This window comes from Variimorphobacter sp. HTMS_6 (assembly GCF_059717775.1).
On the sequence record NZ_AP046094.1, the window covers coordinates 2705686 to 2821028 of the forward strand.

The 115343-nt window shown below is 36.4% G+C and carries 104 protein-coding genes, 4 tRNA genes and 1 pseudogene (2 of these 109 only partly in view); 47 read left to right on the forward strand and 62 right to left on the reverse strand.

What is annotated here, in order from left to right; genetic code table 11:
- Positions 1 to 484 carry the 5' portion of a FadR/GntR family transcriptional regulator gene (locus AC6IWN_RS12260; RefSeq protein WP_497987701.1) on the reverse strand. Its footprint begins 188 nt before the window's first position, so 484 of the gene's 672 nt are visible here — the first part of the coding sequence; it begins with the start codon at positions 482 to 484; the stop codon falls past the left edge of the window.
- Between the two features lie 304 nt (positions 485 to 788).
- Between AC6IWN_RS12260 and AC6IWN_RS12265 the strand changes: the two genes are divergently transcribed.
- The 3 genes from AC6IWN_RS12265 (at position 789) to AC6IWN_RS12275 (ending at position 3282) form a co-directional block, all read left to right on the forward strand.
- Positions 789 to 2054 carry a serpin family protein gene (locus AC6IWN_RS12265; RefSeq protein WP_497987702.1) on the forward strand — a complete coding sequence of 422 codons (1266 nt, stop codon included), beginning with the start codon at positions 789 to 791 and terminating at the stop codon, positions 2052 to 2054.
- 94 nt (positions 2055 to 2148) lie between these two features.
- On the forward strand, positions 2149 to 3018 hold the full coding sequence (locus AC6IWN_RS12270; RefSeq protein WP_497987703.1) for a DegV family protein: 870 nt from the start codon (positions 2149 to 2151) through the stop codon (positions 3016 to 3018).
- Between the two features lie 191 nt (positions 3019 to 3209).
- A tRNA-Thr gene (locus AC6IWN_RS12275) sits at positions 3210 to 3282 on the forward strand.
- 19 nt (positions 3283 to 3301) lie between these two features.
- Here AC6IWN_RS12275 and AC6IWN_RS12280 read toward each other — a convergent pair.
- The 6 genes from AC6IWN_RS12280 to namA all read right to left on the reverse strand — a co-directional run bounded on the left by AC6IWN_RS12280 (position 3302) and on the right by namA (position 7106).
- Positions 3302 to 3628, reverse strand: a complete 327-nt coding sequence (locus AC6IWN_RS12280) for a hypothetical protein (RefSeq protein ID WP_497987704.1) — start codon at positions 3626 to 3628, stop codon at positions 3302 to 3304.
- A gap of 115 nt (positions 3629 to 3743) precedes the next feature.
- Positions 3744 to 4028: a hypothetical protein gene (locus AC6IWN_RS12285; protein ID WP_497987705.1), complete on the reverse strand. Its 285-nt coding sequence runs from the start codon at positions 4026 to 4028 to the stop codon at positions 3744 to 3746.
- A 382-nt stretch (positions 4029 to 4410) separates the two neighbouring features.
- Positions 4411 to 4806: a beta-sandwich lipoprotein gene (locus AC6IWN_RS12290; protein WP_497987706.1), complete on the reverse strand. Its 396-nt coding sequence runs from the start codon at positions 4804 to 4806 to the stop codon at positions 4411 to 4413.
- A 272-nt stretch (positions 4807 to 5078) separates the two neighbouring features.
- Positions 5079 to 5152, reverse strand: a tRNA-Pro gene (locus tag AC6IWN_RS12295).
- 151 nt (positions 5153 to 5303) lie between these two features.
- Positions 5304 to 5846 carry a dihydrofolate reductase family protein gene (locus AC6IWN_RS12300; protein WP_497987707.1) on the reverse strand — a complete coding sequence of 181 codons (543 nt, stop codon included), beginning with the start codon at positions 5844 to 5846 and terminating at the stop codon, positions 5304 to 5306.
- Positions 5847 to 6089: 243 nt separating this feature from the next.
- Complete coding sequence (namA, locus tag AC6IWN_RS12305) at positions 6090 to 7106, reverse strand: NADPH dehydrogenase NamA (RefSeq protein WP_497987708.1); 1017 nt, start codon at positions 7104 to 7106, stop codon at positions 6090 to 6092.
- Positions 7107 to 7251: 145 nt separating this feature from the next.
- Between namA and AC6IWN_RS12310 the strand changes: the two genes are divergently transcribed.
- Positions 7252 to 7587 carry a winged helix-turn-helix transcriptional regulator gene (locus tag AC6IWN_RS12310; RefSeq protein WP_497987709.1) on the forward strand — a complete coding sequence of 112 codons (336 nt, stop codon included), beginning with the start codon at positions 7252 to 7254 and terminating at the stop codon, positions 7585 to 7587.
- A gap of 305 nt (positions 7588 to 7892) precedes the next feature.
- On the opposite strand, the gene AC6IWN_RS12315 is transcribed toward AC6IWN_RS12310, so the two are convergent.
- From AC6IWN_RS12315 to AC6IWN_RS12325, 3 genes are all read right to left on the reverse strand, one after another.
- Complete coding sequence (locus tag AC6IWN_RS12315) at positions 7893 to 8729, reverse strand: DegV family protein (protein WP_497987710.1); 837 nt, start codon at positions 8727 to 8729, stop codon at positions 7893 to 7895.
- Positions 8730 to 9273: 544 nt separating this feature from the next.
- Complete coding sequence (htpG, locus tag AC6IWN_RS12320; protein WP_497987711.1) at positions 9274 to 11325, reverse strand: molecular chaperone HtpG; 2052 nt, start codon at positions 11323 to 11325, stop codon at positions 9274 to 9276.
- 198 nt (positions 11326 to 11523) lie between these two features.
- Positions 11524 to 12021 carry a DUF5721 family protein gene (locus AC6IWN_RS12325; RefSeq protein ID WP_497987712.1) on the reverse strand — a complete coding sequence of 166 codons (498 nt, stop codon included), beginning with the start codon at positions 12019 to 12021 and terminating at the stop codon, positions 11524 to 11526.
- A 288-nt stretch (positions 12022 to 12309) separates the two neighbouring features.
- Here AC6IWN_RS12325 and AC6IWN_RS12330 point away from each other — a divergent pair, with 288 nt between their 5' ends.
- Positions 12310 to 12483, forward strand: coding sequence for a hypothetical protein (locus AC6IWN_RS12330; RefSeq protein WP_497987713.1), 174 nt, complete (start codon positions 12310 to 12312; stop codon positions 12481 to 12483).
- Here AC6IWN_RS12330 and AC6IWN_RS12335 read toward each other — a convergent pair.
- On the reverse strand, positions 12480 to 13277 hold the full coding sequence (locus tag AC6IWN_RS12335; protein WP_497987714.1) for a TraX family protein: 798 nt from the start codon (positions 13275 to 13277) through the stop codon (positions 12480 to 12482). The two genes, AC6IWN_RS12330 and AC6IWN_RS12335, sit on opposite strands and share 4 nt — an antisense overlap.
- Positions 13278 to 13722: 445 nt before the next feature.
- Here AC6IWN_RS12335 and AC6IWN_RS12340 point away from each other — a divergent pair, with 445 nt between their 5' ends.
- Complete coding sequence (locus tag AC6IWN_RS12340) at positions 13723 to 14820, forward strand: aldo/keto reductase (protein WP_497987715.1); 1098 nt, start codon at positions 13723 to 13725, stop codon at positions 14818 to 14820.
- A gap of 205 nt (positions 14821 to 15025) precedes the next feature.
- Here AC6IWN_RS12340 and AC6IWN_RS12345 read toward each other — a convergent pair whose 3' ends face one another.
- Entirely contained in the window at positions 15026 to 17605 is a 2580-nt protein-coding gene (locus tag AC6IWN_RS12345; protein WP_497987716.1) for an ABC transporter substrate binding protein, read from the reverse strand.
- Between the two features lie 302 nt (positions 17606 to 17907).
- Here AC6IWN_RS12345 and AC6IWN_RS12350 point away from each other — a divergent pair, with 302 nt between their 5' ends.
- On the forward strand, positions 17908 to 19548 hold the full coding sequence (locus tag AC6IWN_RS12350; protein WP_497987717.1) for an ABC-F family ATP-binding cassette domain-containing protein: 1641 nt from the start codon (positions 17908 to 17910) through the stop codon (positions 19546 to 19548).
- A 149-nt stretch (positions 19549 to 19697) separates the two neighbouring features.
- On the opposite strand, the gene AC6IWN_RS12355 is transcribed toward AC6IWN_RS12350, so the two are convergent.
- The 3 genes from AC6IWN_RS12355 to AC6IWN_RS12365 form a co-directional block, all read right to left on the reverse strand.
- Positions 19698 to 21491: a cellulase family glycosylhydrolase gene (locus AC6IWN_RS12355; protein ID WP_497987718.1), complete on the reverse strand. Its 1794-nt coding sequence runs from the start codon at positions 21489 to 21491 to the stop codon at positions 19698 to 19700.
- 324 nt (positions 21492 to 21815) lie between these two features.
- A complete protein-coding gene (locus AC6IWN_RS12360) occupies positions 21816 to 23573 on the reverse strand; it encodes an alpha/beta hydrolase (RefSeq protein ID WP_497987719.1) in 1758 nt (585 codons plus the stop codon).
- A 111-nt stretch (positions 23574 to 23684) separates the two neighbouring features.
- Positions 23685 to 24578, reverse strand: a complete 894-nt coding sequence (locus tag AC6IWN_RS12365) for an AraC family transcriptional regulator (protein ID WP_497987720.1) — start codon at positions 24576 to 24578, stop codon at positions 23685 to 23687.
- Between the two features lie 253 nt (positions 24579 to 24831).
- Between AC6IWN_RS12365 and AC6IWN_RS12370 the strand changes: the two genes are divergently transcribed.
- Complete coding sequence (locus AC6IWN_RS12370; protein ID WP_497987721.1) at positions 24832 to 25656, forward strand: hypothetical protein; 825 nt, start codon at positions 24832 to 24834, stop codon at positions 25654 to 25656.
- A gap of 170 nt (positions 25657 to 25826) precedes the next feature.
- Here the strand turns inward: AC6IWN_RS12370 and AC6IWN_RS12375 are convergent, their stop codons facing one another.
- The 14 genes and pseudogenes from AC6IWN_RS12375 to AC6IWN_RS12440 all read right to left on the reverse strand — a co-directional run bounded on the left by AC6IWN_RS12375 (position 25827) and on the right by AC6IWN_RS12440 (position 40723).
- Positions 25827 to 26231 carry a DUF2500 domain-containing protein gene (locus tag AC6IWN_RS12375; RefSeq protein ID WP_497987722.1) on the reverse strand — a complete coding sequence of 135 codons (405 nt, stop codon included), beginning with the start codon at positions 26229 to 26231 and terminating at the stop codon, positions 25827 to 25829.
- Between the two features lie 378 nt (positions 26232 to 26609).
- A pseudogene (locus AC6IWN_RS12380) lies at positions 26610 to 28328 on the reverse strand (acetyl-CoA carboxylase carboxyltransferase subunit alpha).
- Positions 28329 to 28331: 3 nt separating this feature from the next.
- Entirely contained in the window at positions 28332 to 29663 is a 1332-nt protein-coding gene (locus AC6IWN_RS12385) for an acetyl-CoA carboxylase biotin carboxylase subunit (protein ID WP_497987723.1), read from the reverse strand.
- 101 nt (positions 29664 to 29764) lie between these two features.
- Positions 29765 to 30190 (reverse strand): 3-hydroxyacyl-ACP dehydratase FabZ, encoded by a 426-nt coding sequence (fabZ, locus tag AC6IWN_RS12390; protein ID WP_497992202.1) that lies wholly within the window; start codon positions 30188 to 30190, stop codon positions 29765 to 29767.
- A gap of 813 nt (positions 30191 to 31003) precedes the next feature.
- Positions 31004 to 31492, reverse strand: coding sequence for an acetyl-CoA carboxylase biotin carboxyl carrier protein (gene accB / locus AC6IWN_RS12395; RefSeq protein WP_497987724.1), 489 nt, complete (start codon positions 31490 to 31492; stop codon positions 31004 to 31006).
- Between the two features lie 3 nt (positions 31493 to 31495).
- Positions 31496 to 32734: a beta-ketoacyl-ACP synthase II gene (gene fabF, locus AC6IWN_RS12400; RefSeq protein WP_497987725.1), complete on the reverse strand. Its 1239-nt coding sequence runs from the start codon at positions 32732 to 32734 to the stop codon at positions 31496 to 31498.
- A gap of 20 nt (positions 32735 to 32754) precedes the next feature.
- Positions 32755 to 33495 carry a 3-oxoacyl-[acyl-carrier-protein] reductase gene (fabG, locus tag AC6IWN_RS12405; RefSeq protein ID WP_497987726.1) on the reverse strand — a complete coding sequence of 247 codons (741 nt, stop codon included), beginning with the start codon at positions 33493 to 33495 and terminating at the stop codon, positions 32755 to 32757.
- A gap of 14 nt (positions 33496 to 33509) precedes the next feature.
- Positions 33510 to 34451: an ACP S-malonyltransferase gene (fabD, locus tag AC6IWN_RS12410; RefSeq protein WP_497987727.1), complete on the reverse strand. Its 942-nt coding sequence runs from the start codon at positions 34449 to 34451 to the stop codon at positions 33510 to 33512.
- A gap of 2 nt (positions 34452 to 34453) precedes the next feature.
- Positions 34454 to 35386: an enoyl-[acyl-carrier-protein] reductase FabK gene (gene fabK, locus AC6IWN_RS12415; protein ID WP_497987728.1), complete on the reverse strand. Its 933-nt coding sequence runs from the start codon at positions 35384 to 35386 to the stop codon at positions 34454 to 34456.
- A gap of 148 nt (positions 35387 to 35534) precedes the next feature.
- A complete protein-coding gene (gene acpP / locus AC6IWN_RS12420) occupies positions 35535 to 35771 on the reverse strand; it encodes an acyl carrier protein (RefSeq protein ID WP_497987730.1) in 237 nt (78 codons plus the stop codon).
- A gap of 224 nt (positions 35772 to 35995) precedes the next feature.
- Entirely contained in the window at positions 35996 to 36979 is a 984-nt protein-coding gene (locus AC6IWN_RS12425; protein ID WP_497987731.1) for a beta-ketoacyl-ACP synthase III, read from the reverse strand.
- Positions 36980 to 36995: 16 nt separating this feature from the next.
- Positions 36996 to 37454, reverse strand: coding sequence for a MarR family winged helix-turn-helix transcriptional regulator (locus AC6IWN_RS12430; protein WP_497987732.1), 459 nt, complete (start codon positions 37452 to 37454; stop codon positions 36996 to 36998).
- Positions 37455 to 37694: 240 nt separating this feature from the next.
- Positions 37695 to 39803, reverse strand: coding sequence for a glutamine synthetase III family protein (locus tag AC6IWN_RS12435; protein ID WP_497987733.1), 2109 nt, complete (start codon positions 39801 to 39803; stop codon positions 37695 to 37697).
- Between the two features lie 221 nt (positions 39804 to 40024).
- The gene (locus AC6IWN_RS12440; protein ID WP_497987734.1) at positions 40025 to 40723 is read right to left on the reverse strand and encodes a YesL family protein; all 699 of its coding nucleotides are present in this window, start codon (positions 40721 to 40723) and stop codon (positions 40025 to 40027) included.
- Between the two features lie 397 nt (positions 40724 to 41120).
- On the opposite strand from AC6IWN_RS12440, the gene AC6IWN_RS12445 reads away from it, so the two are divergent.
- From AC6IWN_RS12445 to AC6IWN_RS12455, 3 genes are all read left to right on the forward strand, one after another.
- Complete coding sequence (locus AC6IWN_RS12445) at positions 41121 to 41762, forward strand: amino acid ABC transporter permease (RefSeq protein WP_497987735.1); 642 nt, start codon at positions 41121 to 41123, stop codon at positions 41760 to 41762.
- A gap of 31 nt (positions 41763 to 41793) precedes the next feature.
- Positions 41794 to 42519, forward strand: a complete 726-nt coding sequence (locus tag AC6IWN_RS12450) for an amino acid ABC transporter ATP-binding protein (RefSeq protein ID WP_497992203.1) — start codon at positions 41794 to 41796, stop codon at positions 42517 to 42519.
- Between the two features lie 74 nt (positions 42520 to 42593).
- The gene (locus tag AC6IWN_RS12455) at positions 42594 to 43196 is read left to right on the forward strand and encodes a cytidylate kinase-like family protein (protein WP_497987736.1); all 603 of its coding nucleotides are present in this window, start codon (positions 42594 to 42596) and stop codon (positions 43194 to 43196) included.
- A 55-nt stretch (positions 43197 to 43251) separates the two neighbouring features.
- Here the strand turns inward: AC6IWN_RS12455 and AC6IWN_RS12460 are convergent, their stop codons facing one another.
- The 9 genes from AC6IWN_RS12460 to ilvD form a co-directional block, all read right to left on the reverse strand.
- Positions 43252 to 44019 carry a sulfite exporter TauE/SafE family protein gene (locus AC6IWN_RS12460; protein WP_497987737.1) on the reverse strand — a complete coding sequence of 256 codons (768 nt, stop codon included), beginning with the start codon at positions 44017 to 44019 and terminating at the stop codon, positions 43252 to 43254.
- 165 nt (positions 44020 to 44184) lie between these two features.
- Positions 44185 to 46557 (reverse strand): trans-4-hydroxy-L-proline dehydratase, encoded by a 2373-nt coding sequence (gene hypD, locus AC6IWN_RS12465; protein WP_497987738.1) that lies wholly within the window; start codon positions 46555 to 46557, stop codon positions 44185 to 44187.
- A gap of 19 nt (positions 46558 to 46576) precedes the next feature.
- Entirely contained in the window at positions 46577 to 47488 is a 912-nt protein-coding gene (locus tag AC6IWN_RS12470; protein WP_497987739.1) for a glycyl-radical enzyme activating protein, read from the reverse strand.
- 656 nt (positions 47489 to 48144) lie between these two features.
- Positions 48145 to 48987 carry an ABC transporter substrate-binding protein gene (locus AC6IWN_RS12475; RefSeq protein ID WP_497987740.1) on the reverse strand — a complete coding sequence of 281 codons (843 nt, stop codon included), beginning with the start codon at positions 48985 to 48987 and terminating at the stop codon, positions 48145 to 48147.
- Between the two features lie 78 nt (positions 48988 to 49065).
- On the reverse strand, positions 49066 to 50307 hold the full coding sequence (locus AC6IWN_RS12480; protein ID WP_497987741.1) for a DUF1015 domain-containing protein: 1242 nt from the start codon (positions 50305 to 50307) through the stop codon (positions 49066 to 49068).
- Positions 50308 to 50419: 112 nt separating this feature from the next.
- The gene (locus AC6IWN_RS12485) at positions 50420 to 51601 is read right to left on the reverse strand and encodes a phosphoglycerate dehydrogenase (protein ID WP_497992204.1); all 1182 of its coding nucleotides are present in this window, start codon (positions 51599 to 51601) and stop codon (positions 50420 to 50422) included.
- A 17-nt stretch (positions 51602 to 51618) separates the two neighbouring features.
- Entirely contained in the window at positions 51619 to 52701 is a 1083-nt protein-coding gene (gene serC, locus AC6IWN_RS12490; RefSeq protein ID WP_497987742.1) for a 3-phosphoserine/phosphohydroxythreonine transaminase, read from the reverse strand.
- A 172-nt stretch (positions 52702 to 52873) separates the two neighbouring features.
- Positions 52874 to 54550, reverse strand: a complete 1677-nt coding sequence (gene ilvB / locus AC6IWN_RS12495) for a biosynthetic-type acetolactate synthase large subunit (protein ID WP_497987743.1) — start codon at positions 54548 to 54550, stop codon at positions 52874 to 52876.
- Between the two features lie 52 nt (positions 54551 to 54602).
- Positions 54603 to 56276 (reverse strand): dihydroxy-acid dehydratase, encoded by a 1674-nt coding sequence (gene ilvD / locus AC6IWN_RS12500; RefSeq protein ID WP_497987744.1) that lies wholly within the window; start codon positions 56274 to 56276, stop codon positions 54603 to 54605.
- Positions 56277 to 56812: 536 nt separating this feature from the next.
- Between ilvD and ytvI the strand changes: the two genes are divergently transcribed.
- Positions 56813 to 57901 (forward strand): sporulation integral membrane protein YtvI, encoded by a 1089-nt coding sequence (gene ytvI, locus AC6IWN_RS12505; protein WP_497987745.1) that lies wholly within the window; start codon positions 56813 to 56815, stop codon positions 57899 to 57901.
- Positions 57902 to 58020: 119 nt separating this feature from the next.
- Here the strand turns inward: ytvI and AC6IWN_RS12510 are convergent, their stop codons facing one another.
- The 6 genes from AC6IWN_RS12510 to leuB all read right to left on the reverse strand — a co-directional run bounded on the left by AC6IWN_RS12510 (position 58021) and on the right by leuB (position 63357).
- Positions 58021 to 58200, reverse strand: a complete 180-nt coding sequence (locus AC6IWN_RS12510) for a DUF1540 domain-containing protein (RefSeq protein WP_497987746.1) — start codon at positions 58198 to 58200, stop codon at positions 58021 to 58023.
- 163 nt (positions 58201 to 58363) lie between these two features.
- On the reverse strand, positions 58364 to 59239 hold the full coding sequence (locus tag AC6IWN_RS12515; protein ID WP_497987747.1) for a LysM peptidoglycan-binding domain-containing protein: 876 nt from the start codon (positions 59237 to 59239) through the stop codon (positions 58364 to 58366).
- Between the two features lie 68 nt (positions 59240 to 59307).
- Positions 59308 to 59958 (reverse strand): nucleotidyltransferase domain-containing protein, encoded by a 651-nt coding sequence (locus tag AC6IWN_RS12520; RefSeq protein WP_497987748.1) that lies wholly within the window; start codon positions 59956 to 59958, stop codon positions 59308 to 59310.
- Between the two features lie 486 nt (positions 59959 to 60444).
- On the reverse strand, positions 60445 to 60930 hold the full coding sequence (gene leuD / locus AC6IWN_RS12525) for a 3-isopropylmalate dehydratase small subunit (protein WP_497987749.1): 486 nt from the start codon (positions 60928 to 60930) through the stop codon (positions 60445 to 60447).
- A gap of 15 nt (positions 60931 to 60945) precedes the next feature.
- A complete protein-coding gene (leuC, locus tag AC6IWN_RS12530) occupies positions 60946 to 62211 on the reverse strand; it encodes a 3-isopropylmalate dehydratase large subunit (protein ID WP_497992205.1) in 1266 nt (421 codons plus the stop codon).
- A 63-nt stretch (positions 62212 to 62274) separates the two neighbouring features.
- Entirely contained in the window at positions 62275 to 63357 is a 1083-nt protein-coding gene (gene leuB, locus AC6IWN_RS12535; RefSeq protein ID WP_497987750.1) for a 3-isopropylmalate dehydrogenase, read from the reverse strand.
- A 328-nt stretch (positions 63358 to 63685) separates the two neighbouring features.
- Here leuB and AC6IWN_RS12540 point away from each other — a divergent pair, with 328 nt between their 5' ends.
- On the forward strand, positions 63686 to 64582 hold the full coding sequence (locus AC6IWN_RS12540; RefSeq protein WP_497987751.1) for a LysR family transcriptional regulator: 897 nt from the start codon (positions 63686 to 63688) through the stop codon (positions 64580 to 64582).
- On the opposite strand, the gene AC6IWN_RS12545 is transcribed toward AC6IWN_RS12540, so the two are convergent.
- Positions 64579 to 65124 carry an SH3 domain-containing protein gene (locus tag AC6IWN_RS12545; protein WP_497987752.1) on the reverse strand — a complete coding sequence of 182 codons (546 nt, stop codon included), beginning with the start codon at positions 65122 to 65124 and terminating at the stop codon, positions 64579 to 64581. The two genes, AC6IWN_RS12540 and AC6IWN_RS12545, sit on opposite strands and share 4 nt — an antisense overlap.
- A 192-nt stretch (positions 65125 to 65316) precedes the next feature.
- The gene (gene mutY / locus AC6IWN_RS12550) at positions 65317 to 66387 is read right to left on the reverse strand and encodes an A/G-specific adenine glycosylase (protein WP_497987753.1); all 1071 of its coding nucleotides are present in this window, start codon (positions 66385 to 66387) and stop codon (positions 65317 to 65319) included.
- 295 nt (positions 66388 to 66682) lie between these two features.
- Here mutY and AC6IWN_RS12555 point away from each other — a divergent pair, with 295 nt between their 5' ends.
- From AC6IWN_RS12555 to AC6IWN_RS12585, 7 genes are all read left to right on the forward strand, one after another.
- Complete coding sequence (locus AC6IWN_RS12555; RefSeq protein ID WP_497987754.1) at positions 66683 to 67552, forward strand: AraC family transcriptional regulator; 870 nt, start codon at positions 66683 to 66685, stop codon at positions 67550 to 67552.
- 20 nt (positions 67553 to 67572) lie between these two features.
- The gene (locus AC6IWN_RS12560; RefSeq protein ID WP_497987755.1) at positions 67573 to 68337 is read left to right on the forward strand and encodes a nitroreductase family protein; all 765 of its coding nucleotides are present in this window, start codon (positions 67573 to 67575) and stop codon (positions 68335 to 68337) included.
- 120 nt (positions 68338 to 68457) lie between these two features.
- A tRNA-Gly gene (locus AC6IWN_RS12565) sits at positions 68458 to 68529 on the forward strand.
- Between the two features lie 510 nt (positions 68530 to 69039).
- Entirely contained in the window at positions 69040 to 69402 is a 363-nt protein-coding gene (locus AC6IWN_RS12570; protein WP_497987756.1) for a hypothetical protein, read from the forward strand.
- A gap of 112 nt (positions 69403 to 69514) precedes the next feature.
- Entirely contained in the window at positions 69515 to 69901 is a 387-nt protein-coding gene (locus tag AC6IWN_RS12575; protein ID WP_497987757.1) for a hypothetical protein, read from the forward strand.
- 90 nt (positions 69902 to 69991) lie between these two features.
- Positions 69992 to 70417, forward strand: coding sequence for a hypothetical protein (locus tag AC6IWN_RS12580; protein WP_497987758.1), 426 nt, complete (start codon positions 69992 to 69994; stop codon positions 70415 to 70417).
- A gap of 159 nt (positions 70418 to 70576) precedes the next feature.
- Positions 70577 to 71098, forward strand: coding sequence for a hypothetical protein (locus AC6IWN_RS12585; RefSeq protein WP_497987759.1), 522 nt, complete (start codon positions 70577 to 70579; stop codon positions 71096 to 71098).
- Positions 71099 to 71319: 221 nt separating this feature from the next.
- Here AC6IWN_RS12585 and AC6IWN_RS12590 read toward each other — a convergent pair whose 3' ends face one another.
- Positions 71320 to 73845, reverse strand: coding sequence for a glycoside hydrolase family 9 protein (locus AC6IWN_RS12590; protein WP_497987760.1), 2526 nt, complete (start codon positions 73843 to 73845; stop codon positions 71320 to 71322).
- A 730-nt stretch (positions 73846 to 74575) separates the two neighbouring features.
- Entirely contained in the window at positions 74576 to 75121 is a 546-nt protein-coding gene (locus AC6IWN_RS12595; RefSeq protein WP_497987761.1) for an RNA polymerase sigma factor, read from the reverse strand.
- A 369-nt stretch (positions 75122 to 75490) separates the two neighbouring features.
- On the opposite strand from AC6IWN_RS12595, the gene AC6IWN_RS12600 reads away from it, so the two are divergent.
- Positions 75491 to 76375: a MerR family transcriptional regulator gene (locus AC6IWN_RS12600; protein WP_497987762.1), complete on the forward strand. Its 885-nt coding sequence runs from the start codon at positions 75491 to 75493 to the stop codon at positions 76373 to 76375.
- Positions 76376 to 76468: 93 nt separating this feature from the next.
- On the opposite strand, the gene AC6IWN_RS12605 is transcribed toward AC6IWN_RS12600, so the two are convergent.
- Both AC6IWN_RS12605 and AC6IWN_RS12610 read right to left on the reverse strand, forming a co-directional pair.
- Positions 76469 to 76954 (reverse strand): GNAT family N-acetyltransferase, encoded by a 486-nt coding sequence (locus AC6IWN_RS12605; protein ID WP_497987763.1) that lies wholly within the window; start codon positions 76952 to 76954, stop codon positions 76469 to 76471.
- A gap of 56 nt (positions 76955 to 77010) precedes the next feature.
- Positions 77011 to 77940 carry a bifunctional helix-turn-helix transcriptional regulator/GNAT family N-acetyltransferase gene (locus tag AC6IWN_RS12610; protein WP_497987764.1) on the reverse strand — a complete coding sequence of 310 codons (930 nt, stop codon included), beginning with the start codon at positions 77938 to 77940 and terminating at the stop codon, positions 77011 to 77013.
- A gap of 223 nt (positions 77941 to 78163) precedes the next feature.
- Here AC6IWN_RS12610 and AC6IWN_RS12615 point away from each other — a divergent pair, with 223 nt between their 5' ends.
- The 3 genes from AC6IWN_RS12615 (at position 78164) to AC6IWN_RS12625 (ending at position 79630) form a co-directional block, all read left to right on the forward strand.
- Positions 78164 to 78556, forward strand: a complete 393-nt coding sequence (locus AC6IWN_RS12615; protein ID WP_497987765.1) for a hypothetical protein — start codon at positions 78164 to 78166, stop codon at positions 78554 to 78556.
- Between the two features lie 25 nt (positions 78557 to 78581).
- Positions 78582 to 79037 carry a peptide deformylase gene (def, locus tag AC6IWN_RS12620; protein ID WP_497987766.1) on the forward strand — a complete coding sequence of 152 codons (456 nt, stop codon included), beginning with the start codon at positions 78582 to 78584 and terminating at the stop codon, positions 79035 to 79037.
- A gap of 116 nt (positions 79038 to 79153) precedes the next feature.
- On the forward strand, positions 79154 to 79630 hold the full coding sequence (locus AC6IWN_RS12625; protein WP_497987767.1) for an SHOCT domain-containing protein: 477 nt from the start codon (positions 79154 to 79156) through the stop codon (positions 79628 to 79630).
- Positions 79631 to 79715: 85 nt separating this feature from the next.
- On the opposite strand, the gene AC6IWN_RS12630 is transcribed toward AC6IWN_RS12625, so the two are convergent.
- On the reverse strand, positions 79716 to 80672 hold the full coding sequence (locus tag AC6IWN_RS12630; RefSeq protein WP_497987768.1) for a D-2-hydroxyacid dehydrogenase: 957 nt from the start codon (positions 80670 to 80672) through the stop codon (positions 79716 to 79718).
- Positions 80673 to 81025: 353 nt separating this feature from the next.
- Between AC6IWN_RS12630 and AC6IWN_RS12635 the strand changes: the two genes are divergently transcribed.
- From AC6IWN_RS12635 to AC6IWN_RS12650, 4 genes are all read left to right on the forward strand, one after another.
- Entirely contained in the window at positions 81026 to 81424 is a 399-nt protein-coding gene (locus tag AC6IWN_RS12635; protein ID WP_497987769.1) for a GNAT family N-acetyltransferase, read from the forward strand.
- 165 nt (positions 81425 to 81589) lie between these two features.
- The gene (locus AC6IWN_RS12640; RefSeq protein ID WP_497987770.1) at positions 81590 to 82552 is read left to right on the forward strand and encodes a GIY-YIG nuclease family protein; all 963 of its coding nucleotides are present in this window, start codon (positions 81590 to 81592) and stop codon (positions 82550 to 82552) included.
- A 22-nt stretch (positions 82553 to 82574) separates the two neighbouring features.
- Positions 82575 to 82892 (forward strand): hypothetical protein, encoded by a 318-nt coding sequence (locus AC6IWN_RS12645; RefSeq protein WP_497987771.1) that lies wholly within the window; start codon positions 82575 to 82577, stop codon positions 82890 to 82892.
- A 177-nt stretch (positions 82893 to 83069) separates the two neighbouring features.
- Positions 83070 to 84263 carry an ABC transporter substrate-binding protein gene (locus AC6IWN_RS12650; RefSeq protein ID WP_497987772.1) on the forward strand — a complete coding sequence of 398 codons (1194 nt, stop codon included), beginning with the start codon at positions 83070 to 83072 and terminating at the stop codon, positions 84261 to 84263.
- 64 nt (positions 84264 to 84327) lie between these two features.
- Here the strand turns inward: AC6IWN_RS12650 and AC6IWN_RS12655 are convergent, their stop codons facing one another.
- Complete coding sequence (locus tag AC6IWN_RS12655) at positions 84328 to 84756, reverse strand: VOC family protein (protein WP_497987773.1); 429 nt, start codon at positions 84754 to 84756, stop codon at positions 84328 to 84330.
- A 376-nt stretch (positions 84757 to 85132) separates the two neighbouring features.
- Positions 85133 to 85339 carry a hypothetical protein gene (locus AC6IWN_RS12660; RefSeq protein WP_497987774.1) on the reverse strand — a complete coding sequence of 69 codons (207 nt, stop codon included), beginning with the start codon at positions 85337 to 85339 and terminating at the stop codon, positions 85133 to 85135.
- A 625-nt stretch (positions 85340 to 85964) separates the two neighbouring features.
- On the opposite strand from AC6IWN_RS12660, the gene AC6IWN_RS12665 reads away from it, so the two are divergent.
- From AC6IWN_RS12665 to AC6IWN_RS12690, 6 genes are all read left to right on the forward strand, one after another.
- Positions 85965 to 86300, forward strand: coding sequence for a DUF3784 domain-containing protein (locus AC6IWN_RS12665; RefSeq protein WP_497987775.1), 336 nt, complete (start codon positions 85965 to 85967; stop codon positions 86298 to 86300).
- A 317-nt stretch (positions 86301 to 86617) separates the two neighbouring features.
- Entirely contained in the window at positions 86618 to 87115 is a 498-nt protein-coding gene (locus tag AC6IWN_RS12670) for an RNA polymerase sigma factor (protein WP_497987776.1), read from the forward strand.
- Positions 87105 to 88031 (forward strand): zf-HC2 domain-containing protein, encoded by a 927-nt coding sequence (locus AC6IWN_RS12675; RefSeq protein WP_497987777.1) that lies wholly within the window; start codon positions 87105 to 87107, stop codon positions 88029 to 88031. Before AC6IWN_RS12670 ends, AC6IWN_RS12675 begins: the two co-directional genes overlap by 11 nt.
- A 258-nt stretch (positions 88032 to 88289) precedes the next feature.
- The gene (locus AC6IWN_RS12680; RefSeq protein ID WP_497987778.1) at positions 88290 to 89081 is read left to right on the forward strand and encodes a hypothetical protein; all 792 of its coding nucleotides are present in this window, start codon (positions 88290 to 88292) and stop codon (positions 89079 to 89081) included.
- Positions 89082 to 89142: 61 nt separating this feature from the next.
- Positions 89143 to 89625 (forward strand): hypothetical protein, encoded by a 483-nt coding sequence (locus tag AC6IWN_RS12685; RefSeq protein ID WP_497987779.1) that lies wholly within the window; start codon positions 89143 to 89145, stop codon positions 89623 to 89625.
- The gene (locus AC6IWN_RS12690) at positions 89618 to 90121 is read left to right on the forward strand and encodes a GreA/GreB family elongation factor (protein WP_497987780.1); all 504 of its coding nucleotides are present in this window, start codon (positions 89618 to 89620) and stop codon (positions 90119 to 90121) included. The genes AC6IWN_RS12685 and AC6IWN_RS12690 overlap by 8 nt, the downstream gene beginning before the upstream one ends.
- A gap of 95 nt (positions 90122 to 90216) precedes the next feature.
- On the opposite strand, the gene AC6IWN_RS12695 is transcribed toward AC6IWN_RS12690, so the two are convergent.
- Entirely contained in the window at positions 90217 to 91380 is a 1164-nt protein-coding gene (locus tag AC6IWN_RS12695; RefSeq protein ID WP_497987781.1) for an FtsW/RodA/SpoVE family cell cycle protein, read from the reverse strand.
- A 250-nt stretch (positions 91381 to 91630) separates the two neighbouring features.
- On the opposite strand from AC6IWN_RS12695, the gene AC6IWN_RS12700 reads away from it, so the two are divergent.
- Both AC6IWN_RS12700 and AC6IWN_RS12705 read left to right on the forward strand, forming a co-directional pair.
- The gene (locus AC6IWN_RS12700; protein ID WP_497987782.1) at positions 91631 to 91978 is read left to right on the forward strand and encodes a VOC family protein; all 348 of its coding nucleotides are present in this window, start codon (positions 91631 to 91633) and stop codon (positions 91976 to 91978) included.
- A 140-nt stretch (positions 91979 to 92118) separates the two neighbouring features.
- Complete coding sequence (locus AC6IWN_RS12705) at positions 92119 to 93270, forward strand: glycerate kinase (RefSeq protein ID WP_497987783.1); 1152 nt, start codon at positions 92119 to 92121, stop codon at positions 93268 to 93270.
- Positions 93271 to 93422: 152 nt separating this feature from the next.
- Here AC6IWN_RS12705 and AC6IWN_RS12710 read toward each other — a convergent pair whose 3' ends face one another.
- Together AC6IWN_RS12710 and AC6IWN_RS12715 are read right to left on the reverse strand one after the other, a co-directional pair.
- Positions 93423 to 95006: a glycoside hydrolase family 43 protein gene (locus AC6IWN_RS12710; RefSeq protein WP_497987784.1), complete on the reverse strand. Its 1584-nt coding sequence runs from the start codon at positions 95004 to 95006 to the stop codon at positions 93423 to 93425.
- A 381-nt stretch (positions 95007 to 95387) separates the two neighbouring features.
- The gene (locus AC6IWN_RS12715; RefSeq protein ID WP_497987785.1) at positions 95388 to 97250 is read right to left on the reverse strand and encodes a glycoside hydrolase family 3 protein; all 1863 of its coding nucleotides are present in this window, start codon (positions 97248 to 97250) and stop codon (positions 95388 to 95390) included.
- Between the two features lie 402 nt (positions 97251 to 97652).
- On the opposite strand from AC6IWN_RS12715, the gene AC6IWN_RS12720 reads away from it, so the two are divergent.
- The 4 genes from AC6IWN_RS12720 (at position 97653) to AC6IWN_RS12735 (ending at position 101263) form a co-directional block, all read left to right on the forward strand.
- Positions 97653 to 98069: a pyridoxamine 5'-phosphate oxidase family protein gene (locus tag AC6IWN_RS12720; RefSeq protein ID WP_497992206.1), complete on the forward strand. Its 417-nt coding sequence runs from the start codon at positions 97653 to 97655 to the stop codon at positions 98067 to 98069.
- Between the two features lie 212 nt (positions 98070 to 98281).
- A complete protein-coding gene (locus tag AC6IWN_RS12725; RefSeq protein ID WP_497987786.1) occupies positions 98282 to 98683 on the forward strand; it encodes a hypothetical protein in 402 nt (133 codons plus the stop codon).
- Between the two features lie 40 nt (positions 98684 to 98723).
- A complete protein-coding gene (locus tag AC6IWN_RS12730; protein WP_497987787.1) occupies positions 98724 to 100433 on the forward strand; it encodes a ribonuclease E inhibitor RraB in 1710 nt (569 codons plus the stop codon).
- A 626-nt stretch (positions 100434 to 101059) separates the two neighbouring features.
- A complete protein-coding gene (locus AC6IWN_RS12735; protein ID WP_497987788.1) occupies positions 101060 to 101263 on the forward strand; it encodes a cold-shock protein in 204 nt (67 codons plus the stop codon).
- 123 nt (positions 101264 to 101386) lie between these two features.
- Here the strand turns inward: AC6IWN_RS12735 and AC6IWN_RS12740 are convergent, their stop codons facing one another.
- Complete coding sequence (locus AC6IWN_RS12740; protein WP_497987789.1) at positions 101387 to 102532, reverse strand: acyltransferase; 1146 nt, start codon at positions 102530 to 102532, stop codon at positions 101387 to 101389.
- Between the two features lie 263 nt (positions 102533 to 102795).
- Here AC6IWN_RS12740 and AC6IWN_RS12745 point away from each other — a divergent pair.
- The 3 genes from AC6IWN_RS12745 (at position 102796) to AC6IWN_RS12755 (ending at position 106984) form a co-directional block, all read left to right on the forward strand.
- Positions 102796 to 102867, forward strand: a tRNA-Gly gene (locus AC6IWN_RS12745).
- Positions 102868 to 103305: 438 nt separating this feature from the next.
- A complete protein-coding gene (locus tag AC6IWN_RS12750; protein WP_497987790.1) occupies positions 103306 to 104994 on the forward strand; it encodes a DUF262 domain-containing protein in 1689 nt (562 codons plus the stop codon).
- Positions 104984 to 106984 (forward strand): GmrSD restriction endonuclease domain-containing protein, encoded by a 2001-nt coding sequence (locus AC6IWN_RS12755; RefSeq protein ID WP_497987791.1) that lies wholly within the window; start codon positions 104984 to 104986, stop codon positions 106982 to 106984. Before AC6IWN_RS12750 ends, AC6IWN_RS12755 begins: the two co-directional genes overlap by 11 nt.
- A 233-nt stretch (positions 106985 to 107217) precedes the next feature.
- Here AC6IWN_RS12755 and AC6IWN_RS12760 read toward each other — a convergent pair whose 3' ends face one another.
- On the reverse strand, positions 107218 to 108393 hold the full coding sequence (locus AC6IWN_RS12760) for a hypothetical protein (RefSeq protein ID WP_497987792.1): 1176 nt from the start codon (positions 108391 to 108393) through the stop codon (positions 107218 to 107220).
- A complete protein-coding gene (locus AC6IWN_RS12765; protein WP_497987793.1) occupies positions 108383 to 108880 on the reverse strand; it encodes an RNA polymerase sigma factor in 498 nt (165 codons plus the stop codon). Before AC6IWN_RS12765 ends, AC6IWN_RS12760 begins: the two co-directional genes overlap by 11 nt.
- A gap of 238 nt (positions 108881 to 109118) precedes the next feature.
- Between AC6IWN_RS12765 and AC6IWN_RS12770 the strand changes: the two genes are divergently transcribed.
- The 4 genes from AC6IWN_RS12770 (at position 109119) to AC6IWN_RS12785 (ending at position 112255) form a co-directional block, all read left to right on the forward strand.
- On the forward strand, positions 109119 to 110429 hold the full coding sequence (locus AC6IWN_RS12770) for an IS30 family transposase (RefSeq protein ID WP_497987794.1): 1311 nt from the start codon (positions 109119 to 109121) through the stop codon (positions 110427 to 110429).
- The gene (locus tag AC6IWN_RS12775; protein WP_497987795.1) at positions 110426 to 110731 is read left to right on the forward strand and encodes a hypothetical protein; all 306 of its coding nucleotides are present in this window, start codon (positions 110426 to 110428) and stop codon (positions 110729 to 110731) included. Before AC6IWN_RS12770 ends, AC6IWN_RS12775 begins: the two co-directional genes overlap by 4 nt.
- Before the next feature lie 550 nt (positions 110732 to 111281).
- Positions 111282 to 111668 carry a hypothetical protein gene (locus AC6IWN_RS12780; protein WP_497987796.1) on the forward strand — a complete coding sequence of 129 codons (387 nt, stop codon included), beginning with the start codon at positions 111282 to 111284 and terminating at the stop codon, positions 111666 to 111668.
- 101 nt (positions 111669 to 111769) lie between these two features.
- The gene (locus tag AC6IWN_RS12785) at positions 111770 to 112255 is read left to right on the forward strand and encodes a hypothetical protein (protein ID WP_497987797.1); all 486 of its coding nucleotides are present in this window, start codon (positions 111770 to 111772) and stop codon (positions 112253 to 112255) included.
- Positions 112256 to 112312: 57 nt separating this feature from the next.
- Here the strand turns inward: AC6IWN_RS12785 and AC6IWN_RS12790 are convergent, their stop codons facing one another.
- The 3 genes from AC6IWN_RS12790 to AC6IWN_RS12800 all read right to left on the reverse strand — a co-directional run.
- On the reverse strand, positions 112313 to 113407 hold the full coding sequence (locus AC6IWN_RS12790) for a sensor histidine kinase (protein ID WP_497987798.1): 1095 nt from the start codon (positions 113405 to 113407) through the stop codon (positions 112313 to 112315).
- Positions 113404 to 114078, reverse strand: coding sequence for a response regulator transcription factor (locus AC6IWN_RS12795; protein ID WP_497987799.1), 675 nt, complete (start codon positions 114076 to 114078; stop codon positions 113404 to 113406). The genes AC6IWN_RS12790 and AC6IWN_RS12795 overlap by 4 nt, the downstream gene beginning before the upstream one ends.
- A gap of 130 nt (positions 114079 to 114208) precedes the next feature.
- A protein-coding gene (locus AC6IWN_RS12800; protein ID WP_497987800.1) for an ABC transporter permease crosses the window boundary here: on the reverse strand, positions 114209 to 115343 show its 3' portion. The gene runs 41 nt beyond the window's last position; the window shows 1135 of its 1176 coding nt (coding positions 42-1176); its start codon lies beyond the right edge, outside the window; its stop codon occupies positions 114209 to 114211.

Below are 115343 nucleotides of genomic sequence, written 5' to 3' on the forward strand. Positions count from 1 at the left end.
GCTTGTCCATGAATTCATTATGTGTCGCTTTTGCAATCGCCTTATGAAATGCTCTCTCCGTATTGGTGCGATTTTCTTTCTTTGCAATATTGAGTTCAATTCTTTTACCCAGTTCAATAATGTGTCTGATCTCTTCATCCCCTGCTCTCATCGTAGCCAGATAAACTGCCTCCGGTTCAAAGATCAATCGCATCTCATATAAATCCTTGAGATTTGCCTTGCCTCCTGTTAACACCTCAAATTCACCGTTATCATCGATTGACATATCAGGCTTTACAAAGGTACCTTTTCCCCTGTCAATCTCAAGAACTCCTCTGGTGACAAGAATCCGAATTGCTTCCCTTAGGGTTGTCCTGCTCACATTCAGCTCCGCAGACAAATCATTTTCATTCGGAAGCTTATCCCCCGGGCAAAATCTCTTCTCTATTGTAATCATAGACAGCAAAGTATCCGCTATACTCTCTGACAATCTCTTCTTTTCCATATATCAGCCTCATTCATATACTATTTATTTCCTTTTATTATATCGTAATAATAACTTGTTGGCTATAACAAAGTAACCCAGCCTGCTAGATAACAAATCTTTTCACCATCCAACTTATTATTCATGAACTAAATTACCATTAACCGCTTCCGCTAAATCCATCCATTGCAGATTAGGTTTAGCAACAACTCTCAAAACGAATAAATGTCTTGAAGTCATCCCCCATAATTTGGTATATTATATTATAGATAAATATTTCCATTGTCGGACTATACATGAATTCATTATGATTAAGGAGGTTTTTATGAAAAAAGGATGGACAGGCAAAAAGCGATATATTTTACTCGGAGTTCTACTCGTTTTAACAATCATATTCACAGTCTACAAATTATCCTCCGGCTATATATCCCCCGTAAAAGCATCTAATCTCATGGCAGAAATAAAGTCAAATAACGTAGCGAAAAAAGCACCGGATGACAAATTCATCAAGAGTGTTGACAACTTCTCCCTAAGGCTTTTCAACGCCAGCAAGTCAAATGAGAAGAACACTTTAATATCTCCTTTATCCGTATTAATTGCATTATCAATGACCGAAAATGGTGCAGATAAAGAGACCTTATCACAAATGAGCCAAGTTCTTGGTGGTGATATCCCTCTAACGGATTGGAATCAATATATAAATTCCTACCTCATGGATTTACCCAACATCAAATCAAATATCTCCAATTCCATATGGTATCGTGACTGCGATGATCTAAAGATAAAGAAAACATTTCTTCAAACAAATGCTGATTACTATAAAGCTTCTATCTACCAAGCTGCATTTGACAACCAAACAAAGAAGGATATTAATCACTGGGTGAAAGCAAATACTCATGGATTAATCAATCATGTTATCGATAAAATTAATACTAATGATATCATGTATCTGATCAACACCATATTCTTTGATGCAAGATGGGATGAAGTATATAAAAAAGAGAAGATCTCCAATATGGTCTTTCAAAATGAAGATGGCTCCACCTCTTCCGTGCCCGGAATGAGTTCCGGTGAAAGCATCTATATCAGTGATGATAAGGCTACCGGTTTTATGAAACCGTATTACGGGGATGATTATCGTTTTGTTGCGATACTACCGAATGAAGGAATAAGCCTACAAGAATATACGAAAGATCTCACAGGAGAAAAACTATATACTCTGCTAGATAAGACACAATCGGAATCGGTACAAACAGTTATACCAAAACTAAAATATGATTATTCCATTAATCTGAATGAGCCTCTGAAACAGCTCGGAATAAAGGATGCATTTTCCATTAATCAAGCCAACTTCTCCAATATGGGTGAATCTAGTCAAGGAAATATCTACATCAGTAAGGTGATTCATAAAGCCTTTATATCGATTGATGAGCTTGGAACGAAAGCCGGCGCTGTAACAGTTGTTGATATGGGTAAAAGCTCAGCAACGATAAGTAAAAGCGTCATACTAGATCGTCCTTTCTTATTTGTCATTATTGATACCAGCACAAAGATTCCGCTGTTTATGGGAACAGTAACCAACCTTAATTAGTTAGTACAAACGCACTGACCTGTACAATCTTCTATTGCGAAAACAGTCCGTGTCGGGTAAAATTAATAGTATAATGATTAGGAGGATTCTTGAAATGAAAGACTTTGTTATTACAACTGATTCAAACTGCGACCTGCTAGAAAGTTATATAGAGGAAAAACAAATTCATATTATCCCCCACTACTATGATATCGAAGGTGTAACCTATGGAGATGATGTCATTCTCACCCCCAAGGAATTCTATGACAAGATGAGAACCGGTCTGATGCCTACCACCATGGCAAGTAATCCTGACTACATACTCAGAACCTTTCAATCCTTCGTGGACCAAGACCTTGACATCCTACACATCAGTTTCTCCTCAGAATTAAGCAGCGGCTGCAGCAATGTAACCGGTGGTGCAAAAGAGATCTGCGAAGAGAATCCGGGTGCAAAAATTACGGTAATCGATACCCTAAATGCTTCCCTAGGCGAAGGCATGTTTATCATGAAAGCTGTTCAGATGAAGGAAGCAGGCAAATCCCTTGATGAAATCGTTGAATACCTAGAAAAGATCAAACAAGAGTTTTGTGTACGTTTCATCGTTGATGATCTCGGACATCTTCAAAGAGGCGGACGAATCTCCAAAACTTCAGCCTTCTTCGGTTCTCTGATTGGCGTAAAGCCTGTCCTCTATATTAACTCCGATGGACAGTTAGTACCCTTAACAACCGCAAGAGGACGCAAGAAATCCTTATCCTTAATCTGTAATGATATGTTAGATAGTATGGGCAAGTATCTAGAAAGTGATGATCCAATCTGTATCGTTCACGGCGATTCCCTCGATGATGCAAAATACCTCGAAGAATTAATCCTTGAGAAGCTTCCTAACAAGAAGATAATCATCAACTACATCACCCCCAGCATCGGCGCACACTCCGGCCCCGGAGCAATCGGCTTATGCTTTATGGGTGAAAAGAGATAAACAAGATATGAAAAGGCTACCCTAAAACATGGGTAGCCTTTATTACACTCATACTGATATATGTAGTTATATAATTAAACGAAACCACCATAAATATCAATGCATAAGTTTTTTAAATTGTTCTTGAAATTTACCCATCTTTATAATAGAATAGTTGAGTAGCCATTCAATACTTAATATTTTATGTTTATGCTTCCCTAGCTCAGTTGGTAGAGCAACGCATTCGTAATGCGTAGGTCGTGGGTTCGAGTCCCATGGGGAGCTGTTTTTTATGCCTTCAGCTCTACTCCACATTACCCCCAACTACTGCCTTACGCGAAACAAAGGCACTTCCGGTATGATCAATCACTTCACCGCCAACCTCACCGTACACTTCCAGCTCACCGCTGTTCGTTATGCTACCGCCAACACATCCAAAGACATAGGCTTTGCTACCTTCTTCAATAGTAAGATCTTTTGTTATTGTTCCGTAAAGCTGCATAACCGCACTATTCTTTACTGTAACGTATCCAGTTATTGTAGAGTTGATGGTTGTTTCCTCTACTACTGTTAAATCTTCTTCCATATTTTCTTCAAGAATCACGATATCAGCTCCTTTCATATATACCAAATAGTACCACTTTTCTCGATCTTTTTCAATAATTATTCCACAAAAATCAGAATATACGTTCTGAAATTTGTTACTAAATGTATTAGTAATCATATATATTAGTGGCTTAGTTATCTTAATGAAGGATATTTATAAATAACAAAATACAGATTATTATGAAAAAAGATACAAAGAAGATACAAGTAGCCCTTATTGTCTTTACTCCTTGTAAAATCTCCGCTAAAAGTGCTGTATTAATCTCTGATTGATCGAGTTCCCCCTTCTCTACAATATAATCTTTCCCCGCTTCATCATTATGTATTTGATACATATTATAGTCCTTTAAACTCTCCTTTGGTATTTCCTTAGTTTCATAGATATCTAAATTCGCTAATAATGCATCTAATTTTCTTTTTGTCATAATAAACCTCCCACTTATATCCCATTGTTTACCATTATTATATCAATACTAACCATAACTGTAAAGGTAACCAAATACAAGCTTCTCAAACTAGAACAATATGTTAACATGCTGAAATTCTCGTGCCTAAGCGGTTACCGAGTAAAACCTCATAGTCACGAAGTGCGTATCCTGACTGAAAGTTTTTTCTATACTAGAAAGTATTGCAATGTCCTAGTATGGAAAAAGACCTATCAGAATTCACTGATAGGTCTTATAGTCGATGCGATGGAATCCGTACCCTCATACATCACATACTGTTAAAAGGAAGCTCACATCTCTGAAACTTCCATTATAAAAATATAACAAATTTAAATATAAACGGTATGAAACTTTGTTTTTACTAATCAATTGTTTTCACATCAACCGGAATCCACATTTTAGGATTGTAATTAAGCGTATATTTATATTTAGATACCTTATTTTTGCTGATATCTTCTACCACATATGTAACATTATCGCTTAATCCAATGAAGTGCTTTTTGTATGTTCCGTCTTCATCCTCAACTGTGACTTCTAGTTGGTTATCTGCTGTATCTGCCTTGATTGACATTTTCCCTGTCATTTGAAATAAAACATCACCTTCGATACAGTTGATAACCGTAAGCTGTCTTACAACATTAAAGTTATCTGCTTCTTTCGATAAGTTATGTGAAACCTTATCCGCTTCCGTTTGACAACCTGTGAACGTAAATAATAATGCAATCAACAATGTTATAAATAAAATCTTTTTCTTCATGTACTATAATCTCCTTTAAATTTAATTTGATTTTTCATAATAAATAGATATTCTCTTTGCTACCGAGCTTCTTACCATGATGAGCTTTTCATCTATCCCTCTCATTCTATGCTTAACGTCAAATCTTGATATCATCTCCAGTTATGGTATTCGTTACTCTGTGTAAACAAATTCTCTCATAGAATTGGTAATCTTGTCAAATATAATCCATTTTATGCAACATGTAATGCAACACACAAAAAAGAGCCCTGATAAAATCAGAACTCTTATCGTCGAGGCGACGGGATTCGAACCCACGGCCTCTGCGTCCCGAACGCAGCGCTCTACCAAACTGAGCCACGCCTCGATTTATTACTATGCTAATGCTTATACGGTCAACTCTTTCACAAACACTGCATTAGATATTATCTAATAAATGCATTAAAAAGTCAACTATAAATTTTCTTATTTTATGAAAAATTTCAACCAATTTTCAACATCCAAAACATCAAACCAAATTATATATTAACATCATTTTTTCTTTTTGAATATTTTAAAATAGTGATACCATTCTCTATGATATACTCATCTAGGTGTAATGTGATCGTCGGATTATTATCTAAAAACAGGGGTCTTCCTTTACCCAATATGATAGGGATGATTCCTATAATATACTCATCAATTATATCTGCTTTTAGAAAACCATCTACAAGAACACCACCTCCATACAAATATATATTCGATCCCTCTTTCTCCTTCTCATCTAATATAATCTTATTGATGTCTCCACGAATAAATCGGATATTATCATGATCCTTTATATCCTGTGAAGTTGCTACATATACCTTTTTATTCTTATAATCACTATGCATATTTTGGTCATAGCATTTTTTTCCCATAACTACTACATCAACACTTTCTACGAATTTATCAAATTCGTATTTCTTTTCTGTGTCCAGTGTAGTATCTCCATCTCCTACAATCCAGTCATATCCTCCATTTTCTGAAGCAATATACCCGTCAAGACTTATTGCTAGGTTTAATATGATTTTCCCTTTCATTGGAATACCTCCTTTTTGACTTTCTAATACCTTCCAGAATAATGACTATATAAACATTATTATATCATTTTTTCTTATATAAATGATACCTTATAATAAAAACGCAGGAGGAAGAGGGGCACGCCTTTGTCCTGCGTTGTATTACTATTTAAATTCATTTATAATATTCTTTCTTCCAAAACATTTTAATGTATGATATGCTTCACCGTACTGGTATAACATTGAGTATTTAACTTCAGAGTATTAATTGAAAGCACCTTTATATTGTTCTGGATAATCATAATCTAAGTTTCTAATTTTTGCTTTATTTAACACAAAGTATGGATTTCTTAAAAGTTCCCTACCAACTGCAACTAAATCTGCTCTATCATTCGATATTATTTCTTCAGCCATATTAACATCTGTAATTAAGCCAACAGCTATTGTAGGAATGTTACATTTTTCTTTAATTTTACTTGAATAATTTACTTGATATCCTGGATATGCATTTATTTCTACCGGAATTACTCCTCCAGTACTAACATGCACTATATCAATATACTCTTTAATTTCATTTATGATTTCAACCATATCATTTAATGTTATTCCTCCATCTTTATAATCATAAGCTGATACTCTAAGCAAAATTGCTTTTTCTTTTGGCCATACCTTAGTTACAGCTTGTAATATTTCTTTTAAAAATCTGGTTCTATTCTTTATATCTCCACCATATTCATCTTTTCTTAAATTTGATAATGGTGATAGAAATTGATGTATTAAATAACCATGTGCTCCATGTATTTCTACAGCATCAAATCCAGCTTTATCTGCTCTTTTAGCTGCTTCTTTAAAGTTTAGCACAATTTCTTTAATATCATCTTTCGTTAATTCCTTAGGCAATATACTTTTCTCATCAAATTTAACAGCACTTGGAGCTACAGCTTGGCTAGCTGTTCCTGTATATTTTCTTCCACCATGATTTAATTGTATTGCAATTTTAGAACCATGCTTTTTAACACCATTCGCAATTTTTTTTAGCCCATCAATATGCATATCATTCCAAATCCCTAAATCACTGTCTGTTGTCCTTCCATTTTCAATTACTCCTGTAGATTCAACTATTATAAGACCAACTCCACCAATAGCTCTGGTAACATAATGAGTATAGTGAAAATCATTTGCTATACCAGTCATGTCAGAAGAGTACATGCACATTGGTGGCATAACAATTCTGTTTTTTAAATTTAAATTTTTTACAGTATAATTTCTAAAAGTATTCATAATTATAATCTCCTTTTTATTTAATTTTCTTGCATAATGTCATTATATTATTTATACTATATTTTGAAAAGTAGTGATATTTTTTTCATATAATTTCAAAAAAGTAAGTATTGTGATAAATCAATGCTTTAAAGGAGTTTTATTTATGTCAGAAATCAAACTTGAACGTGGAAATCCCGATGAGAAATGTCCCATTGAAGCGGCAATAGATATCATAGGTAGTAAATGGACATTTCTGATAATAAGAGATTTATTGATAGATGGAACAATAAGGTTTGGGGAATTGTTACGTTCTTTAGATGGAATAAGTCCCAAAACACTATCCCTTAGACTACGTGAATTAGAGAAATTCGGGTTAGTTAAAAGAAGCGTTTATCCAGAAATACCTCCAAAAGTTGAATATGAGTTAACTAAAAAAGGTAAAAGTTTAGAAGCTGCATTTATAGAGTTGAAGAAGTGGGGACTTACAATTTTAGAATGACTTTTTATGAGTTCAATGAAAAACACAAAGTGAGTAGACTCCATTAGTCTGGATAGGTTTCGGGAATGGTTTCTGAGATTTTTTTGTGTTTATTTGTAGTAGCTCATGCATGGTTAGGTCAGAAAAGGGTAAAAAACAGACCTGAGACAGGGCTATTAAGTGAACATATACTCGGTTCGCTGCCCTAATCCAGGTCTGCTTTCTTTATTATTCTGTGATGTTTTCGCATTATTTTTTATTATGTCTACGAGGATAAATGGAGTTGCCTTTTGAATAAAGGATCGTGTCCGGCGACAAGATGACCATTAATAGCACACGATGATTCCGCCTTCATTCGCATACATTGAGCTTACTCCAGCTGTTTCCACTATTAAGCAATCCTTAAATGGTATTCTTTTTAATATCTCATTCTTGATATATTCTGCTCTCTCGAGGCAGTTACAGTGTGCGATACCCAAAGTTCTTTCATGAGGTCTAACTACATCCTGCTCGATTGCTTTTACCATCTGCAATAATGCCTTAACAATACCTCGTGCCTGATCGATCTTGCATATGGTTCCTTCCGGAGTTGCGCCCATAACCGGTTTGATATTTAAGGCATTGGCAATGAAGGCCTGTAATCCGGATAGACGTCCGTTCTTTCTCAACGTCTCTAATGTTTCGATAACAAATTTGGTGCTCATCTCTTCGCGGAATACAATGATTTTTTTAACGATTTCCTCAAATGAATATTTCTCTTCGATGAGCTCCATCAGCTTCTTGGCAATTAAGGTTTGACCAATCGATGCCGAACGTGAATCAATTATCTCAATATTTTTATCCGGATGATCCTCCAAATATATATTTTTCGCAACCTCAGCACTGTTATATGAACCACTTAATTGGGATGATAATGTTACAACATATACATCTCCTTCACAGTCAAAATGCTTCATATAAGCCTCAGGTGAAGGGCAAGCTGACTTAGGGCTGCGTGGGCATGCTTTCACTTTACTTAAGAAATCTTGTTGATTAAAGGTTTCGTCATCTACAATACTAACATCATCTACCATAAGAGTTAGGGGGACCAGCTTAATGTTAGGATTCTCCTTCATTGTTTTTGTTAAATCCGTACAGCTGTCTCCAATAATTCTGTATGACATCTATTCATCCTCCTGTTATAGAAATGATAAGTGGGGTATGCTTCTACTATAATTCCAGTTATTTCCTAATATTGTATTCCAAATCACATCATCAAATTTGCATACTTTATCATCTAGTTTTTATTACTATATAATAACATATAGATGCTCACATTATCAAGTGCTTTCTTGATTTAATAAATATTTTACATTTATATTACGTTCAACAATTTATAGATATTATCTCCTGTCCGTTCAAATAAATTCCCGATAATTCAATCCACATTACTACTGAAAATGTCGTCCAGAGTTAGTATCCACTTAACAAATTTCGATTTCATTTATCAAAATGAAGGTTATACGATAATTATTGCTTAATAAATTACAAAAAATGAGAAGTACCCAGTGATCTTCTCTCCAATTCAGTAAACATTATATGTGCAATCGTTTACTTTAGAAAGACGAATCTCGTAGTACTTCTCATACTTTTATCATTAACCTAAAATCTTAAAGGCTTAAATGCGTGTTGCTATCAATAAATTATTTTACTTTTTACTCATCAATCTTACTTTGCTAAAGCAAGCATAATCTCATTGCTTCTTTGGATGAACTTGGTCATTGCCTCCGGCTCAAGCGGTTTATGTCCAAGAAGTGCAAGATCATAGAGCTGTTCGCAGAATAATGAAGTGTTATCTGCATTTTCATTCGTGATAATATGTTGAACCAGCTTATTGTTTGCGTTAAGTACCAAGGTCTCTCCGGCATCTAATCCGCCCATATCCATACCATTCATGCTGTACATACGCATCATGTCCTGCATTCTTCGGCTCTCTTCGGAAAGTGTGATTATAGAGGATATGTTTTCATTCTTAAACTTCTCAACCTTAACCTCAAGCTTCTCCTTACCAAGAACCTTACGGAACAATGTTGTCATAGCTTCTGTGTTATTCTGAAGAACCTTTTGATCCTTCTTTTTGGTTTCTTCCTTGAAGCCATCCGTGATATCGGCATCAATACGCTGGAATTTGATATTCTTTTCCTGATTTTCTAATTGAGAGATAAACGGCTGGTCAATATTATGAGTCAGGATAAATGCGTCCACTCCTGCATCCTTGAACATGTTCACATATTGGCTCTGCTGTTTTAAGTCGGTCACATAATAGATTGTAGTCTTCTTCTCTTCCTCTTCGTGATTGTGATCATGTTCGTGGTCATGATCATGGTCGCAGTTTTCATCATGCACATGATCGTGCTCAGAAGCTGTACTCTGGTCCTGATTCTCTTCCTTATTCTCTTCTTCCACATCACTACCCTTATTAGCTTCAACATAGTCAGTTATAGTGATGTACTTTCCGTCCAGATTCTTAAAGATGAGAGCATCCTTGATCTTCTCACGGAACTTGTCATCCTTTAAGCATCCAAATTTGATAAATGGGTTGATATCATCCCAGAATTTCTCGTAGGTTTCTCTTTCCACTTTAAACATGCCGGATAACTTATCAGCAACCTTTTTGGAGATATAATCGGAGATTTTCTTAACAAAGCCATCATTTTGCAATGCACTTCTGGATACATTCAGTGGAAGATCCGGACAGTCAATTACACCCTTCAGTAACATTAAGAATTCAGGGATAACTTCCTTAATATTATCAGCGATGAACACCTGGTTATTGTATAATTTGATCAGACCCTCTAAGGAATCATATTCGGTATTAATCTTAGGGAAATATAAGATACCCTTTAGGTTAAATGGATAATCCATATTCAGATGAATCCAGAACAAAGGCTCCTTATAATCCTGGAATACATCACGGTAAAATTCCTTATATTCCTCTTCGGTGCAGTCATTTGGGTGCTTCGCCCAAAGCGGATGTGGGTTGTTAATCGGCTGCGGGCCCTTTTTCTCTGCTGCCTCTGCTGCTACACCATCTGCATCTACTTCTGCATCAATTACTTCTTCTTTTTCTTCTTCCTTCACCGGTTCATTTGCATTTATAAAGTAGATTTCAACCGGCATAAAAGAACAGTACTTCTTAATTACTTCTTTTACACGATATTCATTGGAGAACTCATAGCTGTCATCGTTCAGATATAAGGTAATATCCGTACCACGCTCGGTCTTATCACTCTCGCCCATCTCATATTCGGTGCCGCCGTCAGATTCCCAATGAATCGCCTTTGCATCCGGCTGCCAGGATAGGGTTTCAATTGAAACTCTCTTAGCCACCATGAATGCTGAATAGAAACCTAATCCGAAATGTCCGATAATCTGGTCTTCATTCGTCTTATCCTTATACTGCTCCATAAACTTTTGCGCTCCGGAGAAAGCGATTTGATTGATATATTCCTTTACCTCATCAGCAGTCATACCAATTCCGTTATCGGAAAAGCATATGCTTTTCTCTTCCGGGTTGATCGTAACGGTAAGTTTGTACTTATTATCCTCCGGGATATTTGCCTCTCCCATGATTTCAAGCTTCTTAAGTTTAGTGATTGCATCACTACCATTCGAGATAATCTCGCGGATGAAGATATCGTGATCAGAATATAACCACTTTTTAATAATTGGGAAAATGTTCTCTGAATGAATTGATAAACTACCACGTTCTGTACTCATAATAACACTCCTTTTTCTTTCATTATTTGTTAACTAAGTGTGTTTCTTAAGCATCCACACTCTGCGTTACAATTTGCTCCTCGGTATTATAGATACCGGTTATCGCATCGGTAAATTTCCTTCAAAAATCATAATAATACTGACCCATAAAAATGTCAAGACAAAATTAGCACTCTTAGGCTAAGAGTGCTAATAATTCTATTCTTCTTCAAAAATAATCCCATTATCCCGTAGCAGATTTTTTACTTTTGCATCCCACTCCTGCTCCAGCGTCTTATCCAGTGTAAAAGTCTTAATTGCTACTCCCGTTATGATATGGAGCGCACCCTTATCAAATCGAACATTTAGGTACAACCCTCCAATCTCCTCAATGCGAAGTCTTCCACCGGCTTGGTGTACTAATTCCTCACATTCAGAACGCGAAAGCTGAAATACAATTTTTAGAGAAAGCGGTGTTTTGTTGCCTTTAATCATCCCAAATACCGTCTGTCTTACATCACTCCACTGTACGAACTCATGCTCGTTCTTTTCCTCTAGTTCTTCCTTTGAGAAGAAGTCCTCATTGAGTTGCCCCATAATTTTAAAGTTAGTAAAGGTTTGCAGTTCCAATTCCCGTAACAGGAAGGAATCAAAGGTCGCATTGGCAAGCAACTTCCCCATGAACTGTTTTACCTCCGTTATATTAAGTGAAATCATTGCTTTCTCTCCTTTAAAAAACAAAATTTTGAAATCCATTGCATACTTACCAGTCTTTTTGTAAACATTGTACTAGTATAGATAAAACGTATTTTTAGAACAATAATATTATAATTAGGGTGTTAAAAATCCTTATCATATATTTTAACCGTCAGTATTCATAGGATTAGCCGTAATTTAAGAATTGTAAAACTAAGTTATTTTAAAAATATGCTTTGCCCTTCCTATAAATAAAGCTTTAATCTGAGCATATTGACATTTACACTGATTAAAAGGAGGATTGACTATATGTATTTTGAACCTACCAAAAAAACCTATCGTTTCCCATCCACAAACAGCCTAAATGATTTTCAATCAAAGTACTATTATCCGGAGAAGAATCATGCTACCGGAGAAGATACACGCTTTTCTTCCAAATCATCCCATTCTAGCTCCACACAGCAACATCATTTTGAAGATTAAATAATTGTCAGTATGATAAAGAATAATAATAAGTGAGCAGGGTAAAAAATGTAGAATAGATATTTTATATTTTTACCCTTCTTTCCATTATACAATGATATGGGGATTATTGCTAACACAGATAATATACTTATTACAGTATATGGGTTATTCGTTTGTAAGAAGAGTAACCAGTTACAATACATAGATCCCATAATCACTGCGGTACAAACTGCCATAATCGCTTTGCTTTCACGAAACAGATAATAAGATACGATCAATAATATACCCGCGATACTGTAATCAGTTCTTAATACATAGGCGATAGCACATAGAATCAACGTCAAAGCACCATCTATTGAATTGGCAACTGCATAATCGTATACATTTTTATGGAATTTATTCTCTACCATATTCATTAAAGTAATTAATAGCAACCCTAAGAATAGCGTAAAGAACACATTCTGATAACTGATTAATTGATCAAAAATCATCTTATAACCGGTGTGTTCGGTAGCTGCCTTATGGATATCCTCAAAAATACTTATTCCAAAATTCTTCTGATAAAAAGCGATGTCATACGGTATCTCGGAAACCAATGCAAATATTCCCAATCGAATCAGATATTTCTTAACGTTACTGGTATGATAAAATCCCTCGATAATTAGAAATACAAAGATCGGAAATGCCAAGCGACCAATTGCTCGACAAGTAAAGTATAACCAATAATTTTCACTTGGATGAATAAAAATCGCTCCAAAATGATCTATAAACATAGCCGTTATTGCAAATATTTTCAGTCTAAATGAATTCATCGTATTATTATTCCCTTTCACCATTAAAAAAAAATTAATTTTGCACGCTTCCCATCCACGTTCATTGTGCTAGTTCCATTCTAGCTAAGAAGGATTTAAAAGTCAAACCTGTTATTAGAAAAAGGGTTGTTGCAGAATATAATCTTCAACGAATTAGGTTATCATGCCCCAACTCATTGATAAGCAATAATTTCTACAACATTCCTTTGGTTTATTAATAATATAACATACTACATTGTTTTTTATCAGAATTCTTATTCACTCCTATTATTCATTATGGTATACTAGTCCACATGTTATTAATAAATATCACAACATATAAACTTCGCCGGTGAATCTTTGCTTGGTAAATTACGTTGTTAAAGTTAAAGCGAACCACGTAATCAAGCAATCTTAAGAATTTCATGTGCGAAGTTTTCATCACTTAATTACTGGAGGTTTTAACATGTATTATAAGCAATATGGTGATACGGATATGAAAGTATCCGCAATCGGCATGGGAGCAATGCGATATAATGATGCCGATGTAAAAGCAGGCAATTTTGAAAAATGTGCTGAAGTCGCATTATATGCTCATGAAAAAGGAATTAACTTCTTTGACACAGCACCATTCTACTGTAATGACAAGAGTGAAATCATCACCGGTATAGCACTGTCCCAATTACCAAGAGATAGTTTTTATGTATCTTCAAAAGTAAATATGGGCGTGTATGGAGAAGATTTTTCACAGGATGTTTTCCGTAGGAGACTTGAGACTTCTCTCACACGATTGAAGGTTGATTATCTGGACTTCTATTATCTATGGTGTATGCTGAGTCTCGATTCCTTCGAAAAGCAGTATGACTTAATGTATCAAAGCTATGTGAAAGCACAAGAGGAAGGCTTAATTCGTAATATAACCTTCTCCTCACATATGCAGGGTAATGATCTGGAAGAAGTAATTAAAACCAATTCCTTCAAGGGTATGTTAATCGGATATAACGCGTTGAATTACCGTTTCCGCCAGGCAGGTATTCGTGCAGCATATGATAATGGTATGGGTATCGTAGTTATGAATCCGTTAGGTGGAGGATTAATTCCTAATAACCCGAAGGTATTTAATTACTTAACAGAAGGTACCAACCTTACCGTACCACAAGCTGCCCTTCGTTTTGTAGCAGCACATAAAGAAATCACTGTTACTCTATGCGGTATGACCACGAAGGAGCATGTGGATGATGCAGTGAAATCCGTGGAGCATTTGGTTGAAAAGCCGGCTTCTGAGATATATCAGGAATATGAAAGCAAGGGTATGACCTTGAATGATCTCTGTACGGGCTGTGGTTATTGCAAATCATGTCCAATGGATATTGATATTCCGAAATATATGGATGCTTATAATGAGAAAATTCTCGGTAATAGCCTTGAAGATCGCTTGAAAAATCATTGGGGTATTCCTGCTTCAAAAGCTGCTGAATGTATTAAATGTGGTCAATGTGAAACCTTATGTACGCAGCATCTTGATATAATTGATCGCTTGGAACTCATTGGGCTAGCAAACTAAGTAATCGTTCTATCAAGAAAATCAGTCATATGGTATGGACCTCATAAGATTTGAAACACTGATAAATAAATGACAACAAATAATTAAGAAAAGACTTATCGGTTTTGATCATATAAAATCAAAACTGATAAGTCTCTTTTATTAATTCCTTAAAGAGCAAACCTTACATAATAATAGTTATTATCAGAATTTCTCTTCCCTCTTCTTATTGCTTTGTATACGGTGAGGGCAAATGATCCGGATGATTGAGCAGATCAATCAATTCTTTATCCGGTAACGGTTTACTAAAATAATAACCCTGTATCTTATCACATTTGTACTGCATCAGATAATCCAGTTGCTCCTTCTTTTCTACGCCTTCTGCAACAACACTCATACCCATGGATTTTCCTAAGGTAACAATATGACCTGTTAAAGCGCTATCACTGCCATATTCAATGCAATCAATAAATGACTTGTCCACTTTTAGTGTAGTAATTGGTAACTGACTAAGGTAGCTTAATGAGGAATACCCTTTTCCGAAGTCATCCAGAGCAATCCTGATATTGTGATCACTTAATTTTTGTAGATCACGTTCAATATTATCCACCGATTCCATTAATATTGATTCCGTTATCTCAAGTTCCAGGTATTTCGGATCCAAATCCAACTGATTCAACGTATCCAATAACAATTCGCAGAAATCAGATTGTAATAACTGAAGGATTGATATATTAATCGAGATATATAAATCATCAAAGCCCATCTCTATAACATTCTTTATAAACTTACATGCTGTTTGTATAACCCATGTTCCTAGCGGAATAATGTATCTAGTATCTTCTGCAACCTTTATGAATTTGATTGGAGAAACACGACCAAGCTCCGGACTATTCCATCGAAGTAGTGCTTCAAATCCTACAATTTTATTAAGATTAGGGTCTATCTGTGGCTGATAATGTAGTTCAAATTCATTATTTTCCAGTGCATTTTGAAGATATTTTTCAATACTAACTCTCTCATTAAATACATCACTCATAAAGGAATCATATAACATATGATTTTTCTTTCCATTTTCCTTCACTTTGTACATCGCAATATCTGCGTATTTTAACAACTGTTCCAACCGGTTACCATGCTCGGGATACATCGCGATACCGATACTTACTCCGATTCGTAATACGCTTTCCTGTATCTTAATCTCCTTACCAAACTGTTGAAGTATTTTATCAGCTGCATTCTGAGCTTCTTCAACATCCATAATATTAGGAAGTAAAACGACAAATTCGTCACCACTCAAACGGTAGACATTCTCTTCATTTACAAACAGAGTAGTTAATTTTTCACTTATATTCTTAATTAAGAGATCACCGAACGCATGTCCTAAGGAGTCATTAACATACTTAAAGTTATCTATGTCCACAAACAATAGAGCAACTTTTCCACAGTCAGGACAAAGAATACTGCTGGCATTCTCATACAGCATAACTTTGTTTGGAAGACTTGTTAACATATCGTGATAAGCCAAATACGCTAATTTATCCTCACCAATTCGAATTTTTTCATTTATGCTAAGAATTTCATCATATTGTTGCCTCATCTCTTCATCAGAAGCGGTTAACTCTTCATAGAGCTGGGTAAGCTCCTCATGACTTTGGGAAAGATCTTTTTTCATCTTATTGATCTTTCTTATATGAATAAGCAGGAAATTGATTAATACTATGAGTGCCAATATGATACCGATTACCGATAATACAAGATCTCTGTAGGTCTCAAAAAAGGAAAATGGTTTATTAATCACTTTAAAACCTTTCGGTATCTGATTCATGGTAATACCAAAATGTTTCATTTGCTGGTAGTCTATCACTGACAGTGTTGATTCCGGGATCAAATAAGGAATTCTATTCGCATCCTCACCCAAAAGCACACGCTCCGCAAGCTTAGCTGCAGATTCACCCTGAAGCTTTCCGCTTAACATTACACCACCGAGTACTCCATTATTCAGGCCAAAATCATACTCATGATAAACCGGCACACTACTATTTGCACAAACCTCACGAATAACATAATCCATCTCATAAATCTTCTGCTTAATATCGTAGCTATATGTAGTCATTAAAACAATACTATTACTGTCTAAGCTCTTTACCGTATGAATTATTTCATCAAACGTCATTTTATTCATTGAGATCAGATTAATTGCTGGGTAGGCAGAATGTATCTTTCTGATTGCTTCATTCCCCATGGTTAATCCGCTCTCTGTATTGTCATATACTAGGTAAACATTCTTGATGGTTGAATTAATCTTTAGTGCCATTGCCATTGTTTGCTCCGGATAAAATTCCTCCAGTACACCGGTTACTTTTTTATAACCCTGAGTAATCTTTTTTGCACTATCGGCATTCACGCCGCTGAATACGACCGGAGCATTCGAGAATATCTCCTCTCTGTTTTTCAGTGCGAATTGCAATGCCGCATCATCTGTAGCCACCACCAAGTCAATCTTTTTATTGGCATATTTGAACTTATAATAATCATGGAGTAATGTCAGATTCATCTCAGACGGATTATTCTTCCAATCCATATATTCAACGAGCAAATCTATATTTTTATTACTTTTCTTTAGTACATCAATTATTCCTACTGTCTGATCGTTCGTCCAACTTAGTCCTTGATGATAGGAATTGAGAATCAGAACATTCTTTAAATCGCTCTGTTCAGCTGCTGATACAGTGGATGCTCTTGATATAAGGAAAAGAGATATAACAAATATCAAATATTTTAAAAACTTAAGCTTTCCTCGCATTATTTTCCTCCCAATAATAATGTGCGTCACAAATTTATATTAGTCAAATAATATTCTTATGCAAATTATAACTGTCGGATAAAAATCAATATAAAAAAATGAAATACCAGAATTTTCTTCTTTTTTCTTCATTATATACCATAATACCACTATATGACTAGTGAAATTTACTTTTTCCGTATAGTAAAAATTACTTGCAAATTCAAGAATATACGATACAATAGAAAATGGCGATTGTTTAAATTTAGACAGGTGAAACATCTTGTTGTATCACTTGTAAAGAAGTATCCAGGAGGTTTTACATGATTCAAGCTAGTAATGTAACTTTAAGATTAGGAAAACGTGCATTGTTCGAGGAAGTAAACATTAAGTTTACCGAAGGTAACTGCTATGGATTAATCGGTGCAAATGGCGCAGGTAAATCAACGTTTCTTAAAATATTAAACGGGCAGATTGAGCCCACCAACGGTGATATCATCATCACCCCGGGACAGCGATTATCCTTCCTACAACAGGATCACTTCAAATATGATTCCTTTGAAGTATTAGAAACTGTTATTATGGGTAATAAACGTCTCTATGAGATAATGAAAGAAAAAGAAGTAATTTATGCGAAAGAAGACTTTACCGAAGAAGACGGTATCCGTGCAAGTGAACTAGAAGGTGACTTTGCCGCGATGGACGGATGGGAATCAGAATCCAATGCTGCCTCTTTGTTAAATGGTCTTGGTATTGATACAGAGCTTCATTATAAAAAGATGAGCGAGCTGAATGGTAGCGAAAAGGTTAAGGTATTGCTTGCACAGGCACTCTTTGGCAATCCTGATATCCTATTGCTCGATGAGCCTACCAACCATTTGGATCTAGAAGCGATTCGTTGGTTAGAGGAATTCTTAATTAACTTTGAAAATACTGTAATTGTAGTATCCCATGACCGTTATTTCTTAAATAAGGTATGTACCCATATTGCTGATATTGATTATGCTAAAATCCAGCTTTATTCCGGTAACTATGATTTTTGGTATGAGTCTAGCCAGTTGATGGTGAAGCAGATGAAGGATGCGAATAAGAAGAAGGAAGAAAAGATAAAAGAGCTACAGGACTTTATCCAGCGATTTAGTGCAAATGCTTCCAAATCAAAGCAAGCTACTTCCCGTAAGAAAGCACTCGAAAAAATCGAGCTTGATGATATTAGACCATCCAGCCGTAAGTATCCTTATATTGATTTCAGACCAAACCGAGAAATCGGTAATGAAGTGTTAACCGTAGAGAATTTATCTAAAACCATTGATGGAGTAAAGATTCTCGATAATATTTCCTTTATGGTTGGTCGTGATGATAAGATCGCATTTGTTGGACCTAATACCGCTGCTTCTACCACGCTGTTTAAGATATTAGCTGGTGAGATGGAACCGGATGAGGGCTCCTTCAAATGGGGCATCACTACTACCTCCGCTTATTTTCCTAAGGATAACACTAAGCTCTTTGCAGGCGATGAGTCCATCACAGATTTCTTGATGCCTTACTCACCTGAGAAGGATGTAACCTATGTACGTGGTTTCATGGGACGAATGTTATTTGCCGGCGAAGAAGGCTCCAAGAAGGTCAATGTATTATCCGGTGGTGAGCGAGTTCGTGTTATGCTCTCCAAAATGATGATTATGGGTGCAAATGTTTTAATTCTAGATGAACCTACCAACCATTTGGATATGGAATCTATCACCGCGTTAAATAACGGTATGATAAAATTCCAAGGTGTGGCATTATTCACCTCACCTGACCATCAGTTCATTCAGACCACTGCAAACAGAATTATGGAGATTGTAAATGGTCACTTGATTGATAAGATTTCTTCCTATGATGAATATCTAGAAAGTGATGAGATGGCAAGAAAGAGACAGATTTGTGAATTCGAAGCTGAGGATGAAGCCACAGAAGAATAAATTACGATATTAAGATTGAAGTAAGGGGCTGTTACAAAGCAAATACGTAACAGCCCCTTTTGTTCTGTGTTAATGGTTGGAGTTTCATTCAGATATCGTGTTGGTATTCTTCATTTTTAACTTTTATCAATTTTGATGAACTTTTATCATTATTGAATCTGACAGGCCGCTCCATTAAGAGTAAAAGCGGTAGGTGTTTGTAACGTGCCACTGTAGTTTAAATTGAAACCAAAGCTTTGCGTTCCACCGCCTGCAGCAATCGTTGCGGTATGGCTTAGATTCGTTGCTGATATGATGCCTCCACTCGTTGTATAGGAGGCATTCCACATATTAGCGATGCTTTGCCCTGACGGTAATGTCCATGCTAATGTCCATCCATTTATTGCTGTAGTGCCATTATTCTTGATTGTTACATTGATATTAGCACCGGTACCCCAGCTGCTGGATACGGTATAGGTAACAACAATACCTGCTGGCACCTGTGTAATCGTCGGAGTTACTGTAGGGGTTACCCTTGGAGTAACCGTCGGAGTAGCTGTCGGGGTTACCGTAGGAGTAATCCTTGGAGTAACCGTTGGGGTAATGGTAGGAGTAATGCTAGGAGTTATCGTCGGTATATTCGTCGGTGTAATTGTTGGAGGATTCGTTGAACCACCGACATGCGTGCCGTTAGCACCAAGATTTACCTGATGATCGAGACCGATAAATTTACCGCTGCTATCCTTCCATAAGGTTTGCTTCACTATATTATATTTGTCTGTATCAATCGTTACCCAATCATCCTTTAATATTCCTCCGGTGTCGCCTGAATTAGGATTCATACACCAGAAAGTGTGATTAAGGTTGTTCTCAGCTATGGTTTGAGCGAGGTAGGTAAGCCATTTCTGGTTATCCCCTCCATCAAGCCTTCCACCCCATTCCCCTACTAATATAGGAGCAATATTTTGTTTATGAATATATAACCAATTTGGATCCCAGCAGTTGGTTGTGAGGGATTCCTTTGTAAATCCCGGCTGAAGCCAAGATTGTGCACTTACACTGGGGCCATAATCATGGGGTGAATATACTATCTGACCATTGCCGGTGCCAAGGTTAACGGGATAGTTCGCTACCCCTCTCAAATTCCCTCCCCACCAGTCAAAATTATACGGGCTGTTTGTTGGATTATCAGGTTCGCCATAAGTATGTCCTGTTTTCGGTGTTGCTTCAACGCCCTCGACAACAATCAGTAGGTTGGGATTAATGGCCAGTATCTGTTGCCCAACTTTACCTGCTTCATATCTCCAGTTGTTCTGATCTGTTGACCCATCCCATTTTGCAGCCGCACTTCCCTGGCCTGGTGTACCATGTGGTTCATTGAACAGGTCACATGCAATTACGGTATCATCATTCTTATAATGAGTGGCAATCCATTTCCAGCTTTCTTCAAAATCTGTAACACTATAAGTATCATTATACCAGAGATTCAACTGCTGTGTATTCACAACCCTGTGCATATCAAACATAACCTTGATACCCTTTTGCTTACAGTAAGCGATGGCAGTATCAAGTATCTCAAGGCTGTTTTTCCCTTCAAGTCCAGGGTTTACATAGGTATTGACACTGTCTGACATTGGATATATGCCCTTACGCCACTGATTTACCAATTGAACACTGAGAGGAATTCTTAATAGGTTAAAGCCATTATCTGCTATCTTGTCTAAAACACTTTCCAGCGTTACACTCCAGATTCCATGAAAAACTGCATTCGTTGTTTCATATCCGAACCAAGCAATTCCTGTAAGTCTGACTTGATTGCCATTCTGATCTAATATCTTATTGCCGTTTACATGAAGATAGTCATCTGCTGGCTGTGAGGCCGCCTTTACCAAGGCTTTTTGTGGAGTAATTATGAGCCCAGCCACCAAAAGAATTGCTACAACATATGATACAAGCTTTTTCATACTATACCTCCTTATTAATTAATATTAATATTCCTTGCTCCGCTTAAGTTCACCTACAACAATACGGTAATCTTATTAGCATCGTATATTGAATTCGTAAGTACAGTTAGAATCTCCTCCCATTTATTTACATTTGCATTATAGCATCATGTCCTATTCTTGTAAACAAATCTATACAACTAATACATTCCTCCTTCTCATATAATATAATAGTCCCTAAATCATAGTAAAAAGGCATTACACAGACTATTCAAACAACCTGTATAATGCCTTTTTATCAAACTTCTTCCTGTAATCTTTTATTAAAGAAATATTTACTATCTTTTATTTCGCAGGATAAAATTTTAACATCGCATTTCTGATTGAGGGTTTAAATACAGTATTATGATCATAACCTTTGATGATTTTATATTCAAAATTAAATCCACCGTAGTTGCGTCCCTCTAACTTTTCTAAAAATGGTTTATACATCTCAATAAACGTGGTTTCTGCACTTCCAACCGTCATATATACAGAACAGTTTAAATCCTTATTTCTTTGAGCATACCAATCTTCAAAACTAGATACAAGTGCGAGATTTGTATTGCATTGGAAGGATGGGCTACCAATATAATAATAGGCAAATGTATTCTCCCCAATTGTATCGCTATGGAATAAGGAATAGTATCCCCAATAACCCCCATAGGAATGCCCTGTCAACATAGTCCGGGTGGTATCGACGCTATAATTTTCACGCATATATGGCATCAAATTATCCACCAAGAATTGCAAAAACAAATCCGGCTTGCGAACCAGATCACGTTCTCTGATCTGTGAATAATCGTAACCATTCGGATAGCCCACGCTTACCAATATAACATCCTCTACCTCGCCATTTTTCATCATAGCTCTTATCTCCGGATGATCACTTAATCTCCAAATACCATCTGTCATTAAAACCAGCGGATATTTTTTAGCCTGATCATAATCTTTTGGTAAAGAGAGATGTATTAAAAAGGAATCGTTAATCTCTTCATCATACATTGTAATCTCTTTGATATAATCTTTTGCAGCAGGATCTTTTCCTACAACTTCATTATAAAATTCGTGTTCCTTCGAAAGAGCACCAAGTTTAATACTATCCTTCTCTTTCTGGCTCATTGCTTTTGCAGCTAAAACACAAGCTTTCTCCTTATCTCCATATTCTCTAGAATCAAAATAACATAATCCTTGTATTAGCGCTTCAAATCCAATCGTGTTACTGCCCGAACCTGGTATAACTATATCTTTTAATGCAAACCCCTTATAATTATCTGCTGTTAATGCCTCAATCCATTGCGTTGTACTTTTATATGCCATCCACATCTGATCATCCCCGGCTCTGACAACACATATATTAGAAGGAAGTGATTTATTTGCCCCAGCATAATTCTTATCCTTATTGATAATATCTAGGTTTTTATTTTGTAGATGAAGCTCCGGTTGCACCAATAGATATTGCATTACATTTTTCTTTTCATAAATGGATATGGCTGCAAAACAACCGGCTTTTCCGTATCCTGTAATACATATTTTATTTGTATTAATCTTATAATTTTCGCACATCCAACCCAGAAAATTGTTTGTTATGAAATTATTCAAAGCTCCCGCATTATCAATGTAGCTTTTCTTCATTTCAGCACTGTTGTTTAGATCCTCACCATTATTCAATAGAAGAATCATTGTCTGTGGATTATTATTGTTCACATAATTATTTAATTCCCTTATCTCGGTATCATTAAAATTTTTTCCTAATACAATAAAAAGCGAAGCATCATTTGTTTGATTGAAATTCTTACTTTTCAATAATAGAGACTTATAATTTTTACCAATCTCATCATCATAAAAAGAAATTGATTCTCCATAATCCATTTTCTGAACGGATATCTTTGATTTTTCATTTTTAGTCATACCATTCTCATAGGATCGCTGTTTTTGCACTGCACTGGTGGGTGTAGCTTTATTGCCTGTTTCCTCTGAATTTTTATCCCCTTTTGAACAGGCTGTCATAACAATCATGATAAACATCAGGTAAAGAGCCAAAACCGCCTTTATATGCTTCATATTTAAAACCTCCTTCTTATATAAAAGTATAATATAAAGCAGGAAAATCTTCTCGACATTTCCTGCTTTGTTTTGTCCGGTATATTGGCTCTTATGTATTCATTTCAAACTTCAGTCATTGATTAATGGAAGCCATAATTCACTAGCTACATCATCTCCGTTACGAAACCCTTCTTTGCAAACTTCTAATATTCCGTCTTCATCAACCTGATATGATGTAAATGGTAAAAATTCTGTATATACTTTATACCATAGATTTTGAATTGCAGTAGGTCTCATGCCTACGCATTGAAAGATAATCCACCTCTTAGAAGGAATTTCAATTATCTTATAACCATCCGGAACTGTTTCTCCATTGTATTCTACGCCGATACCAAATCGAAATTCCGAGTCATCCTCAGCGCAATCAATTCCATCATGAATACCAAATGTAACATCCTTGAAGTTTTGTGATTTTTCATTCGCTTTGACCAATATTTCATATAGTCCTTCTTTCTCACATTTCTTCAAGAAATCAGCCATCTCCATTCTATCTTGATCTACCGATTTTGCTTGAAAAACATTTAACTTTGCCAGCACTCGTATGCTGTTTTGCTGCAGTACTCTATAATTCAGGGACTGTCCTCCCTCAAGCTTAAAGCTAATGTTCAGACGGTGATAGGATTTTAAACCCGAACTATTTTTACGAACCTCCTTCGGTGGAGCACCATGAAATCTGGTAAATGCTTTTGAGAAGCTTTCCGCCGTTTCATAACCATATTTTAAAGCAATATCAACAATTTTTGCATCAGTTAAAAGTATTTCTTCTCCCGCTAAGGTTAGCCTGCGGTTTCTGATATACTCGCCAACAGTAACTCCTGTAACGATGCTGAATATCTTTAAAAAATGAGATTCAGAAGAATGTACGTACTTTGCAATGCTTTCCAATTTTAATTTAATTTCTTCATCAACCAAATGAGATTCTATGTAATCAATTGCTTTCTGTATTGCTGCTATCCAATCCATACAATTTTATCTCCTATCCTGATTATATATGCTGTCATAAAGAATTAAAATCATCCATCATTAAATATATTATATAATGGATTATCAAAAATCTCCACCGGCTTTCTACCAAATTACTACTGGACATCATTTTCACATAAATATATGTCGAATAGCATAGAATATTTTCATATATTAGGAAAACCCCTCCCCGAAACATGAATAAGCGTTCTGAATAAAATAGAATAGAGAACATATATTAGGAGAATCTACCGTGCTACCAAACAATGACTTTGCTGCAGAACTTAGAGACCCAAATTATGTTCCGGTAATGAAAGACTCCCATATATATTATGGCGGAAGTCAAAAGTGGTTTCCACCAACCAAACGGATTAGTAAGGATTATGTTCTTTATAATTATGGTTGCGGAACAATCGCAACCGCAGATATGTTCCTGTACCTGGCATTACAGAATCAAAGCTATCAAACCCCTGATACCGAGATTGCAATTAGGGGTGGTAGTCAAATCTATGATGAAAACTATGATCAATATGTGCATTTCATAAATGCCCATTATATAAAGACACATCGAATTATCGCCGTATTAGGGACCAAGATTGCATCTTCCATTAATGCATACTCAAAAGCTTATGGCTTAGGTCTACATGCTACCTGGCGTTATAAATTATCCTATTATGACATGTTAGGAATTATGAGCGAAATGTTGTCCAGGGATATTCCCGTCATATTATCCATTGGCCCTAATCTACCGAAGATCTGGGGTAAAAAAGGCATTCCGTTTTATGAACTTAGAAAAATCGAATTTCGGCTTAATGATACTCCAACACAGGATGCATCAACAGAGCCAGAAAATAAAATAAATGAAGTTAAAAAGGCCTACTACTATAAATTAGCTCATCCAGCAGTTAACGGACACTTTGTTACAGTTACCGGAATCATAAGGGACGATATTGCATCACGTTATATGCTTCGCATATCCTCCTGGGGTAAAGAACACTACATTAATTATGAAGAATATAGACACTACACAGAAAGCATCTGCGGAACCATCACATCCAGCATCGTACACGTCAAGTAAGGATATCTATGTAGATTGAAACTAACAGGAAAGAGGATAGCTTGGGGTTCCCCAAGCTATCCTCTTTCCTGTTTATTATTTAGGAACCATACTTCATCCAAGTGATATAGCGTATAAATATGAGATCCATATATTCGTTTGCAACTGTATGAAGTCGCTACACCTTCAATCTACCGATAACGTTCGAAACTAATATATCGATTCCCTTGGAATGTAAGACTCCCAAAATCATTCTCCACCAGCAATCCGTATTCCGAATCACCAACTTTGAACTCCATTCTATCTCCACTCGCGACTTCGAAAGTCACATAATAGGTGGTTGCATAGGTTCCATAATTCATATCATTTAAGGAATCTCGATGATGACCTCGAATATTTGATCTTTTTGTTACAATCTTTGCTTCCACCGATAAAACAGGAGAATTATTATTTATTCGATTTTGTTTCGCATTTCGAACTATTTGAGCAATAATCATTGTAAAAACAAAAATAAATATAATAGCTATAAGTATCGGAACAATAATGAACATAATTGAAAATCCTGAATCAATTGTTTGCATCTCAATATCCTCCATATAACCTCCATATCTTATCAATTTAACTATTTATGGCTAGAAGAAACAGAATTAGCCTTAATCAGTAAATTTTTAGTATTGTTTAAGACTATTATATAATACATTTGTAATTTATTCCATAACAATTTCTACCATACACTACAATCTAACATAATACGGAATGTACCAAATGATAACAACATATCATATCGAAACAAATGAATCATATTGTACAATGTACCATATTGAAACAATGTATCTGTAATTAAATTGATATTACATAAAACAACTTAACCCAATATATTACCTTGAAATTTTAAAATGGGATTGTCACATTCTGTGACAATCCCATCAAATTCAATAATATCATTTATATAATTTCTAAATAAAAATATGCAATTACATCTTCCTGAATTTATCGTATCGGTTCTGTAACATCACATCTAGCTTCGTCGCCATCAATTCTTTCAAATCAACTTCAATTACCTTTTTAATGTTCATAGCAACCATATCGTAATCCATATGTGCACCACCCTGTGGTTCCTCGATGATTCCATCCACGATACCAAATCCGTGTAAATCCTGTGCAGTAAGCTTCATATCTCTTGCGGCCTGATCAGCCTTTGAAGAATCCTTATATAGGATACTTGCAAAGCCCTCCGGTGAAAGAATTGCATAAATGGAATGCTCCAGCATATATACTTTATCAGCTACTCCTAATGCTAGTGCGCCACCGCTACCTCCTTCAGAGATTACAACCGATATGATCGGAGTCTTAAGTAACATCATATCCGCCAGATTTGCTGCGATTGCTTCGCCCTGCCCTCTTTCCTCCGCACCAAGACCACAGAATGCTCCCGGTGTATCGATAAAGCAAATAATCGGACGGTGGAATTTCTCAGCCTGTTTCATCAGACGTAGTGCCTTACGATATCCTTCTGGATGAGGCATCGAGAAATTTCTAGCGATATTTTCTTTGGTGTTACGACCCTTTTGTTCGGCGATTACTGTTACCGGAATGTCTCCGAAATAAGCCACGCCTCCGACAATAGCTTGGTCATCAGCATAAAAACGGTCTCCGTGCATTTCCATAAAATCAGTAAAAATACGTTCAATATAGTCAAGACCGGTAGGTCTTACCGGCATTCGAGCCAATTTAACTTTTTCCCATGGTGTTAAACTCATATTACCTCCATAATGCCTAACTGGCATCCTCCATTAAGCCAATGTTCTTTCGGAATGCATTTTGATTAGCTTTCCTAAGGTTTGTTTTAATTGATCTCTCGGAACGATCTGATCAACAAAACCATGATCTAATAAAAATTCTGCTCGTTGGAAGCCCTCAGGAAGCTTTTGTCCAATGGTCTGCTCAATAACACGAGGACCTGCAAATCCAATCAGCGCTCCGGGCTCAGCCAGAATAATATCACCCAACATTGCAAAGCTTGCAGTTACACCACCGGTTGTCGGGTCAGTCAGAACAGTTATATAGAGCAAACCAGCTTCACTATGCTTTGCTGCTGCTGCACTGACTTTAGCCATCTGCATTAATGAGAAGATTCCCTCTTGCATTCTTGCTCCACCGGAAGCAGTAAATACAATCACCGGAAGCCTTTCCTTTGTTGCTCGTTCAAATAATCTGGCAAGCTTCTCGCCGATTGTAGTACCCATACTTCCCATGAAAAAAGCAGGATCCATTACACCCAACATGGCAGGATTGCCGTCTATAAAACCTTTACCTGTAACTACTCCATCCACCAAACCTGTCTGTTTTTGTGTTCTTACCAGCTTATCTCCGTATCCCGGAAAGCTTAAGGGATCTCTCGTTGACATATGTGCATCAAATTCCTGCAACTCACCGTCATCCAATATCATAGCAAAACGTTCATGTGCAGATACCTTAAAATTGAATCCACACTCATCACATCTTTTGTAATTTTTTATCAAAAGCTTTGTATAAATAACCTTACCGCATTTTGGACATTTTGTCATAATACCATGCGGAACGTTCGGGCGTTCCTCCTCTTGCTGCTCTGCATCCTGAGGAGTGTTACGATATACGATTTTCGATGTTGCATAATGCTTTGATTTAAAAGGATTTAAAGGATTTTTACTCATATTTTACTTACCCTCTATTAAACCAGTGTGATAGTTTCCTGAGATAATCTCTTCTCTCTCTAAAAGCTCATACTGATATTCTACGTTGGTTTGAATTCCATCTACTATTAGCTCTGACAATGCTCTCTTCATTCTAGAGATTGCTTCTTCTCGGTCAGTTCCATGGACGATAACCTTAGCAAGCATAGAATCGTAACAGGATGGAACCACATAGCCGGGATAAAGTGCACTATCCACTCTTACACCAAGACCACCAGGGAACAGAACATTTTCCACACGACCCGGACATGGCATAAAATTCTTACTTGGATCTTCTGCATTAATTCTACATTCAATTGCATGACCCTTGAATTCAATATTATCCTGTCTGTAAGGCATCTCCTCACCGGCTGCTATTTTAATCTGAGCCTTAATCATATCGATTCCGGTTACTAATTCGGTTACCGGGTGCTCCACCTGAATACGGGTGTTCATCTCCATGAAATAGTACTCTCCATTACTGTACAGGAATTCAATTGTTCCAGCATTCACGTATCCGGTAGCTTGCGCTGCTTTTACTGCTGCGGAACCCATCTTTTGTCTAAGTTCCGGTGTCATAATTGCCGAAGGTGATTCCTCGATCATCTTTTGATTTCTTCTTTGAACAGAGCAATCTCTTTCTCCAAGATGCACAACATTACCATGACTGTCCGCAAGAATCTGGAACTCGATATGTTTCGGATTAACGATTAATTTTTCAATGTATACCTTATCATCTGCGAAAGCCGCTTTTGCTTCTGCCTTCGCTGCATTATAAAGGTTTTCCAAATCCTCAGCTTTGTGTACGGCTCTCATACCCTTACCGCCACCACCTGATGAAGCTTTAATCATAACTGGGTAGCCGATTTTATCGGCCAATTCGAGTGCAGCCTCCACGGTTTCCACTTCTCCATCAGAGCCCGGAACAACCGGAACACCTGCTGCCATCATAGTCTCTCGTGCTCTTGATTTGTTACCAAGAAGATCAATTGTATCTGCATCAGGTCCAATAAATGTGATGTTACAGTCCTCACACATTCTAGCAAATGAACTGTTTTCCGATAAAAATCCAAATCCCGGATGAATTGCTGTCGCACCGGTAAGAACCGTTGCACTGATTATATTTTGAATATTCAAATAACTGTCCTTAGATTTTGCAGGGCCAATACATACTGCTTCATCAGCAAGTAACACGTGTAATGCTTCTTTATCTGCCTCGGAATATACCGCTACGGTTTCAATTCCCATTTCCTTACACGCACGGATGATTCTAACAGCAATCTCTCCACGGTTTGCTATCAATATTTTTTTAAACATTCTAAACTCCATTCTGCTGCAAATCGAATAAGTTCGGTAGCAGCACAAATTTGTCGTGGTGGAAACATAAATTCCCAATCTAAACTTCACTTCAATAAGTATTATTGTCCAATTGCAAAGGTAAGAACCGCTTCCACTGCAACTTTTCCGTCTACAGTTGCTTTCGCTGATCCTATTCCAAAGCTTCCTTTATTCTTTGTTATGTGTACTTCCAAGGTCAAAACATCTCCAGGATATACTTGACGCTTGAATTTTACGTTGTCAATTGCAGCAAAGAATGCAATCTTTCCTTCATTCCCCGGTATGGATAGCATGCAAATCGCTCCCACTTGGGCTAATGCTTCAATAATCAATACACCTGGCATAACTGCTTTCCCAGGAAAATGTCCCTGAAAGAATGGTTCATTCATTGTAACGCATTTTCTACCGGTAGCACTGATTCCAGGCTCCATCTCATCAATACGATCCACCAACAAAAACGGAGGACGATGAGGAATTATTTTTTGAATTTCATCAACATTTAACATAATACATTCCTTTCTTTTACCAAGACACGAACTGTAAACATAGACTTCGATGTCATTCATAAAATTCATATGTGTTCTACTTCTAATTCAAAATACCTCTTAATTATAACCAATTGATCTGCCTAAGAAACATCCCAAAAATGTTTCTCAGGTGTTGTAGGTATATTAATTCCCATATTATGGGCATGTACACCTACCATTATATTACAATTCTCTATCTAAAACCAATTAAATAAGTATTAAAAATATTACAAACAAATCTCATATATTTTCATCCTGAATTCCAGACCACTTATCGAAACAATTCTACATACTTTTTCTCGTCCTAAATTCCTGACAATCTCTTAAGCAATTCTTGGTCTCTTTTCCTTTTGTCCTGAATTCCCGACAATCTCTACACCAAGACTTTATCACTTTTTCTTATGTCCTGAATTCCTGACAATCTCTTAAGCAATTCTTGATCTCTTTTCCTTTTGTCCTGAATTCCCGACAATCTCTTAAGCAATACTTGGTCTCTTTTCCTTTTGTCCTAAATTCCAGACAATCTCTTAAAGAATATAACTAGAATTTTATTAAGGCATAATTTTTCGAGTTAAACTATGCGGATTTTGTTGGTTGGCGTTTGAAGAACCGGGAAATGTATTTCATTTACCGTACATCCCGACGAATTGTACGAATCAGATAGACATCGTAGATGACTAAGATGATGCGAACAAGGCGAGGGATGTTAAGGTAACCGAAATACATTCCGGTCTTCAAACGACGAGCAAGAAAATCCTCACAACCTACCCTCGAACCATTTTCCCCTATTCCCTACTTAACCACAAAAAGAGGTTGGCCGAATTCTATCATTTGTTCGTTCTCAACAAGCATCTTAACGATCTCGCCGTCAAATTCACTTTCGATTTCGTTCATTAATTTCATCGCTTCAATAATGCAAACAGTCTGACCCTTCTTTATCTTATCGCCAACTTTAACGAAGGCCGGCTTATCCGGTGATGGTGATACATAGAAGGTACCAACCATAGGAGATACAATCTTCTTACCTGTCTCCTCAACTGCTTCTACAACAGGCGCTGTAGGAACTTCCTGTGCTGCTACTGTCTGCGCGGGTGCATAGTTAACCGGAGCTGCTGGGATTATGGATGGAGCGATAGCCTGAGGAAGCACAGTAGGTGCTACCGTTACGATTTCTGCATTTTTCTCTAAACAGATTTTTAAGCCTTCCTGTTCGATTTCAACCTTTGTTAAATCAGTTTGGTTCATTTCCTTCATTAGGTTTATAATTGCTTTATAATCCATGGCTTATACCTCCACCTTTTTAAAGATAATTGTTGCATTATGTCCACCAAATCCTAAGGAGTTGGACATTGTATAATTTACTGTAGCTTTTCTTCCTACGTTCGGTACATAGTCAAGATCACATTCTTCATCAGGAACCTTATATCCGATTGTAGCCGGAATAAAGTCATTTTCAATTGCCTTCAGACATACAACCGCTTCCACAGCACCTGCAGCGCCGAGTAAATGTCCAAACATGGATTTACTGGAACTGATTGGTGTTGTATAAGCCTCTTCACCCATTGCAATCTTGATTGCTGCTGTTTCTGTACGATCATTTGTCGGAGTACTGGTACCATGTGCATTGATATAGGACACTTCCTTCGGTGTAATGCCCGCTTCTTCCATCGCAAGAGTCATAGCTCTTGCACCGCCTAAACCATCTGGAGACGGTGAAGTAATATGATAAGCATCACAGGTAGAACCATAACCTACTACTTCAGCATAGATCTTTGCACCACGTGCTACCGCATGCTCATATTCTTCAAGAATTAAGATGCCTGCACCCTCGCCCATAACAAAACCATCTCTTTCCTTATCAAAAGGAACGGATGCTCTGAGTGGATCCTTGCTGGTTGATAATGCGGTTAGTGCCTGAAATCCTGCGATACCCAAAGGTGTAATCGATGCTTCTGCACCACCGGAGATAATAATATCTGCATAGCCATGCTTAATATTACGGAATGCTTCACCAATACAGTTATTACCGGTAGCACATGCAGTTACTACATTTGTACAAATACCGTTTGCTCCGAATTGAATTGCGATATTACCTGCTGCCATATTAGTGATTGTCATCGGGATAAATAACGGATTTACTCTCTTGGGTCCCTTATCTCTTAATGTATTTGTTTCTTTCTCGATGTCATCCAGTGCACCGATACCGGAACCAACGATAACTCCAAAGCGCTCTCTATCGATTTTCTCTAAGTCAAGACCAGAATCCGCTACCGCTTCTTTCGCTGCTACCACTGCAAATTGAGAAAAACGATCCATTCTTCTTGCTTCTTTTGCTTCCATGTAATTCTTTGGATCAAAATTTTTAACCTGTGCTGCCGTTTTAGCTGCATATACTTCTGTATCAAAGGTTTGAATAAAATCAATACCGCATGCTCCTGCTTGCACGCTATCAAAAAATTCTTTTACGTTATTACCGATTGGGGTTATTGCACCCATACCTGTTACAACAACTCTACGATTCATATGCTTTCTCCTTCTTTTTGTTACATTACCATTCCGCCATCCACTTGGATAACCTGGCCGGTAATATAATTTGCTGCTTCTGAAGCCAGGAAGCTGACTGCACTTGCAACTTCGCCGGCATTACCATATCTTTTTAAAGGAATGTTCGCCAAAGTAGCTTCTTTAACTTTATCGGATAGTTGACTCGTCATATCGGAATCGATAAATCCCGGTGCAACTGCATTCACTGTGATTCCCCTGGATGCAAGCTCTCTAGCTACTGATTTAGTCATACCAATTACACCTGCTTTGGAGGCTGCATAATTTGTCTGACCAATATTACCTGTTAATCCAACCACGGATGAGATATTAATAATTTTACCGCTTTTTTGTTTTAGCATTACTGTGGAAGCATGCTTCGTACATAAGAAAGTTCCTTTGAGATTGATATCAATAACACTATCAAAATCAGCCTCAGATATACGCATCAAAAGATTATCTTTTGTAATTCCTGCGTTGTTTACCAGAATGTCTAATCTTCCGTAATGTTTTACCGCTTCCTGTACTAACTTCTTTGCCTCTTCTTCAATACTGACATCAGCCTGAATCGCAACTGCATCTCCACCTGCTGCTTTAATTGTTTCTAATAGTTCCTCTACCTGAGCAATACTGTTACGATAATTAATCACAACCTTTGCTCCAAGCTCAGCAAATTGTAAGGCAATCGCTCTTCCGATTCCTCTTCCGGCACCGGTAACAATTGCAACTTTCCCGTTTAGCATAATGTGATTCCTTTCTACTGCGCCTCCTTCAAGGCTTTTACTGTTGCTTCTAGTGAAGTGATGTTTTCTACATTATATATTTTAAGTCCTCGGTCAATCTTTTTAACAAATCCGGAAAGAGTCTTACCAGGTCCTATCTCTACAAACTTGGTTACACCGCTTTCAATCATCTTTCTGATTGTCTGCTCCCACAGAACACTGCTCATAACCTGGTTGTATAAAAGATTCTTAACAGCCCCACTGTCATTTACAAACTCTGCATTCACGTTAGCGATAATTGAAGTGCCTATTTCACCTAGTGTCATCGGCTCCAATTCCTGAAGAAGACGATCTGCGGCAGGTTTGAGCATTGATGTATGGAAAGGTGCGCTTACTGCTAAATCAATTGTTTTCATAGCTCCCTTTTCCTTACAGAGCTTAGCAGCTTCATCGACTGCTTTTATTTCGCCACCGATTACGATCTGTCCAGGGCAATTAAAGTTAGCCGGCTCTACGATACCGTATTCCTTAGCCTCAGAACAAGCCTCTCTTACTTTCTCCTCAGATAAGGCTAATATTGCACTCATTTTACCGATACCGGCAGGAACTGCTTCCTGCATAAAGCGTCCTCTTTTTCTTACCAATGGAACTGCCTGTGATAAACTGAATACACCACTTGCAATAAGAGCAGAATACTCTCCGAGACTGAGCCCGGCCACCACATCAGGAGTGATTCCTTCTGCTACAATCGCACGATATGCGGCGATAGACATTGTTACAACCGAAGGTTGTGTATTCTCTGTAAGATCAAGCTCTTCTTTACTACCATTAAATATCAAATCTGTTAAGTCCATACCGAGGCTCTCGTTTGCCTCTTCAAATGTTTGTTTGCAAACTTCATAGTTATCGTATAGCTCTTTCCCCATTCCGATATACTGTGAACCCTGTCCTGCAAATAAAAATGCTGTTTTACTCATCATTACCTCCAATTTTTACTGAGCAGCTGCTCTGCCTCGGCAAACATCTCAGTAATAATCTCCTTACAGCTTTGTTCTTTGTTAACAATTGCGGCAATCTGTCCGGCCATTACACTTCCATAATCCATATCACCGTTTACTACTGCCTTTGCCAATGCACCAATACCTAATTTTTCAATTTCCTCTACCGGAGCAAACGTTTTCTCTAGCTCCTGAAATTGTCGGCTTAATTTATTCTTTAGAATACGAACCGGGTGACCCGTACTTCTTCCGGTCACTATCGTATCGATATCCTTTGCGTTTAATATTTTTTGTTTATAATTCGGATGAATATTACATTCATGTGCCGCTAAAAACCTCGTACCAATTTGTACGCCATCTGCTCCCAGCATAAATGCTGCCGCTATACCACGGCCTTCAGCCATACCTCCTGCTGCGATAACAGGAACATCCACTGCATCTACAACTTGCGGTACCAAAACCATCGTAGTCAGCTCACCTACATGACCCCCTGATTCGGTACCTTCCGCAATAATTGCATCCGCACCGCTTCGTACCATTCTTTTTGCTATTGCAACCGATGGTACGACAGGAATTACCTTAATATCATGAGCCTTCCACATCTCCATGTACTTTGCAGGGGATCCGGCTCCTGTTGTGACAACCTTTACACCTTCTTCGCACACCATCTTGGCGATGTCATCTGCAAATTCACTCAACAGCATAATATTGACACCGAAAGGTTTACTGGTAAGCTCCTTAGCCTTTCTCACTTCAGATCTGATAAAATCAGCCGGTGCAGTACCTCCAGCGATAATTCCCAGTCCCCCTGCTTCGGATACAGCAGCCGCTAAGGATGCATCTGAAATTCTTGCCATTGCTCCTTGAAAAAGAGGGTATTCTATGTTTAATAGTTCACAAACACGTGACTTCATTACTTCTTATCCTCCTTGGAGAATTGTATAACAACCCACTACTCCCAGTTTCTGCTTCGGCAGTTGCAAATGGGCATAATGAAATAGAACATCATGCCGGCTAATTTAACAACTGCCGATTCAGGTTAATACTATTTATTTTTACTGATTATGCTTCTTCACCTTTTTGGGTTAAATATTTCTCAATATCACCGATTGTAGCGATGCTTTCTGTATCTTCAGTAGGAATTTCAATACCGAATTCTTCTTCAAGAGACATGATAATCTGGAAAAGATCAAGTGAATCTGCATTTAAATCATCTTTTAAATTTGTCTCTGCAGTAAGTTCTGCCACATCAACACTTAATTGCTCTGCTACTAACTCTTTAATTTTTTCGAAATCCATTTTAATAATCCTCCATATTTGTGTTTTGGTCGGAGTATATACCTCTTATTTGCATAACAAACCTCACCAATATGTTGTGGCCATCAGCATGAAGTATTCACTCCAAATGATTTTCATATTTTATACTTTACAAGCATATTTCATGTAGTAATATGCATTTTAAATTCAGAAAATATTCTGAACCATGTTATATAAAAGGGTTTCCCCTTAACATGCAAATTAATTTAATTCCATTCCACTAAAACTGCACCACTCGTCATTCCACCACCAAATCCCACCAAAATGATACGATCGCCTGATTTTAATAAATCTTTTTGAACCATCTCATCAAGTGCAATTCCAATCGTAGCCGCTGACGTATTTCCATATCGATCAAGATTCATAAAGAACTTTTCAAACGGAATACCACAGGTTTTTGCTGCCGTTTCAATGATTCTGACATTCGCTTGATGCGGAATGATGTACTTAATGTCCTCCGGCGATAATTCTGCCTTCTTTAAAACCGTTTTTATTAAATCATTGATGCTTCTTACAGCAAACTTAAATACTTCTTGACCCTTCATGGTAATTGTGGGCTTCTTACCTGCCTCATCCATTCCTGTACACATCGGATTAATCAGAGGAAATGCCGGTAAACCAAGATAATCCTGCTTACTACCATCACTTGACAGTGTAGTTGCAATAATACCCTTCTTGGTGTCTGAACCGGATAGCACTACTGCTCCTGCTCCATCACCAAACAGAACGCAGGTGGATCTATCCTCCCAGTCCAGAGTTTTAGATAGGGTTTCTGCACCGATCACTAATATATTCTGATACATACCATTTTCAATCAATGCTTTTGCAACGGTCATGCCATACACCAGGCCGGAACAAGCTGCTGCCAAGTCAAAAGCTGCTGCATTCTTTGCACCTAACAAATGCTGTACCATACATGCTACAGAAGGCATAAAGGAATCTGGTGAAATCGTAGCACATATAATCAAGTCGATATCCTTCGCATCAACACCGGACATCTCCAACGCTTTTTTAGCTGCTCCATACGCCAAATCAGAAGTATTCTCTTTGGTAGTAATTCTTCTTTCCTTTATTCCTGTTCTTGATGAAATCCATTCATCACTTGTATCCACAATCTTTGCTAAGTCGTCATTCGTCATTATATTATCCGGCAGATAGCTTCCTGTGCCGATGATTGTTGCACACCTCATTATGGAATCCTCCTAATTAACTCTGTTGCGCTTCTTTATAAGTCTCTTTTAAATGATAATTTAATTTACTCAACGCTGTTAATAGTATTTCCTCTTCTTCTTGAGTAAAATCCATCATAATTCGTTGAACCATATCCAAATGAAATTTTTCATGGATGCGGTAAGCAAGCTTCCCTCTTTTTGAGAGACTTACATTCACTATTCTACGATCAGTATTGCTACGATTACGCTCCAAATATCCCTTTTTGATTAGCTTATCAACAGCAGTCGTTAAAGTTCCCATGGTAATCTCTAATACTGATGCAATCTCGGACATCGTTTTTGTTCCATATAAACCGACTGCTTCAATCGTATGAATTTCAGTAATAGAGATATCACTGAATACACCACTCTTTATTGTATATTCTTCTATACGATTAACATCGTCATACACTTCAACCAGTATTTTATTTATTTGAACAAGCTTATCCTTCATCCTGACCCACTCCTAAAGATTGCTTTGAAACGCAAATAGTTTGATAATCAAAATATATCGGAATTCATTAAAATTGTCAAGTTAATTTTTCCTTTACACCGATCCACACAATTAGAAATATGAATAGCCTGCGCTTAAAACTCTGCATATATTCGCTACATTCAAGAGAAAAGTAGAGCCGCCTCCTTATCGGAAGCGGCTCTACCAAAAATCTTCATATATTATATTATTCTGTAAAAATTATACCTCGAATAATAAATCGCCGTAAGTAGGAACTGGCCATAATTCTTTGTCACAGATTACTTCTAATGCATCGATAGGAGCTCTAAGCTCATTCATAGCCGGGATTACTACTTCTCTAAAGAAAGCAGCAGCTTCAACAGCTTCTTCCTTTGCATTTGCTTCGTCAGTAACAACCTGTAATTTCTTAAGAGCTGCCTGAGCCTTAGCAAGAAGTGCAGAAGATTCTTTTAATAATTCTGTCTGAACACTTACATCTGCATCAGCAACAGCGGTCTTAACAGAGTTAATGCTGTCAGCAAGCTTCTTAGTGTAATTGATTACTGCAGGGATATATTTTGCACCAGCCATAGAGATTGCAGTTCTAGCTTCGATGTTGATTGCTTTTGCATATGCTTCATACTGAATTTCTACACGGGAGTGAAGTTCTACTTCTGTAAATACGCCGTGTTTTTCAAATAATTTAATCGCCTTATCAGATACATAGGAAGGAATAGCTTCTACCATGGACTTGATGTTTGGAAGTCCTCTCTTCTCAGCTTCAACAACCCACTCATCGGAGTAACCATTGCCGTTGAATACGATTCTCTTATGCTCAGTTAAAGTCTTCTTAATTAAATCATGTACTGCTGTATCAAAATCAGATGCTTTCTCTAATTCATCAGCGAATTCTTTTAATACATCTGCAACGATTGAGTTGAGGATTGTATTAGCAGGTCCGATTGACATAGAAGAAGCAACCATACGGAATTCGAATTTATTACCTGTGAATGCAAAAGGTGATGTACGGTTTCTATCAGTAGCATCCTTAGAGAAAGTAGGAAGAGTATGTACTCCTACATCTAATTTACCGCCAACCTTGCTGCTCTTTGCTTCGCCAGTTTCGATTAACTGTGTGATAACGTCCTCTAACTGCTCACCTAAGAATACAGAGATGATAGCCGGAGGTGCTTCGTTAGCACCCAATCTGTGATCATTACCAGGATTAGCTGCAGATACACGAAGTAAATCAGAATGTACATCTACTGCTTTTAATACAGCTGCTAAGATTAATAAGAACTGAATATTCTCATGAGGTGTTTTACCAGGATCTAATAAGTTCTTTCCTGTATTCGTTACCATGGACCAGTTGTCATGCTTACCAGAACCGTTAACACCTGCGAATGGCTTCTCATGAAGTAAACAAGCAAGACCGTGACGGTTTGCAACTTTCTTCATAGTTTCCATTACTAACTGATTGTGATCTGTAGCGATATTTGCTGTAGCATAGATAGGAGCTAACTCATGCTGTGCTGGAGCAACTTCATTATGCTGGGTTTTTGCAGTTACACCAAGCTTCCAAAGCTCGATATTTAATTCTTTCATGTAAGCAGCAATTCTTTCTTTGATGCTTCCAAAGTAATGATCTTCTAATTCCTGACCCTTAGGAGGCATAGCACCGAAAAGCGTTCTTCCTGTGAAGATAAGGTCATCTCTCTTTAAATATTTTGCTTTATCTACTAAGAAGTATTCCTGCTCAGGACCAACAGAAGTAGATACTCTGGATACATTATCATGTCCGAATAATTTTAATACACGAACAGCTTGTTTGTTGATTGCTTCCATAGATCTAAGAAGAGGAGTTTTCATGTCTAATGCTTCGCCTGTGTAAGAACAGAAAGCAGTAGGGATACAGAGAGTAACGCCAGCTGCATCTTCTCTTAAGAATGCAGGAGATGTACAATCCCAAGCTGTATAACCTCTAGCTTCGAATGTAGCTCTTAATCCACCGGATGGGAAGGAAGAAGCATCAGGCTCACCCTTAATTAACTCTTTACCGGAGAACTCCATCATAATCTTTCCACCGGCTGTAGGGTTGATGAAAGAATCATGCTTCTCAGCTGTGATACCAGTCATTGGTTGGAACCAGTGAGTGTAGTGAGTAGCTCCTCTCTCGATTGCCCAATCCTTCATTGCATTCGCTACAACTTCAGCTACTGCAGGATCTAAATCTTCACCGTTCTCAAGTGTTTTCTTAAGAACAGCAAAAGTTTTCTTCGGCAGGCGTTCCGCCATAACTGTCTCATTAAATACGTTTGACCCAAAAAGATCTGTTAATTTCTCAGACATAGTAAATCTCCTCTCTTAATAAAAAAGACGTCCCCTAATAGAAGGGAACGCCTTTGCTCCATTTAATAATTTTTATAATTTTTTCTATATAAAGTATATACCATGTTTTTTAAAAAAAGAAAAGTGTTTTTTTAGGTTTTTTCATTTTTTAATAAAAATGGTTATAATCTAGCACTTATTTATATATTCTCTGCAGAACATCAATAAAGTCCTTTTATCACTTATTTTGTATTCTCTTCAGTGGATAAATCAGCAGAGTGAAGTTCATTCTCTTCCTCAGTCACACCTTCTGTTTCAATGGCGGTTTCTTCCTTTGGCATATACATCTTAAATATTCTCTCAAGGAATAGGGAGTTGATCAGTATTACTAATGCAGGGAAAATCGCTATCGTAAATATCATATAGCTCGTACCAATCACTGCGCCCACAACAATTACTACCATTCCTACCGTTGATGGAAAATGTCTGATTGCCATAACAGCTGCCGCCCTAAAAAGCTGTTTAACTGTCATGTCAAATCTTGACAGCAACGGAAAGATATAAATTCCGATGCTTAGTAAAAGAACACCTAATGCAATATATATTCCATTAAGAATAGAGTTGGTTCTGGCTTCCACAATTTTAGTATGTGTCGTCATATATATATCTACTCCTAAAACCAATGCTGCAAACATTAAGATTAAACCTATGATTGCACCTCTTTTAAAATTCAACTTGAAGGATCTGAAATATTCTTTCATTAAATAACCGCGCTCGCCTCGTAATACTTTTACACTGGCATAATATAGAGCAGTAGTGGCAGGCCCGATGGTGAATATCGGTAAGCATAATACAAACCATAAAAGACTCAAAATCATAATGTCACATATTTTGCTCAGGAATGTAAACAGGCCGTTATCCATGCTAAAAAAACTATTCATCTTATAACTCCCCTATCTTTGTTTTTCTACATTTTATCATACTCGTCTCAAAATATATAGTTAAAATATTATAAACTCATATCCCCTTCTAAAATCTATTCTTTAATTACAGTTATCTAGTTTAACTTCTATTTTAGGGTACCCGCCTATAAAGCTTCCTTATTATAGATAGAAATAACCCAAGCGCATGTTTTCATTGACAAATTCATATCTCTTTGATATATTTTACTTGAATTTTGAATATCTAATATTTGGTTTTCAATAGATTAAATGAGTGAGGACGTTCTCTTAACTTACTTAGGAGCAACGCCTTTTTTATGAGGCAATTCGAGCATTTATGTAGAAGTTTGTCACCAAACTATTTTTCATGACATCGGAAGAACGAAAGGAAGAGATTATGGATTTCTTAACAGTTTTGCTCCCAATGCTTTTCAGGGGACTTAGAATCACATTACTTATTTCTGTATTTGGTATATTATTTGGCTTTTTAATCGGTAGCATCACCGGCTTCGCACTTCAAAGCAAAAGCAAAGTCGCGAAGGTAATCGCAAATATATATATTTGGATAATCCGAGGTACCCCGCTGATTGTTCAGGCTTTATACATATATTATGTTGTTCCTAAATTAATTAATATTGACTTAAGCAGCAACTTTGCCGGTATATTGGTCATCAGTTTAAACTCCGGTGCCTTTATCGCTGAAATTGTACGCGGTGCATTAGACGGTATCGACCCTGGGCAGAAAGAAGCCGGCTTATCCTTAGGACTTACCCAGACTCAGACGCTCTGGCATCTGATCGTTCCCCCGGCATTTCGTTCCATGCTACCGGCATTATTCAATCAATTTATTATAACAGTAAAAGATACCGCTTTACTCAGTGTTATTATTGTAAATGAAATCACGAAACAGATTCAGAATTATACCTCCATAACTTTTGATGTAATTAAAGGCTATACGGCCGGAGCAGTATTTTATCTGGTCATCATCTCCATCCTGATTCTCCTTCAGAAGCAGGTAGAAAGAAAAATTAAAAAATAGCACGGTTGAACGGAGGATATATATGGGTGAAATGATTAAAATAGAACATTTATCAAAAAACTTTGATGATTTAAAAGTTTTGAAAGATATTAATATGGAAGTCATGGAAGGTGAGGTTATCTGTATCATCGGTCCTTCCGGTTCCGGAAAAAGCACATTATTACGATGTATTAATCAATTAGAGATACCGACCGACGGCAATATCTATTATCAGGGGAAGAATATCTTTAATAAAAAGGAAATTGCCCTTAGAGATTATCGCGAAGAAGTAGGAATGGTATTCCAGCGTTTCAACTTATTCCCAATGAAATCAGTTATAAAGAATATAACCCTTGCACCTGTTCTGACTAAAAAGATGACTAAGCCCGAGGCTGACCAGAAAGCCCTTGAGCTACTTGAGAAGGTTGGACTCTCTGACAAAGCACACTCCATGCCATCCACATTATCCGGTGGCCAACAACAACGTGTTGCTATCACCAGAGCTTTAGCGATGGAACCTAAGGCTTTATTATTTGATGAGCCTACCTCTGCGCTTGACCCTGAGCTTGTGGGCGATGTACTTGAAGTTATGCGTTCCCTTGCAAATGAAGGTATGACGATGGTGATTGTAACCCATGAGATGGAATTCGCAAAGGACGTTGCTGACCGAGTAATATTCATGGCGGACGGATATATTGTTGAAGAAGGAACACCAGATGAGATCTTCACTAATCCAAAGCATGACCGTACCCGTTCCTTCCTTGCAAGAATATTGTGATCTTTTAACACTCATACTAACAGATACATTTTTATGACATGCATAAAATGCTACTAGGATAAGGAGGTATGGTTATGGACAAATACTGTATTACCATAGCCCGTCAGTTCGGAAGCCTTGGCAGATCAATTGCTCATGAATTATCAGAGATGCTGGGTATTGAATATTATGACCGCGCCATAGTCGAGGAGACATCAAAAAAGATGGATCTTCCGATTTCAACCATCAGTGAGCAGGAAGAAAAGAGCATCAAATCCAATTTCTTTAATCTTCTCTTCCCGTTAGGCGTAGATTCGATTGAAAAACAGGATAAGATTTTTAATATACAGCAACAAATCATTCTGGATCTAGCCGATAAGCAATCCTGCATCATTGTAGGACGCTGTGCTGATTATATCCTACGCGAAAAGAAGAATTGTCTGAATGTCTTTATCTACGCACCCGTAGAAACCAGATTTCAAAACTGTGTTAATACCTTGGGTATGAAGCCTGAGGAAGCAAAAAAGATGATTCATGATATGGATTTCGCCCGAGAACAGTATTGGAAGCGCTATGCAAATTATTCAGCAGGAGATTTCAATCACAAGGATCTGATGATTAACAGCAGCATCTTCGGTGTGACCGGAACAGCTGAATTATTAGCTGACATTATCAAAAAAAGATTTCATAATATATAATCAATAGAAGAGGTTATTGCAAATAGGAGTTCGTTTGCAATAACCTCTTTTGTCATCAAAACAAAAAACGGTAGATATTCATGACATTGAGCATAACCAATACAACCAAAACCACATTGAATAATCTATCCACTGTTTTATCACTTAGCCTTCTATTTAGATATGATCCAATTAAAGCACCAAAGATTGCCCCTGGTATCATAAACACGACCATACTGAGATCATATTTACCTATTCCGGGTGTGATTGCATTCGATATGACGGTTGTTAGCTGCGAAAAAAAGATGGTAAATATGGAGTAAACTGCAGCATCTCTAACACTTACTGAAAATGCAACACATAACACGGCTATATTAATTGGTCCTCCTCCAATTCCAAGAAAAGAGGATACCAACCCCATAACCAAACCACTAAGCAGTATTATCCCTACATTTTTAATACGGAATCTCGGATAAACATTTCGAAATAATACAAATATGATCAAGATAATCAGAAGAATTGCTTGAATTCCCTTTGCATTATTGTCAGAGACGGAAGAGGCGAATATACCAAAAAGGTACTTTCCGATTATGCCTCCTGCTGCTGCTCCAATAGACAAAGTGACCGCCAGTTTGGAATCAATTTTCATGTCACTATGAAGAAATCTTGCTGTAGAAACCGTTGCCATACATAAAACCGTAATTGAGGAAGCGATTCCTATCGTAACCACATCAAAGCTTCCTACCGTATCAAGACATGGCTTAATTATGATACCGCCGCCAATTCCTGCAATGCCGCCTAAGGAGGTTGCAAGTAAAGCAATTAAAAAATAAATCAGTCTCATGTTTTTCTTTCCTTCTTCATGTTTGTTATAAAATGATCTTATATATTCCGTTTTACACTCTAAAAAATACATACTTATAATTAATATGCCCCGTTACTTAAAAAACTTGTACGGAGCATACATATGAATCAATAATTTTCAAAATCGCCTTTATAAAAGATATCTTTAGTGAAAGCTTTGCTCTGTTCTTCCTATAATCTCATTCTGCAACTCCCTGCTGAGATTTCGGAAGTGATCACTATATCCGGCAACACGAACAATCAGATCCTTATACTCCTCTGGGTTTTGCTGTGCTGCGATCAAGGTGGAACGATCAATGATGTTAAACTGTATATGGTGGCCATCCAGATTAAAATAAGCTCGAACCAGATTTGCTAATTGATTTATACCCTCCTCCCCTTCCACTACGGATGGAGTAAATTTTTGATTTAGGAGTGTGCCTCCGGTTTTCAGATGATCCATCTTGGAGCATGATTTAATCACTCCAGTCGGGCCGTTCACATCCGCTCCCTTTTCCGGAGAGATACCCTCGGATACCGGTTTATGCGCCAGTCTTCCATTGGCGCTTGCCATCATCACCTCGCCAAAATATACATGACATGTGGTTGGCAGCATATTGATTCGGTAACTTCCTTCCCTGACATTCGCTCTTCCGGTGACTTCATGATAATATGCTTCAAAGACCTCCTGCATGATATCATCCGCATAGTCATCATCATTGCCATATTTGGGTGATCGGTTCATTACTAAGTTTCGTATTCTATCATGTCCCGTATAATTATCCTTTAGAGCTGTTAAGAGTTCTTCCATCGCTATCTTTTGTTCATCAAACACTTGGTACTTTATTGCACTCAAGGAATCTGTGATTGTACCAATCCCAACTCCCTGTACATAGCTTGTGTTGTATCTTGCACCGCCACTATTGTAATCCTTCGCCTTCGTGATGCAGTCATTGGTTATAATGGAGAGAAAAGGTACCGGCATCTCCGTTGCATATAATTTCTCAATGATATGATTCCCGGATATCTTAATATCCATAAAATAGTGAATCTGCTGTTTGTAAATCATCATCAGTTCCTCAAAACTCTCCATCTCGGCTGCAGCCTTAGTCTTTAGTCCAAGCTGTTTATTACTGATATGATCATATCCACCGAATAAGGTCAGTTCTAAAATCTTAGGCAGATTAAAATATCCGGTCAATATGTAGGCTTCATTTCCAAAAGCACCGGTTTCTACACAGCCACTGGTTCCTCCTCTTCGTGCATCCTCTATTGACTTTCCAGCATTTAAGAGTTCTGATATGATAGCCTCAGTATTATAGAACGCTGGCTGTCCCCAGCCTTTTCCGGCAATCTTTATCGCCTCTTTAAGAAACTTCTGAGGGGTCTTTTTACTGATTTGTACATTGGAGCTGGGCTGCAAAAGCTTCATCTCATCCATACATTCCAGAATTAGATAACTCACTTCATTTACTCCATCGCGTCCGTCCGGTGTGATACCACCGGTATTGATATTCGCAAAATCGGTATAGGTACTGCTTTCCTTTAAGGTAATTCCAACCTTAGGCGGAGCCGGTTGATTATTGAACTTTATCCACAGACACTCCAATAATTCCTTCGCTTTATCCCGATTCATCAGACCATCCTCGGTATCCTGTTGATAGAATGGATACAAATGTTGATCCAGTCTTCCTGGGCTGAATGCATCCCAGGGATTAATCTCACTGGTTACTCCCAGGTGAACGAACCAATACATCTGAAGTGCCTGCCAGTAGGTCTGTGGCTTGTATCTTGGAACTACCATGCAGTTCTCAACAATCTGTAACAGTTCCTGCTTTCTAAACTTATTCTCCTCTTTCTCTGCAAGCTCCTTCGCATAAGCCGCATATCGATCCCCTAATACAATAATCGCATCACATGCTATGCTCATCGCCATTAACTCATTCCGCTTATCAAGTGCTTCTAAGTCATATAAGAAATCCAGTTTTGATATCGCTTGCTCTATCTCATTCTTAAAATCTAAGAACCCTTTTTGATAGATAATCTCTCCTCCGACGGTATGTCCCGGCCCTCTCTGTTCCATGAACTCCGTAAATATTCCACATTCATATGCATCCTTCCATTCCTGTGGCATATTCTTGATAATCTTATGGCGGATATTCTTCTTCTCCCAATAAGGGATAATTCTATTCTTCTGGAGGGAATAATCTTCTTCCTCTACCTGAAAGCGTATTAGTTCTCTGTCATTCATTACTTTTAGATCATCTATTGTATGGCAGCACAGTTCCGGAAATGTCGGAGCAGCCTGAGGGGCACACCCCTTTTCCCCTACAATCAATTCATAATCACCAATATATAAGGTCTTGTGTTCGAAGTAATACTTCAGGGATAAGGCTCGTAATTCCGGTGTGGATACCGTCCCCTCATATAATTCATATGCATCGGTAAAAAGCGTTGCACGCTCCATATCAATAAATGCTTCCGTCCCAACACTCATACTGCGAAGCTTCTGTATTCTGTCATTCATTCCTTGTTCCATTGAGGCACCATCCCTTCCTTTACCCGCCTATCACCGTACGGTAACCTTGTTTTACAAATATCTGACATAGCACTTCCATCTCCTCCTGCGTGGGTGTGGAAAATCTCTCCCTCTTGTATTGCATACGAAGCTTATCATACTTATTCTTTCCCATCGCATGATAGGGAAGTAGATGAATCTGAATCAAATTAATGTTATTATCCCTAAGATAATCAGCAATCTTCTCCATCTCCTCCTGAGATGCATTCACCCCATGGATAACCGGTATTCTCAAATATATCGCTGCATTACCATCACTGAGTCGCTTCAGATTCTCAAGTATCAGATCATTGAGCACGCTGGTATATGTTTCGTGCTTTTGTCGATCCAGCAATTTTAAATCATATAAAAAGAAATCCGTATAGGGCATAATTTTATTGAATTGTTCAAATTCGACTTGTCCGCAGGTATCAATACCAAGATGATAACCTTGGTTATGTAATGGTTCCATCACCTGAGCCAGATAATCCATATCCATCGACATTACTTCCCCACCGGAGAATGTGATTCCGCCACCTGACTCCTCATAGAATACGGTATCTTTCTTAAGCTCCGATATTAGCTTAAGTGGCTCTACATATCTACCAACAAACTCTCTGGCTCCTTGTAAGCAATATTCCATACAGAGCATACAGCCGTTACATAATGTTAGGTCCGTAATTACTTCTTGATTACTTATACGGATGGCTTTTGGGGGACAGTTTTTGACGCAACTGCCACACCCACTACATCGCTGGCTGTCATAATATAACTCTTTGTTATAGTGTTGGGTCTCCGGGTTATGACACCAATGGCAGTTTAACGGACACCCTTTAAAAAACACAGTAGTTCTTATTCCCGGACCATCATGAATGGAATACTTTTGTATATCAGTTATCAGAGGTTTATTCACATTAGCACCTTCCTGTTGGAATCAATTTAAATTTATAATAAATAAACAACACAAAAACGATCTTAATCTAGTGAAATTGTGCGCTATTTTTCTCTAATTATTATTTCTTTCAATGTAAGATATTGATAACTAAAAATTATATCATACTTATATTTTACCACGTTTTTTGAATTATTGAAGTTCTTCAATAATTATTATATGAAATCACCTGTAATACTTCATAAAACTGTTTAACTAACAAAGTCCATAAGGGCTTTCTTTCATGAGCAGCTTATTTCACAGTTACCTCAATCCATTGTTATTTTAATTTACAGTTATACTTATCCATAGTTACTTTGCTTCACAGTCATATCAATCCACAGTTACCTTGATTCACAGTACACATTAATCCATAGTTACCTTGACCCCAAGTCATCTCAGTCTATAGTTGCTTTATACTATCACTGCTTCCTTCAATCATTACTCTGTTTTTCGTCACTTTATTTTATCATTGCTTTTTGATAGCCAATTTCGCACGTACTCTGGATGTGATTCTATAATTGCTAAAAGAAGAGCGTGTGAATTATCATCGTAAGAGATTTTATACCTCTATCAAACAATAACTCACACGCTAATTTTATATACTTATCCTGCAATAAGCCTCATAATCTTAGGTATTATTCACACCATTGCTTTTGGATTTTCTCCATGGTTCCGTTTGCTGTTAATTCGTCAATCGCTTTATTTAATACTTCTACGATACCTTTGTTAGCCTTAGAACAGTCAAAGGAGATTGCTACAGCATAAGGTGCCTGACCCTGATTAAATTCATCACCGATTGTTTGAAGCTTTGTACCCTTCGAAGTCTTAATGTAATATGCAAGTCCCGGTGTATCCTGAATCAGGCAGTCAACCTTGCCTTGCTCCAAGGATTCATAAGCAGTTGTGATTGTATCATGAACCTGGATTGCTTTTTCAGGAATACCTGCTTTCGTAGCGTAAAGATGGGATGCTGTTCCTTTTTCCACAGCCACAACATATTTGCCACTTTTTAAATCTTCCACAGTCTTTAAATCTTTCGGGCTTGTTTCGGTATTAACACAGAGAATTTGACCGGAGTCATAGTATGTGTTAGTAAAGTCCATCTTTTTCTTTCTTTCATCCGTTGCACAAAGAGCTGCCATTCCGATGTCAAGCTTGCCAGTTGAAAGTGAGGTTGTTAGCGCACTGTAATCCATCGCCTGTACATCCTTATTAATTGCAAAACCGGTATACTCCTGAAGTGCTTTTAAGAAATCAAGATCATAACCAATTAAGGTCTTTCCATCCTTATCATAATAGGAAAAAGGTGCAAATAAACCAGAAGTACCAACCTTTAATGTTACTCCCTTTAATGCATCCTTAGCAGAACCATTCACTAAAGATACTTCCTTTCCTTCCTTGGTACCACAGCCTACCAATGAAAATGCAAGCACAAGTCCCAGCATAACCGCTGTAAATTTCTTTAAGCCTTTGTTCATATTTCCTCCATTCCGCCGTCTTTTACGGCACATTCACTCTACTATTTTAATACGCAATATCTCTAGCATTTATATAAATTACGATAATTTATGAATAAATAATCCGCTTCGTAATTTAGGTTCAAACCAGGTTGATTTTGGAGGCATCAGCATGCCTGCATCGGATACACTAAATAGCTCCTCAATTGAAGTGGGATACATTGAGAATGCTACCGTCATATCTTCCTTTACACGCCTCTCCAATTCACCCAATCCACGAATACCGCCGATAAATCCGATTCTCTTATCTGTTTTTGGATCCAGTATTCCAAGCACTGGATTTAATAGATAATCCTGAAGAATTGATGCATCTAACGCTGCAACCGGATCTTCCGGGTTCTTAATCGCTTCCTTCGCGGTCAGTTTATACCAGCTTCCGTCAAGGAACATACCATAGGTTGCTTTTATAACAGGGGAATAAGCAGCCTTTCCGACCTCTTCCACATCAAAATTCTCTGAAACCTTAACAAGGAACTGAGACTTATCCAACCCATTCAGGCCCTTAATTGCTCTATTATATGGCATAATCATCAGCTGATCATGTGGAAATAGTACGGATAGGAAGTAATTAAACTCCTCCTGTCCGGTAAACCCGGGAGTTTCCTTCCTTCTTTTTAACCCTACCTTTACAGCAGATGCTGCTCGGTGATGGCCATCTGCGATATAGATGCTGTCAATCTCCTCAAAAGCCTTCTTGATTCTTAATAGATCCGTATCTTCTGATATCTTCCAAACATTATGTGTAACACCATCCACAGCGGTAAATGTATAAATCGGAACTTCCAGCTTCGTCTTGGCAGTCACTTCACTAATTTCTGTATGTGCACGATAGGCTAAGAAGATGGGGCCGGTCTGCGCATTGCAGATATCTACATGGTTGATACGGTCAATCTCCTTATGCTCTCTGGTATTTTCATGTTTTTTTATAACGTTATTCAAATAGTCATCTATGGAAGCACACGCCACTAACCCGGTCTGAGAACGTCCTTCCATAATAAGCTCATATACATAATAACACTCTTTCTCCTCGGTGAGATAAGTACCGTCCTTCATCATCCCATCTAAAAGGTCCTTCGCCTTATTATAAACTCTGGCATCATAGGTATCCACTTCATCCGGGAAGCTGGTTTCAGCCCTGTCCACCTTTAAAAATGAAAGTGGTTCTCTCATTACTTCCTGTGTTGCTTCCTTACGATTATATACATCGTATGGTAATGCAGCTACTCTGTCTGCTACCTCTGCGTTCGGTCTAACACATAAAAAAGGTTTCACTGTTGCCATAATATGCCCCTTATCTTTATACGAATTGGGACATAACCATCTGTCGGTGCCATACCGGCAAATCTTATGTCCCTATCATTTCTTCTTTATAGCTATTTATATTACGAAATAATTATTTTACGATTCTAACCTTTAATACACCGTTAATTGCAGATAACTTATCAGCAACTTCTGATGTAATTGATGTTTCAACATCAAGAACTGTGTAAGCATAATCACCCTTGCTTTTATTAACCATATCTGCAATGTTAACATTTGCTGAGGAGAATGTAGTGGTAAACTGTGCTAACATGTTTGGAATGTTCTTGTGAAGGATTGTAATACGTCCTGCTGATGAACAAACACCTGCATCACAGTTAGGGAAGTTAACGGAATTCTTAATATTACCATTCTCCATAAAGTCCTTAAGCTGTTTTACTGCCATCACAGCACAGTTATCCTCGGATTCCTCCGTAGATGCACCTAAGTGAGGGATAGCAATTACGCCAGGCATCTTAGCTGTCTTCTCATTCGGGAAGTCCGTAACATATTTTGAAACTTTACCGGATTTTAATGCTACTTCAATATCGGTATCATTTACCAAAAGATCTCTTGCAAAGTTAAGGATAACGACACCGTCCTTCATCTTTGTGAAAGTTTCAGCATTAATCATTTCTTTTGTATTTACATTCGGATCAAGATCTTCAATCAATGGAGTATGTACTGTGATGTAATCACACTCTCTATAGATTTCTTCTCTTGTTTTTACATGAACTACTTCACGGGATAAATTCCAAGCATTATCAACAGAGATAAATGGATCATAGCCGTAAACCTTCATGCCAAGGCGGTTTGCTGTATTAGCAACTAATACACCGATTGCACCAAGACCGATTACACCTAATTTCTTGCCTTGAATCTCTTTACCGCCAAACTTTGATTTCTCTTTCTCTACACGTTTTGCGATGGTTGGATCATCTTTCTCAGCGTTAACCCAGTTAACACCGCCTACGATGTCACGGGAAGCAAGCAATAAACCTGCGATTACTAATTCCTTAACGCCGTTTGCGTTAGCGCCAGGAGTATTGAATACTACGATACCCTGCTCTGCGCATTTTGCTAAAGGAATATTATTCACACCGGCACCCGCTCTTGCAATTGCTTTCAGATCCTTGCTAAATTCCATATCATGCATTGCTGCACTTCTTACTAATACAACATCAGCATCATTAATAGCTTCCACTTTTTCATACTGCTCTGTAAAATTATTTAAACCAATCGCTGCAATTGGATTCAGACAATTATATTTCATAATTCCCTCCATTCTTCGCCTTACGCGTTATCTGCTTCGAATTTCTTCATGAATTCAACTAATTTTTCTACACCTTCGGTTGGCATAGCATTGTAGATACTTGCTCTCATACCGCCAACTGATCTGTGTCCTTTTAAGTTATCGAATCCTGCTGCAGTAGCTTCTTTTACGAATTTTGCATCAAGCGCTTCATCACCGGTTACAAAAGGAACATTCATTAAAGAACGATCTTCTTTTACAACAGTTCCCTTAAACATCTTGCTTTGATCAAGGTAATCATAAAGAATTGCTGCTTTCTTCTCATTGATCTCTTTCATCACTTCAAGACCGCCCATCTTCTTGAGCCACTTGAATACCTTACCACAGATATAGATACCATATGCCGGAGGGGTATTGTATAGGGATTTTTCATCAGCCTGAGTCTTATATTTTAACATAGTAGGTGTTCCTGGAAGAACATCATCCGTTATTAAATCTTCACGAATAATCATGATAACAACACCTGCAGGTCCCACGTTCTTTTGAACGCCACCATAGATGATACCATATTTGGATACATCAACCGGTTCGGATAAGAAACAGGAGGAAACATCTGCAACTAAAGTTTTACCCTTTGTGTTCGGTAAAGTCTTGTATTTTGTACCGTAAATTGTGTTATTTTCACAAATGTATACATAATCAGCATTTTCAGAAATCGGAAGATCAGAGCAATCCGGAATATAAGAAAAGTTCTTATCAGCAGATGAAGCAATTGCATTCACTGTTCCGTATTTTTGTGCTTCTGCGTATGCTTTCTTTGCCCACATACCTGTGATGATGTAGTCCGCTACCTTATTCTTCATAAGGTTCATAGGAATTGCTGCAAATTGTTGCGATGCACCACCCTGTAAGAATAGCACTTTATAATTGTCTGGAATGTTCATCAACTCTCTAAGGTCTTTCTCAGCTTCCTGTATAATAGCTTCGTAAGCTTTAGATCGATGGCTCATCTCCATTACTGACATGCCTGTGCCTCTATAATCTAGCATCTCGTCTGCCGCTTCCTGTAATACTTCAACCGGTAATACTGCCGGTCCTGCTGAAAAGTTATAAATTCTTCCCACTGCAACGTCCTCCTTATTGATTTCCATAATTTATATTATTTTTTTAACGCTTTACTGTAACATAGACAAGACACATTATAAAACTGTGTTATTTTCTTGTCAATAATTTTTATTGTAGTAAAGGAATAAAACAACTAATTCTACATATAAAATTATTTTCCGCTAAATAAACTTATTTCTTTAAGTCTTCCTCTGAAAAAACTTCTTCAATTGCGGCACCCGGTGCTACCATCGGCCAAACCTTATCGTCACTATCAATAATACATTCTATGAGTACAGGTTCTTTTAATGCGATAGCTTCCTTTAAAACAACTTCCACTTCTTCTTTTTTCGTAATTCGGTAGGCTTTCGCACCCATTGCTTCCGCTAATTTCACGAAATCAACCTTGTCTCTTAAATTAGTATTCGAATATCTCTGATCATAGAATAGGGTTTGCCATTGGCGTACCATACCAAGTACATGATTATTGAATATGATCTCTATAATCGGTATGTCATATCTGGTTGCCGTAGCAAGCTCATTCATATTCATACGAAAGCACCCATCACCCGCTATATTAACGACTGTTTTATCCGGTACACCTACTTTTGCACCGATACAGGCTCCTAATCCATAACCCATCGTTCCGAGACCGCCGGAAGTGATGAAGGTTCTTGGCAACTTGTATTTGTAAAACTGTGCTGACCACATCTGATGCTGTCCTACCTCAGTAGTAATAATTGCATCTCCTTGTGTTATTTCATCTAATTTCTCTAAGATATAAGGTCCTGTCAATATATCCTGGTTGTATGTTAGAGGAAATTTTTCTTTCAGCTCACATACATGCTCAACCCATTCCTTATGATTATGTTGGGTAATCTTAGAATTAATGATAGCTAAGACTTCCTTCACATCACCAATCACACTGTAATGAGCAGCTACATTCTTATTAATCTCAGCTGGATCTACATCAATGTGTAAAATCTTAGCATGCTTTGCGAATTTCTTTGCATTTCCTGTAACACGGTCTGAGAATCTAGCACCGATTGCAATTAACAGATCACACTCTGTAACACCCAGATTAGAAGCTTTGGTACCATGCATTCCAAGCATTCCGGTATAACGATAATCGGTTCCGTCAAATGCACCTTTACCCATTAGCGTATCACAAACCGGAGCATCCACCATATTTACAAATTCCAACAGCTCATCATGCGCCTCTGAGATAACCGCACCACCACCTACGAAAACAAAAGGCTTTTTGGAGTGCTTAATCAACTCTACCGCATTATTGATATCATGCTCCGTAATCTCCTCAGTCATCCTTAAGACCGGCTCCGGTGTCGCTTTTTTAAACTTTGTCTTAGTTGCTGTAGCATCCTTAGTAATATCCACAAGAACTGGACCAGGTCTTCCCGATTTCGCTATTTTAAATGCTTTACGGATGGTCTCCGCTAATTTGGTAACATCCTTAACGATATAATTGTGTTTTGTAATCGGCATGGTAACACCTGCAATATCTATCTCCTGGAAGGAATCTCTACCAAGAAGATTAACTGCTACGTTACATGTGATCGCTACCATTGGTACACTGTCCATATATGCTGTCGCAATTCCCGTTACAAGATTCGTTGACCCAGGTCCGGAGGTTGCTAGACAGACACCCACCTTTCCGGTTGCTCTTGCATATCCGTCCGCCGCATGGGATGCTCCCTGTTCATGGGAAGTGAGGATGTGTTTTATCTCCTGACTATGTTTGTATAGTTCATCATAAATGTTCAAAATTGTCCCGCCGGGATAACCGAATACGGTATCAACACCTTGCTCCTTTAAACACTCTATCACGATTTGAGCACCTGTTAATTCCATGATTTCCTCCATTCCACCACGTTGTGGCAACTTTATCTTTTTAAAATGTCATCTATTTTGCCTTAGGTACCTCAAGAATTGCACCACGGTTTCCACTCGTAACCATTGCCACATAACGTGATAGGTAACCAGTTGTTATCTTTGGCTCTCTTGGCTGCCATTTTGCTCTTCTGTCCGCTAATTCTTCATCCGATACTACAAAGTTCAAGGAATTATTATTGATATCAATCTGAATGATATCTCCTTCCTCAACCAATGCAATATTACCGCCAACAGCAGCTTCCGGTGATACGTGTCCGATGCAAGCTCCTCTTGATGCTCCGGAAAAACGTCCATCTGTAATTAGTGCAACATGGGATCCGAGACCCATACCCATAATTGCGCTAGTAGGATTAAGCATCTCTCTCATACCCGGTCCGCCCTTTGGTCCTTCATAACGAATTACAACAACATCACCTTTATTGATTTTACCGCCTTTAATTGCAGTAATTGCATCTTCTTCACAATCAAATACCCTAGCAGGTCCTTCATGCTTCATCATCTCAGGTGCCACAGCAGAACGCTTAACCACGCCGGAATCAGGAGCCAGGTTACCCTTAAGGATTGCAATTCCACCGGATTCACTATAAGGATTTTCAATCGGTCTGATTACCTCGGGATCTTTGTTAACACATCCCTTAATATTCTCTCCTACAGTTTTACCTGTAGCAGTAATTAAATCTGTATTTAATAAGCCCATTTTATCAAGCTCATTCATGACTGCATATACTCCACCGGCTTCGTTCAAGTCCTCGATATATGTATGACCTGCAGGTGCCAAGTGACAGAGATTAGGTGTCTTTGCACTTACTTCATTTGCAATATCAATATTGAGATCAAATCCCACCTCATGAGCGATTGCAGGTAAATGTAGCATTGTATTGGTAGAACAACCAAGTGCCATGTCCACCGTAAGTGCGTTCATAAATGCTTCCTTGGTCATAATGTCTCTTGGTTTTATATCCTTTTCTAATAGCTCCATAATCTTCATACCTGCATGCTTAGCAAGTCTGATTCGCTCAGAATACACCGCAGGGATTGTACCGTTGCCTTTTAGTCCCATTCCGATTACTTCCGTCAGGCAGTTCATGGAATTTGCTGTATACATACCGGAACAGGAACCACAGGTAGCACAAGCCTTATTCTCATATTCTTCTAATTCTTCCTCACTCATCGTACCGGCTGAGTATGCTCCAACTGCTTCGAACAAAGATGATAAGCTGGTTCTTTGACCATTCACCTTACCGGCAAGCATTGGACCGCCGCTGACAAAAATGGTAGGAATATTTAATCTAGCTGCTGCCATTAATAAACCCGGTACGTTCTTGTCACAATTCGGTACCATAACGAGTGCATCAAACTGATGTGCCATCGCCATTGCTTCAGTAGAATCGGCAATTAGATCTCTGGTTACAAGAGAGTATTTCATTCCTTGATGTCCCATCGCAATGCCATCGCAAACTGCAATCGCAGGAAATACGATTGGGGTTCCGCCAGCCATCGCTACACCTAGCTTAACGGCATCAACAATTTTGTCTAAATTCATATGTCCAGGAACAATCTCATTATAGGAACTAACAATACCAATCATAGGTTTTCTTAGTTCTTCCTTGGTTAGCCCCAATGCATTGAATAATGATCTGTGGGGTGCCTGTTGCATTCCTGATTTCACTGCATCGCTTCTCATCATAATCACCTTTTCTTTATTTATATTATATAAAACTTCACCCATATGGCGAATTATAACGCTTTAACGTAATACAGTATATAATAAAGGATTTTTTTAGAAAAATCAATGTATAAATATACTTTTTCATAATTCGCTACTTTTCGCCCCGCCTTTTATCGATTATTATGCAATATTTTGTATGAACTTCTTCCTATTATAAGGACAACTTCTAAACAAACTTGTAAAGATATTAATATCTGTAAATACTCGTTATAATCTGGAATAATTCTAGCATATATTGCTGAAATAATCACTTAATTTTATTGATAAGGCAATAAAACTTGAAGAAATCATAGTTTCGTTGTATATTGTTTATAAGTAAAATCTTTGAACATACCAAAACACTTCATCATGCCCGTGTTTGGGACAAGCATTACATAGTAAAAATCAAATATCCAAATGGATGATATATTAATTTAATTATCCGTTATGAAGGCTTTGAAATTGGCAATAATTAACACTAGATAGTATTCACTAAGAAGGGCAAGGTAATTATGAAATTAGAAAAACAAAAAGCGTTTATTATACACCTCATATTTATAGTTATGATTTTAGGGCTTGGATATATTGGAATCAAGTATGTACTTCCCTTGCTGATGCCTTTTGTCATCGGTATGATTATCGCTGTTTCGTTCCGTCGACTAATCGATTTAATCCAAAATAAAGTCAAAATACCAAGATCTATCGTTTCTATTATAGTTCTATTGATATTTTATATTGCACTCGGTTACTTAATATTCATTTTAGGTTTCAAAATCATTAACTTTATCGGTGAATTGGTTGGCAGTGCACCCTCTTTTTATAAGAATACGATACTTCCTGCAATCGATGCATTGGCAAATAACCTTTCCAAACAGTTCCCGGATGCAAAAGTCTATGTGGAAGATTTTAAAAGCAATTTAAATCCTAAAATCTTTACTTATTTATCGAATGCCTCCTCATCTATTTTATCCGAGATTGCTAATTTAGCAGGAATGGTTCCGACTTTAATTATTAAACTAATTTTTACGATTGTATCCTCATTCTTCTTTACAATCGATTATTACCGAATTACTCGCTTTATCACCTATCAATTTAAGGGCGAAAGACGTAATATGCTTCTTAGAATCAAGGATAACGGTATTGGAACGATAGGTAAATTCATCCGTGCATATTCAGCGATTATCTCCATCACTTTTGTTGAATTATCACTAGGTTTTTGGATTATAGGTATCCCTAATCCTCTGTTATTTGGTATATTAGTTGCCATCGTCGATATCATGCCAATTCTCGGAACAGGCGCAGTAATATTACCATGGGCAATTATTTCCTTCATCATCGGTAATACAAAAGTGGGTATCGGTTTGTTAATACTCTATGTTGTGATTACCGCAGTACGACAAACAATTGAGCCTAGAATTGTCGGGCAGCAAATCGGATTACATCCAATCGTTACATTAATCCTTATGTATATTGGTGCACAGTTAATGGGCGTTCTTGGACTATTCTCCTTACCGATTATAGCGACCTTATTATTAAAGCTTAATGAAGAAGGAACTATACGTTTGATAAGACGACCGCAGAGCGAGGAAGATAAATCCTAAATATGATTTTATGCTTAGCACAGTTCTAGGCAAGAATAAATATAAAAAAGAAGTTGTTGCAAATTTTACAACAACTTCTTTTTTCACCAATTAATATTAGGTTAAAGAATTTTGTGAAATTAAAACGTTTTACCTTTTGGTTCAAAAGTCGAACAATCTGTCTCATCTGACTGATGTGCGTTTCTAGGTTCTACGCTGATTTTTTCAGCTGCACAGTGATCACCATTCATATAGTATTCACAAGTGTTTACAATACATCTAACGCCATCATTTGGTTTATCCATTTTTCTGATTGACATATTATTCCCTCCATAAATTATATTTGTTACGATACTATTATGAGTCAAGAAAAAGAGAATCATACATTACTTCAATCATTGGCATTAATCACACTTTTTATGAATTTTTTTATATTTTAACTTTGCTTCGCAGGTGTATAATATCATTTATTCCTACTTATAGTTATTCTTCCATGCCTGAAAACTGTCTCATGATTCCGTCTGCCATCATATCTGCCATCTCTAAAGCCTGTAATTCAATAGCGTCATAACCGTTGATGCTTTCCTCGTAGTCTCCATTTAGCATCTGTTTCACGTTATCACTTAATAGTTTCAAATGCTCCTCAAACATAGCGCTCCAGTCATCTTCATTCCAATATGGATTAATCGAGGCGAGGAATTGTGCCATCTCTTCAGCATTTTCATGCCAGCGCTTATCAGCTTCTTCTGAAGCTCCCTTGTTTCCTTCTTTTTCAGCCTTAAACAAATCCGCTGCTATCGTCAGATGATCCGTCAGTAACTGCATAAACTTATCAGCAACTTCCTTCCCGTAATATACTTCCAATGCTTTTGCAAAATCCGAAGGATTACGTAATAACCGATTTATGATTTGGGAAGATTCCGGAAGATTATGAATAATTCCTATTACAGCCATTCTCGTCCACGCAACATGCTGTTCCCATAACATACGAAAATAATTCATAAGATCCGCCATCTGAACTGCTTCCTGATCGTCGTCCATATATCCAGTTTCGAACCATTCACCCATACCTTCATAACCCATATTATCCATATCCATGTCCATATCCATATCGGTGGTGTCATTATAATTGTTCATCTCAGCTGGATAAACGGAATAATTCATCCCCTGTACCATTCCTCTATGTGATGATGCATACTGATAATCAGGCTGAATCTTGATAACCTGACCTAACTGAAGATTTCTCGGATCAATACCGGGATTCATATTCATAATTGAATCAACGGATGTATTAAACACCTGAGCCAGCATCCATATCGTATCATATGGTCTTATTGTATACTCAATCGAATTAAACATTTATTATACCATCACTTATATAAAGTTCTATTTATAATTATGTAATTGGCATGAAAAATGTTCCTTTTCTATAGTAAATCCAATGCCCAGTCAATAGTTTTGAAAATAGTTTCTGTTCTTCTTATTGTATTTTTGTTATATAAATTCTCAAACCAATCCGGTTCCGGTATATGCCTCAAATTCGGTAATTCATGAAACATTCTGCTGATTGGAGGCAGGGGTATATCATTAATTGCAAACACTGCTTCAATAACTTTGTCGGTTGCTGTTGCTGTAATAAAATCTGACATAAGCATATCCTGTTGGTTGATAGAAGCATTAAGCTTTGATTTCGCACCATAGAGCCAATGCCTAAGTTCAAGTTTATCTTTTTCATTCGCCTTATACTTCTTATATTTGTTTATCGCACTACGCATAAGCTTGATCAATCTTCCGTCCAAATCATATATAATCTTACTGCCCATATAGTGATAAACCTCAGTACCTGTTTTGTCAAGCTTTGACCTAGCTACTTCCTGCGTAACGTATAGATATTCAACCATAATATCATCTATTAGTTCTGATTGTAATTTATTCTTACTTCCTAATATAAAAAGATTCAAATCCGAATTTGGATTTTCCGTCTCCGCAGCCACAGATCCCATAAGCATCACGGCTGTGATTGAATTGTCGGCTCTTAATTCGGGTATAATTTTTTTTAGTAATTCCTGATGTTTCATAATATCACTCCAATACAAGAAAATTAACATGACCAAGTGGTAGCGGTTGCGAAGCAAAATTTTATAACGCGAAGTGCACATCTTGCCTAGAAAGCATTCATTAAGTAAAATTTTAGCAAATAGAAAAGGAGGTTCCATCTGCTTAAGCATATGGAATTCCTCCTCGAATTTCACTTGGTGTAAACATATATAATTTTAAATTTGTTATCTTGTATTTATAATAAATCATACCTATAACAAAGTCAATCTTAACTTGTTATCGTATAGCAAAATATACATAATTTGTAATTCAGGGATGTATATCTCCAGTAAAAAACTATGTCATCAGAATATTTATCCACTCCGGCACTATCACATTATAAATCATCTCATCTCTGATTCAATATACCCGATTGGATAAAGCTCTGCACGATTCCCTCCTATTGAAATTGTATAGAAATAAAGGATACTGCTCACTAATGCAGTATCCTCTGTAATTATTACTGTTTACTTATTATTGATATAATTAATTAAGCCTTCTGCTTTAATGATCTTTTGCATAAATTCCGGGAAAGCCTGACCCTGGTACTGAGTACCTTTTGTTTTATCAAAGATTACACCGCTGTCAAAGTCTATCTCAACCTGGTCTCCTGCTTCAATCTCTTTTGCAGCTTCCGGACATTCGATAATCGGAAGACCAATGTTAATTGCATTGCGGTAAAAAATTCTTGCAAAGGTTTCTGCGATAACACAGCTAATACCGGAGGCCTTAATTGCAATCGGCGCATGTTCTCTGGAAGAACCGCACCCAAAGTTCTTATTTGCCACCATGATATCTCCAACCTTTACACGTTTAACAAAATCTTGATCAATATCAATCATACACTTTTCTGCAAGTTCCTTCGGATCGGAGGAATTCAGATAACGTGCGGGAATAATTACGTCTGTATCTACATTATCACCATATTTGTGTACTGTACCAAATGCTTTCATAGTTACCTCCTAATATTATAATCCAATTTCCTCAGGTCCTGATATCTTACCAGTTATAGCACTGGCTGCAGCAACTGCAGGACTAGCCAGATATACCTCGGATTCTACATGACCCATACGGCCTACAAAGTTACGATTTGTTGTTGCAACTGCTCTTTCCCCTTTTGCTAAGATTCCCATATGTCCACCAAGACAGGGACCGCAAGTCGGTGTACTTACAACCGCTCCCGCTTTTATGAAGGTAGCAAGTAATCCTTCCTCCATTGCTTGAAGATAGATTGCCTGTGTAGCAGGGAATACAATCACACGCATACCCTTTGCTACTTTTTTACCCTCTAAAATCTTCGCTGCAACTCGTAAATCCTCAATTCTACCATTCGTACAGGAGCCAATTACAACCTGATCGATCTTTACTTCTCCCACTTCATCAATGGTACGGGTATTCTCCGGAAGATGAGGGAAGGAAACGGTTGATTTTAATGTAGAAAGATCAATCGTATAGACTTCATCATATTCTGCATCCTCATCCGCCTCATAGATTTTATATTCCTTTGAAGAATGCTCTTTGATGTATTCAATAGCAGATTCATCTACCGGGAAGATTCCATTTTTCGCACCGGCTTCAATTGCCATATTTGCCATGGCAAAACGATCATCCATGGAGAGGTTCTTAATTCCATCGCCAACGAATTCCATTGATTTATATAATGCACCGTCCACACCGATCATACCGATGATGTGTAATATAACATCCTTACCACTAACCCATTTGGAAGGTTTACCGGTCAAAACAAATTTTAATGCGGAAGGAACCTTAAACCATGCTTTACCGGTAGCCATTCCTGCTGCCATATCAGTACTTCCAACACCGGTTGAAAATGCTCCGAGTGCTCCATAGGTACAGGTATGAGAATCCGCACCGATTACAACATCTCCAGCAACAACTAAGCCTTTTTCTGGTAATAACGCATGTTCAATACCCATCTCACCAATTTCAAAATAATTCGTAATCTCCTGTTCCATTGCAAATTCGCGAACACATTTGCAATGCTCTGCGGATTTAATATCCTTATTCGGTGTAAAATGATCCGGAACCAAAGCAATCTTATCCTTATCAAACACCTTCTTAATCGTCATCTTTTCCATCTCATGAATAGCAACCGGAGCGGTTACATCGTTACCTAATACTAAATCTAAATCCGCCTCAATTAATTGGCCTGCAACTACTTGTTTAAGACCTGCATGCGCCGCCAATATTTTTTGCGTCATTGTCATTCCCATCATAATATCCTCCTTATATTTTATTTATTATTGTCACTCAAATTAAGGTTGATATGGCCAAGACTATAATTCAGCGATAATCAAGTCTCCCATTTCCTTTGTTCCTACTAATTTCATGCCTTCGGACATAATATCAATTGTTCTGTATCCCTTCTTGAGCACAGACTTTACTGCTTCCTCAATTCGGTTCGCTTCATTCTCTAAATCGAAGGAATATCGAAGCATCATCGCTGCTGACAGAATCGTTGCAATTGGATTTGCTTTGTTCTGCCCTGCGATATCCGGTGCAGAACCATGGCTCGGTTCATATAAGCCCAGTTTGGTATCTCCTAGACTTGCAGATGCTAACATACCGATGGATCCGGTTACCATGCTCGCTTCATCAGATAGGATATCACCGAACATATTCTCTGTAAGAATTACATCGAATTGTCTTGGATCTTTAACCAGCTGCATCGCGCAATTATCTACAAGCATATCGCTAAGCTCAACCTCCGGGTAATCCTTCGCAACTTCTTTGGTTACCTGTCTCCATAATCTTGAAGAATCCAAGACATTCGCTTTATCCACACTACAGACCTTTTTATTTCTCTTCATCGCAATTTCAAATGCCCATTTCGCAATTCTACGTATCTCATGCTCGTCATATACAAGGGTATCTGTTGCTTTTCTCACACCATTCTCTTCCACGGTGCTGCGTTCTCCAAAGTAAAGTCCACCGGTCAATTCTCTCATAACAACGAAGTCAAAACCATCCCCGATGATTTCTTCTTTCAACGGGCAGGCGCCTTTTAGTTCATTAAAGAGGATAGCCGGGCGGATATTGGCAAACAATCCAAGTCCCTTGCGAATCGCTAGAAGTCCTGCCTCCGGTCTTAAATGGGGCGGGAGCGAATACCAATTCGACTGGCCTACATTACCACCCACTGCTCCAAGTAATACCGAATCACTCTTCTTCGCTGTCTCGAGCGCTTCCTTCGTCAACGGCTCCCCTGTGGCATCAATTGATACGCCCCCCATGAGTACTTCCGTATAGTCAAAATTATGTCCATACTTTAAGCCAATTTGGTCTAATACCTTTTTTGCCTCAGTAATAATCTCCGGTCCAATTCCGTCACCCGGTATAACTGCGATGTTATAATTCATTCTTTTGACCTCCATTATTATATATTTCCAGGGGATTCCCCCATAAAAACTTCATTCTTATGTAATACCGAGGGAGATAACTCAGCTCTAGAGAATCTCCCTCGGACACTTAGTAAAGAAGGCTTCTTCCTAAGTATGTATAAAAATTTTATTACCCCCAATAATAAGATGAAATATGCATCCACACAGCCAAATATACATTGTTTAAAACTGCATGTGCAATTACTATTTCATTTGATATTGCTATTCTACCACATTATTTGATATAATTATAATACATATTAATAATGTCTTTTATAACTGTAGGTTATGGCAAGGAGAGTGTCAAATGGAACAAAATTTATCCTTTTATTATATCTTTAACACGGTTGCAGAAACACTGAATATCTCACGAGCAGCGAAGCAGCTATACATCAGCCAACCGGCGGTAAGTAAAGCCATTCAAACACTTGAGGAGAACTTAGGGATGACACTATTTATCCGAAACTCACGTGGAGTGCGACTGACCGATGAGGGTTCGTTACTTTACGAACATACAAAGAGTGCTTTTGAAACTTTAGCCCGCGGAGAAGAAAGCTTGAAGAGAATTAAAGATTTGGGTATCGGACATTTAAGAATCGGCGCTAGTACAACACTATGCAAATATATTCTCCTTCCTTATCTGGATGGGTTTGTTAGAGAAAATCCTCATATCAAGATTACAATTGATAACCAATCCTCAACCCATACGCTCAAACTGCTAGAAAGCAATGACTTGGATATCGGGCTGGTGGCCACTCCGACAAATATGGAAGCTTATGAATTTCATTCCTTAGTAGAGATTGAGGATGTGTTTGTCGCTACCCGTACCTATCTTGATAACCTGAAACTTAGAGAGAATTCCACAGATCTCTTTTCTAATGCGAATATTATGCTACTGGACGAAGAAAATATATCCAGAAAATATATCAATACCTATTTTGAGCAGAATTCAATTGTGCCAAGACACATACTCGAAATCAGCAGTATGGACCTTTTGATTGAGTTTGCAAAGACCAGCCTTGGAATCGCAGGTGTAATTAAAGCCTTTGTTCAAGATGAGTTAAAAAGTGGTGCACTTATACAGCTTCCATTAAAAACTCCGGTGCAAAAAAGAGAGGTGGGCTTCTCTTATTACAAGAATGCCTACCTCTCTGAATCCATGTTGAAATTTATGCAGTTTGTTACTAAGTATAAATCAAATTAGATCTGCGGACCTTCGTTATCCGGATTTTGTGTTGGGGTAAAGTCGGTGGTATCCGTATCGTCTGATGTATTCAGCTCCTCTTTCGGAGTTGGTGTTGGTTTTTTCGTTGGCGCCTTTGTCGGTGCTTTGGTTGGTGCTTTCGTCGGTGCTTCCGTTGGTTCAGGCTTACTATCTACAAGAAACGCAGCCTTTACATAACAGATTGTACCATTATATATTATACTAGCCCATCCGTTATCAACCGAGATAACTTCTACTTTATCTGCAAATCCCAATGTACCAACCGGATTTCCTTCTGTGGAAGGTGCCGGTCTAACATTAATATTGTCTCCATTCGTATACTTGGTGACGGTATCTCCCAAATACTCCGCTTTTTGTGATGGTAATGGTGCTTTCGTAGCTTCAGCGTCCTGATCGGATTCGTCACTGCCATCTTCAGTAGGAATTGGTGATGGGATAAAATCAACCATTTTATCTTTTGTACTACAACCTGACAGAAATATTACTGTCATTATGATGAATAAATATATGCTCTTTTTCATATAAAACCTCCATTCTGTAAAGGCTCACAAATTTGAACACCAGCACAAACTTGCTGTGTAGAAAATCTTAATTTTCTACACTAACCTCTATTATTCTGCACATATTCTATGGCTATATAGTGATTAACTTGTCTTTAGTCATAAAACATCATTTACTATGATAACATACTTAATTGATATTACAATAATAAATTATGTTATATTTTTTATAATATCTTTTGTATATGGCAAAAAGGCATTTGGAATACTATATGTTTCTAACATCTCTTTGTCCGATACCCACTGACACCGTTGATATTCCTTAACGGGTAAGCTATTGTCCGTTAGCTTTACATGATACCCAAGCATATGCCATTCCACATGGGAGAATATGTGCTTCGCTTTCCCAAGCTCTTCTATTCGATCCGGCCTGATTCCCATCTCCTGTAACAGCTCTTCAACCTCTTTTGTATTCAAAAGGCCTTCTAAACCGGGCAGCTCCCATAAGCCTGCCAGCAGCCCTTTCTCGGATCTTTTTTGAATCACATATCTTCCCTGGTATTCCATAAGAAGAATGGTACGTGGCTCAATGCGGCGTTCCTTCTTGGGTGGTTTCACCGGAATCTTCATGACATTATCTTCATGAAATGCTTTACACAGATGCATAACCGGACATTTATCACAGAGTGGTTTTCCGTTCGGAAGACATATCGTCGCACCCAGCTCCATTAATGCCTGGTTAAAATCTCCCGGCCTGTCCTTTGGTATCACACTCAATAGGTTTTCACGTAATACCTTTTTCACACTGCTCCTTGTAATATCATCAAAGCTACCTTCCAGTCTCTTGGTTACGCGCAATACATTCCCATCAATTGCAGGAACAGGAATCTGATATGCAATCGAAGAGATTGCTCCGGCTGTATATTCTCCGATACCCGGAAGTAGAAGTAACGCTTCGTAATCAGCGGGCAATTCACCGTTATATTCTTTCATGACCACCAATGCAGCTTTTTGCAAATTTCGTACCCGGCTATAATATCCCAGTCCCTCCCAGAGCTTAAGCAGCTTCTCTTCCTCTGCATAAGCTAAGTCTTCTATATTAGGCAACGCTGCGACAAAGCGGTCAAAATATCCTTTTACCGCCTCTACCCTGGTCTGTTGAAGCATGATCTCTGAGACCCAAATATAGTAAGGTCGTGGATTTTCCCTCCATGCGAGAATTCTTGCATTCAATTCAAACCAGTCCAAAAGGTAGGGTACGATTTCTTTGTAGTTATATGACATGTTAATTCTCCTGATTGTACTAAAAATATCTCCCGATATTATGTAAATTGATCTATTATCATTCGATATATTTATATTATCGTATTTTGCTCGATGAAACAAGTCAATCCAGAAAGTAACAAATCTAAACGAATACATCCGTTATTGTTACATTTTACAATTTTATCGTGAAATTAAGTATAAAAAATCGGAAGGATTACTGTAAAAAATTTTCACAAAACTGTTTACCTATTAATAAATGTAATGCTATAATATTTTTATTGTATTTAAGCCACGCGGCGGAATGGGGATTTTTATGGCAATTGATTATGATTTAACCTATAATGATTTTAATCCAACCGTATTCTATGTAACGAAAGTGAAATTGCTGACAGAAGGCGTTTATCACGATCATGATTACACGGAATTGGCCTATATATTATCCGGTAAAGGAAAATATCTGGTTGACGGAACGGAATATGATGTTGAAGCAGGAGATCTTGTTATCTGCAATCCTGGGGTGAAGCATACTCATATTATAACCAATCCAAAGGAACCGACCATTGAATTCATCTCTGGTTTTACAGACTTTCAATTCAAGAACATGGCTCCGAATTCAATTGAATTGCCTGATGGTGGATGTATCGTTCATATGTCTTCTGAACTAAAGCAGGAGATATCCATGCATTGTTATGCGATGATTGCGGAAAAGGAAAGTAATCTGATTGGAAGATATTTTATGTTTAAAACACATCTGATGCAGATGCTTCTACTTGTCATGCGCGAAATATCTGATATGGAAAAGTCCAATCAGAAGGGTTGTAATTTTGAATCCTATAATAAAAGCTATGCAGTAAACCGAATCATAAATTATTTGAATGAAAATTATGAAAACAAGATATCTTTGGAGCAAATTGCACATAATATCTTTCTGAGCCCTGTTTATATTTCCAAGATATTCAAGGAAGAAACAGGCGAATCACCAATCAACTATTTGATAAAAATTCGTTTGGAAAAAGCAAAAGATATTCTTCTGAATTCTGAGAGCGGCAGCATCAAAAGCATCGCAAATCAGGTTGGTTACGAAGACGTATATCATTTCAGTAAGTTATTTAAAAAATATTATGGTGTATCTCCCTTATATTATAAGAAGAGAGCCATGCGTAAAAATGCATCAAGCGAATAAGGAAGAAGGTTAATTGTAATATGAATACATTTGATGCTATATTTTCAAGAAAGTCTGTGAAGAACTTTCAAAACGAAAGACTGGATTGGGATGTTCTCTCCGATATATTAGAGTTTGCAAACAATCTCCCAACGCTGATCGAAGGCATAGCCGTTGAATTTAGGCTGGTAAGCAATATTGAAGAAAAACAAGGATTTCGTGGACCTTTTCATATAAAAGCTCCCTATTATATTTGCATCTCCTCTGAGGAGAAAGAGGATTATCTAATGAATGCCGGATACCTTATGCAGCAATTAAGTTTATATATTACTGCGAAGGGCTTGGGTACCTGTTTTCAGTACAAAAGTCCCGGCCATAGCCTAAAATCTACGATGAAATATGATTTTGCAATAGCCCTTGCCTTCGGCAAGACTTCTGCTCCGTCTGTTGGTGATATCTACGAGGTAGATTGTCTTCCGGAAGCGGAAGTAATCGTATATAAAGAGGAAGTCCCCTCCGATATAAAGCAATTACTCTCTGCTGCCCGACTCGCTCCCTCGATCTATAATAGCCAGCCGTGGCGCTTTGTGGTGTACAAAAACCGAATTCACATCTTTACCAGAAAACATAATCTGATAGCAAAAACACTAGATCATAACAAAATGATCGACATGGGAATTATGCTTGCTAACCTTCTGCTCGCTGCAGATGAACTCTGGGTCGAGGTATCCCTTGGCATTACCGACACTTTAACCACCAAGCAATTCCGTAGTAACGAATACCTTCGCACCATTACAATTGGTTGAATTAAATAAATTATTTTAAAAAATTAAAAAACTTTTTAAATTCTATTGACAAGCAAAACAATCTATAGTATATTATGTAATGTGCTCACGAGGTAACAGACAAGCACGAAAACATAATATGCGCGAGTGGCTCAGTGGTGGAGTATCGCCTTGCCAAGGCGAGGGTCGCGGGTTCGAATCCCGTCTCGCGCTTAATAAAAAAGGAGTATATCCGAATGGATATACTCTTTTTTTATTGTGTCTGAGTCAATGGATGCAGAACCAGAAAGAATGGAATGGAGGCCTCACGCCGACATCTCCATTCTTTCCGCGGCTTTGTTTCGAGTCGAAGACGATGAAAGAAAGACGCATCGAATCCCCGTCTTCGTAGTGGCTACATAGATCAGATTCTTACTCTCACAGAGTGAGCATTCGGACGAATAAGAATTGAGGCATATGTGTAAAAACACTCATCCTTCAGGGAAAAGCTGGCTTTAATGAGATATTCGTTATGTCAATAAAATACATTTTATGGTAGATAATCGGATACAGCTATGATAGAATTAATAATATTCTATTGTTTAATAATGCTCAACAAACTCATTCATAAGTAACATGATTATGATTGCTTGATTAATTAGTAAACTTATTTAAAAACAGATTACTTTAAACTCACAATAGATAAGTGAAAATACTTCATAATGATAAAGGAGAGGGTCAAATATGAGTTTCTTAGATGTTTTTTTTAATGGCATAATAAAAAAATACGAAAACAGAATAATATCTGCAATGGAAAAAGTAAATAACGGTGGAACTTTTGATGATATAGATACTATCGTTGTTGATTACTTTTATCTTATTAAAAAGGTTCATAAGGGAGAAAAGCCAAAACTAGTTAAACTTGCAGAGCAAGACTATTATTTGGTTTTTGTTGATGATATGGAGTATGATTTTGATGAATTAATACGACACAACGATCGAAAAAATACGGAAAGAAAAATGGAGATAGAAGTCCTGATTAGCTATCAAACTCCGTTGAGCGAAATACAAGAACGTTTAAATAATAAAATCGAAAAAGAGTGGTAGCAAACGCTATATTGGAGCCCGGTAAATTATTCTTGAGGCACATTTTTAAAGAACGGCTAACATTTCTGAATCTAGCAAAAACAAAATATGTTATCTCAGATGGAGGTTAACTATGTTAAAGTTCTTACTTAATCTAATACCTTTTTATTTTTGTATTATTATTTGCTATTATCTATTAGGTATTGTGCCTTTCGCTATGACCAGCATAATACCAATACCTTTTCTATTTTCTTGGATTATTGCTCCAATCGGTTCAGCCGTTATAGCCTTTATGGCTATAAAACATTTAAAAAGAGATAAAGCAAAGCCATACATACTGCTAACATTTACATTGAATTTATTATTTATCCTTATTTCTGCATTATTTTATAAACCACATGGTGATGTCATCGGCTTCAGCAGTATATTGTTTGATTCCAGATTTAGATTGGTTGTTTGGGGTCCTGGTCTAATAGTGGGTATCATATTTTCAGTTTTGTATAAAGAAAAAGTTCACTAAGATGGACTTACAACTATCCACGACAAGGATTTTGTATTTTATAATATGGTGGATAAACTTATGATCGTGATATTATTGGGGGAAAACATTATGAAAAAAGCTTTAAAATTTGCAATACCATCCTTGCTTATTATATCAATTCTTTTCGTGTTTATATTTACACAATGTGTAAGATCCATTAATTTGGATTCTACTAAAAAAATTATTGTTAATCATGAATATACAGACAAAAATATTCATTTAGAGATAACTGATCGTGATGACTTGAATTATATAATAGACCTATGTAAAGGAATTGCTATCAAAGACTTTTCAACGCCATCCTGCGGTTTTGGTTCTGTAGAATTAGTGTTTGATGACGGAACGAAAGAAATCACATTATATCCTGCTTGTGACAAATGTGGTACAATGAGATTAGGAAAAGATAATAAATTCTTCTATACCATCTCCAAAGAAAAGAGAACTGAATTAGAGTTAATCTTAAAAAAATATGGGATTACGTTCCCATGTGTTTAATATAAAAATATCATATATCTAATGTGTATCATTAATCTTCTATACGTTGGAATTTCAATATTCGTAGCAATATGAGACTCATAATTGATTGAATGGAATGCAGATAAGGGATACTTGCTGTGGGTTAGTTATACTTAATTAGGGAGGGTATAAGATAAAATGAAAAAGCCTATTATTTTAATTGCATTCTGTGCTGTGTTTATTGTCTCTTTACTATATTTTGGCGCTGAACAAAACAAACTCGATTGTTCTACCGTTGAAAAAAGAGAATTGGTATTGAACAAGCAAAGTAAAATAACCGGAAGTACGATTCATATTAGTAATGAAATTCAAATTGATAATTATATCGTTAGCGGTTTTATAAGTTCCAATAACATGTATGGTTTGGCTCTTTTTGAACCAGTAGGAAAAGGAAAGTATCGATTTCAAGTCCGTTGTATAAGCGAAAGTGATCAAGTAATCCATTTTAATATTATTGTAAATCATAAAAATTATGACTTGTTCTGGGCAAATAAAGCGAATTTAGATTATGCTAAAATAACATATACTGTATCTAGTAAAGCTATTGAACCCTTAAAACTAAATGCAACTGATAATAAAATTCTTTATAACGAGGCTCCATCAAATAGTTATTCACTTGAGTGTGTTTTTGTTGATAAAGATGGTAATATTTATGACTAAATGTTAAGCAACTAATTTCTTTAAACTATAACTCATTAATTGGTACTATTCTATCTAGATAAGTTCAATAAATGATCGTCAGGTTCCATCTCTTATTATACATAATAAGGAGCTTCTGCAAACTAGATGAGAATTCATCGAAAGCGCAAAAGCTCCTTTTTCTTATCTATTAGTTATATATAATGAATACATATTCGACTTACTGTTCGATTGTAGTTATTCTACTGCACCAATGTTCCATTATAATATACCTTCACAACCGGATTGGTCAACGTACCATAATTTGACCAATCTGCCTTTGCAAATCGTATATTTACAGAGCAGTTACCGGTTCCAGACTTAAGAGTTACTGCATCCGTAAAGGTTAGTGTCAGAGCTGCATTCGCAATTGATCCACTTACTTTACCAGTTACATCCTGATACCAAGGAGACACGTTAAGCTGCAATGCAGCACTGTCACACCACACATTCTGTGCTGCGCTACTCATGCCGGTCGCGGTATATACTATTCTGACTTTGGATAAATCAATTGTTCCATCCTGAGCTGTAATGTTATACTGCTGATTAACCGTATTCCCATTTTGGCTAGTTGTAACCGATACTGCAGGAATCGCTGTTCCCGGTATAGGTGTTACCGTAGGTGTTGGAGTTACTGTAGGTGTAGGCGTTATCGTAGGTGTTGGCGTAACCGTTGGTGTAGGTGCTTTGGTAGGTGTTACTATAGGTGTTATTGAAGGTGTTATAGTAGGCGTCAATATTGGTGTCACGGTAGGTGTGACCGTAGGTTTCACGGTAACTGTTGGTGTAGGTGTAGCTGAACCCGGCTCATTACCATATACCTTAACTCCAGCATCATACACAGGAATATAGGTTGTTTTCACTACATTACCTGAGCTTACCCCGCTTAACCCTGTAAAGGAATAATCATTCGCACTATTCCAAAAAGTAGTATTCATAGGTCCTGCAATTCTAAATTGCGTCTCTTTTCGATAATTTGACTGCCCTCCCGGATATATCTTTGTCCCTGTGTAGTCAACATTTACATAATAAATATTATTTGATACGTCCCAAGGCTGAAGCTGTGATACTTTAGACCCTGAATTATAGTTGGTAGTAACGGTAAAATCCGAAACGGAGTAACCCAGATTGACTGCTTCTGTGAGATTAACGAAATATTTAAAAGATAACTTATCTCCCACTCGTGCCGGCCAACCGGATTCATTATATAATAGTGATTTTATTTCAATAAAGTTAGGCCCGGATGCATTAATTCCTGCTTCCACAAAGAATTCATCATTAGTAACCGGCTCCATTGCAGTAAAATTAGCAATCGGATTACCACCGTAGGTACCGTATAGCTTAGCCAAAGCTCCTACAAAACCTGCATTATAATCACATGCTACTTCATTATTAACATAATTGTCGATTGTATCAGTATAGCTGTCATTATTGGCAGGACCACCAACCAATGCTCCATAAATTGTATGTCTATGATAATTTGGTACCGTCTGACTATCAGCCCAGGAGCTGTGTGCTGTTCTGTGATGTGGATGCTGCGGAGAATTCGTACCAAAGCCTACTTCAAAGCTACGGCCAGTGCTTCCAAGTGCATAATCTACTTGTTGTTTCATAAATGTCTTGTAAGTTGAAACCTTGCCGGCCGTACATCCTGACCAGTCAGCATATACGCCCGCAAGGAATGCGGTTGTTGTAGCATATCTTAAAGACCCCCAGGAATCCAGCCATGCAAGACCTTTTGGTGTATATGTAATACGGCTACCGTTATAACCGGTTGTCCAGTAATCCAGATACATTTCCATAAAGTTTTTATAAACGGCTTTACCGGTTATTTTCGCCAAGAGCAGAGCTGCTCCGTAATGAACGTCATCCCAGCTTTGGGTCCATTTATATGCGATGTCAGTGGTTTGTCCTTCCTTACCCCAATTTGCCACATAACTTTCAGCCTTGTCTAAATAGGTAGAATCATTGGTAGCTAGATACAACCATGTTGCTGCCCAGGACAATTCATCATAAAAGCCACCATATAGGCTATAGTAACCGTTCGCTGCGGTATAACCACTATCGCTCTTCACCGTATCGGAATAACTGAATAACTCTTTTGCATGTTTTAAGCATGTTGCTGCATAGGTAGGATTTGAATCTTTAAATATCACTGCTGCCGATGCCAAGGCTGATGCAGCCTCTGCTGTTACTGCCGAGCCCGGATTTGACAAGTCCACCTTATAGGATGGACGTGCCATCTGCATTACTTCAGCAGGACCCCACCAGGAATGATCCGCGCTACCGGAACCAACCTGATAATAGTATACATTTGCGGATGGATGACATTTAATCAAATAATCTGTTGCCCATTTTATATTAGCCAACAAATAATTAAGTTGTCCGCTGTCTGCTAAAGCATCCTTTGATTCGTAAGCACTCCAAGCCAGCATACTTGCTGTATATGCCATAGGCAGATTAAATTTAACATGATCTCCTGCATCATACCAGCCTCCTGTAAGATCAAGACTTACATCAGAGCCATCGTTAAGACCGGAATCCCCTCTCCAGTTATTTCTTATACCACTAGGAAGATCACCAGATTCTTGGAATTCATAAAACATGATTGCTTTTTGCATTGCTTCACCATAATTGTAATTTGTTTCTGCCTTAACATTCGTAGGATGATATAGAATAATACTTGCTAACATACAAACACATAACATTATACTTATTATTTTACGCATACCCATACCTCATTTCTTAAAATTAATGTTTAAATGGAACGATGTTAATGTTGAATAACAAACTGACTATTACACTTGCAATTAAGACCCTTGTCCACTTTTTAACTACATGACTCTTTTGTTGATTCCCTCCTTATTAATAATTATTATTCTTACAATTAATCCAAGCAAAATGCCTACTTCACTGCTATAACCCCCAATACCGCTCCTTTCCATACATAATTCAGTAAATCCGGCAATACTTAAACTAATTGAAAGTACCAGCCCATTGAATTGATTTACAATTAAGTGTTTTTAATTAATTTGTCAATAAACAAGCCCCTCCGAATTGTATTTTCATTAAATATAACGAAAATCAGAGGGGCTTGTGACATTATATGTAGGGGTTAATTAATTATTGCTTAAAAAATGGATATAAATAGTAACAAATTACTATAGTATAAAAAGTGTAAATCCATTCACTTGAATCTACTTAATTTTAATATTATAATTATTCCAATAATTAAAACTTAGGCTCGCCAATATCATTACAAATATAAATACAAATGCCCAGCGAATCCTTAATTTGAATAACTTTTTTCTATACTGATTTAGAATTTGCTTCTTTCTATAATTGTAATTCCTTGAAAACTGAATCTTGGGTATTGGTTGATTATCCAATTCTGATGCTATGTTCCGCTCAATGTCATCCTTGTCTAATAATATGATCTCTTGAAGTGTTTTCACTGCTTTAATTCCCTTCCTCTATGATTATTTTTTTTACTGCTTTTTTTGCGCGACAAATATGTTGGCGAACAACACTATCCGTCATACTCAAAAGATTACCAATCTCACTGTTAGATAATTCGTAAACATATTTCAATAAGATAATATCTTGATATTCTTTTTTCAAATTATTAAGCCTTAGCATAAATTCGTGATAATTTTCATCCGCAATAATTTGGTCTAGTAGCATGTCATCATTATCACTAATTTCTTCTCGTTCTTCCATTTCATATTCATATTGTTTTTTACGCTTACGATAAATATCGATCGCAGTATTTTTTATTATTATAACTAATAGGGCTTTAGTTTTTTGACTATATATGTTTTCTATGTCGGGCAAATATTTGATCAGTTTGATAAAAGTTTCATTAATAGCATCTTCTGCAAGATACTTGTCATGTAAAATACTATATGCAATATTATACATAGCAGCTTCATAATATTGATATAGCATTGTTAAGATGTTTTTATCGTTTTCAGTTTCAAATACTGCTAAATTAGGTAATAACATTATTCCTTCCCCCTCTATAGATTTATGCTTATCAATATAACTGTATCATAACACATTTTACATTAATTTCCAATCTAGTCATTAAGGAATAATACCCACTTTCTTATCTCGACAAAGGAATTATTATAGACCATTATTTTTATATATGGTAAAATTAGTCATAATTGCAATTTGATTCACAGAAGATAATGTTCAAATAAAACTATGACTAATATTTGGAAGCAATTAACATATTTAAGCAATTACATAAAACAATTCATTATATTTTTGATACTTGTGTTTTTTCTTTTTTATTTATAGATTTTATTTCATTATCCTATTGACTATCCCCTTAGGTGTTGGATTACTATGGCTTTGGAGGTGATATCTATGTTAATTAACGAAGTAAGTAAAATAACAAAATTGACGAAAAAGGCAATTGAATATTATTCAGAACAGAATTTAATACATCCAGAGATACTCACTAATGGCTATCGAGATTTCAGTAACGACGAAATAGACTGCCTAAAGAAAATATCTGTTCTTCGTAAACTTGGTCTTAGTATTGAAGATATCAAAACAGTTCTTACGGATGAAAATGGGGACACCCTAAAAAAACTAGCCGTTCGTAATGAATTGAATGTACAAAGAGAAAGAGCAAAAAATGCTATTCTTGATAAGCTCAGCTGTGGTAAAAGTTATTCCGAGATTAAACTTGAATTAGAAGCAATTGAACAAGGTGCTTCCGTTACAGAGAAATTACTAGATGCTTTCCCAGGATATTATGGAAGATTTATTAGCTTACATTGGGCACGCTTTATAAATGAACCAATTATAACGGATGAGCAAAAAGCTGCCTATGAGCAAATCTTAGCATTTTTAGATAATACACCTTCATTACATTTTCCTGTAGAATTACAAACTTATTTTGATGAAAGCACAAAAAACATCAGCACGATAGATATTAGTAAAATAAACGATAAAATGAAGCATTCAATAGAAAATCCCGAAAAATTTCTCGAGGAAAACAAAGAGTATTTAGAGTATTACTTAACTTATATTCAATCGGATGATTATAAAAACTCTCCGATGTCTCTAATGAAATCGTTGTTGATTGAGTTTAACCGAACCAGCGGATACTATGATATCTTAGTCCCTGCAATGAAGAAATTAAGCTCCTCATATTCTGAATACTGTAAGCAAAGTGAAATCGCAAACGAAAAATTGTATACTCTATACCCGGAAGCCAAAAAACTTGATACATTTACGAAATAAGCCTGTTCAATTACATCAAATCATATAAAAAAACCATAAGAGTACTATCGTTAATATTCAGATAGCATTCTTATGGTTTTTAATATAAATTCCCTATTCCAAATCCAATTTCATATAAATAGCCGTAATCATCGGACTATCATTATAGGATTCAATTTCATAAAACCCATATTTCTTATATAAATGTATTGCCTCCTTTAAAAATGGTAGCGTATCTAAAAGCACACTTTTATATCCAATACTTTTTGCGTCTTCTAATATCTTTTCTATCAGTTTGTGAGCAACTTTATTGCCTCGAAAAGATGGTCGGACATACAATCTTTTAATTTCGCCTATTTCATCATCTATCCGTCTTAATGCGATACAACCAGCCGATTCACCACCAATTTCAGCAAGATATAATCTTCCCTCCGGTAACCCGTATTTTACATGCAAGTGTTCCAGCTCGGAATCATAATTTTGTACTTGCAAATATTTCGCTACTACAGGATCATTTTCAACTAACATATTTGTATATTCCATAAACAGTTCTTTTATATTGCTTGCATTATCATAGGCTAGTTTTATATTAACATTCATATTATCATCCCTCCACATTTTATGTCACCACTTACTTATTAATATTTTGAATTCCTCTATAGTTTCATCTCGAAGGTAAGCTCTGTTAAATCTTCTCTCCAAAGTATGTTTGCTTCCGTTGTTTTCTTTACAAACCCCATTTTTTTATACATACTGATTGCGGTATCCAAATCACTGCATGTTAATAGATAAATACTCTGATACTCTTTCTCTTTCGCAAATTGGATTGCTTCCTGCAATAGTTTCTTACCGAGTCCCAATTTACGATAGTGTGGATCAATCAGAAACCACCTTAGCTGAGCTTGCTCTCCCCGGTCTATAATACCGATACAACCGATAATGTTTCCATTATGTTGCGCGCACCATAGGTGTTCCTTATTTGAATTATAATCAACTAAAAACTTGTACAACGATTCTGCCACATAACCTTCAAATGCTTCGGAATACCCATACTCTTCATTATAAATCAGTGCATGTAAATATGTAATATATCCGATATCTCCCGGATGTATCTTAGTTCGGATCGAGATATCCTCAAGCTTAATAAAATTCCCCTTTGTCAAAATAGTTTCTATCGATGTCATATTCTGAACGATTTGTTTTTGATCAATCTCCGGTAAAGGTTTTATCAATTCGATGATCTGCTCATCTGAACTATGATTTAGTTCATTCATTTTTTCTTTGCCCTTTGATGTTAGAAATAAATATTGTGCTCTCCCGTCCTTCGTTGATTTTTCTTTGATTATTAAATCCCATTTATATAACTTCTTTAATATTCTACTTAGGTACCCTGTATCCATACAAAGTATGTCTGATAACATTCTCGAAGTGCAGTCTTTTGTTTTTTCGATTTCATGTAATACTCGTACTTCTGATAATGATAAATCACTTTGCAGAACATACTGATCCAATAACCCCAGTATATTCGTATAATATCGATTGAATCTTCTGATTATTTTTACACTGTTTTTAATATCACTCTTCATACTTTATAATCTCCTTATTTTATATAGGAATTATATAAGCATTAGTTGTATATGTCAATCATTTTAATTGCTTTTGTCAACTATTTACCAACACTACAAGAGGCAAAGAATGATTGGATCTGAAACTATTATTTTAGTTAGAATTTTTTTTACAAGAATATAACTGAATGATATAATGGTATAAATTAGATATTTATTTGACTTAAGAAAATGAGGTAACTTCATGAAGAAAAATAAAATTTTATTATTCACAAAAGCTCTTTATATAATTGCTCTTGTCGCCACAATCGTTACACTTTTTATTGTTTACACTAAAAATGAAAGCAAAATTGCTTGGCGATTCGTAATAGTTTTTTTATTTTTCCTCATCTTTTTTTCTATATATATGTTTATTATAGCGATTACAAATTTAAGAAAACTCAAATGGCTAGAAATAAGCAAAATGCTGCGAAATTTTATTGTTTTATTCGTTATATCTGCTGTTCTGTGCTTCGCTTTTGATATAATCTTTAGGCCTTCAAAAGCAGATTTTTTTCGTGTGCTTCCAACAGCTTTTAGTTCTACTCTTGGTATATCTCTTTTTGAAGTAATCTTTTACAAAAGAAATGATAATTAATCAATAAGCAGAAGGAGGATTGTCAATGGCTATAAGGCAACTTAGATTTAATGATGATAAGATACTTCGTAAAAAATGCAAAGAAGTTCTTATCATTGATGATAAAATTCGACAAATACTTGATGATATGATGGATACCTTACATAATACGGAGAATGGTGCTGCGTTGGCAGCTAACCAGGTAGGTATATTAAAAAGATTGGTCGTTATAGATTATTGTGATTATTATTTGAAGTTGGTTAATCCTAAAATTGTCGGTTATAGCGGAGAACAAGAATGTATTGAAGGGTGCTTAAGCTTCCCTGATCGTATCGTCAAAACAATTCGACCTCAGAAGGTCACCATTCAGGCACTGGATGAAAACAGAGAGGAAGTATTGATCACCGGAGAAGATGATATGGCAAAATGCTTTTGTCATGAAATTGAACATCTGGATGGACAGATTTTTCTAGATAAGGCTATCTCTGAAATCAAACTTTAAAACGTTCTTTGGCGGGTTCAGTAATCTATGCTGTTATCGATTTTTTTTCACTTTCTACTTTTTATTTTAAGTCATATTATGTATAATATAGGTAAAAAAGAAGGAGATATAATATAATGTTAATGGAACATAATGTCGAACTGAAAATAAATTATTTAGTTAATGATTGTTTTGATGCGGTTCTAGAATCAGTATCTGCTTTAAAAAATTATGAAATCACTGAGAAAAACGAGGTTATCGGAACCATTCGGATAAAAGTAAAAGGCCTTACATCCTCTCCAGGTGATTATGTTAGTGTTACAATCTCCCAAGAATCAGATAGTATAACAAAAGTATTAATTACTGGTGGAGCAAAAGTTCCTTATCTGTTGGCCAAGAAAAATTGTATTAAAAACGCCGATGCAATTGCTTCTGCTTTCGGAAATCAAATTACGAATTATCACAAAATCGAACAAATTTCTTCTAACAACTCAAAATCGGACTTTTCAACCGAAAGCAAACTTGAACAATTGAAAAACATGTATCAAAAAAACCTGTTATCAAAAGAGGAATACGATCAAAAGAGAACAGAAATCATAAATAACATGTTTTAATATTTAGTTAGTTCTTTAATCTACAAAATCATAAAACGTATGATTACATATATATATATAAGATGTGACATAAAATTCATTCTATTTATTTACAGTACCCGGTTTCAAAATCAATGATATTCCTAAGAGGTTTGCCTGCAAGATGATTCTCTATATTTGTAGCCGCTATCTCCACGATTTTATCCAATGTCTCCGGTAAGTGATATGCACCGGAGACATGAGGCGTAATCATGATATTCTGCTCCCTCCACATAGGGTGTTCGGGTGGGAGTGGCTCCGGATCAGTCACATCCAAACCTGCGGATAATATCTCCCCATTTTTAATGGCAGCTAATAGGTCATCCTGATCCACTGCAGTTCCTCTCCCTCCATTTAAGAAGATTGCTGAATTCTTCATGTTTGCGAAAAATTCCGCATTATACAGATGATATGTTAACGGTGTGTTTGGTAGAAAGGAAACTATAACATCAGATTTTGGTACGATTTCCTCCAAATCTTCCATCAAGTGAAGCTCATCCACTTGGCTCGGGCAATCGCTTTTTCGTCTCTTGATCCCAATGACATAAGCACCAAGCGCTTTCACCATTCCCGCAAAATACAGCCCAATATCTCCTAATCCGATGACTGTAACCGTTGCCTCCGATATCGAGTGGACTGTTCCGTAATCCTTCCACTCACCATTTATTCTATCATCCCTGTAGAGATGTACCTTTTTCTGTAGGCACATCATCATTGCAAACATATGCTCAGCAACACTTTTCCCATAAGCTCCCGTGGCATTGGTCAAGGTTGTCTTAGAAGATAATACTCCCGGCAGAATATAGCCATCCGTTCCGGCAGAATTTAACTGAAGCAGCTCCAACGTGTTGGATTCTTTTATATACGCTGTCGGCACATTTCCTACTATAATTTCTGAATTTTGCACCATATCGGTAGTTATCTCCGAAATCGGAACATAGTGAAATACACTTTCTTTACTACATCTCTCCAATCGTCTTTTATGTTTTTCATTCACCGGTAGTACTACTAGAATTCGCTTCATCTGTTTATCCTTTCAATTACATCCATATAGATTTTATCCTGTAGTGCAATGCACAGCGGCAACCCTCTGGTTCATTTAATCTAATGGTGTAAATGTATTATTTTGTTTTATTTTATACCTATAGACTTCATTGTTCAAGATTATTGAGAAAAATCAAACTAACTACTTACAACAAATCAGAATGATAATCGATACCACAATATATCATTTGCATCATTTAAGTCGCCCGTTTAGGTTATGCTTAATTATCTTGAGTATCCACAACTAAGATGATTTAAAATTATTACCCAATATGATATAATGGGTTATATTGGATACACAAAATAACGAGGTCTTCGAAAAGGAGAGCGACTATGACAAATCAGTTTCATATTAGGCAGTCAAATGAAGATATGGATATTAGAAAGATTAGAGAATTGTTGACTCATACTTATTGGGCAAATAAAAGAGCGGAAGCGTTAATTAAAAAAAGTATTGAGAACTCCTTGTGTTACGGAGCCTTTACCGATGAAAACAAACAGATTGGTTTTGCAAGGGTTATCACCGATTTTGCAACCACCTACTATGTCTGCGATGTTGTTGTGGACGAGCAATACCGAGGTATCGGCGTAGGTAAAGCTTTAATTAATATGATCACCTCAGACAGTCGGCTAAAAGATATGCTGGGTATGTTATTGACAGATAATGCTCATGGCCTCTATCAACAATATGGCTTCAAACAAATCGACGGCACCTATATGGCCAGACGATAGCATCTGTTCTACATACTATATCCTTTTATAATTATATATATTATGAAATACTTAACCCGCGTGCTCTGATTTAATGAATCAAATTACCACTATAAAAGTTCTATCTACCATGGACAAGGTTATGGTATGATTAATGCAATAAATTCAAACAGATAAGGTACAATCATGAATGACAACACCTCAATAAAATATAAAATTAAAAGCTTTCCAGAGCTTCCAGGAATATATAAGATGCTGGATTCCGGCAACAACATAATCTATATTGGCAAAAGCAAATGCCTTAGAAAAAGGGTTCAGTCCTACTTTGTTAATTCTCCAAAATGGGAAAAGGTAACGAAAATGGTCTCATCCATAAATGATATTGAGTATATCGTGACCGATACGCATTTGGAGGCACGGTTATTGGAATGTAAACTAATTAAAAGTGTTCAACCACGCTTTAATGCGCAAATGAAAAATGATCGTCGTTACATCTACCTTAAAGTGAATGGCTATAATCGTTACGGTACTCTTTCCGTTGTAGCCGAACGCGAGGAGGATTGCTTTGGACCCTTTCGCAAAAAATATGCCATGACTGAATTCACCAAAAAGTTAACGAATATATATCCCATCCATAAGCATGAGGAGGGATATATATTCAATTATAATCTTTTTCCAATTAAGCTTAATAAGGAAGACTTTGAGCAAAACCGGACGGTATTGTTAGAGCTCTTTCATAACAGTAATCAACTTACAATCTTCATAGACTACCTACAGCAGAAATTAGAGGAAGCTGCAAGCCAGTATCGATATGAAATAGCTTCGTATTACAGAGATTTAATAATTGACTTTACATCTATAAAGCATGGTTTAGATGGATATAAAAATCTGTCCGTGAACGATATCTTATTAAAGTTGCCTATTCAAATCGGATACAAATTATTTTATGTATCAGATGGAATGATTCGAAACTGCAAAACGGTACATGACTTATCAGATGATACCATTAAAGATTTTCTAATACGTAGTCAATCTTCAGATTCTTCAATAATACCTGTAGAAAAGACCGATAAATCATATATCGATTTCCGAGATATTCTGTACTCAGAGATAAGAGATCTACCGGATGAGATGGTTGAAGTACTGTAGAATTTAAAGGAGAAATTTTATAATGGGTAAAAATATATATAATAAAGTTGATACTAGTATTACTTTGGTACTGTTATGTATTATTTCATCTCATATTAATAATTTACTGCTCAAAACCGTAGTGGTACTAATATCTTCCATTATTCTTGAAATATTGAATAATGCAATTCAATACTTCATTTATAGAGATGAAAGTATTATAAAATGCGTTGATGAAATAAAAAAAGAAAATGATTCAAAGCAAAAGCAAGCAGATTTAATAACGTTATTTCTATTTATTCCATTAATAATAACAGTTTTCGTAGTAATCATCACATCACTTATAAAATTCAAATTATAATAGACGATAAGATTTCTCTTTCATTTATAATATTATCACCTTTTGTAATCCATATCATATAGTATATTGCAGAATATTTTGTCGAATTTTGTAACTTGCAGTTCATTCAAGTTGACCTCCACTACTGTGTTAATCATCGACAACAATACTAATCTGCAATTACAAGGAGGTAATATTATGAGCTCTAAAGAAATCAGAATTGGTGCGCTATATCCTCTTACCGGCGATTATAAATATATCGGACAAAGCATTAAGCAAGTAATTGATTTTTATGTTAATCTTGTTAACACACAGAATGAATGCAATTATCCACCGGAAATAGGATTACCATACCTTCACGGTTATAAGGTCAAATTAATTTGGGCTGATACGAAGGGGGATCCTGTTGTGGGTACTAATGAAGCTTTGCGATTAGTAAAAGAGGAGAATGTAGTGGCGATAATCGGCTCCTTCCAAAGCTCGGTGACGGCAGCAGTTTCCCTACAGATGGAGATTCTTAATGTCCCCTATATTAGCCCGGTTACTGATGCTATCTCTCTGACTGAACGAGGATTAAAATGGTTCTTTCGCACGGGCCCTACTAACTTTACTTATACAAAAGCCTATTTCGATCTATTGGCAACGCTAGGATTTTCTCATTCCAGTGTTGGTTCATTGGTTGAGAATTCTTATCTCGGTTTAGAAGAAGCACTGGCTGTAGTTAATTTCTCACGTATCTACGGACATGATATAAAACTGTTGGAATTGTATAATCCCGATCACCCAATTCCAAAGGAAAAGCTACTCCGCATAAAGTATTGCAATGCAAATTTTCTCTTTACTGACGGCACGAGTGATGCAGTAATACAAACCATAAAAACCTTTCAGGACATCAAATATTATCCAATGGCAATCTTCCACCAAACCTCCACCTACACCTATCCACAAGTCTTAAGTGGCTTAGGTAAGGCTGCAAATTATGCCTTCAGTACTGTCATATGGTCTCTCGGATTGACAAAGAAAATACCCTTAGCAAAAATCGTGAATAATATGTACAAGGACGAATATGGTACCGACATGAATACGGTTAATGCAGGAAGTTATATCGGAATATATACACTAATTGATGCGATATCTCGTGCAGAACATCTCACTCCACATTCTATTAGAAAAGCTCTGGCTCAGACTGATATCAGCGGGAAAAACTTGATTGTACCCTGGAAAGGAGTACATTTTGATTGTAACGGTCAGAATATTTATGCCGAAGGTATGATTGATCAGATTCAACATGATATTCCACAGATTGTGTGGCCTCTACCATATGCCGAAGCGGAAGCAGCCCTACCCGCTCCTCAATGGACAGAGTGTAAAAATCATAGAAACATCTTCTAATATTAATACAAATGAAACCCAGGTATGAAAAATAACAAATTTCATACCTAGATTTCATTTATAATTACATTCCCATATCACCATTATCTTGGCTTAATTGCCAGCCAATACCAAACTTATCGATCACGCTACCATAACATTTACTCCAGAAGGTCTCACCCAATTCCTGCAACACCACTCCTCCTTCCGATAGCTTGTTATAGATGTCTTTAATATCCTCCACATCCTTACTAATATAGGAGAGCGTAATATTATTTCCCACCGTAAAAGGGCTTCCCGGATAATTATCCGAGAACATCAATACACTTTCTTTTATATTCATACGAGCATGCATAACCAGAGGTTTCACTTCCTCAGGTATCTGATACTGTGGATTCTGCGGGGCTTCTCCAAAGGTCATCTTCTGATATTTCTGCGTATTAAAAACATGTTCATAAAAATCCAGTGCCTCACTACAATTTCCGTTATATACTAAGTAAACATTTACTGACATAGTTTTCTCCTTTTCTACTCAAAAATCATCAATTATGAGTGTTCCCTCTTTTCGAAAAAATCACGCTTAACTTACTTGCCCATAGTGTTAGAATATTCCATGAACTTCACAGACACATACTTGAGGGAGTGAAAATTATATTTCATTTCACTTTAACATTATCCCTCATTGATCAGATTTTATATACTTTCAAAATTACAAAATGTTAATTTAAGTTTAAATATATTAAATATTTCCTTATCTTGTTTACAATGGAAACCAATTCAGATATGATAAATCTAGCTTTAAAAAAACAATTTTCACCATGCTTATTGATATGTGCAAAAACATACCCTCACGATAAAAGGAGAAGAACAATGCTTAAATTAAACAAGTACTATCTCCAGTTGCTTTCCTGTGTCATGATTTTATCTATCATAGCAATTGGTTCCTCTTGCAAAGTACCAACAGCCAACTCCTCTGCTATGAATACTGACGCAAAATTTACTTCAACTCCTATGATACCTGTTTCTTCCTCTCCTATACCCACATCAGCACATATCATCTCCTCAACAATCGTCGTTACTTCCAACCCGGCTCTCACTCCCCCTCCATACCTCTCGACTACTTGAGCAAATTGATTTCCAAAATAAGTAATGTAAAGGAGCTAAAACCATGTACCGTATTAGTAGTATTTTCAAAGATAAATTAGAGCTATATGGCTTTCTTTTTCTTTATGTATTATTAGTTGTATCGTCTATATGGAAGGTTAATAACTCGCTTGATGTCGTGCTAGATATCATAATTATCACGTGCTTTTTTTTATTAGTTTTATTTCTATTTGCTTATTCACAAAAATCAAAGCTTTGGCTTATTTTACAATTGCTTCTTCTTCCTCCGTTATCGCTGTTATATTGTTTTTTAATGGTTCAGTATTCTAATACAAACATTACATATTCCGGTGGTTACTTTATTAGTTTTTTGTTTTTTATTCGAACCCTCTTAACACCGGAAAAATATGCGAGAGAATTATATTTGTATCAAATCATTTTACTTGTTATGTACTACATTGTTCTAGGATTTCTTGTTCTACGATTTTTATAAAAACTTGGGTTTCTACCCCCTTAGAAGCATTCACCATATTCTGGGACGAAGAAAGAACTTGCCTTTTTATGGTAAAAGTTGTATAAATGGATGTATAAATCTTAGTTATAATCGGAGGTTTGGCTATGAATATCGGTTTCTATGCCTGTTTAATTTTCGCTATTATATTCGGAATCTTAACGCTCATATTCTTTCTGATTAAGGAAAAAGGAGCCTCCTTCATTAGCGGTTTTAATACCCTCTCGAAGAGTGAGAGAGATAAATATGACGTTGCAAGAATGTCCAGAGATTTTAGAAACTCCATCCTTCTTTGGACTATTATCATGGTAATTGGAGCAGTATTATCCCATATATTTTCACAGTATATTGCAATCCTTGCGTTTCTTGCTTGGCTCATCGTATTCTGCAAGGATGTACATTTTGACACAGAAAAGGCTTTTGGTAAATATAAAATCAAGTAAAATATAATTGTAACAATTCAAAAATGAATTAACATAGTCCTTTCAACATGAATTCATAAAAACAGAGAACTCTTCTACCTGGGAGTTCTCTATTTTTGTTATAATGTATCTATTATGGTGATATCGATATAGAGATTTCTATATTGGTAAAGTTGTATTTTATATAGCCGCACGTTGTGCGTATTGAAGTAATTATTTAGATTCCCTGCTTTGAGCACTCTAATATACTCTATATACACTCTAATCATATTAAATATATTCAAATTACTTTGTAACCTTTTTCATTCATCGGTATCTAATATTCGAAAGGAGGCGCAATGGAATCATTTACTGACGTATATCTTAAATATTATAACATGATTTATCGTTTCCTTTTGAAGTTATCTTGCAACTCCAGCATAGCCGAGGAATTAACACAAGAGGTATTTTACAAAGCTTTCTTACATATTGGAAAATTCAAAGAAAAAAGTAGTCTATACACTTGGTTATGCGCGATTGCCAAAAATGAATGGTTAAGGGAATGTAGAAGAAATAAACATTATTCCACCGACATCATGGACGAGCTCACCACCCAAACTGACGATATAAGCATCGTAGATCACTTGATTCATAAGGATTTAAAATATAAGCTCCGCCAAGAACTACAATCCATGCCTGAGCTATACCGAGACGTGATAATTTTGCATGTATATGCGGATATCCCGCTTAAAACTATCGCCAGGGATAAAGGGAAATCGGAAAGCTGGGCTAAGGTGACCTACTATCGTGCCAAGGAATATCTATCGAAAGAAATGGAGGAATATCATGAAGATTGAATGTAATGTGATTAAGGATTTAATGCCTTTATATGTGGATGATTACTGTAGTGATGAAAGCAGGCAGCTTGTCGATGAGCATATGAAAAAATGTGAAAGTTGTAGAGCAAGCTATGAGCATATGAAAACACCCATGCTCGATACCGATGCCCCTATAGACGCCGAACCTTCTTCTGCAGATGTGATCATCGTAAAAAAAGGGGTAAAGAAAATACGCAGATTATGGATTTTATCAATCATAATTATTCTATTATTGACGCCCGTTACTTACTTTACCGTAAATCAAGTCAGGGGAAGCGGTTTAACCTTTACCAATATGGACGATGTAACGTTGTGTAGGGATTTTTTAAATAATATTAAAAAGGAAAACTCTGATCAGGCATTTCGCTTCATCGATTGGGATAGTCATTATCAGTATTTGATTACCCCAAATTTGAATCAAGTAGTAACAGATCATTACCGCTATACAACCTCATCAAAAGTTGAACCCGATAAGGAGAAATATTATCAAACTGCTAAGAATTTTTTCATCCAGGATTTGCAGCTCCTTTATAAAAACGGGTACCGGGTTGTGGATTACAAATTCTCCTCTGTATCAAAATACAATACACGAGAATGGCAGGTGGAATATAGTATCTATATGAACAATAACGAAGGCAAAAAATATTATATTGGTAAATTATCCTTTACCACCGCAAAGAACAAAATAAGGACCATTTCAAGTATATCATCCGGTCATCCCAAATTCAGCTACGACTCAGATATACCATCCGATCAACCTATTAATATGGATCCACAGGATAATGAGATTACATTTTTAGACCAAGCGATATCTGATTGGTCTGCTGAAGCATATGATGAGTTAGCAGGGGATGATCAATTCGTACCGATTAAAAAAAACGAACTATGGAGATAATCCTATGATAATACAACATTTCTTATCCTTATGCATGTTGTAAAATAACGATTTGTAGGAATGATGTTATATTGCCATAAAGCACTGTTCTTCCAACCTGTATGTGAGGCAAATAACATTGTTCCTTAATAAAATTATTATTTTGCAACATTCATTTTTATCCTATAGGGGATGATGGTGCATTCTTTGTTCTGGAAAACAAATCTAAATCGTGATAGAATAGTGTTATCTTAATTTACAATTCGGAGGAAAGAAACTTTGAGAACGAAGGCACTACTTGTAATCGTATTAGGAATAATTTTAGGGTTAGGTATCAGTTTGTTTGGATATCGTACCGGCATCTCACATAATGATATGATGAGATATTTTCTATATAGCGAAATATTACTCATTATTTTGATAACAGCTATATTAATATATAGAAAGCAACACTTCCAAAAGAAGTACCAAGTTATATTGCTAATCCTTATAAATGAAAAAGATCCTGCCCGTTTCATCACAGAGATGATCCGATTAGTGAATAAAGTTCATGGATTTTATACTAGAAATCTGTATGAGATATCCCTGGCTACCGGATATAGTGCAAATGGTGAAGATGAGCGAGCATACAACATATTAACCTCCATTGATCCAAGAAATTTATCTGAGATAAATCAAGCGATTTACTATAACAATTTATTTGCATTTACTTATAATCTGGGTGATGAAACATCTGCCATCTCTATCCTAGAAGATAATAAAGAATTATTTAAAAAATATAAAGATGATCCTGTGCTAAGCGGTGGTCTGGCTCTTAACATGGTATTTCGCTACCTTTCGGAGCAGGATATTGAACAAGCCAAATCCTATCTAGCTAAGGCGGAGAGCCTATGCACTATCCCGTATCTAAATGATATGGTAGAATATCTTAAAGCAGAAGTCCTCTTTTGTGAAGAGCGTTATGAAGAGAGTGAAATTCTACTGCAGCAATTGAAGAGCCAACGATTAACTCCTTCCCTGCTTAAGAAGATTAACCAGCGTGAGGAGGACCTATCTGCTATAGACAGATAGATTCGTCATATAGTTTGGATAGGTTAGCAATATTATAAACAATGCATAGGAGGAATTCCGAATGACAAGAAAAATAACTGTAGCTATCTCAATAAATGATTTCACGGATGGGTTCCATGCTAATATTAAACCAAATTCCTTATGGCGAAAAAGTTGGGATCAATCTGCGTTTATCGGTAATATAAGGAAGCATAAGTTCTATTTTTATTGGAAACCTGCTTATATCAATAATAGCTGGAGAACTCTGGTAAGAGGTTCTGTTATAGAAGACCGTGATGGAATTATCATAAGATACAAGTATGATAAATTTCATTTTGTAAAGATATCTAGTTCGATTTCATATGCATTTTTTATTGTAATTTCATTTATCTTACTTTTAGATCTTCAGATAGCTGGATTATTCCCTCTCTCTTTAAGCTTTCTGGCTCTTTTTTCAATCTTTTATAGGAGTAAAAAAAGCCAGGTGATATTACATAAACAATTAATTAAAATCATCACACCGGAACATATTGAACAAATAGGAACGGAGAAAGATCATGTATGATAAGATTACGCTAAAAGATATTAAGAGAATGGAAGAAGAAATCGAATATCGCAAGCTGGTTGTCAGAAAAGAGGCTTTGGAGGATGTTAAAACCGCGAGAGCCCATGGTGATCTTAGTGAGAACTTTGAGTATAAGGCTGCAAAACAATATAAGAATCAAAACGAAAGTAGAATTAGATATCTAGAGCGAATGATTAAAACTGCACAAATCATCCCGGAGGATTCGAATGATGATGAGGTCGGTTTAAATGATAAGGTTACCATATACACACCGGAGGATGATAGTGAAGAAGTGATCAAAATTGTGACAACGGTACGATCCAACCCGCTCAAAGGAAGGGTTAGTATCGATTCTCCACTCGGAAAAGCACTCCTTCACCGCCATATCTCTGATAAAGTTACCATACAATCCAACGACACCTATACCTACGAAGTTATCATAAGAAAAATCGAAAAACTGGAAGATACGGGTGATGATGAGATGAGGAAATATTAGCTCAATTCCTCTCAATACCCATTACCAAGGGGATGTTGCAAAACAAATAATTCTATTAAGGAACAATGTTATTTGCAACATCCCCTCTGCGTTATCTATGAATGAAAGCTTAATCTGTTCTCGGCTCTACTTCTTTGCTTTGCTGCGATGTTAAGCACCAGCCCCACACCCATCATTGAACTCAGAAGCGAGGTTAAACCATAGCTTATAAACGGAAGCGGAAGTCCTGTATTCGGTAATATCTTTGTGGCTACGCCCACATTAACAAAGATCTGAAACATCAGATACCCTGATACTCCCATACAGATTAATCTTCCCATATAATCCGTTGCGCGGGTGGATATTATCAAACATCGAATAATTAATATTGCATAAAGAATCATTACAATAAAGCTTCCGATAAATCCAAAATCTTCACCAACAATTGAAAAAACAAAGTCACTTTCCTTTGCATAGATTAAATTATATTCTTTATTATCATCAATTTCTGAATCAATTAACTTCCCATGAAGCCCCCCGGAACCTATCGCTCCAATAGACTGCAGCTGTTGATAATCGCCACCCTGACTATTCGCTTCATCATTTGAAAAGTAATTCAACACTCTGTTAACTTGATAACTTTCAATAAATGGTAGTTCTACATGAAAGAACACCACACTCACAAACAGAGCAATTACAGTAGGTAGTACGATCGCCAAAGCTGCACCGATTACCTTGTAGCCAATCCCGGACGCATAGACAATAATGGCGAATATAAACATTAATGACAAGCTGGAACTCAGATGGGGCTCTAACAAGATCAAAACCATCGGAATCAATGATACAATTCCTAGAATAACCAATACATAAATCTTGTCCAGCTTACTTCTGAATCGGTTACACAAGTATGCTAAAAATAGGATTAAAACAATTTTTGCAACTTCTGAAGGTTGTAATGGCATACCAAATACAACAACCCATCTCTTTACACCATTCTTATTTTCAGCAAATACGAGCGTTAATGCCAGCACGATCTGCATAACGACATATAGCGGAAAAGACAGAGAACAAAGAATACGATGATCAATCAACATTATTCCCATAATTAAAAGATAACCAAGTAATATACCCGCTACCTGTTTTATAAATATTGCATCTCTATTTTTACTTGTGATAAACGCCTGTCGCTCACAATACAACCCTACCAAAATTAATATGGTCATCACTATGACAATCAGAAAATCTATTCTACTAAAATGTGCTTTAATTTTTCCTATCACTGGTTTACTTCCCTTCAATCCTTTTTTATGCTATATATATCTCTCTTCATAAACATAAATTCGCTTCGATATAATTACGTTCTTACTGTTATACCCATTATATTCTATGATTTGTCAATCCACAAGGGGGCTTGGATAATTTTACTTCTAAGATCTATAATACTAAACATTGTAAATTAATGTTTACTATTATCTGCTACTAAAGTATAATATGTGCAGATTATTATGTGAATTCAAGGAGGTACTATTAATGAAAATCGGTGAGGTTGGACTATTAACAAATGATGTACTAAGACTGGCTAATTTCTATAAGAAACTATTACATATAGATACTGAGAACAATGATTCCGTTCATCAGACCATTATTGCGGATGAGACTATGCTAACGATCTATAATGATGGTAGCTTCAAACATAATAATAACCAAAATATATGTCTTGCCTTTACCGTTGACGACCTTGATAAAGAATATCAGAATTTATTAACTCTAGGTGTGGAGATCATAGAAAAACCAACGTTACGCCCTTGGGGATCGACCAATATGAGTTTTTATGATCCTGACAGAAATATTATTTATTTTAGATGCCTTAATAGATAGTTACCTTTTTATAAACAAATAATCATTTATCTAGAGACCAGCATATATTTATCCACATACATCTTAGTCACTTACAAATTATCCTCATCTTCTAGGTTGTATTAACAAGTAAATAAACATTAATAGGAGCGCTATATATTATGAAAGTTGTAATTGCTATTGATTCACTAAAAGGAAGTTTATCTTCAATGGATGCAGGAAATGCCATCAAACAAGGAATCCTTCATGCTTGTGAAGCTCAAGTTATCGTCAAACCGCTTGCAGATGGTGGTGAAGGGACCGTTGATGCCCTTCTCTCAGGCATGGAAGGTAGTAAGATAGAACTGAATGTTACCGGTCCTCTTGGGATGAAAGTTCCTGCTACCTATGGTATCTTGAAGGAGAATAACACCGGAGTATTTGAGATGGCTGCTGCAGCGGGTATTAACCTAATTCCAAAAGACTTATTAAATCCTATGAATACGACAACCTACGGCGTAGGCGAGATGATTAAGGATGCAATACAACGAGGATGTAGGAATTTTATTATCGGAATCGGAGGAAGTGCCACCAATGATTGTGGTATCGGAATGCTACAAGCGCTTGGCTATGAATTCATAGATAAAGACGGTAATCCAGTCGGTATTACTGGTAAGGATATCATGAAGATTACCAGGATTAATACGGAAGCTGCATTGCCTGAACTAAAGGATTGTTGTTTTAAGATTGCCTGTGATGTAACAAACCCTCTCTTTGGAGAACACGGAGCCACCCAGATATTTGGTCCTCAAAAGGGTGCGACTCCGTCTATGGTTACTAAGCTGGATAATAGTTTTAAAAACTTCTCAGAGCTTGTGAATCATACCCTCACTAAGGACTATGCAAACATACCCGGAACAGGAGCTGCCGGCGGCTTAGGTTATGCGTTTCTAACCTTTTTAGATGCCACTCTTGAATCCGGTATCCAAATCATATTAGATGAAATCAAGCTTGAGAATGATATTCGTGATGCTGATTTTGTAATCACCGGGGAAGGAAGGCTAGATTTCCAGACCTCTATGGGAAAGGCACCAATTGGTGTTGCAAAACTAGCGAAAAAACACGGTAAAAAAGTAATTGCATTTGCTGGAGGAACCACTACGGATGCAGTAAAATGTAATGATGTTATAGATGCATATTTTAGTATTCTTCAGCTACCGATGACGGTGGAGGAGGCGATGAAACCTCAAACTGCAACAGAAAATTTATCGTCTGCCGCCTCACAGGTCTTTCGCTTGATTTCTGCCTTAGATAAAACATGGAATAATAAATGATAAGTATAAGCGCTATAATTCGTCCCACAGATCTCCAATAATTTCATCCTATTCAATGACAAGAAAAGAGCACATATTGCTATGTGCTCTTTCCCATTTATAGTTTTCGGAATAAGATAATAAACAAATTAAAAAGTAAAACTTATCATGCTCTACAGTTCCTTATATTCAAAATAATCAAAGTCTGCATAAGAACCTCGACCGGAAAAATCCTGGGCACAGATTCCAATAAATGCTCCTGTAAACATGATATGACCTGTTTTGTTAAAATAGTCATCTGATAAAACGGTAGCGTCTAAGTCACTTCCTATCCGGATGTAATTCTTATTATCAAGTGAATAGGAGAAATATGCTTTTTCTTTCTGGGTGGTCAGTCTTAAGTAAACTTCCCCCTCAGCCGGCAAAGAGATACCAACCCCGATAGGCTGTGAACCCTTGCCCAATACACAGGACATAATGGAAAGAACGCGGCCTGCCACTTCATCCTCCGTTATATATAAATAATAGTAACTCACATTGTTATAATAATATACCAACCCTGCTAATGTCTGAAAGCTCATTGGTTTAAAATCAATCTTAGTAGTTGCTTCAGCATAGAAGCTCTGTTGTCTATGTGCTAAAAGTGACTGCTCATGATTTGAGCTAAAGGATTCTTTGCCATATAGACGTAAGTAACCGGGTCTTTCGGTCAATGATGCTCTTTCACCAAGTGGTACTCTTAAGGTCTGTAAATGAATGCTCCAGGAGGGATCATTAAAGTCCTCCATCATATACTTCTTTTCAATAATAGAATCTGCTTCTACTCCTTCAATCTCTACAATTTCACTCGGTGTATTACCACCATTCGCAAGACGAAGCCATCCGTCCTTCCATACAACTTCCTGCAAAGAGGTTTCGCGGCCTAAGATGCACATGCGTTCGTCCCCAACAGGACGACCACAAAGATGTGCCAAATACCATCTATCGTTATGCCCTTTTACCAAGCTGGCATGGCCTGCTTTCTGAAGAGGATTAAGTGGTGCCTGCTGTGAGGTCAGTAAAGGATTTCTTGGATCTACCTCATAAGGTCCCTCTAAGTTCTTACTTCTCGCCATCGTAACCGCATGTTCATACGATGTACCACCCTCCGCAGTCATCAGATAATAATATCCGTCATGCTGATATAGGTGAGGTCCCTCTGTAAGTCTTAACTGCGTACCTTTAAATATATTAATCGGTTCCCCAATCAATGCTTTCTTTTCTTCTGAATATTCCTGTAATACAATCCCACTGAATTTTGTACTCCAGCATCTGTAATCATTCAACATATTCAAAAGATATTTCTTGCCGTTCTTATCATGGAATAGAGACGGATCAAAACCACTGGAATTCAAATAAATCGGCTCAGACCATGGACCCTTGATATCTGATGCAGTCACCAGATAATTATGGGTATCCTTAAACATACCGATAAAGGATTTCACATCCGTATATATCAGATAATAGGTACCGTTGTCATAGGATAAACATGGTGCCCAAATGCCGCAGGAGCTTGGCTCACCAATCATATCTAATTGAGTAAGTCTCTCCAGAGGATGTGCAATTAATTCCCAGTGTATCAAATCTGTAGAATGATGTATCTGTACCCCAGGAAACCATTCAAATGTAGAAGTTGCTATATAATAATCATCACCCACTCTAAGTATAGAGGGATCCGGATTAAAGCCTGTTAATATAGGATTTTTTACGTATGCCATGTTGCACTCCTTAAGTTAAATATCAAATGTAATAGTCTGTATCATATATTATATAAAACCATACTCTATGGTTAAATGTTATAGTACATGTTTGCTATATTTTACTCACAACAATGAATTTCTTATCTTAGTAGATTATACCACATAATAAGTTAACATAATATGCGTATAATCATTAAAAAAACAACCAATATTTTATTACATTTGTCCAATAATAAATCTGATTATGTCGATTATGTATCGAAAAATACAATTTTGTTGGGTAAAAAAGGTTCAAGTTATATCTGATAAATCAGAGTCCTCGAACCTTTTCCTTAAGTATATAAGCAATTCTACCAATAAATTTCATTAAAATCGACAAAAGAAACTCTACACAAATACCTATTTGCTATATTTAAGACCATAGCCTACCGTATATAATACGTTATTCGTTCTAATATCCTTGGTATTTGAATAATAAGGCATTGGGAGGGTTCCTTTAAAATCGCTTTTACCGGTTAAAACATTTGCTACCCCGCCTCCCTCGCTTCCGGGCAGATAGCACATCACAATACTATCCCACTTCTTCATATAGTCAGTCATAATGACATTTCTTCCCGCTACCATCAAAGCTATCGTAGGATGACCGAGGGAATCGGCAAGCTTAATCGCATCTGCATTCCCATCAAGTGCTAATGCACCGGTAATGCTGATATCTTCGCTGTCACCCTCCCACTCTGCATAAGGCTTTTCACCAAGACAGAGCAGGGTTATGTCAGCATCGGCCGCCTTCTTTTTATCGGTTATAATCGTCAAATCATATTCCTTTGCGATGTCTTTTAAGCCTTCCAAAATTGTAGTTCCCTCTGGGATCCATTTGTCCGTGTTATCCACATCTGTCTTGCCGGACCAGGTAATTGTCCACCCACCACACTGAACACCCACATCATTAGCGGCAGGGCCGGTTACAAATATCTTACTACCTTTTTTGATTGGGAGAATATTATTATCATTTTTTAGCAGAACCATACTCTCTTCTACAAGCTTCTTTGCTAAATCACGGTATTCTTTTGTTCCGGTTTTATCTACTTTTGATGTAACCTTTTCCATCATTGGATCATCTAGTATCCCCATCTCTTTTTTAACAGAGAGTATCCGGCTTACCGCATCATTAACACGTTCCATGGCGATACTTCCTGCATTTACTGCCTCAACGATATACTGACGACATTGTTCATAATCACTATCCTCCATCAACATATCGATACCGGCATTAATTGCAGTGATTGTTTGATCCTTCAACGTATCACCTGGTATATTATGTATCGAATCCCAGTCACTTACGATAAATCCTTTAAAGCCCATATCTTTCTTTAGTATCGAGATATATCTCTCATTTGCATGCATTTTTACACCATTTAAACTGCTATGACTTATCATAACAGTCTTCACACCTGCATCTATTAACGACTGATATACTTTTAATAGATCCTGTATCTCAGTATCTGTGAGTTTGGCATCTCCACGGTCGATTATGCGACTGATTCCATCCGAGCTCTCCCCTGTTCCATACATTACATTTCCATCACCGAAGAAATGCTTCGCACAGGGCAAGATTCCTTCCTCCATCAAGCCTTTTGCAAATGACGTCCCGAGCTTCGCTACGATATCCGTCTGAGAGGAATAACTTTCATAAGTGCGTCCCCATCTCGGATCCTGGCTCGCAGCCACACAGGGTGAAAAAGTCCATAACATTCTGGTTAACTTGGCTTCGTTTGCCACCGCCTTACCCATCTCATAAGTTAGCTTCTCGTCATTTGCTGCGCCGATACCGATGTTATGAGGAAATATTACTGTATCTGTGCATGTATTTACCCCATGAACCGCATCATTGCCGTAGATATATGGGATACCCGCCTTTGACTTTAACGCATTCTTTTGATAATCCAAAATTATATTCTTCCACTGGGTTGCATCCATTGCATTATCCCCATAGGTAGAAAGAATGCTTCCATAATCGTATTTTTTCATATCTTTGGCGGTTATATTGTAAACTGCCCCCTGTACCATCTGTGCTGCCTTCTGATCCAATGTCATCCCTTTGAGTATCTCTTCCACCGTTCTTGCCGGTGCCTTTGTAATCGGTGTCTTAGTAATCGGTGTCTTTGTTAAATTGTTCTGAGGATTTTTTTCGTCCGTCGGTTTAGAACATCCGGTAAAAATCAGACAGAAAATAAGTATTAAACTGATGAGTTTTCGTTTCATAGACAGATCCCCTTCCCTGTTCATATAACTTTAGTTACCCAACTACAGTTTAACCTATGTGGAATATATTTACAACATCTACATGTCAATGCTAGATCAATACGTTCACACCGAATATGTATCTGCTATAGGAGATATCAGCTTACATTCATTCATAATTACTCTATCGTAATAATTGAACCGGGTGCCTTCTCTAGATTCTCAACAAAACTCAACAAAATTTCCATTCTTAACAACAACCGAAGAAAAATATATTCCATTTATTGCCTTATTATGGTAAACTAGGGTAATAACTGTAATCTTATTCCAATCCACGTTATATTGGTTAAGATTATGCATTATAATTTACAAACCAATTTACAAACAACTAACAGAAAACCTAAATTTGGAGATACGTATATGATGAGAAATCCGGTACAAACAATAGGAAACTTAATCGACAAAAGCAGCACTGCAATGATTAGTTACACAGACGAAGAGGGCTTTCCAATTACTAAAGCCATGCTTTCTCCCAGAGAGCGTGATGGAATTAAGGAATTCTGGTTTACTACGAATACATCGTCGAATAAAGTTAAATATTTTCGAAACAACTCAAAAGCCAGCATCTATTTCCTTGATAAACGCTTTTATCGTGGAGTGAGCCTGATTGGTACGATAGAAATTCTCGAAACAGCTGAGGACAAAGAGAGAATATGGCGTAGCGGAGATACGATGTATTATCCCGGTGGCGTTACCGATCCGGATTATTGTGTGTTAAAATTTACAGCCATCAAAGGCAGATACTATAGTAACTTCCACAATGAGGATTTCACAATATAGATTATGTTTATATGTTTCAGTTTTCATAAATATTACCCCTATGTTATAATTGTAGTAATTGTTTGCACCAAGGTAGACAATAAATACAATATAGTGGAGAATAAAATGAAAAAACACAGAAAAACCCCATCATAATGTTGATTATCCTACTAATTCTTATTAGTGTGATTTATTACTTACCCAAAAAGATGGACAAAAGCTACGAGTCAATTATGTTCCGATTAGGAGATACCTCCTATTGTGAAGCGATGAAAGTTTCCTTTCATGGATACTATGCGAAGGGACTCTTTCGTGGGGATAAGTTTACAGGCTCTATTACCATCAATGATAAGCTACTAGATAAGATTGATATCCGTTTAAATAAAAACGGGGCTGCTGTGCTTATGTATTATGACAAGAGTCTCGGTGAATATACAAGTTACGGAACGCTTTACACAATGAATGGTATGAATGAAATCACAGTAGCTGTATCCGAAAACACGATTCAAAACACGAAAACCTGGTCTACAAAAAACGGTTTAATGCTCTCCTCTCCTGCCACGGATCGTAAAGAGGCACTCAAGATCAGCAATCGTATAATCAACCGATCCATACCGAAAATTACATTAAAATAGAATTGACCAAAATCCATACTCATTCAGGAGGTTTTTTTATTTGCTTAACACACTTGAAAAACACAAGAAATCATTTTCCAGCATATTTTTTCTGATTTCCACAATTTTAATACTACCATTTATATTATTAGTAAAACAAAATTTTATACAGACTACATTAATTGTAATTCTTGCAATTCATTTGATGATTGGCTGTATCTACTTTTTTAAAGGAATATCCGGGTTCGTTATGAGTATCGTTTATTATCTCTTCCTGGTTTTGGCGATTATACTCAGACTTTTGATGCAACGCTTTATTCCATTACCGTCTTTTCTGGATAAAGAGGTATTTAACTCCGTTTCTATCGCAATCTTTGTATTACTCACTATCGTGTTACGTATTCCTCAACTAGCCAGAGATTTCATTGATAATCGTGCACAAGACACAACTCCTTTACTCTCCCTAGATGAACTTTATCAAAAATCATTTGGTGTGGATGGCTTGAATGAAAGCCCAGTAAATTACGATACTTATGTCGAGTACAATAATGGTTTGAATAATTCAGAAAAACCATATAGTTTGGCAAATGCCTCTCCGATGCTTCGCTATTTTAGAATTACTCTGAGCATCATATTATATGCCGTAAGTGTTATCGGACTAATCATCGGCTCAAATTCCGGGGATAATGCTACCACATTTCTGACTTCTTGGGTGTATTGGCTTATGATATTATCATTTGCAGGGTTATTCACATCTTCCATCCTGTTGATATATGGGATAATTCGCTTCCTAATTAGTATTCTAGCTAGTATTATTCTCGTTGTTGCTAGCTATTTTGTATATATACTATTAATGCGAATGAAACAGATCTCTATCCCTTTATTTATAATTTTACTAATTTGTATCCTTCTCCTTTTAATCCTATCATTTTATCGTTTGATTCGATACATATCGAAGGAACCAAACCGGACTCTGACGTATTATGACAAGGAGGATATCATAGTCGGAACAAATCTTGTATTATATGACCTTTGTCCGATACTTGAATATACAAAGTTAGCAATTGCAGAGATTCATTTTCAAGAAAAAGACGTTCCAGACATATTTGAAGGCTTTAGTGATGACTCTGCTTTCTTTTGTAAAAATAAAAAGATTATTATTGCAGGAGTTAGATTTGATCTTAATAAAAGAGTCTTTCTGATGTACCTTTATTGTAAATCTGATAAACAGATTAAAGCAATTGATCGATTTTTAAATAAGCATCTTGTCCGCCCTTATCAGGTCACACTTACCACTGACATTCATTGGGACACTTATAAAACCGAATTGTATCCGGATATTATAAGCTTGATTAAACTTAAAAATGAACAGATAATTGAAACCCTCGAGGAGCAACACTTTGATTTTTCCAAACAGCACCCTATGATATTTACGGTGCAATTTGAAGACAAGGACAACGCCTTATCCTTTAAAACCGCTGCAGTAGAACATGGATATGATAAAGCTGTTTATATCGATAACAGTGGCGCAGCGAAGGAATTAAATCTAATTAAGAAATATTTTAATCAAGTATATGTTCAAAAAACATTTCGAATCTCCCCTGAGTGGCTGAACTTAGAGACACTTAAACTCAATCGTTTGGCACAGGATTATAATGGTGATTATGACTTTATTCAATTGGGAGAAATCGATGAAGAGTTCCTAGAGAGTCTATTCGATGATATGGAACGTTCAAACCCGAAGGTAGATTCTCAATCGAATGAAATATAGCTCTTCTAATGATCATTTCATGAATTCGATGCATTAATCATATAATATAACGACCAAAGCCGGAGGCAACAAAGATGTTAATGTTATATCATATCGGTAATGTATTTGGTGTTTTATTAGGTTTGGGGTTATGTACAATCTCCGCAATTGGAATTTATCAAACCCTGTCATCCAAAGAGGACGATGCGTAACCACAATATCAAAAAGATATGTCGAACCATTCTCTCAACCATAAGGATTATGGATACTAGCCGGAAGGAATGCACATGCAGATTTCTTCCGGTTTACTATTTCGGAACTTTCCTTCGTATCATATAATGCACAAATTGTTTCATGCGATAAATCCCCCGAAATATCATAATATATGCCTGAAATCACTGTAATTAAACCATTTTAAGACATCAAACAAGGAATAAATTGAAAATATAGAATAATATACTTACAGAATAAACATAAAAATATGTTGACTTTCTCTTCATTTCATAATAAGATAAGTATGTTATATGAGATGTAATTTTAGATTCACATATTTTTATAAATCATTAACACTCATTGATGATTTATAAAAATATGTGATTTTTAATATTCGCCGAAAATAATAAAAAATATATTAGGAGGTATCTTTCATGAACAAAGGTACAGTAAAATGGTTTAACGCACAAAAGGGATTTGGATTTATCACTAACAACGAGAATGGTGAAGATGTATTCGTACATTTCTCAGGAATCGCTGTTGATGGTTTTAAAACTTTAGAGGAAAATCAGAATGTAACTTTTGATATTGCTCAGGGTGCACGTGGTTTACAGGCTGTTAACGTTCAGTTAGCATAATTGTAACTGCATAAAAGCTCCGGACTAAAGCGTAAGCTTAGTCCGGAGCTTTTTTATGTTGTAAGAGCATTTTTGCATTATAGTAAATCCTGTTCAACATGATATACTTCTCATATCCACCTTTTAATATATGACCTTGTTTAAAATGCGTATCTTCTTGATTATATAAGAGAACAAAAAGCATAGGGGTATCGCAATCATACCGGTTCCAAAGAATTTTATCAAAGGATGGATCTCTGTATGGAGAAACAACATAGACACTCCGATTAAGATTGGTGGATGGAATACATAAACGCCAAAGGCTGAATCAGACATTGTCTTTATTAAAGAGGACTGTCTATTATGTCTCTTTAGAAATATTCCTATTAAGCCAATTGACATCGCAACGGCGACAAAGGATTCCCATGTAGCATAGGCTGCACTCTGCCAAGTAAATCCTCCCTTATAAATGTCAAACCCTACATCCAAGGCACCACCTGTAACCATAAGAATTAACCATAATGGTATTCCTACCCCAAATGCAGCGATCAACCAATTCCTCCCCATTTTATAGCCAATCTGTGAAAACCAATCATTTCGTCCGGCCTTTACTCCGACAATAAACAGTACTATGTATTGTGCAAAAAAGCATAACTGCATATTAAGAATATTGGTATCAATTGGTTGAATCAACCTTATTAAGAAAGCAATAACTGAAATGGTGATTATCAGTATAAATACGGATACTCTTCCAGGTAATTTCATTTTCGTATTGTCCGACTTCAATTTGTTCTTCATAATTACACGGATAACCGCGTAGATACAATTAAAAATCAATAGAGCAAATGCAAACCATAGAGGTCCACTCTCTCCGACGAATGTAAGGCTAACAATATAGTGGAGATACTGCTTCCCTACTTGTTCGTGATCCATATAATTTAACATATACCAGATAAATGGATTAATTATCAGCATATAGATTAACGTTGGAATCCCTAATCGAATGAAACGATCCGCCAGGAATTTTTTGCATCCCTTTTTATCATAAGATCTAGATACAAAATAACCGGATAGCAGGAATAAGATACCCATGAAATATGCTTGTGTAAACGACTGAAACAGCCCAAAAAACACCGTCGATACGGTATCCAAGCTTCCTTCCTCTGTTACATACCAGCTTCCTATTCCACTAAATGTAACTGCTGTATGTACCAATATAACAAATATTATCATCAATAATTTTAGGTTGTCGATATACAAATATCGCATTTTTTGATTATCCTTGAACATATATACTCCTTTATTTTTACATTTATCCAAATTATAGCATTACTATAGTACCTTGTACATAGATTATGAAAATCCTTATGTCTAAAACATAACGCTCATACGAATAATTTCCATAACAAGTAAGGCGTTGCCGATATCTGGTTTTGGTTAAATATAAAAAAGAAAAAATGGTCAATTCCAATAAAAAAATATCAAATTAGTATTGACAAAACGCTCAATTTATTATATTCTATGTCTTGCGCAACACAATTGCACAAACAAATGCGCGAGTGGCTCAGTGGTGGAGTATCGCCTTGCCAAGGCGAGGGTCGCGGGTTCGAATCCCGTCTCGCGCTTAATATGAAAAAAGGAATCTTCGAAAGAAGGTTCCTTTTTTGTTATTCAAATGTAAGACTAGATTTGATCTCATACAGACCGAACATTTAGAAGAATAAGAATTGAGGCTCTCATGCCGAGATTCTTATTCTTCTGAGGGCTTTACGAAGAGGATGCAATCCTGATGAGTAAAAACCATGCGAGGAGGCACGGGGAGAATCCCCGTTTCGCACATAATGAAATCATTTATTATACGTCATTTATTATACTTGTATATTATTTAAACTTTTGATTTTTGTATGTAGACAACGGCAAAATATATGGTAATATTATACTAATAGAATTTTACAGCTTTTGGACAAAATATAATTTTATATAACCAATAATTCAATAATTCTATAAAAGAAAGAAAGGATAAATACAATGATTTTGTAACCATCATTGTATAAGATTGATTTATGGATAATGTATTATTACTTAAAACAATAAACGAGTTAAGTGAATACTCGTTTTACATACCTGCATATCAAAGAGGGTATAGGTGGTCTCATAAAGAAGTAAATGACTTACTTAATGATATTAACGAGTTTATACCACGTCTAGTTAATGAAGAAACCGGAGAAAAAACTTGGTATTGTTTACAGCCTATTGTCGTAAAAAAAAGAAACGATGGACAATACGAAGTAATTGATGGCCAACAAAGATTAACTAGTATTTTTTTAGTATTGCATTATTTAAATCAAGATTTTATTGAAAAAAAGAGAGATAAGTTATTTCCGTTAAATTATGAAACAAGATTAAATACACAAAAATTTCTTAATGAATTAGATGATGAAAATTATTGCGATGATAATAATGTAGATTTCTATTATATATCTAAAGCGTATCAAACAATTTGTAATTGGTTTGATACTAGAGGTAATAATTTCGATAGAGGTGAATTCAGATCAAAATTCAAGTTTTCTTCTAAGGTCATATGGTATGAGAGTTTTGAAGAAGATTCAATCGCTATATTTACACGTATAAATATTGGAAAAATCCCTTTAACTAATGCCGAATTAATTAAGGCTCTATTTCTTAACAGTTCAAATTTTGACAAATCAGGTGAAGAAAAATTAAGATTAAGACAGTTAGAAATAGCTTCTGAATGGGATAATATAGAACATAAGTTACAAGAAGATAGACTATGGTTTTTTCTAACAGGAAACAAAAAAGAAACTAACAGAATCGAGTTTATTTTTGACTTAATTAACGATGAATTAGATATGACGGACATATATTCAACTTTTAGATATTTTAGCAAAAAACTTTCAGATAAAAATATTGAAGACAATTGGATTGATGTCAAAAAATACTATCAGAGTTTTGTAGATTGGTATGATGACAGAGAGTTATATCATAAAATTGGATATTTAATATGTATTAATTCTACTACTATAAAAAAGTTATATCAGATTTCTATTACATCAACAAAAAGCTCTTTTAAATACTATCTTGATGATACAATAAGAAATGAACTTAAAAGTGTAAAACTTGATGAATTACAGTATAGTGACAAAAATGTTGAAAAAGTTCTTCTTTTATATAATATATTAACTATGATTAAAACAACTAAAGATAATTCCTATTTTCCGTTTGATTTATATAAAAGTGGTAGTTGGGATATTGAGCATATTACTTCTATTAAAGATTCAATTCCTGAAAAAAATCGTGAAGAATGGTTAAAAGATGCTATTCCGTTTATAGATAATTCAACATTTGAAGGTTCTAAACTGAAGGAAAAAGCCACAGAATGTGATTTGCAAAATGATACAACTTTTAAAGATTTATTTGAAGAAATTGTAATGCATTTTAATCAATATCTTAATGATGATGATATAAATGATATAACTAATTTATCTTTATTGGATTCAGTTACAAATCGGGGATATAAAAATGCAGTCTTCCCTATAAAACGTAAGACTATAATTGATAGAGATAAAGCAGGTGTTTTTATTCCTATTTGCACTAAAAATGTTTTCTTAAAATATTTTAGTGATTACCCACCTAAAATATCATTTTGGACTCAAGATGATAGAGAAAAATATGAACAGGATTTATACTTTGTTCTGGATGTTTATTTAACTGGAGGTAAAGATGATAAATAATAAATGTGAAGAAAAAATTATTTCTTTTATAGATTTATTACGTGAACATAAAGTTGAAATCCCTATTATACAAAGAGATTATGCACAAGGAAGGGAAGAAAGCATAGAGATACTTGAACTTTTTCTCGAAGCACTTCATGATAGCATAACCCATCAAAAAAATATTAGACTTGATTTTATATATGGTAATATTGTAAATGGATATTTTCAACCATTAGATGGGCAGCAAAGATTAACTACTCTTTTTTTATTATACTGGTATGCATATATGCGAGATATAGATAAAATTAGTGAGGATGATAAAGATATATTATTAAACTTTACTTATGAGACTAGAATTTCATCTAGAGATTTCTGTAAAGATTTGGTAAGTAATCCACTAAAGATTTATAATACTGATATTAGTATTAAAAATAAAATTATAGACTCTAGTTGGTTTTTTCTATCTTGGAAAAAAGACCCTACAATTAAATCAATGCTTAATAGTATCGACAAAATACATAAGTGGTTTTCCGGAATTAATGGATTATGGGACATTTTAACAAATGGAAATTATATAACTTTTTATTATGTAGAGTTGGAGAATATTGGTCTAACAGATGATTTATATATTAAAATGAATGCAAGAGGTAAATTATTAACTTCATTTGAACATTTTAAAGCTGGATTACAAAAAAAATGTTCCGAAGAAAATTGGGAAATCAATAAAGGACCTAACAAAAAATTTTCTTTTAAAATTGATACTGATTGGACTGATTACTTTTGGGAACGATACAAAAGAGATTATAGCGTAGACGTTGCACATATGCGTTTTATTACTGCTATTGTTATGTTAAGAATAGCTATTGAAAAGAAAGAAGATAGAATTCAGCTAATACAAAAACTTAATGACCATACTGAGTCGATTAATAGTACTTTCATAACACCTGAAACTTTTTATTATTTAAAACAATGTTATGAACTATATTGTAGTGAAACTTATAAGCAAGAAATGCTTAATTTACCATTCCCATTATGGAGACATGCTCCAAAGAGTTCATTCCTTTCTGCAATAGTATTTGATGAAGGGCAAAGTGCACAATCTCAAAGTGATAGTTCATATACAACTAAAGTATTATTTTATGCTCAAACTGAATATTTATTAAGAAACGATATATTCAATCAGGAAAAATTCTATGAATGGATGAGAGTCATAAGAAATATTGTCTCTCAAGGTGATGTTGACAAAGATGGTAAAAGGCCTGATATTATTAGAAGTCCACAAACTTTTGTAGGTGTAATTAATCTAATAAATGAATTAGCTGTTGGTTGTAAAGATATTTACAGTTATCTCAATAATTGCACTATTAAATCCACATTTGCAAAAGACCAAGTGGAAGAAGAAAAGATTAAAGCAAAACTTATTAAAGATGATCTGAACTTAAAATTATTGTTATGGAAAGGAGAAGACAATGAACTATTAAGAGGTAGTATCCGTTTCCTTTTTCATTGTATTGACTATGATAAAGATTCATATATATTTAATAAATTTAATGCATCATTATTTTCAAATACTCAAGTAGTTTTTGAAAAATATTTTAATAAAGAGACTGAAATTTCTCCGGATTTAAGAAGAGCCTTTCTATGTATCGGAATAAGAGGGAAATATGAGTTTTATAATTATTGGTGGTCTAGATGGGCTGTTAAAAATGCAACAAAAAGAAAGCTCTTAGATAATTATAGAGAGCTTGAATATTTAATTAACAGTGATGAGAAAGATTACTTTAAAAAACTAGTTCTAGAATTAACCCAAAGTGATTTAAAAGCATTTGCAGAAAATTTCCAACCACCATTAGATATGCCAAATTGGAAGAAGAGATTAATCAACGAAAAAGCATTATTAGACAATGCCAAATCTAATTATATTGCTATTTCAGAAGACAATTCGTGTTGTTATTTACTTAAAAGCAAAAGACCTAGAGATACCGAAGGATGTATTGAAATAAAATAAGTATTTTAAAGCTTCTTATTCCTCGTTTATACTAGTAAAGCTAGCATTTAGGCTTGATTACCTTTATGATCACCTTATTCCGATGATGCACTGAAAACTCCTTTCTTTCAGTGCTTGTAAAGGTACGTTCGGATTCAAATCCCCGTCTCGCGCTTAAAAAGGGCTATTGTAAAATCATTTTATAAATGGTTTTGCAACAGCCCCTTGGCAATTATATATAACTTATCATAGCATCATTGTTCATAGTTTTTTAAAAACTTTATAACCTTTAACGCAAGTTCAGATATCTTATCTACGGTATAACCGTTGTAATCCTCAAATGCACTACCCTCATCTCCAAGGTTGCTAATCGTACCATCTTGATTCACACGAGCAACCATATAAGAATTCATATAATGCTTTCCTTCGTAGTTATTTACAAACAAAAGATAACGTTCCCCCTTTTTTAGTAAAACCGTCTCGTTATTATCAGCGCTTATCAAGATTTCACCTTTTGGCTCTTCTCCTGATAATACACGCTCAACATGGGCGGTATATATAAGTTCTGTTCCGCCATATTCCACCTTCTTCCTCTTAAGATCAGCCATAACTGTAACCTCTAACAACTGCGAATCCCTCATTGCCATGCCAAAGGACGAATTAGCCAACTTCAGGTTATCATCCTGTGACATACTTATAATATGATTTGTAACCACCTGATAATCTTTCCCGTCATAACGATTAAAATCAGTGTAATCAGAATGCGACCAAATCTTTCCCTGATTATCTATCTCAAACAATACATCTAAATCTCCGCCTATATAATATTCTCCCTCGTGTTTTACAATTGGAAGAAGATACGCTCCGCCTTCGCGTAATAAATTAGTAACCTCATCGCCTGTACAACCGCCATATAAGTATTGCGTTAAATTAAGCGTTGATGGAATCTTTTCCCCTAATACTGTCTTTAATGTTTTTACCGTTGCAATCTGCTTATCGCCGGTGTCGGTGCCTTTCGCCTGAACCAACTTTGTTTTCGCTACTTTTACAATAACAAAACTGTGTTTATGATATCCAAAAAAATCCGCAAATCTGAAGAAAACCATCCGATCCATTGTCATATCCGACGTTATCTCCGTCAACTTGAATTTATTTACCGGAAGCCCCTTAATCTCATTCGATAACTGATCAAGATCAGCTGTTTTCCCTTCTGATGACGTATCATGTTTTGTGCCAACCCTGTCAATATTACTGATAAACACCCCAACCATTAACACCAAACAAGCTACGGCTGCAATAGCGAAAGGTTTCCAATACATAATTATTTTTCTTTTGCCTGACTGTGATGTTATATTCTGTAACATACGCTCCTGCGCCAAACTATCCGGCTTAACTTTATTCCAGGAATCAATAATCCTTTTATTCTTCATTAAAATCACTCCCTAATTCTTTTCTGAGGACATTGCGAGCCTCATGTAAATGGTTACGGATTGTAGATTGCGGTTTGTGAAGAATATCAGCTATTTCCACACTTGTATAACCTTCATAATAATACAGATATACTACTGTCTTATATTTATCAGGTAAGCTCATGACAACTTTTAGGGTGTCATCGATTTCGATACCACTGGCACCATACAACTGTGCATAGTCTTCTATATTCTCTCGCTTGCGCCACCAAGCCTTTAGGATATCTTTACATACATTCGTAGCCGTTCTAATCAACCATGCCTTTTCGTGTTCTTCACTCTCAAAGGCTACATGATATCTGATCATCTTTAGAAAAGTATCCTGAACCGCATCCTCCGTATCGGCACTATTCTTCATATAAGCGAAGCAGACACGATAGACAGTTTTTATATGGCGTGCGTAGATATTCGCAATCTCCTTGTCCGTACGCGACAAAGTTTTTATCATCGTCTTGCCTCCTTTCAATAATAATACGATTGAGAACAGGGAAGTGTCGGGTAATAATGAAACATAATACATTATCTTAATCATCGTTAATTGCCAAAGTAAATTCCAGTCCGCATCTTTCAAAAGCTGATTTTACTTTGGCAATCTATGTCCATACCGTTTACCTTACAGTTTATCTGTCAAACTCATTTATGTTATAGTTATGTTGCTATGTCCCGGTAAATAAGGAGGTACCAACATGGCCAATAATAAACATTTAACGCTAGAAGATCGCTCAACTATCCAATCCATGCTAAAGGACAAAACATGCTTCAAGGAAATTGGGCGGGTTCTTTTCAAGGATCCTACGACGATTTCAAAAGAGATACGTTCCCATCTAGTCTTTCGACGTATCGGAGGTATGCACACTCGTTACAATGCATGTCAGCATCGCTTTTCCTGTTCAAAAACTCACCTCTGTAGTCCCTGCAATGCCGATCGCAGATTCAAGCTTTGTAAACACTGCTCCATGTGCAACTCTTTTTGTAAGGACTTTCAAAAAACTCTATGCTTTCTTTTGGAAAAACCACCGTATGTCTGCAATGGATGCTCAAAAAGATTTCAATGCAGCCTCGAAAAACGCTATTACTATGCAGAAGAAGCTCATAAGGAATATCGCTTGATTCTTTCAGAGACTAGATCTGGCATCTCTCTTTCCGAAGAAGAGGTTCTGTATCTTGATGATCTTATCTCTCCTCTTATCAAGCAACAACAGTCTCCTCATCATATTTATGTAACAAATCGTGACTCCATCATGATCAGTGAGCGCACGATTTATCGATTAGTAGATGCTCGTGTTCTTTCTGCAATGAACCTTGATCTTCCTAGGAAAGTTCGCTACCATTCTCGCAAAAAAACAATTCAGCTAAAAGTGGACAAATCATGTCGCATTGGACGCAATTATGAATGCTTTCAAGCCTTCCTAACCAATCATCCGGATGTCCCCATTACTCAACTCGACTCTGTTGAGGGCAAAAAAAGCGGAAAAGTTCTGCTTACAATTCACTTTGTGAATACTGAAATGATGCTTGCTTTCCTCCGTGATCATAACGATTCTAAGTCAGTCATAGCGATTTTTAATGCACTATACCGAAACCTAGGATCGAAATATTTCACACGGATTTTCCGAGTATGTCTCGCTGACAATGGAAGTGAGTTCTCCAACCCAAAGGCAATTGAGTTTGATGTGTTGGGGAACCAAAGAACACATATCTTTTATTGCAATCCCAACGCACCTTATCAGAAAGGATCGGCTGAGCGCAATCATGAATTTATAAGATGTTTTTTGCCCAAAGGCACTGATTTAGAGCCATATACTCAGAAAGATATCAATCGAATGATGGATCACATTAATTCGTATAGCAGAGAAAGTATTGGTGACAAATCTCCTTACGATATGTTTGCCTTCCTCTATGGCAAAGACATTCTAGATTTACTTGAGTGCCACCGTATTCCTCCCCAGGATGTGACACTCAATAAATCTATTTTTGATAAGGAGGTCGAATTATGATGTACGATAAAAAATCCATTAGTTATCAAATCAACCTTGAAGCGCTTCACGAAATGGAGGAATGTGTCCCAATGACGCTAGATGAACGCAAAAATCTACGTGAATGGGTCCGTAAAGGCCATGACATCGATTCCAATCCATGGGATTACTTAGATTCTGACGATATGCCACTCAACTTCCTACAAGCATATCGGTTAGAGATTGGATATTCCAGTGGCCCATGGGACTACTGGAAAGGCCCCGAACATCAAACATACTGGAATGATGACTTAAAATGTTTCTTATCAAAAGATGAAATCTAACCACCAATAAACCAAACCGGGACACAGCATCACATAACTCCATTGACGGGTGGAATTTACTCTGGCAAAAAAATGACTAAATCTCACTCGCGCTGAATTGCGCCCTTTTTTCCTTACCTAAGTCCAATTTTACACCTATAATCACCAAAATGCATTAGTTTTAAGAGAACATAGCAATTCATTCTTGATCTCCACTACTTTACTGTCATGGGACTAGAGGTTTACTATGGCAAACTAGAACTTACCCTGTCAATTGACCTTATCTTAATCATATTTTATGGTACTTTTATGGTATTAAAATTATTAGGAATGAGAAAGAATTATTCAAATTTTGACTTTAAGTTCGTCGTATTATATGTTAAAATTTACCTTGTATATTATTTTAACGGGAAATTCTTATTAAAACAATCAATATTTTACAAGGAGTAACGGCGGTAACTATAACAAAATTAAGCAAAGCTATTAGTTTAAGCATCAATATCAAATGATAAATGGGAGTTATATTTTAGATTTATAGATTATATACCTAAGTTAAAAAGGAGAATTTTAAATGAGAAAATCATGTATTAGCCTTGTAATTCTTTTCATAATATTGTTAACAGGTTGTACTTTCAATAATTCAGATATCGTAAAGAACGGAACCTATATTATGGTACGAGATAAAGCAGATCCTGGCGCACTACCCTATGTCACAATATCTGATAAAAAGCTTACATTCACATACGATTTACTAAGTAGTTATATGACAGGAGGCAGTTATTCTATTGAAAATGGCAAATTGACGATGAAAACAGATGATGATCAATATACTTATGTATTTCTAGTCGAGGGAAACAATCTTTTATTTCAGAAAAAGGAATCCTCACCGATCAAAATGAAGTATGATAAATCAGGTATTAAGATAGAGAATAACACTAAATTCCATCGAAAAAGATAACAAAAAAATTAAGTTGGTATTTCCAATTAATAATCTACTTATTGTATAATTGAGAAATCATCAAAAACTTAAAGTTATATTACTAGAACTAAGGGGGTATCATGTTATTAACAAAACCAGTTGAAGTAAATTTATACGAATTTATAAGCAAAGGGAAATTTGACTGCATAAAAATTGGTCAAACAAAAGAATGGATATTAAATAACTTCCCTGATCCTGACAGTATTAATTATATGGGTAATAACCTTTCTATTTGGCTTTATGGGAATATAGAATTTCATTTTGATAATGACATATTAGTTTTGATATGGTGTGATAATTACTATCGATTTAATGCCGGGAAGAATATCAATTTAGAAAGATGGATATTTAAAAACACAAGGCATTTGACCCTTGTAAAAACGATTAAAACGTTAAATCAAAATAAGATTAGCTTTACATTAATACATAATGAAAAATCCGAAAATGCAATCATTCGGATATTAACAAGTGGCGTTGAACTTCATTTTGTAGTGCACGAAGATAACAAGTATAAGAATACCGATACAAATTCACTTCAACTAGAATCTTTTGGTCTATATAACTAATTCTAAAATTAATCTTGATTTTTGTTTAAGATTAATACACCGCACTGATTTTTATCTTTACTCCTGTACATCACCAAGAATCGGCAGTTCCACTACGAAAGTGGTTCCCTCTTCTTTCGTGCTATTGAAATAGATGACACCTCCGGATAACTCCACAATTTTCTTTACTAAAACTAAGCCCAGCCCGAAGCCATCCTTCGTGCGGGATTTGTCTCCTTTATAAAAACGTTCAAAAACACGTTCTCTGTCTTTCTCCTCAATTCTTGTTCCCTGGTTTACCACCTTAAATATAGCACATTCATTCTTCATATTGAGATGAATTCCAATCTCTCCATCTTGATTAGAAAACTTAATCGCATTCTGAATCAAGTTTATCCAAACCTGTTGGAGCAAATTTTTATCTCCGAAAAATAAGATTTCATCCAAATCAATGTCCAAAGATAGATTTTTCTTTGTCCATTGGATTTCGAGTAATAGAATGGATTTTCTAATCTGTTCATCTAAGTAATAAACAGAGAACTGATTCTGAATCACTTTACTATCTAGTTCGGATAGTTTTAATAAATTAGAGGATAACAAAGATAAGCGCTCGCCTTCATTAATAATAATTTCACTATATTCCTCTAGCTGTTTGTCCGTCATTCTACCATCCTTGATTAGTTTTGCGTAACCAATTATTGAGGTTATCGGAGTCCGGAATTCATGCGATACATTAGATACAAAATCCTTTCTCATTACATCAATGTTCTTTAGTTCCTTTGTCATAATATTAAAATCAGATGTTAACTGTCCAATTTCATCCCTATTATTACTATGGATTTCAATATCAAAATTACCTTTTGCAACTTCCTTAGAAGCCTTGGATAACAGTTTGATTGGTTTTACTATACTTCTAACAACTATAATAATTAAGAAGGTTCCAAATAGTGCACTACATAAAAATACAATTCCTGTCATAGTACGGATTCTATGGATTTGTTCAACAAGCTTACTGTTTGTGGTGAGTAACTCTATTTTAATATAAGGTCCAACACCATTTGTTATAAAGTGAAATACCGCACCGAAGGTCAGTGAATTCAACAGCCACCATATACCGACAAAGATCAATACAAACTTTGCGTAGATAGATTGTAATGGAAATAACTTTTTCATATCATCCTTTCTGCCTTGTAGCCAAGACCTCTGACTGTAATTAATTTAAATTCTTCAAGTTCATCGAATTTCTCTCGTAAACGTTTGATATGAACATCTACCGTTCGGACATCGGTTTCATTATCTAGACCCCAGATTTCATCCATGAGATCCTGCCTTGTGAATATCTTTTTCGGATAACTAAGGAGTTTAAATAATATTAGAAACTCTTTCTTTGGAAGGAGGATTTCTTCTGATTTCGTTTTTACCGTAAGCAAATCATAATCAAGTACAATATCACCAATTATAATCCTATGATCATTGCTTATTTTTGCTCTACGCAGTAATGCGGATACACGCAATAACATTTCATCGAAATCAATCGGCTTAACCATATAGTCATCGGTACCAACCTGAAAGCCTGTTTTCTTATCTTCAAAACTTTCTTTCGCGGTAACCATTAGAATCGGGAAGTTGTAATTGGAATCTCTTAGCTCCTTTGTCAAGGTGAATCCATCCATATTCGGCATCATAATGTCAGCAATCATTAGATCGATATGTTCTTTATCAAGGATATCCAGTGCCTCTAGTCCATCGGATGCACTTAGCACGTTATAACCATCTCTGACTAGATATGTTTTCATCAGGTTACGAATACTGTCATTATCATCCACAATTAAAATTTGAAACATGATATACCTCCTAACTTTTTAGTCATATATTTAATTTTGACTTTTAAATCTCTGGTTAGCTTTCTTCTATAAAGACACAGGAGATACTCACCTGTGTCTTCACTATGATTTTATACTAATTTAGAGTTATTTATAAACTTCTTAACGCATCAATCGGATTTAATCTGCTGGCTTTCCTAGCCGGCATATAACCAAATACGATTCCGACTGCGGAAGAGAAGCCAACCGCTAATACGATTGTCATCACTGATAGGGAAAAGCTAATATCAATTAATGTGGCAGCAATAAAAGCAATAATACTACCAAGAATCAGTCCGATAATTCCACCAATTAGTGACAAGAAGATGGATTCTATAATAAATTGTAACTGAATTCTTCCGGGAGTAGCTCCAAGTGCCTTACGCAGTCCGATTTCCTTCGTTCTCTCGGTAATTGACACAAGCATCATATTCATAATGCCAATTCCACCAACTACTAAGGATATTGCAGCTATACCTGCAAGAAGCATGGACATCATACCCATCATCGTTTGGAAGCTTTCTATCATATCTCCCATGTTGAATACTGTGTATGCATCTTCATCATAGTTAAAAGCAGCATTTAGAACTCCTTTAATATCAATTACGGTGTCATCCGCAATAGAGGTGTCATTTAGGTATACATCCAGGCTAGTAACATTCTTTACACCCAAGCTACGAAGTGCTGTAGTATACGGAATAATCACCGCATCATTATTTGAATTCATACTAAAGCCATTGGAAGCAGCAAGTGTTCCGATTACAGTATATGTTACTCCGTTTATTCTCAAGCTCTTTCCAACTGGATTAACCCCATAGTAGAGCTTCTTTACGATATCATCTCCGATAACGGCGACCTGATTTTTGCTGTTAATATCCAATATGTTAATTGCTCTACCTGATTTTAGTATACTGGTATCGGTATTAAAATAAACTTCATTCTTTCCTTGAACCGTAATGTCATCCATTACTACTCCGTCATTAACGACCGTAGTTTTACCGGATATGGTAGGTGATACTCCATCGATATTATCTACTTGTGAAATTGCCTTGATATCGGTATCATTAAGACCCTGCTTGAGTGGAGTTCCCACCGCATTAACCATAATTTTATTCACACCCAGAGAATTAATTTGATCACTAATGCTACTTGTTGCACCTGATACAATTGTAATAAGAGCTATAATTGAGGCTACACCAATTACGATACCAAGCATTGTTAAGAAGGAGCGGAGTTTGTTATGAATG

Bases quoted from the DNA above. Each gene is read 5' to 3' on its own strand.
- AC6IWN_RS12715 (WP_497987785.1), bottom strand. From the start codon at position 97,250: ATGAAACGAAAACTCATCAGTTTAATACTTATTTTCTGTCTGATTTTT.
- AC6IWN_RS12765 (WP_497987793.1), bottom strand. From the start codon at position 108,880: ATGATAAAAACTTTGTCGCGTACGGACAAGGAGATTGCGAATATCTAC.
- AC6IWN_RS12585 (WP_497987759.1), top strand. From the start codon at position 70,577: ATGAAAAAGCCTATTATTTTAATTGCATTCTGTGCTGTGTTTATTGTC.
- AC6IWN_RS12350 (WP_497987717.1), top strand. From the start codon at position 17,908: ATGATTCAAGCTAGTAATGTAACTTTAAGATTAGGAAAACGTGCATTG.
- fabF (WP_497987725.1), bottom strand. From the start codon at position 32,734: ATGAATCGTAGAGTTGTTGTAACAGGTATGGGTGCAATAACCCCAATC.
- AC6IWN_RS12670 (WP_497987776.1), top strand. From the start codon at position 86,618: ATGGAATCATTTACTGACGTATATCTTAAATATTATAACATGATTTAT.
- AC6IWN_RS12560 (WP_497987755.1), top strand. From the start codon at position 67,573: ATGAATACATTTGATGCTATATTTTCAAGAAAGTCTGTGAAGAACTTT.
- AC6IWN_RS12460 (WP_497987737.1), bottom strand. From the start codon at position 44,019: ATGAGACTGATTTATTTTTTAATTGCTTTACTTGCAACCTCCTTAGGC.
- AC6IWN_RS12555 (WP_497987754.1), top strand. From the start codon at position 66,683: ATGGCAATTGATTATGATTTAACCTATAATGATTTTAATCCAACCGTA.
- mutY (WP_497987753.1), bottom strand. From the start codon at position 66,387: ATGTCATATAACTACAAAGAAATCGTACCCTACCTTTTGGACTGGTTT.
- AC6IWN_RS12645 (WP_497987771.1), top strand. From the start codon at position 82,575: ATGGGTAAAAATATATATAATAAAGTTGATACTAGTATTACTTTGGTA.
- AC6IWN_RS12775 (WP_497987795.1), top strand. From the start codon at position 110,426: ATGATGTACGATAAAAAATCCATTAGTTATCAAATCAACCTTGAAGCG.
- AC6IWN_RS12735 (WP_497987788.1), top strand. From the start codon at position 101,060: ATGAACAAAGGTACAGTAAAATGGTTTAACGCACAAAAGGGATTTGGA.
- AC6IWN_RS12590 (WP_497987760.1), bottom strand. From the start codon at position 73,845: ATGCGTAAAATAATAAGTATAATGTTATGTGTTTGTATGTTAGCAAGT.
- AC6IWN_RS12615 (WP_497987765.1), top strand. From the start codon at position 78,164: ATGAAGAAAAATAAAATTTTATTATTCACAAAAGCTCTTTATATAATT.
- AC6IWN_RS12345 (WP_497987716.1), bottom strand. From the start codon at position 17,605: ATGCGAGGAAAGCTTAAGTTTTTAAAATATTTGATATTTGTTATATCT.
- AC6IWN_RS12625 (WP_497987767.1), top strand. From the start codon at position 79,154: ATGTTAATGGAACATAATGTCGAACTGAAAATAAATTATTTAGTTAAT.
- AC6IWN_RS12440 (WP_497987734.1), bottom strand. From the start codon at position 40,723: ATGAATAGTTTTTTTAGCATGGATAACGGCCTGTTTACATTCCTGAGC.
- AC6IWN_RS12300 (WP_497987707.1), bottom strand. From the start codon at position 5,846: ATGAAAGGGAAAATCATATTAAACCTAGCAATAAGTCTTGACGGGTAT.
- AC6IWN_RS12450 (WP_497992203.1), top strand. From the start codon at position 41,794: ATGATTAAAATAGAACATTTATCAAAAAACTTTGATGATTTAAAAGTT.
- AC6IWN_RS12740 (WP_497987789.1), bottom strand. From the start codon at position 102,532: ATGTTCAAGGATAATCAAAAAATGCGATATTTGTATATCGACAACCTA.
- AC6IWN_RS12685 (WP_497987779.1), top strand. From the start codon at position 89,143: ATGACAAGAAAAATAACTGTAGCTATCTCAATAAATGATTTCACGGAT.
- AC6IWN_RS12355 (WP_497987718.1), bottom strand. From the start codon at position 21,491: ATGAAAAAGCTTGTATCATATGTTGTAGCAATTCTTTTGGTGGCTGGG.
- AC6IWN_RS12675 (WP_497987777.1), top strand. From the start codon at position 87,105: ATGAAGATTGAATGTAATGTGATTAAGGATTTAATGCCTTTATATGTG.
- AC6IWN_RS12705 (WP_497987783.1), top strand. From the start codon at position 92,119: ATGAAAGTTGTAATTGCTATTGATTCACTAAAAGGAAGTTTATCTTCA.
- AC6IWN_RS12750 (WP_497987790.1), top strand. From the start codon at position 103,306: ATGGATAATGTATTATTACTTAAAACAATAAACGAGTTAAGTGAATAC.
- AC6IWN_RS12610 (WP_497987764.1), bottom strand. From the start codon at position 77,940: ATGAAGAGTGATATTAAAAACAGTGTAAAAATAATCAGAAGATTCAAT.
- AC6IWN_RS12445 (WP_497987735.1), top strand. From the start codon at position 41,121: ATGGATTTCTTAACAGTTTTGCTCCCAATGCTTTTCAGGGGACTTAGA.
- htpG (WP_497987711.1), bottom strand. From the start codon at position 11,325: ATGAGTACAGAACGTGGTAGTTTATCAATTCATTCAGAGAACATTTTC.
- AC6IWN_RS12520 (WP_497987748.1), bottom strand. From the start codon at position 59,958: ATGAAACATCAGGAATTACTAAAAAAAATTATACCCGAATTAAGAGCC.
- AC6IWN_RS12330 (WP_497987713.1), top strand. From the start codon at position 12,310: ATGTATTTTGAACCTACCAAAAAAACCTATCGTTTCCCATCCACAAAC.
- accB (WP_497987724.1), bottom strand. From the start codon at position 31,492: ATGGATTATAAAGCAATTATAAACCTAATGAAGGAAATGAACCAAACT.
- AC6IWN_RS12540 (WP_497987751.1), top strand. From the start codon at position 63,686: ATGGAACAAAATTTATCCTTTTATTATATCTTTAACACGGTTGCAGAA.
- AC6IWN_RS12315 (WP_497987710.1), bottom strand. From the start codon at position 8,729: ATGTCATACAGAATTATTGGAGACAGCTGTACGGATTTAACAAAAACA.
- AC6IWN_RS12480 (WP_497987741.1), bottom strand. From the start codon at position 50,307: ATGGCAACAGTGAAACCTTTTTTATGTGTTAGACCGAACGCAGAGGTA.
- AC6IWN_RS12580 (WP_497987758.1), top strand. From the start codon at position 69,992: ATGAAAAAAGCTTTAAAATTTGCAATACCATCCTTGCTTATTATATCA.
- AC6IWN_RS12335 (WP_497987714.1), bottom strand. From the start codon at position 13,277: ATGAATTCATTTAGACTGAAAATATTTGCAATAACGGCTATGTTTATA.
- AC6IWN_RS12795 (WP_497987799.1), bottom strand. From the start codon at position 114,078: ATGTTTCAAATTTTAATTGTGGATGATAATGACAGTATTCGTAACCTG.
- ytvI (WP_497987745.1), top strand. From the start codon at position 56,813: ATGAAATTAGAAAAACAAAAAGCGTTTATTATACACCTCATATTTATA.
- fabG (WP_497987726.1), bottom strand. From the start codon at position 33,495: ATGCTAAACGGGAAAGTTGCAATTGTTACCGGTGCCGGAAGAGGAATC.
- leuC (WP_497992205.1), bottom strand. From the start codon at position 62,211: ATGGGAATGACAATGACGCAAAAAATATTGGCGGCGCATGCAGGTCTT.
- AC6IWN_RS12340 (WP_497987715.1), top strand. From the start codon at position 13,723: ATGTATTATAAGCAATATGGTGATACGGATATGAAAGTATCCGCAATC.
- AC6IWN_RS12720 (WP_497992206.1), top strand. From the start codon at position 97,653: ATGAGAAATCCGGTACAAACAATAGGAAACTTAATCGACAAAAGCAGC.
- ilvB (WP_497987743.1), bottom strand. From the start codon at position 54,550: ATGGAATTAACAGGTGCTCAAATCGTGATAGAGTGTTTAAAGGAGCAA.
- AC6IWN_RS12650 (WP_497987772.1), top strand. From the start codon at position 83,070: ATGAGCTCTAAAGAAATCAGAATTGGTGCGCTATATCCTCTTACCGGC.
- AC6IWN_RS12270 (WP_497987703.1), top strand. From the start codon at position 2,149: ATGAAAGACTTTGTTATTACAACTGATTCAAACTGCGACCTGCTAGAA.
- AC6IWN_RS12605 (WP_497987763.1), bottom strand. From the start codon at position 76,954: ATGAATGTTAATATAAAACTAGCCTATGATAATGCAAGCAATATAAAA.
- AC6IWN_RS12780 (WP_497987796.1), top strand. From the start codon at position 111,282: ATGAGAAAATCATGTATTAGCCTTGTAATTCTTTTCATAATATTGTTA.
- leuB (WP_497987750.1), bottom strand. From the start codon at position 63,357: ATGAATTATAACATCGCAGTTATACCGGGTGACGGAATTGGACCGGAG.
- AC6IWN_RS12510 (WP_497987746.1), bottom strand. From the start codon at position 58,200: ATGTCAATCAGAAAAATGGATAAACCAAATGATGGCGTTAGATGTATT.
- AC6IWN_RS12770 (WP_497987794.1), top strand. From the start codon at position 109,119: ATGGCCAATAATAAACATTTAACGCTAGAAGATCGCTCAACTATCCAA.
- AC6IWN_RS12285 (WP_497987705.1), bottom strand. From the start codon at position 4,028: ATGACAAAAAGAAAATTAGATGCATTATTAGCGAATTTAGATATCTAT.
- hypD (WP_497987738.1), bottom strand. From the start codon at position 46,557: ATGGAACAAGGAATGAATGACAGAATACAGAAGCTTCGCAGTATGAGT.
- AC6IWN_RS12475 (WP_497987740.1), bottom strand. From the start codon at position 48,987: ATGAACAAAGGCTTAAAGAAATTTACAGCGGTTATGCTGGGACTTGTG.
- AC6IWN_RS12455 (WP_497987736.1), top strand. From the start codon at position 42,594: ATGGACAAATACTGTATTACCATAGCCCGTCAGTTCGGAAGCCTTGGC.
- AC6IWN_RS12690 (WP_497987780.1), top strand. From the start codon at position 89,618: ATGTATGATAAGATTACGCTAAAAGATATTAAGAGAATGGAAGAAGAA.
- ilvD (WP_497987744.1), bottom strand. From the start codon at position 56,276: ATGAGAAGCGATGCAGTGAAATCAGGAATGCAACAGGCACCCCACAGA.
- AC6IWN_RS12635 (WP_497987769.1), top strand. From the start codon at position 81,026: ATGACAAATCAGTTTCATATTAGGCAGTCAAATGAAGATATGGATATT.
- AC6IWN_RS12640 (WP_497987770.1), top strand. From the start codon at position 81,590: ATGAATGACAACACCTCAATAAAATATAAAATTAAAAGCTTTCCAGAG.
- def (WP_497987766.1), top strand. From the start codon at position 78,582: ATGGCTATAAGGCAACTTAGATTTAATGATGATAAGATACTTCGTAAA.
- AC6IWN_RS12430 (WP_497987732.1), bottom strand. From the start codon at position 37,454: ATGAAGGATAAGCTTGTTCAAATAAATAAAATACTGGTTGAAGTGTAT.
- AC6IWN_RS12600 (WP_497987762.1), top strand. From the start codon at position 75,491: ATGTTAATTAACGAAGTAAGTAAAATAACAAAATTGACGAAAAAGGCA.
- AC6IWN_RS12655 (WP_497987773.1), bottom strand. From the start codon at position 84,756: ATGTCAGTAAATGTTTACTTAGTATATAACGGAAATTGTAGTGAGGCA.
- leuD (WP_497987749.1), bottom strand. From the start codon at position 60,930: ATGAAAGCATTTGGTACAGTACACAAATATGGTGATAATGTAGATACA.
- AC6IWN_RS12760 (WP_497987792.1), bottom strand. From the start codon at position 108,393: ATGAAGAATAAAAGGATTATTGATTCCTGGAATAAAGTTAAGCCGGAT.
- AC6IWN_RS12725 (WP_497987786.1), top strand. From the start codon at position 98,282: ATGTTCCGATTAGGAGATACCTCCTATTGTGAAGCGATGAAAGTTTCC.
- fabD (WP_497987727.1), bottom strand. From the start codon at position 34,451: ATGAGTAAAACAGCATTTTTATTTGCAGGACAGGGTTCACAGTATATC.
- AC6IWN_RS12570 (WP_497987756.1), top strand. From the start codon at position 69,040: ATGAGTTTCTTAGATGTTTTTTTTAATGGCATAATAAAAAAATACGAA.
- AC6IWN_RS12435 (WP_497987733.1), bottom strand. From the start codon at position 39,803: ATGTCTGAGAAATTAACAGATCTTTTTGGGTCAAACGTATTTAATGAG.
- AC6IWN_RS12385 (WP_497987723.1), bottom strand. From the start codon at position 29,663: ATGTTTAAAAAAATATTGATAGCAAACCGTGGAGAGATTGCTGTTAGA.
- AC6IWN_RS12700 (WP_497987782.1), top strand. From the start codon at position 91,631: ATGAAAATCGGTGAGGTTGGACTATTAACAAATGATGTACTAAGACTG.
- acpP (WP_497987730.1), bottom strand. From the start codon at position 35,771: ATGGATTTCGAAAAAATTAAAGAGTTAGTAGCAGAGCAATTAAGTGTT.
- AC6IWN_RS12515 (WP_497987747.1), bottom strand. From the start codon at position 59,239: ATGTTTAATTCGATTGAGTATACAATAAGACCATATGATACGATATGG.
- AC6IWN_RS12575 (WP_497987757.1), top strand. From the start codon at position 69,515: ATGTTAAAGTTCTTACTTAATCTAATACCTTTTTATTTTTGTATTATT.
- AC6IWN_RS12325 (WP_497987712.1), bottom strand. From the start codon at position 12,021: ATGATTTCACTTAATATAACGGAGGTAAAACAGTTCATGGGGAAGTTG.
- fabK (WP_497987728.1), bottom strand. From the start codon at position 35,386: ATGAAGTCACGTGTTTGTGAACTATTAAACATAGAATACCCTCTTTTT.
- AC6IWN_RS12545 (WP_497987752.1), bottom strand. From the start codon at position 65,124: ATGAAAAAGAGCATATATTTATTCATCATAATGACAGTAATATTTCTG.
- namA (WP_497987708.1), bottom strand. From the start codon at position 7,106: ATGAATACTTTTAGAAATTATACTGTAAAAAATTTAAATTTAAAAAAC.
- AC6IWN_RS12710 (WP_497987784.1), bottom strand. From the start codon at position 95,006: ATGGCATACGTAAAAAATCCTATATTAACAGGCTTTAATCCGGATCCC.
- AC6IWN_RS12425 (WP_497987731.1), bottom strand. From the start codon at position 36,979: ATGAGGTGTGCAACAATCATCGGCACAGGAAGCTATCTGCCGGATAAT.
- AC6IWN_RS12665 (WP_497987775.1), top strand. From the start codon at position 85,965: ATGAATATCGGTTTCTATGCCTGTTTAATTTTCGCTATTATATTCGGA.
- AC6IWN_RS12310 (WP_497987709.1), top strand. From the start codon at position 7,252: ATGTCAGAAATCAAACTTGAACGTGGAAATCCCGATGAGAAATGTCCC.
- AC6IWN_RS12790 (WP_497987798.1), bottom strand. From the start codon at position 113,407: ATGAAAAAGTTATTTCCATTACAATCTATCTACGCAAAGTTTGTATTG.
- AC6IWN_RS12785 (WP_497987797.1), top strand. From the start codon at position 111,770: ATGTTATTAACAAAACCAGTTGAAGTAAATTTATACGAATTTATAAGC.
- AC6IWN_RS12265 (WP_497987702.1), top strand. From the start codon at position 789: ATGAAAAAAGGATGGACAGGCAAAAAGCGATATATTTTACTCGGAGTT.
- AC6IWN_RS12375 (WP_497987722.1), bottom strand. From the start codon at position 26,231: ATGGAGGATATTGAGATGCAAACAATTGATTCAGGATTTTCAATTATG.
- AC6IWN_RS12595 (WP_497987761.1), bottom strand. From the start codon at position 75,121: ATGTTATTACCTAATTTAGCAGTATTTGAAACTGAAAACGATAAAAAC.
- AC6IWN_RS12365 (WP_497987720.1), bottom strand. From the start codon at position 24,578: ATGGATTGGATAGCAGCAATACAGAAAGCAATTGATTACATAGAATCT.
- AC6IWN_RS12630 (WP_497987768.1), bottom strand. From the start codon at position 80,672: ATGAAGCGAATTCTAGTAGTACTACCGGTGAATGAAAAACATAAAAGA.
- fabZ (WP_497992202.1), bottom strand. From the start codon at position 30,190: ATGTTAAATGTTGATGAAATTCAAAAAATAATTCCTCATCGTCCTCCG.
- AC6IWN_RS12755 (WP_497987791.1), top strand. From the start codon at position 104,984: ATGATAAATAATAAATGTGAAGAAAAAATTATTTCTTTTATAGATTTA.
- AC6IWN_RS12290 (WP_497987706.1), bottom strand. From the start codon at position 4,806: ATGAAGAAAAAGATTTTATTTATAACATTGTTGATTGCATTATTATTT.
- AC6IWN_RS12360 (WP_497987719.1), bottom strand. From the start codon at position 23,573: ATGAAGCATATAAAGGCGGTTTTGGCTCTTTACCTGATGTTTATCATG.